The organism is Moorena sp. SIO4A1, assembly GCF_010672065.1.
Classification (GTDB): Bacteria; Cyanobacteriota; Cyanobacteriia; order Cyanobacteriales; family Coleofasciculaceae; genus Moorena.
Genome location: NZ_JAAHHX010000009.1, coordinates 115,344 through 230,686 on the forward strand (window position 1 = coordinate 115,344; position 115,343 = coordinate 230,686).

Below are 115,343 nucleotides of genomic sequence, written 5' to 3' on the forward strand. Positions count from 1 at the left end.
CTTGCTGGTAACTTAGTCCCCTTGCTTTGCCGATGCTTTAGCCCCTGGGGCAAAAGAGAAGCTTAGCTTAGTCTGGTCAGCCTTGGAACTGTGTCCAAATTCCCCAGTTATATCTACTAGTCTACCTATTGGGCAACCGATTGGTCACGCTTACGCCCTAAATTCAGATTTGCTGAATCGTCATACTGACTTGCGTAGGCTAAAAGGCAACGGACTACATCAGGAGATAACAGCTCTTGTGGAACATAGTAGGTGTGGGCAACGAGGGGAACTTGGAGGTACCCGCCCTCTGATTTCCTGTTCCTAGAGCGCCTGGGAAAAAGAAACTTTGGTTTTGCTTGGCTGTGCTGCTCAACTGGATCAGGAACACCACTGAAATTCCTTTCTCCTACGTCTGTTGAAGACTTGAACTACAGAAGGATTTAGCGCCAGCTTACCAAAGATAGTTCTATTATATTATGTTTTATTGTACATCAACGGGAGTACGGAATCGGGAAGAAATGTTCCGGTGATCCGCAGATCAGCTGTTCCCTTTGCTACAGTTCTCGGGTCAAGCTATGCTATGATGTAATGCTTAGATTTGGGCAGGAAATGGTTTTATGTTTACTCAGTTCCGAGATCGTTATCCTCAAGGCAGCTTGATCAGCGATCTTTTAGCGATTGACCATGGTCAGTACATCGTACGTTGCTCCGTTAAAGTTGAGGATACCATTTTGGTCACTGGTCTAGCTGCTGCCCAAACCGTTGAATTAGCAGAAGATCAAGCCAGACTTAGAGCCTTAGCTGCTTTAGGCATGGATAGCACCAAAGGGATTGATCAAAACAAGGATAATCCCAGAGCAAAGCGTGAGGTAAATCTGCCGCTGCAACCATGGCCTCGCTATGATGTTGGCTCGACCTCAGCAAGTCAGGAACAGACTCAACCCAATCATCATTTTACTCAAGCTACTCGAACCGGTGACACCAGTAGTTACTCTTTCTCAGAGTCAAGAGCTAGAGAGGTTAGGGAAACCGCTGCCAATATCCCATCAGTAGAACCAGCAAGGAACTTTAGCAATGATTCCTTCTCAAGGGAAGTAGAAACCTCTGTGCCAGCTGACATCCCTAAGAAGAGGGAGCCAATTAGCTACCAGACCTCACAACCTGATCCTCCAGTCCAGTCATATTCTCAACATACCATGGAGACTAACACCAGTGACATGGGATCATCGAGTCTTCCGATTATTGACCATTCTGAAATCATTACTAAAACCAATGTAGAAATGAAGCGTCTCGGTTGGACAACTCAACAGGGGAAAGACTATCTTCTACAAACTTACGGTAAGCGATCGCGTCAGCTGCTCAGTGACGATGAGTTAATGTCTTTTCTGAGGTATCTAGAATCCCAACCAATACCTTCAGATTCGTAAGCTATTAGCTATAGGAAAGGGAACAGGGAATCGGGAATCGGGAATCGGGACCCACCCCTAACCCCTCCCAGGAGGGGTTAGGGAATCGGGAATCGGGAAAAAATCCTGTGTACCTGATAGTTCTGAAAAACGCTGTAAGTAACATTAGATTAACAACAAAAGCGATGCTCAGCAAAGAGTATCGCTTTTGTTTATTAACCTGATATCGTCAGCTATCAGCATTCATCGTTCAGTTGAAATTTTTATAATTCAATTATCTGCAAATTGCTATAAATCTGGCATCTAAAATTATAACCATAAATTTCATTACTTAACTAATCAAATACTATAGCAATTATATTTCCCATGAGGTACAAACTGAGCCCCCGTTGGTCCCCCTTAAAAAGGGGGAATTTGAGCTTGATAAGCGTACATAAATTCAATAAACGCTATCTTCATTTTATCTGTTCCCGATTCCCGATTCCCGATTCCCGATTCCCGATTCCCGATTCCCGATTCCCGATTCCCGATTCCCGATTCCCGATTCCCGATTCCCGATTCCCGATTCCCGATTCCCTATTTAATCCCTCTAATTATAACGTTCAAATCCATTGCAACTTCTCCATAAAACTCCCAAAAAAACTTTTGTAAAACCCTTGACAACATAAACTATAATCATTATGATTATAGTTATAACGTCGAGTTCAATATTTGAAACATGTCACCAGAATTTAACCCAAACCTCAAAAAATACCCTGTTGAGCACACTCTCAAAGGCTCTCGTAAAGCAGTAATCTATAGCATGCACACCCTCTATGTTTTTGGCTATGCAGAGATTTGCGAGTGGAGCCCTATGGAGCCGACGGAGGTTCCAGGAGAAGTGAAGACTACAATGATGAAGTATTGGCTGTTGCCATAACACTTTAAATTTCTGGGGGGGTTTCCCCCCTAGCAAAGGCTCCTGGTCTTGTAAAATAAGATCACATCAGGTTTGGTTTGGGATCTGACTGACATGACAATTTCAATCCACTTACTGTGGCATTGAAAAAGCCGTAGACATAATGTCTACGGCTATTTTTTTTTCTTTTTAGACTTATTGCCTATTGCTAGCATGCCTATTGCCTATTGCCTAGTCTTGCCTATTGCCTAGGGCGTGTTTTCAAAGTTTTCCGCAAGATTTAGATCCCCCCCAGCCCCCAGGGCTGTTTCATTCCCAAAATTATTGCAAAAGTGCCAAAAGTGTGGGGATGTTGTTGCTAATTAATCTTTGAGCAATAGTCATAGATGAAAAACCGTTACTACGTAGGATATTAATGACAATGCTACGAATAATGGACATATTGGCAGGAGCGTGGGCTCCTGTGATCGATGAACGGTCTTCTTGAAAAACCACATCCTTTGACCAATGCAAGCGATTTTCAATTCCCCAATGTCCACGAATGCCTTGTGCGAAAATCTCAGCATCAGCGACCAAACTACTGATGTAGTAAGCAACCATTACATATGGTTGTCTACCTCGCTGTCCTGTTCTTTCAACCTTAATCAGGGTTTTTAAGCCAGTCCATTGGTTAGTGATACCAGTCAAATCATCAAACACACTGACACGTCTTTTGGTGAGGCGACCATGTTTTTTCTCGATGGTGGTATGAGTTGTCAGGGGCGCTGCCGATTGTGTATTGACTTGAATCTGTTGATAGAGCTTGGGCTGATTATTTTTTACGGCAATGGCATAATGATTCCCACTGTTGATAATTAACTCGCAGGTTTTTTTTGGCAGTGTAGAGAATCCAAGCTCAACACTGCTTGTTCTAAGTGAAGTGTTTTAATCAAAGCTTGAACTGTACTGATTTCACTGCCATGTTTGTTCTCGAACTGATTTTGAGTTAATACTAAACCCTGATCATGAGTGAACACCGAGACCACGCAAATAAAATTCTGATATTTCGTGTTGCTATTTCTCACTGTGCCTCTAATACTTTTGCCATCAATGCTTAACCATTGTTTAGGACTGATTTGGATATACTCTGATGCCCAACTTTGAAAGACCTTGGCAAAGTTATCAAAATCTATACCCATCATGACACGACGTATGGTGGAGTAAGATGGCACACGCCCTTTTGGTATTTTTAAGGCTTCGATTAAATCTTCTCGGTGACGTTGTGCGAAATCTCCCAGGGCACGGTAACCCAAGTATCCACTCATGGTTCCCATGATCACTATTAGTAGTACCACCCACAATGGATGTCGTCTTCCGTCAGTTGTACGAAAATCCCTGACTTCACCGAGTCTTTCAATCAAAGAAGAGCTCATTTTTTTAATTATCTTACCACATTCTCTTAGTATATGGGCTTTCTGAGGGAATGAAACAGCCCTGCCCCAGCCCCCCTTAAAAAAGGGGGGAGCCATACTCAAAGTCCCCCTTTTTTAAGGGGGACCAACGGGGGATCTCCGAGGCAAGAAGACACGCCCTAGTATTGCCTTTTTCTCAAAATATCTTACTAATCAAGTCTGGTAATTCCTTACATATAGTAACCATATTAGCAGTAGGAGACAAAGCACCAGCAATTCTGATTAGCATTTTCATAGCCTTGTTGGCTATTTTCTTCACAGCACTATCTTCGGAATTAGTTAAAGAAGAAGCGATGTCTTCAATTTGTTCTAGGGCTTCTTCTTTGTCTTCGTCATCCAAATCTTCTGCTAAGACTGCGCTTTGCAGTTGACTGAGTAATTCCTTCAGTTGTTTTTTATCAGACTCAGACTCAGTATCAAAGCTAGGTAACTGGTTGATAGTATTGGTAACCTTACCACTAATCTCACCTAAGTTAAACGCTACAGCAAAACTATCTTTTACTGTAGCGTTATCCGATATATTTATATTTTGACTTTTATCGTTGATATTAGCCATTAGTTCAGAAAAATCTCCAGAAATATTACCTTGTTTTGATAATAGCAATACTAATTTTTGAATATCGCCTTTAAACTGAATTGATTGATTACTATCTTGTTGCTCGTTAGATACTAACTTGTTCAAACCTATTATATCATCAAGTAAACTCAAAACATTCACCATCTGATAGCTTTCTTGACATTGAATGGTGTATTGCTTATCTGCTATAAATTTTAGCAATGTTTGAAAGGGATAAGAGTGTGGCGACTGACTGTCTTTACACTTATGACAATTACAAGGTATTAACTTACTGTACTTCAAGCGCTTATAAGAATCATGTATTCTATCTAGTTCGTAAGCAACTATGGTTAATAATCCCCGCTTATCTCTACCAGCAACCCTAATCTTAATCTCCCGTTTAGCGTAATATTCAATCACTTCCGCTTTGGTTTTGTCCTTAGTTAAGATGACGCCACTTTTCCAAACGTATTTGTGTCGGTCAATATACTGGTGCATCACCACAATAAGCCGAGTGAGAATACCCTTGGGCATAAAATCATGATAATCGTAGCGTAAAATCAGATTGTGAGATTCATGCCAGTTATAGTCTGGTTGGTTATCGCTGAGGAGTTGAGGGGCGATAAAGGTATCTTTGCAATCAGGAATTTCATAGCAAAGTTGGAATTTCTTCATTAGTTCTAGTAATTCTCCTCTGCTAGAGGCATACTTGTCGTCTTTCCAAATACGTTTTAAATCCTTGCGGGTAAACTTTCCTTTGTTATTAATAACGTCATGATTATCTAGCACTTTGTAAACTGCATCGGTCGCCCATTCTGGTTTAAGAATGACTATTTTATATAACAACGAATCTTCTTGCTGCTGGAAATGAAGACATATGCCTAAATCATGGAGATATCCGCTTAACTGTAATGCATCTTCCCGTTGAGTAAATCCATTGGTTTCACAGATATCTAGATATTCCTGAAGAGATATATAATCCCGGGAATCGTTTTCTAAGGCTTGACGAACATTTACCCAAGTTTTCGGTAATGGTTGTCCCACGTGAGGTAAATTTTGAATGTGATATTGAATAGCAGTGATAATCTCTGCTAAGCCTCGGTTAGTTTCGAGGTTAGTAGCCAGAGTTTTTTCGAGATTGGTAAATTGTCCTCGCAAAGCGCTTTCGTTAATTTCCCTTTGGCGGTCTTGTTTCTCGTTTTTAATAATCAACAGGGGGCTATTGTCACTAAATTGTTCTACACTATTGAGCCAATAATAAAAATCCGTATCTTCTTTCCGACTATCCGCCACTAAAGTATAGAGAGAACGTTTACTTAAAAAAAACTGATGGGTAGCATGATAAATTTCTTGGCCGCCAAAATCCCAAATATTGATTTTAAAGTCTCGTTCCTGATCTAGAGGGAAACTCCATTTAATAACATCAATTCCTTCCGTAGACAATTCAGTTTCTTGGAGTTGGTATTGGGGGTCTTGAATTTTTTGAGCTAAACTGGTTTTACCTGCTCCTGGCTCACCGACAATCAACAACTTAGCTTCATAGATATAAGCTTCTCCTTCTTCCCTTAATTGCCGCAAATATTGTTTAATGGCATCTACCCCTTTACTGACAACTTCTGGTGGTGGCACAACCAGGGGATTACCCGATAAATATAGCGTGGTTAAATTGGAGAGATTTCCAAGAGAGTCTGGCAGTTTGGTTAGTTGATTGCCCGATAAATATAGCGTGGTTAAATTGGAGAGATTTCCAAGAGAGTCTGGCAGTTTGGTTAGTTGATTATATGCTAAATCTAGCTCGGTTAAATTGGATAGATTCCCAAGAGATTCCGGCAGTTTGGTTAGTTGATTATTCCTTAAATATAGTTCGGTTAAATTGGATAGATTCCCAAGAGATTCCGGCAGGTTGGTTAGTTGATTACTCGATAAATATAACCTGGTTAACTTTTGAAAATTACCAAGAAATTCCGGCAGCTTGGTTAGTTGATTAAACCATAAATTGAACCTGGTTAAATTGGAGAGATTACCAAGAGACTCCGGGAGGTTGGTTAGTTGATTATTCCCTAAAGTTAGACTGGTTAAATTGGATAGATTACCAAGAGATTCCGGGAGGTTGGTTAGTTGATTATTCCCTAAATTTAGCTCCGTTAAATTGGATAGATTACCAAGAGATTCCGGGAGGTTGGTTAGTTGATTATCCGCTAAATCTAGCCTGTTTAAATTGGATAGATTCCCAAGAGATTCTGGAATATTATTTATTTCGTTATAGCTTAAATTTAAGACTTTAATTGGTTTTATTTCAAAAACTTCCTCTGGAATATTGGTCAGTTTGAGTAAGCAATAAAAATTACTCAAATTTAGTATTTCAAGGTTTTTTTCCCTGGCTTGTTGGATTTTTTTTCGGAAGCGCTTTGGAATACTATCTTCGCTCATATAGCAATTGTTATTTGGGTGAGTTACAAAGCTGATGGTTTGAAGGCAATAGGCTTTTAAGGTAATCAGCGTAAAAAAAGACTGTACCTCATAAGTCCGATGAACGCGCTATATTATCCCTGACCCAACAAATCTATTTTAATATTTCCTCTAGAAAAGTGATGTGGCATCACTGGTTAACTGCAACAACAAGTATTTATACTTAAAAACTTTGCTGAAAGAATTTCCTTCTTTGATTCAGCAATGGCAAAATTGGGCATTGCCTAAATGCGGGATGATTTGAATAGTTTTGTGAAATGGGCATCTTGGTGAAATGAGCATCTTAGTGGAATGGGCATCTTAGTGGAATAGGCATCTTGCCTGTTCCACCCAAATCAACCTACTCCCCCGACTCCCGACTCCCGACTCCCGACTCCCGACTCCCGACCCCCCCACACGTCCCTTGCTCGGATCCTCTAGGATGACAGATGAAGCAGGAAAGTCCTATCGTGATGAGTAAAGCTAGAGCTATACCCTTCCGGGATTACTCTCAGTAGTTGCCTAACCTGTAGATTCACATTAAGCTAATTGTTCTTTGAGGCTGTACCGTGCCTAAATCTATTCCATTACTATCTATTCTTGTTCTGATGGGTTTGATGAGTTGGTCAGCACCAGTTGCTGGACAAGCACTCATTCCCTATACCCTAAAATTGGATTCAGAGGAACTCGAACAGCAGGGCTTAACTCTGGCTCAGGAGGCCATTCAGTTAGTCCGCTTTCAACAATACGACCTGGCCCTGCCTAAGGCCAAGTTAGCCACTCAACTTGCCCCCAACATCTATCAAACCTGGTTTATCTTGGGAACGTTGTACGTACAGTCCCAGGAGTTGGATCAAGGCATTGAAGCCTTGCAAAAGTCTTTCTCTCTGGCACCAGAAGAGGCTGGAGTGCTGTTCACCTTGGGGTCAGCCTATTTTCAAAAAACTGAATATAGAAAAGCGATCGCTCAGTTGAAAGCGGGTTTAAAACTCAAGCCCGATGTGCCAGAAGCCCTGTTTGACTTGGGTAACTCTTACTATATGCTGAATCAGTATACTGAAGCCATCGATGCTTACAACAAAGCTGTTGCCCAAGACAAAAACTTTTGGCCAGCCATCAACAACATTGGGTTGGTGAACTATGAACAAGGGGATGTGGAGAGTGCCATTAAACAATGGGAAGCAGCGATAGGGATTGATAAAGAGGCCGCAGAACCTCAACTTGCGATCGCTGTGGCTCTGTATGCCCAAGGGGATATCGAAAAGGCACTATTAATGGGAGAAGCGGCAATCCGCCTAGATAGCCGCTATGCTAACTTAGAGTTTCTTAAGGAAAACCTGTGGGGTAAGCGCCTGCTTTCTGAAACCGAAAAGTTTCTGGAAAATCCCAGAATCCAAGCCACCATTATCCAGAGTCAAGGTCTACCCTAAGCAGCCCAACTCCACCTGTCATGGGTGACTCCTAAAAACAGTGCTTGATCTCCATCAATTGCCAATAGGGGAGGGATCGCAACCAAATATGGGCAATCATCTCAAGGGGGGTGGTTTAAGATTGGCAATTTTCAAGAAAGGAATTTAATTGTCCTGGGGCAATAGAGCGATGATCTGATTAACAAACTGTTGATGGTCAACAACAGGTTTGGAGATGTAGTCATCGGCACCACTTTGCTTAAGGAAGTTTTCTCGATCCCCTTCCATCGCATGAGCAGTGACCAGAATAATCGGCAGTTGGGACGTTTCAGCATCAGCCTTAAGCATTTGGGTAATCTTAATGCCGTCTACTGATTTACCCTGATAAACACTATGAGCTAGGGAAACATCCATCAAGATAATGTCTGCCTCCCCAGCTTGGGCTATCTGCATTACTTCTTCTACATCTTCAGTATGCTTTACATTCAAACCGCCCCGCTTACTGAGAATCTTGGAAAAAACACGAGCATTAATCGGATCATCTTCGACAATCAGAACGGTTTTCATGGGTCTTGGATCAAGAGTGTCATTTTTGGCAAAAGTGTCATTTGATCATAAGTTTGACAGGGAATCGGTCATGTTGCTATTTCAAATGCAAGATGTCATCTTCTCAAGTCTACTTTCCCCAAATGCTTAGCTAACTAGTAATGTTCATGGGACTGATACAGGTGATAGGCGGCTTTTTACCAGGCAAGCTGACGCTCCAGGAAAAAGCCTTCCCTAACTGCATCCAAACCTAGATTATAGTGTCTTGGGGACAGTGGGCACAACGACTTGTTAGAAGCGAAGCTTCTGGCTGGGTTTTCCTTGAGCCTATTTCTTTGAGTCGTGCCCATAGTTATGCTTGGCAAAACCCACCACTATCTTAAGGCGGGAAATCGGCTTTGGAACCAGATGCTCAGATTTTATGTAAGCATTCAGCCGTCAGCCGTCAGCTTATTTTATTCAATAGCTGAGAGCTGAGAGCTGATAGCTGATAGCTGAGAGCTGATAGCTGAGAGCTGAGAGCTGAGAGCTGAGAGCTGATAGCTGATAGCTGATAGCTGATAGCTCAAGAAGAAATTCTCTTGTGCTGATCTTTGCGATCTTTTCGAGTACCGTAGCCTTAACGAGCGTGCAATTTCCCTATACCCTAAACCCCAACACCCTGTGGTCAATTCCTTGGAGGATTTTTGATGGCAAAACAGCTGAACCTAATGGGAAACAGTAATGTCATTCCCACAGCCCTACATTTGGAGATGCAACGGTCATATCTTGAATATGCCATGAGTGTGATTGTGGGGCGTGCTTTACCTGATGTCCGTGATGGGCTTAAGCCCGTACATCGACGTATCCTATATGCGATGCACGAATTAGGGTTAACCCCAGATCGACCATACCGGAAATGTGCTCGTGTGGTTGGGGATGTGTTGGGTAAATATCACCCCCACGGTGACCAAGCGGTGTATGAAGCGATGGTGCGGTTAGTCCAGGACTTTTCCACCCGCTATCCCCTCCTGGACGGTCATGGCAATTTTGGTTCGGTGGATAATGATCCACCAGCAGCCATGCGTTACACTGAAACCCGACTTTCTCCCGTGGGCGCTCAAGCCCTATTGTCAGAAATTGGGGAAGCAACGGTTGATTTTATCGACAACTTTGATAGCTCCCAGCAAGAGCCAGTGGTACTCCCGGCACAATTACCAATCTTGTTGCTCAATGGTTGCTCTGGCATTGCTGTGGGCATGGCAACCAATATTCCTCCTCACAATTTGGTAGAGATAGTAGATGGCTTGATTGCTCTGATTGACCGTCCCGATTTAGCAGATGAAAAACTCTGGAAATTAATTCCCGGACCCGATTTTCCCACTGGGGGGGAAATTGTGGCAGCTGAGGGGATTCGGGATGCCTATACTACCGGTCGTGGCAGTATACCCATTCGAGGCATCACCAAGCTTGAAACCATTCAAGTCGGTCGAGGGAAACGGGGGCAACGCAGGGCAATTGTAGTGAGTGAGTTGCCCTATCAGGTCCATAAAGCCGCCTGGATTGAAAAAGTGGCAGCTTTGGTCAATCAAGGGCGTATAGAAGGGATTAGCGATATCCGAGATGAAAGCGATCGCGAAGGGATGCGGGTGGTGGTGGAACTCAAACGAGATGCTCAGCCATCAGTGGTTCTCCAGCAGTTGTATAAGCAAACTCCCCTGCAAACAAACTTTGGTGCTATCCTGCTGACCTTGGTAGATGGACAACCCCGACAACTTACCCTGCGGCAGTTGTTAGAATCATTTATTAGCTTCCGAGAACAGACTCTAACCCGCCAATATACCTATGAGCAGTCCCAGAAAGAAAGACGTCTTCACCTGGTAGACGGGTTACTGGCTAGCCTCAATCAGCTGGATGCCATGATTGACATTCTCAGAAATGCTCCTGATGGTACCACCGCTAAGCTTTCCCTGCAAAACCAGTTAAACTTAAGTGAAATCCAGGCTGACGCAATTCTGGCCATGCCCATGCGACGGCTAACTGGCTTAGAACGAGAAAAGTTAGAGACCGAGCGTGAGGAACTTTCCCAGCGCCTGGAACAGCTGCAACAATTACTCAATGATCGGCGGGAATTGCTCAAAGCCCTGAAGAAAGATTTGCGATCGCTTAAACGGAAGTACGGTGATCCTCGCCGTACCCTAATCAACTCTATTGCTTCCACTGAAGAACAGCAAGAACAACCGATAGCTCCTCAACACAAGAGTAAGAAATCTGCTCAACCCCAAAAAACTCCTGATACCCTACCTAATGCTCCAACTGAGCCAGAACAAACACTTCTAGAATTTACCTACCAAGGGTATATACAGCGGCAAAGTGCCACAACACAGCCAAAATTACCGAAGTCAATTAAACAAGGGGAGGACTTTGTAGTTGAGGCTCAGCTGTCGCTCACTACACAAGAATTAATGGTAATCACTGCTTCTGGCAAAGCCTACCCAGTCAAAATTAGAGATATTCCACCAGCAGCTGGACGCAAGCAGGGCATTCCCTTGGTAAAGTTGCTGCCAACTTCGGTTCAATCAGAAACAGTTGTGGCTCACTTTAGGGTGCCAGATGACTTAGAAAACTTCACCCTAGTTTTGCTGACTCACCAAGGTAAAATTAAGCGTGTATCAGTGTCTGAGTTGACCAAACTAACGAACCGTGGTATGTTGCTTACCAAGTTCAGAAATGAGGATCAGCTACAGTATGCTAACCTATCTACTACTACAGCTACACAAGTGGTGGTAGCAACCAGCAATGGACGGCTGTTGCGCTTTGAGATTAATGACAAACAGTTACCGATTATGGGACGCAGTGCTCAAGGAAATCAAGCCTTGCGGCTAAAGGGTAAAGAAAAGCTGGTTGGCTGTGTTGTTTTAGGGGAAGAGGAAAACCTCTTACTGGTGTCTGAGCAGGGGTATGGAAAGCGCCTCCCCGCGCAGGCGATCAGGTTGGCTAATCGGGGAGACCTGGGAACTCAAGCGCTACAGTTTAAGACCGCTAAAGATGCTTTGGTCAGCATGGTCACCGATTCCATCGCCAATGAGGTCATGGTAGTCACTTCCGTTGGCGGTAAGCGTTTAGCAATGGAATCGGTTCCGATTTGGGGAAAAGATGGCACAGGCGATCCCATTGCCCAACTCAAGCCAGAGGAAAAAATCATTACTGTTACTCCTCTGGTTCAGGAGTTAACTGTTTAACTGGTTCAGGAGTTAACTGTTTAAGGCGATATCCCACACTGTGAACGGTTTCAATCAAATCTCTGGGTGCGCCAGCTAATCTCAGTTTGCGCCTCAAACTTTTGATGTAAGCGTTGACCGTCTCCTCTTCGGGAGGGTTTTCAAAAGACCAGACGTGCTCGATAATTACACTACGAGTCAGTACCCGCCGACCGTTGCGCAGGAAAAATTCGAGTAAACTATACTCCTTACGGGTAAAGTGGATAAGTTGGTGCTCATAGCTTACTTCATAGGTACTCGGGTCAAGACGCAAATCGCCCCACTGAAGTACTGGTGGTGCGATAGATTGACCTCGGCGCAGCAGAGCCCGAATCCGAGCGAATAATTCTGGTAAGTCAACTGGCTTAACTAGATAATCATCAGCCCCTGCATCTAGACCCTTGACTTTATCATTAGTGTTATCGCGACCCGTCAACATTAGAATCGGGATTTGATTGCCTTGGGCTCGCAATTTTCGACAAACACCAAAGCCATCAAGCTTGGGCAGAGTCAGATCTAGCACCATCAAGTCATAATCAAGCATTTGGGATTGCTGGCAAGCAACTTCCCCATTGGTAACCAGATCAACCACGTAACGTTGGTTGGTGAGGGCTTCGGATAAATTTTCAGCAAGGAGAATATCATCTTCCACTAACAAAATTTTCATTGTAGAAGTAGTTTTTTGTTAAAAATGACTGATAAGAGTACATAGGTAAAGTCTAAAAGAGATTGGAGTGGCGATTCTACGTCAAGACTAACTTATGTTACTATCGTTCCTCTCGTTCCTCCAGTTTCTGCGTAGATCAGCAACAGTAAAGTTGACAGCAGTCACAACCACTGTTCATAATTATCAGGTGGATAAACTTTAGCATTCAAAATAAACCCTTGGCTAACGTTGTTGTAATTGGTGCCCAGTGGGGCGATGAAGGAAAAGGCAAAATAACAGATCTGCTGAGTCGTTCAGCAGATGTAGTCGTCCGTTACCAGGGGGGCGTCAATGCTGGGCATACGGTTGTTGTTCAAGGTCAAACGTTCAAACTGCATCTGATTCCTTCTGGAATTTTGTATCCGGATACAGAGTGTATTATTGGTTCCGGTACAGTTATTGACCCAGAAGTTTTAATTGCCGAACTTGACCAACTTGAAGCACTGGGCATTTCCACTAAAAATCTGCTGATTTCAGACATAGCCCATGTCACGATGCCTTATCATCGATTGATTGACCAAGCATCGGAAGAGCGCCGGGGTAGGCAGAAAATTGGTACCACTGGTCGTGGCATTGGTCCGACCTATGCGGATAAATCAGAGCGTGCTGGTATTCGGATCATTGACCTGATGGATCCGGAAGTATTGGTAGAAAAGTTAACCTGGACGATTAATTATAAGAACGCTATTTTAGAGAAGCTCTATAATCTACCGCCGTTAGACCCAGCAGTTGTGATCAAGCAATACCAGGAGTATGCTGAACGGCTAGGCTCCTATGTGGTCGATAGTTCCTTGAAGATTTATGAGGCGATTGAGCAAAAACGCAATATTCTGTTTGAAGGCGCTCAAGGGACACTGCTAGATTTAGATCATGGGACGTACCCCTATGTAACCTCTTCCAATCCGGTTGCTGGTGGAGCTTGTGTGGGTGCTGGTGTAGGACCGACAATGATTGATCGGGTGATTGGTGTGGCAAAAGCTTACACAACCAGAGTCGGAGAAGGACCGTTTCCCACAGAGATTCACACTCGAGAAGGAGAGTTACTTTGTGAGCTAGGATCAGAATTTGGGACAACCACCGGTCGCCGCCGCCGTTGTGGCTGGTTTGATGCCGTCATTGGTCGCTATGCTGTTCGGATTAATGGTCTTGACTGTCTAGCAATCACCAAACTGGATGTACTCGATACCTTTGAAGAAATTAAGGTGTGCGTCGCCTATGAAATTGACGGTGAAATCAGTCGGGAATTTCCTAGCAGTACTAGCGTGTTTTCCCGATGCCAGCCCGTTTACAAAACCCTATCCGGTTGGCAAACATCTACTGCTGAATGTCGGTCTTTAGAGGATTTACCCACCGAAGCCTTGGATTATCTTAAATTCCTGGCAGAACTGATGAAAGTTCCTATTGCTGTGGTTTCCTTAGGAGCCAGCCGTGACCAGACAATTATTGTGGAAGACCCAATCCACGGTCCAAAGCGAGCACTATTGGATGCTAGCGGTACACCGATAACTTCGGGAGTTTGAGGGGGTCAGGGTGTCAGGGCGTCAAGGCGTCAGTCGGAGAGTTTGAATTTCAGTAGTTTCCGATTCGATTAAAAACCCTGACTCACCATTGAGGTCAGCACCCCCCTCGGTGGCGGAATCGACCGGTAGCTGACCAGTAATCGCCATTAAATTGGCTATATTATCTCGAAGAGTTAAATTCCTAGCGATGAATGTTACTGTAGAATGTCAAAAGCGACCAGAAGGTAGTAAGCCGAGAGCCTTACGCCGTTCTGGCTTGATTCCCACCGTACTTTACGGTCACAATGGTGCAGAATCTGTATCCTTAACTATGACGGCTAAAGCAGCAGAAGACTTGCTTAAAACAGCCTCGGTTAATAATACCCTGATCGAGCTCTCTATTCCTGACCTTTCCTGGAATGGTCCAGTGCTCCTGCGGGAAATACAATCTCATCCTTGGAAAAATTCCCTTTACCACCTCAGTTTTTTTTCGGTGGCTTCTCAAAATAAAGTAGAGGTTGTTGTACCTCTGAAGCTAGTGGGAGAATCCGTGGGAGTTAAGCAAGGTGGAATTTTGCAGCAAAGGCTTACAACAGTGAAAGTGCAATGTCCCCCAGATAAAATTCCCGAAACCATTGATATTGATATATCAAATTTGGAACAGGGTAAGATGTTCTACATTAACGAGTTAGTCTTGCCAGAAGGGATCCAGGTTATGGATGATCCTAAATTAAGTGTTCTTGCTATCACCTCTAAATAAAGCGTTGCACAATACAGGTAAGCATTAAGCTATCAGCCGTTGGCTGATAGCTTACCTTAAAGGGTGCATGTCAGTTTTGTTAATCCCTGATTCAGATCCCCCGTTTCCCTTAATAAGGGGGAATTTTAAATCTAATTCCCCCCTTTTTTAAGGTAGGGCTGTTTCAAAGAAAAATAAGTTAACGAGAAAAGGAGATAGGGGGATAGGGGGAACCCACCCCTAACCCCGACCAGGAGGGGATAGGGAAATAGCTCAAAATTTTCCGAAAAATCCCCAAATTTAGTCATTAAAATCTGACTAATTAGCCGGCTTCAATCAACTCAAATGACTAACAATTCGTGATTCGGCTTTTGAGTATGGTTAGATAAATTTGGCCAAAATCACGACTATTCGCGCTCCTTATTCCCCTCCTGGTCGGGGTTAGGGGTGGGTCCCCATCTCCCCATCTCCCCATCTCCCCATCTCCCCATCTCCCCATCTATTTTTGGCGAGAATGAAACAGCTTTTTTAAGGGGGGTTAGGGGGGATCTATGTACCTAATTACAAAGTTGACATGCTCCCTACCTTAAATCATATTTTGTTAATTGCCGATTGACCACTGATAATTTTCACTAAGAATTTTCAATGTTCAATTTTAAATTGACGAATAATGTTCCATGATAAGTATTGAACCGAAAACAATATCATTACTTTAGAAAGCAATGATAGGTTGGTTATATTTGTCTGATTAAGCCAGGGGAGAGTTAAAATTTCCCTGGATTTTTTGTGAATGATTAGTTGGATTGGAAGAAAATGACAGAAAACTCTCAACAGTCAAGACCTATTGATGTCTTTGGTGTCGGAAATGCTTTAGTCGATATTCTGGCACTGGTGGATGATGATTTTATCCGGGAACATGACCTGAATCGAGGGGCAATGACGTTGATGGATGCCCAAAAGCAGGCTATGATTCTACAGAATCTTGAGCATCAGCATGTGTCTGTGGAACTGAGCTCAGGAGGCTCGGCTGCTAATACTATGATTGCGATCGCTCAAAGTGGTGGTAAAGGCTTCTATTCCGGTAAGGTCTCTAGAGATACCAATGGGGAATTTTACCGACAAGACCTATTGGAGGCAGGGATTCACTTTGATGTGCATCCAGCTGAGCTATCTAGTGGTCCAACTGGTACCTGTGTGGTTCTAACTACGCCTGATGCTGAGCGTACTATGTGTACTCATCTGGGAGTGTCTACTACTTTGGCTCCTACTGATATTGATGTGGAACGACTCAGCCAATGCAAATATAGCTACGTTGAGGGCTATCTCTGGACGGGAGATGACACTCGCAAAGCTTGTATTGAGGCGATGGAACAGTCCAAGCTTAAAGGAGTAAAGAGTGCTTTTACCTTTTCCGACTTCTTTCTAGTAGAGAATTTTGCTGATGATTTCCGTAACTTGATTACAGATTATTGTGATGTGGTCTTCTGTAACGCGGCAGAAGCACGCCACTTCTGTGGAGTGGAATCCTTGTCTGATTGTGCTGGTAAAATAGGCGAGTTAGTGGATACAGCTTTTATCACTGATGGCCCTAATGGTTGTTTAGTGGTGGAAAATAAAACAATTTTCCAGGTGCCTGGATTCCCAGCTAAGGCCGTGGATACGGTAGGAGCTGGTGATGCGTTTGCCGGTGGTGTGTTGTTTGGACTCACCAATGGTTTGACCACTAAGCAAGCGGCACGTTGGGGAAACTATTTTGCTTCAAAAGTAGTACAAGTTCATGGTCCGCGTCTGGAGGGATCTCAGGCTGAGTCGGTCAAGGAAGTTGTTGGTAGCGATTAAGCTATTGTGCAAACGCAGTTTTCAATTGGGTTAGGTACTTTCTTCTTGGGTTTTAGGGAGCAGGGAGTAGGGAGTAGGGAGTAGGGAGTAGGAGTAAGAGTATGGGGAGTGCTAGATCCGGGCGTGGGGAGGGGCGGAGTCGAAAAAAATTCTGTGTACCTCACTCGTGATCAAAATTGCTATATTTAATTCGCAGCTTTTGATCATTTAACTTGCAACTGTTAATTAATTGCTATTTGTTAACAGTTGCAAGTTTACTGTTTATTTAATTAAAGGGTTTCTCATAGTAATAAGGTACACAGGATTTTTTCCTTATGCTCCCCCTATTACCTATTACCCATTACCCATTACCCATCACCATTCCCCATTCCCCATTCCCCATTCCCCAGATAAGCGTACTAATGTTGCTGCATAATTGACATGCTCCCAAGGAAACAGTCTGTCAAGTCGGGCGATCGGGGGAGAAATCCTAGACAAGTGGCGCGGGACAGAAAGTATTAATTGTGAAATTAAGAAGCCCGCGCTGTAACCAAGTTCAGCGCCGGGAGTATGTCACATGCTAAGTATGACCCACTGGCTTTCCGATAATTAGCGATCGCAAAAGCCAACCGCTACCAGTTACCGATACAAAATATTTACGCTCTGCGCACCAGAAGCTGTGTTATGCGTTCGCGTAGCGTGGCCTACGGCCAATCGCTTATTCTCTCGTCGTGGGGATGTGTCTGATGCTACGGTTGATTTGCTTAAAGGTCAACAGGCTGGATTTGAAGGGTTTACAGAAGAGGAACAATCGTTGGTGATTAGGTTGGATACTAGTCAGGATTGGGAATCCCAGTTGTTAAAGTAAGAAGAATGAACAAGGCATCAAGTATCAAGTATCAATTATGAAAGGTTAAGTATCAATTATGAAGGGTTAAGTATCAATTATGAAGTATGAAGGGTAAGAGCATCTCAATTAGGCTTGACACAAGGAGTTAGAAGAATCTAATCTATGGTCAATGAAACTTGAACTGAGAACTTGAATCATGTAATCATGATCCATACTGATAATAAAAATAACAGTCACAAATGGGAGCGATCTGATGTTATCGCTGCCTTGGCTTTAATAGTATCAATTTTGACTTTTGTATTTAGCTCTTCAGGACAGAGAGCACTATGTTCCATTGGACTTGAAAATGAAACCTGTCCTGAAATACCACCTTGTGTTGTGGGTACAGGTGATACTTGTAATTGCGCGGATTTTCAAAGTCAAAGACAAGCTCAATTATTACTGGAAACCTATCCCGGGGATATTCACAACCTTGATGGTGATCAAGACGGTATAGCTTGTGAGAAGCTCTTAAAAATCCAAAACTAAAGATGTACTTGGATGACTTACTTAGGCGTTTGATTGACTTCAGGTTATAGCCAAGGTTCAGAAACACCTGTTACCCAAGAGCTGGCGACCAATGCCAGTCGTTCATCTAGTAGTTTATCGATTACGTGGCCATTCAGGTTCGCTCGCTGTACGTGATTCTTATTCTCACAGGGCTTATCTAAGGATATAGGGGATATAGGGGATGTATTTACAAATTGTTAAGCTGTAGGTGTTGATGCCCTAATGTGTTATAGTTAAGTTGTAAAGAAAAATACAAATATGCGCTTATTATAAAGAAAAAAAGTTATTTATAATAAGGAATCAAGGTCTTCTTTGTGGTATCAAAGGCGAAAAACATCTATCATGCCAAATTTTAGCTAAAATCAGCAATCAGCTATCACGTTCTTGAGGGTTGGGTTGTTCAGGATAACTGATGTACTCCCGTCCCTGAGTTAAATACCTAAGTTTTCCTTGATTAAACAATTGACTATATAGCCCCATTCAGATTAGGACATTCCTAAACTCCGAAACGTAAGTAATCGCTTACTTTTGACTTCTGACTTCGTTCCTTCTGACTTGCGCGTAGCGCTATAAGTACCCTTTCGGGTACTGTCAAGCCTACTGCAACCTTGCGATTATGTACATGGAAAGAACATTCAATTGAGTTCTTGTTAGTAATTAATTGTAAGGATAATGGTTATGTCAGAAACTGAAATAGTTTCCAATCAAAGCAACCAAGCAAAGGAAATAGAACGGGAGGATCAGCAGCTCCATGAAATCACTTCCAGCGAAACTCAATCCCAGTCAATAGATATCGAAGACCAATTTGAGGGAATGATGGGTCGCGGTGAAATCGAACCAGTACCCAAATTCAATAAATCCCGAGCCCTTAATGAGGGTTTTGATTTCCAGGAAAGAATGTTGGTCACAGAGGATATGGAAAATCTTCCAGATGCTGGTGCTGGAGAATTCCAAAGGCCGGAGTCAGTATGTGGTAGTGACGACCGCATCCGCATTTCTTCACTTACTAGTATGCCCTGGCGATGGATTTGCCAGTTAATCATTACCAAAGCTAATGGGAGGCGGTCTCTGTGTACTGGCTGGTTTATTGGACCACGGACAGTAATGACTTCTGGACACTGCGTCTATAGCCATAGTGCTGGTGGTTGGGCCAGGAAAATTGAGGTCTTTCCTGGTATTGATGAAAACGAAGCTCCCTTGGGCTCCCAAGTTAGCACATCCTTCCGCAGTGTAAAAGGCTGGACACAAGAACAAGATGATGATTTCGACTACGGAGCAATTATTCTACCGGATGACACCCTAGGGAACCGAGTCGGCTGGTTCGGATTTGCCAATCTATCCGACGACTTACTCACAAATCTACTGATAAATAACTCTGGCTACGCTGGTGACAAACCATTTGGCACACAATGGTTCAATGCTGGTCGAATTACCAGAATCAGTGGTCGCAAGCTCTCCTATATGCTCGATACCTATGGCGGTCAAAGCGGTAGCCCAGTCTGGCGCTTGCAAGATGGTCAACACCATGTAGTGGGAATTCACGGCTATGGTGGCTGTCCTAACAGTGCTGTCCGCATCACTAAGTCTGTGTTTGATAATATGTCGGCTTGGAAAAATGTCTAATATGTCCGGGACTAATCATCATATCCCTGAGCGGGTAATGGGTAATGGGTAATGGGTAATTGGTAATTGGTAATTGGTAATTGGTCGTTGACGATTCACTATGATTTTATTACCTATTACCAATCCCAAAGGTAAACTAACAAAGGACAAAACTGTCAGATGACTACTAAACTACAAATTCGTTTTAAGTATTTTGGTTTGAGCAGTCTGATTGGATTAAGCCTGCTCTTTTCCGCTTGTAGCGCTCCGCAACCAGACGTTCCATCGGAAAACAATCAGGGTAATAATCCAGATAATAATCCAATAGAAAGGTCAACTGATGAACAAATGATTATCGAAGGTAAAATTGTCGCAGTTATGGAAAGCTTCCCTCTACAGTTAAAGGTAGAGACGAAGTCTGGTTCCTATAGTGTACAACTTCTTTCCGATACCAAAATCACTCGTCAAGGAGAAACTGTTGACCCAGGAAAATTAAGTCCTGATCAGAAGGTTCGGATTAAAGGTCAGAGTTCTGGTTCCAGTAAGTCTGCTATGACTGCTCAAACTATTGAAATCCTTTAGTAAGCTATCAGCGGTCAGCGGTCAGCGGTCAGCTTTGTGGAACAGGCTTCCAGCCTGTGAAGCATCGGTCAGCTATCAGCTGATAACTGTTCGCGTAGCGTGGGCGTAGCGCATAAACTGATAGCTGATAGCTGATAGCTGACAGCTGAATGCTCAGAAATTACCTTTGTTTGTCTAACAATGGAGCTGCCTCTAGCAAAGTTCTAGTGTAAGGATGCTCAGGATTAGTAAACAGGTCATGAGTTGGTTTCTTTTCAACAATCTGACCTTTGTTCATCACAGCGATTCCATCACAGAAAAATCGTGCTACCCAGAGGTCATGAGTAATAAACAAATAGGTAAGATTAAACGCTTCTTTCAACTCCAACATTAATTCTAATACTTGAGTTTGGACACTAGCATCCAGCATACTCACGGGTTCATCACAAATCACCAAACTAGGATGAGTAATCAATGCCCGAGCAATAGCAACCCGTTGTTGTTGTCCTCCAGAAAGGTCAGCGGGATATCGATTGTAGTAATCCTCTACAGGCGTTAATCCTACTCGTTCTAGCATTTCCTTGACCTGGTTTTTTGCTGCTGTTGGATTAGCCGCTAATTTATGAATAAATAACGGATCGGCAATACTTTCTCCCACAGTCATTAAAGGATTAAGACAAGCATGGGGGTCCTGAAATACCATTTGGATTTGACGACGAATCTCTTGTAGGGAATGTCGATTGAGTTTAGCTAAATTTGTGCCTTTAAACTCAACTGTTCCAGCCGTAGGACGAACTAATTGCAAGATAGTGCGAGATAAAGTACTTTTGCCACAACCAGATTCTCCTACTAGTCCTAAAATTTCACCAGGATATAAATCAAAACTGACGTTATCCACAGCTTTGATAACGTTTTTTTCTTGAGATACCAGTTGCTGAATAAAATTGCTTTCTAAGGTATAATATTGCTTGAGATTGGTAACCCGTAGCAAAGGGGTAGGAATGGCAGAGCTGGAATTTCCCTCAGGGTCATGACTGTTATTGTGGTCTTTAACTGCCTGAAGATGTAGTGCCGCTTCTAAGAGCGATCGCGTATAGTCATGGTTAGGTTGCCACAGAATCTGTGCCACTGGCCCAGTTTCCACCATTTTGCCACCATACATGACCGCAATGCGATCGCAATATTCCCCAATCATGGCCAAATCGTGAGAAATCAGTAACAGTGCCATGTCCCGTTCTCGACAAGCCATTGTTAATTCTTCTAATATCTGTGCCTCTACCGTAACATCCAAGCTGGTGGTGGGTTCATCTGCTACAATTAGCTTGGGATTGAGCAACAACGCTAATGCGATCGCAACCCGTTGCCGCATCCCCCCACTAAATTCATGGGGATATTGAGAGAAGCGATTAGCGGGGATTTTCACCGCATCTAGAGCTTCTAATACTTTTGCTCTACTCTCACGTCGTGATAGTTGGGGTTGGTGAGCTTTGAGGGTTTCTAGGCAGTGTTCCCCTATAGTCATTAAAGGGTCAAGGCGAGTCATCGGGTCTTGAAATACTAGCGCTACTGCTTCTCCACGAAACTGGCGCAGCTGTGTAGGGGTTAAGTCAAAAACCGACTTTCCGGCAAACCTTACCTTTCCTTTTACTTGGGACCGTTGCGGTAACAACTGCATGATTGCTCGTCCCAAAGTAGACTTACCGCAGCCTGACTCACCGACTAATCCCAGTCGCTCCCCTGAATCTAGCATGAAGGAAACATCATCTACTGCCCAAGTGGGTTTTTCAAGGGATTGGCTCCTAGGATAGGCCACCTGCAAGTTTTCGACACAAAGTAGCGGTTCACTCATCGATTAAATTTTCCTCTCCTAAGAATATAAAAACTTTGATGGCATAACCATTAAATTTTTATTAAAATTTGTAAATCTAGAGTAATTCCTATCTAAGTCAACTGCTCTGATCGAGTTCATGAGGCCGTCAGTAGGATTGAGCAAAGTTATCCTATAAACATCTTTTTGACATCTTTTTGTCAGGGCATCACCATGGAACCTATAAATCCTCAAGTGTCTAATCACTATCAGCCAGAGTCAAATTCCCAAAACCAGGAAGAAACCAAAGGCAAATCCTCTGCATGGCTACTCACAGTCCTCTTTTTAGTAGGAGGTCTAGCGTTGTTGCAAATCTCGACAATACCAGAACCCCCTGTAGCCCCGACGAAAACTAAACAGATACCACCGCGACCTGTAGAAACTATTCCCCTAACCTTAGGTAAAGGAGTGAAACAGATCCAGTTACTGGGTGAAGTAGAGGCAAGTGAAAAAATCACGATTAAATCTCAGGTGGATGGTGTGATACAACAACTCAAAGTCCGAGAAGGCGATCGCGTTACCCCGGGAATGACCATTGCTATTCTTGATGGTGCTGACCAACAGTTAGCCCTAGCCCAAGCTAAGGCAAGGCTTGCTCAGGAAAAAAGTAATCTGGCTCGATTACAAGTAGGAACCCGTCCAGAAATTCTTGCCCAACGGCAAGCAGAACTGGATGCCGCTAAAGCTCGGGAACAAGAAGCAAAGGACAACCTTGATGGTATGATAGCCGTCCAACCCAATTTAATTGCCCAACGGCAAGCAGAACTGGATGCCGCTAAAGCTCGGGAACAAGAAGCAAAGGACAACCTCAAACGCATTGAAGCCTTAACTCTCGAAGGAGCTCTCTCTCAACGAGCAAAAGTAGAAGCCGAAAAATCGGCTGATGCAGCTACCAGTGAGCGCTTACGGGCTCAAGCTGCCCTAAGTGCAGAACAAACTAAAACCCAGCAAGAGATTGCTGAAGCCAAAAGTACCCTTGATGCCACCATCAGTGAGCGGTTGCGCATAGCAGCTCTGTTAGCGGAAGCCCAAGTCGGACCAACCCAGGAAGAAATTGATGCCCAGAAAGGGGTAGTAGCAGCAGCTCAGGCAGCGGTTGAGCAAGCTCAACTAGCATCAGAACGAGCCACGATTAAAGCGCCTACAGCCGGAGTTGTGCAATCCCGCCAGGTTGACAGGGGGAACTATGTGGAAGGTGGCGATGCCATCATTACCTTGGTCAATAATGCTCAATTCGATATCTTTCTAGAAGTGCCAGAACAGTTTACTAATCAGGTCAAACCAGGGATGTATGTGGAATTAACTGCACCGCGAAGTTTACCTAACTGGCAGCAACGAGCACAGATTACCAGCGTTGTGCCTACAGCCAATGCCAACTCACGGCGACAAATAGTAAGGGTAAATCTCAACAATCCCCCAAAAGACTTATTAGTTGGAATGGGAATTCAAGCCACCTTAGACTTACCCATTGATGTAGATCCCAGTTTTATTATCCCCCGTGATGCCATCATTAAACGAAAAAACCAATCCCTAATATATACCATTTCCCAAGACAAAGCACAACAGTTTACCGTAGAAATACTAGCGGACATGGGGGAAAAAGTCCTGATCACTAATCAACAATTACAAGCCAATCAACCCCTAGTTGTGTCAGGGGGTGAAGGGTTAAAAGATGGTTCACCAGTTAACATTACTAATCCTTAATTCCTAATTATCGGACCTCTTGCAAACCTCAAAAAACTTGTAGCACAGTGCGGAATTCAAAATTCAAAATTCAAAATTCAAAATTATTACATGTTTACTTATTCAAGGTTTAGTATATAAGAGTTTTGCTCTTTTTGAAAAGTATATTGATTTCCGCCGTGCTGTATTAGTCTCTAGAATCCTTCCCGATTCCCGATTCCCGATTCCCAATTCCCGATTCCCGATTCCCGATTCCCGATTCCCGATTCCCGATTCCCGATTCCCGATTCCCAATTCCCGATTCCCGATTCCCGATTCCCTAGTTCCTAAGTTGCCAACTTCGGCCAAATTTGATGAAACTTATCGAAACAGCGGTCCGGTGGCGACATGGCACATTTGTTCTGTTCTGCCTCCTAGCCCTATGTGGCATCTTAGCCCTATTCCAGCTTCCCCTAGAACTTCGACCAGGAGGTGATACTCCAGAAATTACCATTAGCACCTCCTACGCTGGAGCAGGACCGACGGAAGTAGAAGACCTGATTACTAGACCGATCGAAGAAGCCGTCGAAGAAGTCACAGGAGTTAAAGAAATTACCAGTAGCTCTCGCCCTGGACGCAGTCGGATTTCTCTCGAATTCAATTGGGGAACAGATATTGATGCTCGCTTAGTAGATGTCTTGAGCAAATTACAGCGAGTGTCCTCTCTACCCCCAGAAGCGGGAGACCCCTCTGCTGAAGTGGTCAGTGGTGTTAGCCGTCCCATGATGTGGATTGTCCTAATGCCCAAAGAAGGTCATGATTCTGACCCAGACCATTACCGTGACTTGGTTCAAGATGCCATCGTACCCAAGTTACGGCAAGTGGAAGGAGTGGGTCAGATTATTACTCCTGGGGGACGGGAACGGGAAGTGGAGGTGATTGTAGACCCGAAAGCCTTAGCTGACCGCAATCTAACCCTTTCTAATGTCGTGAATACTTTGCGCAATAATAACCGCAATATTCGCGGTGGACCGATGGTAGTGGGAAGACGGGAATACCGAGTCCGCACCGTCAGTCGCTCTGAGGATGTGAAGGAGTTGGAAGGGTTTGTGTTGCGCCGAGACCAATCAGGAACTGTCTATTTGGGGGATGTAGCTGATGTCCGCATTGGTCGCAAGCTAGAAAGTACGGTTCTTGTAGCAAATGACCAACCAACCGCTGGCATTGGTATCGAAAGACGAATTGGTAGCAATGTCCCAGAAATATCTAAGGGGGTCAGAGCAGTACTCAAGGAAATGGAAGCCCAACTGGAACAGCAAGGAGAAGGTGTCGAGTTTTTAATTAACTACGACGAGAATGGCTATATTAACCAATCTATTGCCTTAGTGCAGCAAAATTTGATCATGGGTGCGATACTAGCATCCCTAGTGTTGCTGCTGTTTCTCGGGTCATTGCGCACCGTAGCAGTAATTGCCCTAACTATTCCGACTACTATTATTACCGTCTTTATTGTCTTAGCCTTGCTAGGTCGCTCTCTGAATGTGATCAGTCTGGCAGGATTAGCCTTTGCTGTCGGAATGGTGGTGGATAATGCCATTGTGGTGCTAGAAAATATCTTCACCCACATGCAACGGGGAAAAAATCCGATCCGAGCTGCTATTGACGGCACTCAAGAAGTGTGGTCAGCCATGCTAGCCTCTACTCTGACTACCGTAGCAGTATTTGCTCCCATTGTTTTAGTCACAGGGGAGGCAGGACAGCTCTTCTTTGATATTGGTATTGCTCTATCGACATCGGTATTGTTTTCGCTGTTTGCAGCTCTGACCCTAGTGCCTATGCTATCGGGACTGTTTCTTAATCAAGCGGAGGCGCAACAGATTTTGCAGGGGATGGGGGATTTAGGCAGCCAAGGTTTAGACCCAAAACCATTGCGCCCAAAGCAGCGAAATAGAGGAGCAAAAATCCAAAATGTCCTGGTGCTAGCTGTAGCTAAAACTTCAGCAGTATTTAGAGTATGGCAAGGCAAGCTAGAGAGATTGTTATTAAAAACCGTGCGTTGGTCTGTTGGTGGCAAACGGATCGGAAGGCGTTTGGCTGTGTTGTTGATTCCTGTAGTATTGCTCTTTGTCAGTATTCGGTTACTCCCCCCCATGGATTACCTACCAGAAGGGAACCGTAATTTAATTATGTGGTTAACGGAACCCTTTCCAGGCACCAGTATTCCAGAATTCCTACGGCTATCCCAACCGGCCAGAAAGTTCTTGGCACAGCAGCCGGAAATTGACCGAACCTTGGTATTAGCACGCTCCGGACGCAACGCGATTTTAGTCCGTCTCAAGCCAGAGTTAGCTACCGCTAGGAATCTCGATGACATGGTGAATCGGATGGGAAAGGTAAAGTCTAATTTCCCTGGTTATCGCTTTGTGGTTGCCAGGCGCATTCCCATTTTTCGTAATCCAGGCAAGTCCTATACGGTGCGTGTGGTAGGACAAGACCTGGATCAATTAAACCAGTGGGGTCAGGATATTACTAAGCAATTGCGCCAACTGGACGGTGTGCGCAATGCTCGTTCGAGTTTTGTTACTGGTGCCCCAGAATTACAAGTCATTCCCAATCGGGTGCGACTGGCAGAAGTGGGCTTGTCAGAAGCTGAGTTAGGGAGAATGGTTGAAGCTGCTCTCGGTGGGATTAAAGCCTCAGAATTTGTGGATGGTAAACGGGAACTGGATGTGACCGTTGAATTACAACATACTGTTGTCAAAACCCCAGAGCAGTTGCGTCAGTTAGTGATCTATACTCCCAATGGTCAGCAAGTACAATTGGCTGATGTGGCTGAAGTACTAGATACCACTGGACCCGATACCATTAACCGAGTAGATTTACAGCGTTCTATTACCCTAACCGTTAGTGTCGAGCGCTCAGCTCCCTTAGGAAAACTAGTTCAACAGACAGAGCAGCAAATTCTCAAACCCTTCCGGAAAACCCTACCTGCTGGCTATCGTGTCGAGTTAGCTGGTTCAGCAGATTTGCTATCAGAAACATTAGTTCAGTTGGGGTCAATCTTTCTTCTGTCTTTACTGATTACCTATCTGCTGCTAGTAGCACTCTACCGTTCTTTTCTCTATCCGATAGTAATTATGGCAACCGTACCGATAGGATTAACCGGAGCCTTGTTGAGTTTGGTGATAGTGAACAGAATTCCTGGTGTAGTGGTACCGCTGGATATGATTACCGGGTTGGGATTTGTGATTCTGACTGGAGTTGTGGTGAATAATGCCATCCTTTTGGTAGACCGAGCTTTGCAATTACAGCGAGAAGGGATAGATTACGATACATCCTTGTATAGAGCTGTATGCGATCGCTTACGACCAATATTCATGTCTGCTGGAACTACAGTACTGGGAATGTTACCGTTAGCAGCAATACCAGGAAAAGGAGCTGAATTATATCAAGGATTAGGGATTACCTTGACTGGAGGATTAGCTTTGTCTACATTACTGACACCTACAGTAGTTCCAGCATTGATGGGATTATTAGCAGACTTTAGGGGTCAAAAGCTGAAACCTTCTGATATTAATAAGAAAGAAAAATCCCGTGAAATGGTTAGAGTGGATTAATCCGGTTAGTCGGGAATATCAAGGTTGAAGGTTGAAGGTTGAAGGTTGAAGGTTGAAGGTTGAAGGTTTAAAGTTGAAGGCTGAAGGTTGTTTGGTTGGGGTGCATCTGACTGTCTTGATGGAAAGCGCGGTCTTGGGGAGGCAGTTGCTTAATAATGGAATAATTTTAAGAGTTTTGTGGAATAGGCATCTTGCCTGTGGCTGATCTGGTGGAATGGGCATCTTGCCTGTGGTTGATCTGGTGGAATAGGCATCTTGCCTGTGGTTGATCTAGTGGAATAGGCATCTTGCCTGTGGTTGATCTGGTGGAATAGGCATCTTGCCTGTGGTTGATCTTTTTGGGCGGGCAGGATGCCCGCTCTACGAATATTCAAAAGAAGATTCAGCAACGCTCATCTACCCATATCCCTATCTCTCCATCTATACTTTTAGAAAGTTAAAGCCCTACCAAATTTGATTTGGAGGCAAAATAAACTTAACTGCATCAGTTCTGTTGGAACCAGAGTATTAAGTTGTATTGTTGATAGGTAGAGAGCTATAGATGAATGCTGGAAATACCCCTGGTTATCTCCTCAAGCAGATAGAGTCAGCACTGTGTAGTGCTTTCCCTAGTAAAACTAAATTAGAAATGATGCTACGACATCAATTCAGTCAAAATCTGGAAGAAATTGCTGGTGGGGAAAATTTGACTGAAATTGTTTACAAAGTAGTAGACTATTTCAATAGTAGCAATAGTTTAGAAAAATTACTTAAGAAAGCACTTAACGAAAATCCCAATAATGCTAGCTTAAAGGCAATCAAGGAAAAATTTGAAATTACGACTAGTTTAGTCAACCTATTGCTTCCTTTAGAAAAACAAATAATCAAGCCAATGCAACAGGCTTATAGCGCTTGTTGTTACGATAAATTAGGGGATAATCGGAAATATGAAATCCCTGATAATTTAAATGATATTCTAGATAATTTAGATAATATACCAATCCTATATGAGATTAGAGAAAGCTTCATAAGTACTTAAATCAGGCATAGTGAATAAATGATACTCAATAAATAATTCAAAGAGTTTCTTTGTAATGGTAAAAGAGCGACACCGTGAATGGATATGGCGTAAAATTTGTTTGATTTGCCCCCAAATATTTTCAATGGGATTTTCTTCTGGTGCATAGGGAGCAAATCTTAGACAGTGCACTTCTTTTTGAACACCATGATTAACGATGGAAAGAAAATCCCGAAACTCTTGAGAACGGTGATAACTAGCTCCATCCCAGACTATAACAATTTTTTTCCCTGGGCTTTGAGCTTGCAAATAGTTGATAAAATCGATAGTATTGGAACTGTTAGCTTTGGAATATTTTCTAAGTAATAACTCTCCACTTATACAATCTAAGGCTCCATAATAAGTTTGATAATCTTGATAGTTGTCCACATTAATTTCTCTTCTAAGCTTGCGGTTACCCCATCCATAACCACAAATCTCTCCAGCTTTCACATGAGATTCATCTAGAGCGAACACCCTGATTTATCCATTTTTAATGTCTTTTTCATGGGTGATAAACCAATCGGCGATCATCTGGTTGTGTTCCTCCACCACAGAGCTATTGTATCTGGGACTTTTTTTTTACCTTTATGCCAACTCATCCCAGCTTTTTTGAGTAATTCGTAATAGCTTTGTAATGAGCAATACACTACACCATAACTCTGTTCGATGTAGTCCATTACCTCCCATACACTCGTTTGGGTTTTAGATTTAATCCACTGGATTACTTCTGTTAACTGTGAGTGCTTTAAATATCCTGAACTCCCTTTATAGGCTAGTTCTAAACCTTTTACTCCTTGCTCACGATAGCGACGTTCCCAACGACTTATATAGCTTGAATGAACTCCCAATACTGGTTTAATTTCCCGATGCTTGAGACCTTGAAGGCGCATCTTTACCGCTATTGCTCGTTTGAGTTCTCTGGGATCCCGATTACTGGCAATTAATTCTTCCAGGGTCATAATATTAATATATTTTCATTACACCAATACAGTTTAAATTATAACCTATTACAGCACGGTTTTCTCCAAAATCATTTAAGAGTAGTATATACCTCAACAAAATGATAATGAAAAACCTCTTATAGAATTTGTTGCTCGTTTATTAATAACTGGACATATTCCCAAACCAATTGCTGAAAAACTCAAGCAATGGTTAGAATAAAACGATTCTGCTGCTCAATGGGAACGTCTAATCAAAACCCTGGAATTTCAACGCTAATGAGTATGTTAAGTAATGCTGGTATTGCTTGCATTCAACATTTCATCTTGCGTATAATTCTATTCTGTAGTGGACACATTCCGTGGAACTACGCTCGTTTCTTAGACTACGCAACTGATCGTGTTTTTTTGCAAAAGGTTGGCGGTGGCTACATGTTTGTCCATCGGGTGCTACTAGAGCATTTTGCTACCTTGGAACCATGGGAACTAGAATAACGGGGAGTCGATTGCTACCATATCAAATAGAAACCTGATAAAGTCTATGACTCTAGCAATTGCCCTTGAACCCGCACCTATAGAGACAGATGCCTATGGTGTTGTACGAGTTGCCAAAACTCGCGTCACCCTAGATACTCTTGTGACTGCTTTTCTTGAGGGATGCACGCCAGAGGAAATCGCAGAGCAATATCCATCGCTACAACTACCAGATATATACTTGGTTATCGGTTACTACCTCAGACATCGAGATGAGGTTGATACCTATCTGGTAGAACGTAAACGTCAGAGAGATGCAATTCAGCAGGAGGCTGAACAACGCTTTCATCCCATTGGAATACGCGATCGCTTACTAGCTAGACAAGTAAGATTTCTACCTCTACGGTAAATAGGAGTAGTTGCTGCTACCATTACCGTTAAATTACTCAAGTTTCCGAACGGAACGGAGGTGCTAAAATCTCCAATTGTGCGGAGTGACGTGCAGCTTAGCTGGGTTTTTATAGCGTTTTTCATAGCTATGAGGTACACATTATTTTTTACCACTTCCCTGCTCCCTGCTCCCTGCTCCCTGCTCCCTAAAACCCAGAGATTTGTACCTCATGGGTTAAGACTTGCTATAGCCTAAAGACTGGGTATTTTTCTTAACTAGAATAGAAGAAACTCTTTTGTGCGGGAAGTAGAGATCGCCATGAAAGTAGCCACCACAGCTGTTGAAACCAATCCTATTGTGTTGAGGATGCCCCCGGCATGGGCTATGGATGATGACCAATTTTTTGAGTTTTGTCAGATTAATCGAGATTTACGAATTGAGCGCACATTAGACGGAGAAATAATTGTTATGCCCCCCACAGGAGGTGAAACATCTCAAAAAAATTCCAACATTAATTTTCAGCTACAGTTGTGGAATCGCCAAACAAAGCTAGGCAAGGTATTTGATTCTTCTGGTGGATTTAAGCTGCCCAATGGTGCAGAACGTTCCCCTGATGCTTCTTGGGTCAAAAAAGACAGGTGGGAAGCCCTAACGCCTCAACAAAGGAAAAAGTTTATTCCTCTGTGCCCAGATTTTGTGATTGAGTTGCGCTCTCCCAGTGATAGGGTGAAGAGTCTTAAGGAAAAGATGGAAGAGTACAGGTCAAATGGCGCTCTGTTGGGGTGGTTGATTGAGCCAAATAGTCGTCAAGTATATATTTACCGTCCTGGGGTAGAAGTGGAGCAGTTGGACAATCCAGCTACAGTGAAGGGGGATGAATCAGTACTGCCTGGTTTTGTCATGGTCATGGAAGAAGTTTGGGAAGGCTGAACAACGCTTTAATCCAATTGGAATACGCGATCGCTGAAAGCGGGACGCGCGTCCATCGCCTAATAGCTAGGCGCAATCAATCCGGCGTTGCTGAATTAAGGAATGAATGCGGGATCATCTGGTTTTGGTCAAGCCCCCGTGGGTCCCCCAAATTTGGGGGACTTTGAAAGTCTTGTTCCCCCCAAAATTGGGGGGCTAGGGGGGCTTGACCATACCCATAATCAGCAACGCAATCAATCCAGGTAATCCCAAATGGCTCGATTCCTGGCAGATGAAAATTTTAATACCAAAAGATTAGTTGCTTAATCGATAATGGGTAATGGGTAACTGACCTAACTGTACCTGAGATGATTCCTTAGAGGATATCTGAAAAGTTTTTTTATACTGAATTTTGCCCCCCTAGCCCCCCAACTTTGGGGGGAACAAGAGTCAATTGGCTTCAGTCCCCCAAAATTGGGGGACCCACGGGGGCTTGGATGTAGCAAATGAGACTTCTCAGACAACCTCTTAGAAAAATTGTGTAGGTTAAACATGTATTCAGTAGAGTCATCATGTTCTACCAACTCCTCACCTGGATCATAGCCCTAGCCCTAACCCTCTCCACTGCCTTACTACCCATTGCTCCCGCCTCGGCTAACCCAGTCCAAACCGAGAATGTCGAGGTGCAATTAATCAGCGAAGTCATCAACATTCAACCTGGAACCCCCTTCTGGGTAGGACTACACTTCAACATCAATCCTGGCTGGCACACCTATTGGCGAAACCCTGGTGACTCGGGTCTTGGAGCTACCCTTAACTGGACCCTACCCCCCGGCTTTGAAGTGGGAGACATCGTTTGGCCCTATCCCCAGCGGCTACCCCTTGAGCCATTAATGAACTTTGGCTATGAAGAAGACGTTACCCTACTCAGCCAAATCACACCCCCAGCCAACCTAGCTACTCCCGATTCTCTCCAACTCCGAGTAAAAGCTGATTGGCTGGTCTGTAAAGTAAACTGTATTCCCGAAGAAGGCACCCTTAACCTCACCTTACCAATTACCTCTAGACCTCCCTTAGTCAACCAACAGTGGACACAGGTATTTGAGCAAGCCCGTCAAGCTCTACCCAAACCCTCCCCATGGAAAGTCACGGTCACTATCGAACCACAAGACTTAACCCTGCAAGTAGAAGCCCCCGAAATGGAAGAGGCTCAAATCCAAGAGGTGACCTTTTTCCCACATCAAGACGGTATCATTAGCAACCCAGCGCCCCAAAACGCAGAACTTAATCAAGATGGAATCAGCTTGCGATTGCAGCGAGGCTATCTTAGGAAACTCGACCCCATCACTGGAGTGCTAGTAATTCGAGAATCCCTAGACAACCAATCCGTAGTCCAAGCCTTCACCATTGAAGCCGCAGTAAGCAATGAAATAGGCAAAACCGCCCCAACCCCAACCCAACCCCGATGGGAAGTGCTGCTGCTAGCACTACTCGGAGGCATAATCCTCAACCTGATGCCCTGTGTCTTCCCAGTGCTATCCCTCAAAGCACTCAACATAGTCCAAAAATCCCAGAAAAGTCCCAAGCAAGTGAGACGGCATGCGATCGCATTCACCGCAGGCATTCTCGTCAGTTTTACCGTAGTCGCCAGTGTGCTATTAATTTTGCGATCGCTAGGGCAACAAATCGGCTGGGGATTCCAGCTACAATCCCCCGTTTTCGTTACCTTAATGGCATATCTAATGTTTGCCGTTGGCTTAAGTCTATCGGGAGTCTTTATCTTCGGTGCTTCCATCATGGGAATTGGGCAACGATTAACCACTCGCTCAGGATACATCGGGGAATTTTTCACAGGAGTCTTTGCCACCGTAGTCGCCACTCCCTGCACCGCACCATTCATGGCAACCGCCCTGGGAGTAGCCCTGACCCAATCCGTACCGATAGCGATCGCAATCTTTGAAATGCTCGGTCTTGGGCTAGCCCTGCCCTACCTAGCCATTAGCTTCACCCCAGGATTGCAGCGTATTTTACCCAAACCAGGACCATGGATGGAAACCTTTCAACAGCTTCTGGCATTCCCCATGTACGCCGCCACTGCCTGGTTAATCTGGGTATTAGCCCAGCAAACTGGAACCAACGGTTTAGCAGCCGCTCTAGCAGGGCTAATCCTAATTGCCTTTGCCACTTGGCTGCACCAAAAAACCCGCCTACTCCCCCCTCTAGGAAAGCATCTTGGCTCAATCTGCGCCTTAGTCGCCCTAGGATTTTCCCTGAGCTTAGCCCAAGTTTCCAGCACCACTCCTACTCCACTGACCCATAATCAAAATCAGGGCATCAAATGGCAAGCCTATACAGCTAAACGACTAGTTAAACTAAGGCAATCAGGAAGCCCAGTATTCCTGAATTTCTCAGCCTCCTGGTGCATTACCTGTCTAGTTAATGAGCGTGTCGCCCTCAACCAGCCAGAAACCATAGCCGCCTTTGAGTCTAAAAAAATTGCCCTACTCAAAGCCGACTGGACTAATCGTGACCCAGCCATCACCAAAGCTCTAGAATCCTTCGGACGCAGTGGCGTACCCCTTTATGTATTGTATCCAGGAGACTCAGAATTCACCAAGCCCATTATACTACCTCAGATTCTATCCCCAGATCAAGTTCAACGTGCCATCAAAAATCTCTAAAATTTAGGTATAATGTAGGTGAATGGAAAAGAGAAAGTAACAAATAACAATCAACAAATAATAATCAACAAATAATAATCAACAATAAAAAATGATGAAAAACTTTCTCAAAATAAACGGTAACAAACTTACCACCAGTGGATTGTTAACCCTAGCCCTAATTATCACCTCATGCCAGAATACTCCCGTCACTAAAGATTCCAACACTACAAGTCCAGCATCCACCGCAATTGCAGCATCATCACCATTACAGATTGATCAAAAAGCACCAGAATTCACTGGAGTTGACAGCAACAATACCACCCACAAGCTCAGTGATTTTAAAGGCAAAGTCGTAGTATTGGAATGGACTAATCACCAATGTCCCTTTGTCCGCAAACATTACAACAGTGGTAACATGCAGAAACTTCAGAAAGAAGCCACCAGCAAGGGAGTAGTGTGGTTATCAATTATCTCCTCAGCTCCAGGACAGCAAGGTCATGTCACCCCTCAAAAAGCCAATGAATTGATTCAAAGCAGTAGCGCTAATCCCACAGCAGTAATTATAGACTCCGAAGGCACCATTGGTCGTCTATATCAAGCTCGCACCACACCCCATATGTATGTTATTGATACTGATGGAGTCTTGAAATACATGGGAGCAATTGATAATAAACCCTCAGCTAATCCAGCGGATGTAGAAACTGCTACCAATTATGTCCAAGCTGCTTTGAATAGTGTTATCAATAATAAACCTGTGGAAAAAACAGTCACTCAGCCTTACGGTTGCTCGGTGAAATATAATAGTTAAAGGTGTAAGCAATTAGCAATCAGCAATCAGCAATCAGCATATCCTTAGATGGTCAAATCCCCAGACTTTCTATTATCATTAATCTCGAACTCTTAAATTCTACCAAACGAAGTTTATTTTAAGCTGACAACTGACAGCTGATAGCTTATAGCTTACATATTAGCTGTATCTCTAACAACTTGTAAAAATTGCTCAAGAGTAGGACAAGGATTAGTAATACGCCATGGGATGGCTAAAACAATTCAAGATCGTCATATTTGGGTACAAGTAGCACGAGGTCAGGTTAAGTTAGATAATTACTTGCTACAAGCTGGTGATGGTGCTGCTATTTCTCAAGCAGAATCTGTGATGTTAGTGGGTCAAGAGCAAGCAGAGGTGTTGCTGTTTGATTTGGCCTTGAGCATCTGTAAATCTGAAGTTACCCGTTTCCCAGTCCCAGTTTATTGTAAGCATTCAGTTATCAACTCCTCTATCAAATACTCATAAGTATAGCGCTACGCGCAAGGCATGCATGCAAAAGGCATGCATGCAAAAGTTTACTATAATAGCTTTTCATATTGTATCAATGTCAAACACCTTAATGCGTAGTGCTATAACCTTTTGAATCAAGCAATTGAATCAAGGAAAACTTAGGCATTTTCATGAAGGTCAAGAGTAGATGAATAGTGCTGGAAACCCCTCACGAAACTAATAGCTAAAAAATTTTGTAATTAATTATTTTCAATTAACCCTCAGCAAACCCCACTGGTTTAAGACACTGGTGGGGTGAATTTGTTATTGGTGATTGGTGATTTACGAAATATCATTTGATGTTTCGTTTCAGCTGCGTAAGTCCTAGGCAGGAGTATTATGGTTGTTCTTGAGATTGTTGCAGCCACCCTTGGCAGTACTGAATCAGGGTCTGAATGCGATCGCATACTCCCTTCTGCCTTAATTTGGCTGTCTCAGCACTCCGGGATGCCTGCAGAAGCATCAGGTCATTTTCCAATAATCGGATCTGTTTGTGAATTTCGGTTTTTAGGGACTGCCATCGAGAGACATAATCGAGAGGTATGTCTTCGACACTAATACTAGCGATCTGAGTGATGAACAGCCCCTTTAGTGCTTGAAACTGCTGCTGATTTGCTGATCGGGCCACATCATCAGCGCCAAATTTGTAGTACATTTGTTCTAGGGCTTGTTGGAATTCTCGTAATGGTTGATTATGTGATTGAGATAACATTGTGAGCCCTATTAGCGTAAAATTATAAATGTAAAGAATTTTTTCTTTTTAAACAGGACTTACGCAAATGCTCCCTAAATCTCCCAATTCTGGGGGACTTTGACATCATTACCCCCCAAAATTGGGGGGCAGGGGGGCAAAACCAACTAAACTTCGTAAGTCCTATTAAAGACAAGGTAGTTACCAAAACAACAATTTGGCTCTGCCACTTAAATATTGAAGCAAGCTTCCATCTCTTTAAACTTGAGGATCCGGACAGCATTCTGGCTTGACGAAAAAGGAGGGTGAGAGGAAGCTTTACTTACAGTGATTGCTTACTCAGAAGGGTTTGGCTGCATGGATAGGCTTGCCGCCCTTCTGAGTCAGTACTCATTTTGCTAGATTTCGGTTTTCCTCGACTCCAGTATCTATTTTTTTCTCTGAGGGGCAAATAATTATGGACGCGATCGCCACCTACTCTATTCTGAATTTTAACGTTGAGATTCCTGACTGGCTGCAATATTGCTTAAAAGCCGCTTCATCAGCGGCAGAGGAACCAGTCGGTGATCATACTTTGTTAATCGCTGAGGCATTTAAATTTGCTTACCAACTCCATGAAGGTCAGTACCGCAAATCTGGAGAGCCTTACATTGCCCATCCGATTGCAGTGGCTGATCTATTAAGGGATTTGGGCGGCAACTCTACTATGATAGCGGCTGGATTCCTGCATGATGTAGTTGAAGATACGGAAATTACTCCAGAAGAAATAGAATCCCGGTTCGGAGTGGAGGTACGAAATTTAGTAGAAGGGGTAACCAAACTATCTAAATTCAACTTCTCCAGTAAAACTGAGCGTCAAGCGGAGAACTTCCGCCGGATGTTCCTCGCCATGGCAGCAGATATCAGGGTAATCGTTGTCAAACTGGCAGATCGATTACATAATATGCGGACCTTGGAATACTTGAAGCCAGAAAAACAGGTTCAGATTGCCCAAGAAACCCGAGATATCTTTGCCCCCCTAGCCAATCGGTTAGGAATTGGTCGCTTTAAATGGGAACTAGAAGATTTAGCCTTTAAGTATCTCGAAACAAGTGCTTATCGGGAAATTCAGTCATTGGTATCAGAAAGACGCTCAGACCGGGAACAGCGCCTGAAGGAAGTCTCAGAACTTTTGCGAGAGCGGATTCATAAAACCGGTGTTCATTGCGTTGATATTAGTAGTCGCCCCAAGCACCTGTATGGGATATATCAGAAAATGCAGCGCCAGAACAAGGGGTTTCATGAAATCTATGATATTGCTGCCATGCGGGTGATTGTGGAAAGCAAAGAGGAATGCTACCGAGCCTTAGCCGTTGTTCATGATCTGTTCAGACCAATTCCAGGTCGGTTTAAAGATTATATTGGTTTACCCAAACCCAATCGCTATCAATCCCTCCATACCGGAGTGATTGGGTTTAATGGTCGCCCGATCGAAGTCCAAATTCGCACCCTGGAAATGCACCATGTGGCGGAATGGGGTATTGCTGCTCACTGGAAGTATAAGGAAACCGGTGGCTCTAATACTACCAAATTCACGGCTGATGATGAAAAGCTGACTTGGCTGCGGCAGTTATTGGAATGGCAGAAAGACCTGAAAGATGCTCAGGAATACATGGAAAACATCAAAGATAACTTATTTGATGAAGATGTCTATGTATTTACACCAGATGGTGACGTAGTCGCTTTGAGTCGGGGAGCAACCGCCGTAGACTTCGCCTATCGGATTCATACCGAGGTGGGAAACCATTGTGCTGGTGTACGAGTTAATGGTGAGTGGCGGGTACTCGATTGTCCTCTAAAGAATGGGGATATTGTAGAAATTATCACCACCAAAAACGCTCACCCTAGTCTAGATTGGCTCAACTTTGTGGTAACAGCCAGTGCCAGAAATCGTATTCGGCAATGGTTTAAGCGATCGCATCGGGAAGAAAATGTGGCTCGGGGTCGGGAACTCTTAGAGAAGGAACTTGGGAAAAAAGGATTTGAAGCCTTGCTCAAATCAGCACCAATGCAAATTGTGGCGGAGCGCTGTAACTACCACAAAGTAGAGGATTTACTGGCTGGTCTGGGTCACGGTGCAGTGACACTCAACTTTGTAGTGAAACGACTACGGGAAGAACTACACGCTGGTTTAGACAATGAGCCAGGAGAAAGTGAAGTGGTTCAAGAGTATTCTAGCTCTACCCCCATTCATCCCCAATCCCAACTTCCTGCTAAGACACATCCTATTGCTGGTGTAGAAGGACTACTGTATCGCCTTGCTGCATGTTGTAACCCCTTACCGGGAGAATCCATTATTGGGGTAGTCACTCGCACTAAGGGGATTTCCATTCATCGGCAAGGATGTGTGAATGTGGAAAATGTTTTAGGAGAAAGACTAGTACCGGTCAGCTGGAATCCCACTGATATCGATAACGGACGTCCCCAAACCTACCCGGTGAATGTGCAAATTGAAGTGATTGACCGGGTTGGTGTCTTCAAAGACATTCTGTCTCGCTTAAGTGACCAAAACATTAATGTCCGTAAAGCTCAAGTCAAAACTCAGTATGGCAGACCAGCTCTAATTGACCTGTGTATTGATATTCTCGATCACCAACAACTAAACTGCAGCTTTGCCAAAATTCAACAAATGAGCGATGTGTTAAATATCCGACGTGTTTCCCAGGTGGAGGAATGTAATTGAAGGTAAGAAGGTTAGGAGGTTGAACGCGAACGCGTTGCCTTTTGGCCAAGGTTAGGAGGTTGAAAGTTAGAAGGTTGAAAGTTAGAAGGTTAAGACTTAACAGTCAAGATTCAACCAACAGTCAAGATTCAACCAACAGTCAAGATTCAACCAACAGTCAAAATTCAACAGATAACACTCAAACAGTCAAGATTCAACAAACAACTTGTTTTTCTTCTGAACGTCGTCTAGGCACCTCATAGGTGAAGAAATCATAGGCTAAGATGGTATTTGGGAAAATTGCCCGTGCTTCTTGAAGCAAATCATCTAACCTAAGGGGGTTTCCTGGAGCATAACGAGGACTGAAATGGGTCATAATTAGCTGTTTGACCCCTGCACCAAGGGCAACTTGGGCTGCCATGGTAGAGGTAGAATGTAAGCGCTCAATAGCCATCTGAGCGTCTTGATGGGCAAAAGTAGCTTCGTGAATCAAAACATCCCCATCCTTTGCCAGTTCAATGGCCTGCTCACAGAAGATAGTATCGGTACAATACACTACTTTACGACCAGTTTCGGGTGCTCCACACAAGTCAATGCCCTTAATCTCACGCCCATTAGGTAGGGTAATCGTTTCTCCCCGTTTGAGTTTACCGTAAAGAGGACCAGACGGAATTCCTAATGCGATCGCTTTTTCTACATTAAACCTGCCCGGTCGGTCTTTTTCACATATTCGATAGCCAAAGGCTGGCACACGATGCTCCAGGGGTAGACAGCTAACGGTAAATTCCTGGTCTTCGTAGAGTAAACCAGGTTTTACGGTGTGAACCTTAAAGGGGAATGCCAAATGGGTGCGAGAGTATTTTAGGCAAGCTTGGAGATAACTATCTAAACCCGGTGGTCCATAAATATCAACCCTGTCGATGTTTCCCGCTAAGCCACAGCTTGCCAACAGACCTGGGATACCAAAAATATGGTCGCCATGGAGGTGGGTAATGAACATTCGTCTGATCTGGCTGGTTTTCAGGTCACTCCGCAAAAGTTGATGCTGAGTACCTTCGCCACAGTCAAACAGCCAGACTTCTGCACGCTGAGGTAAGCGCAGCGCTACACTGGACACATTGCGCGATCGCGTTGGGACTCCGGAGCTAGTTCCTAAAAATGTAATTTCCACGCAGCCTGTTTTTGAATCTTCTTGTATATATAGTACACAGCCTGAGTCTGATCATGCTCAATGTGCAAAGCCTGTGAACGTATTTAGGGAATAGGGAATAGGGAATAGGGAATAGGGAATAGGGAATAGGGAATAGGGAATAGGGAATAGGGAATAGGGAATAGGGAATAGGGAATAGGGAATAGGGAATAAGCAACAGGCAACAGGGAAGTGGGAAAAAATCCTGTGTACCTTATAGTTATTAAAAACGCTGTATTTAGGCTATATTAGCAAATCAACCAACAAATCAAAAAATAAATTTAGTTTTAACCATTGGCACTACGATACTATTGTTGTTACTGTTGTGTTCTGGAGATATAATTACAAATAGACCGGGAGTGATGGATATATTGTCATTTATTTGGTAGCGATAAAAGGTCTCTAAGTGATAAGATACATCCGAATCTTGACGACTGTTAATATCATTTTCAGCTAGTCTAGGGGGCATTCCAAACACGAAACCTAATTCATTGCCTTCTTTGCCTAAATCGGGAAATGCCATAGTTATCGCCCAAGTCCAGATATCAGCTTTAGCCCCCTTTGAGCCATCAAAACCACTTTGGCGGGGAGAGGATTCGGCGTTGGCATTGATATAACTAAGCCAACCCCCAAGGGCAAAACCAGGACTAAATCGATATCTCGCTTGTAAACCAAACCCATTAGCCGAGGTAGCGGTTTGATCACCAAAGGGTGCTTGGGAAAATTGACTGCCAGTACTGCCAGTTACATCAATCCCTGAGTTTGGTTCAGGAGAATAGTAATGGACATAATTTAATCCAATACCTAAACGCTGATTTGGTGTTAAGGTTAGCTGAGTGAAAGCACCAAATTGACCATTAAATAGCCCATTACCTTCGGTGGGATTAGAGATACTAGCGGCACTACCTAAATAAGCTACACTGATTCTAATTGAGTCATTAAATTGATAACGAATAGCAGCGCCACCACCTTCAGTTAGGCGATAAAGGGGGTTATGTACTCCAAAACGGGAGAGGGCTGAGACGGGATTGAGGGGGTCTGTAATCTCATCGGCTGAGAGACCGGCTGCTGCAATATGAGCTTGAATGCGATCGCTAATCGGGAATCGATAATATAGTTCGGTTAAGACAAAGTCTTGATCAGTATTTGTGTCAAAGTCATAGAGAGTCATGTCTGTGCCATCGAGGGGGTTATTCAATTCGGGCACGTTGGTAGCGTCGATTCTAGTGCGTAACAGGTCTTTACCGGTAAAACTGGTATCAAAGGATAATAGGGCTTGACCTGTGAATGTAGTGGTGAGACTATCGTCTTGAGTTGGGCTACTGCAACAAGGGGCAGCTTTATTATCAGTGAAGTAGTCAATTAGGATAAAGTCTACTTCGCCATTGAGCTTAGTCGTGGTGGAAAACTCAGTAATTTCGACTTCAGCAGTACGAGCGGTGACAGCATCGAGGTTACCACGCAGTCGAGCTAGTTCGAGGGTAAACTCTCCTTGCAAACCCTTGATTGCTTCTAGATCTTCTTTAAAGTAGGAAGATGACAAATCGGGAGCAGCAATCACCTTACTGAGCTGATCGAAACAGGTATTGAGAGCAGCAGCAAATTCATAACGGTTGAGGGGACGATTGCCACGATAGCTACCATCAGGATATCCTGCCATACAACCGTAGCGCTCTACGATAGATTGTAAGGCTTGGAATGCCCAATCTGTGGGCTGGACATCCGATAACTGGGATACTGATGTGACTTGAGCCATCGGATCATCTGTCTGTTCGATATTGGGTTCGATATGGGGAGTTAGTTCATGGTCAAACCCTTGTGTACTTGTTGGTAATTCCGTTATTGGTGATCCTGGTAACAACTGGTCAACAGGTGTCACCTGCTCCATGACTTCCACAGAGATGGGGGGAAGTAACTCTACTGCTATGGATAATTCCTGGGCGGTTGTTGACTTTGGTTGAGATTCATTGGCTAGACCATTGGGAGTTAGTAGAAAGGCTGCAGCGATCGCAGCTGGAGTTACATGGGGTAAGCTCCAAGTAAGTTTGAGCATTGGGAACGATAGTTGACTACTCACACCGAAAACATTGATATAATGGCGCAAATTTCAGCAATTTGCCCAGTAGGATGATGGTAACAAGGGTGTTTTCTTAGATTAGGCTCAAAGGGGAAGTGTCGGAAGTGTGGGGGGAGAGGAGAAGTAGTTTTCGAGGCTTAAAAATATCTTTAAATATAGTTTTGATGATTATTATCCTACTTCCTGTTCTGTTGACAATAACGATAGACAGACATCAGCCATTTTGGTAAAATTATATTGCTAAATTAAACACTTCTGGCGGTAAAGCTAGCAGGGTAAGCTCATCTAATTTTCTATAAATTGTAACTGAAAAAAATCTGATTAAACCAATTTTTATTGAAATTGGAAAAAATCGAGGTCAAAATAAGTACCTTTGTTCTACTCAATCGCTGAACTTTCAAGGTACTTTGAGCAAAAAAGAATAAACCGTTGCGATTCGGTAAAGCCGACGCTTGACTTCGCCACACTCCGTGAACGCGAACGCCATTAGGATTTTTCAGATTTATCAAATCACATTCTCAATAATCTCAAAATTATTGAGAATGGAGGCAGCTTATTGACATGGCCGCAGCAGATTTTAGGTTTGTGATACTATAAAATAACTTTCATCTGTAGTTTGTGATACGAATTTAGATGAGCTGACTCTGGTAAAGCTAGTTATCCCCACCACACCCATGTTCATAATTGACGACATCATTAGTGCCATTGTCTCTTTAGGTGTTACTCAGGTAACAGACAAGCTGAATCGCCAAGAAACCGTTGTCAAACTCTTAACAAAATTCAAGCTCAAACCTGATGCACCACCCAAGAATTTTGAAGGTGTTTATGTCTACACCCTAATTGAATACGGTGTAGGGAAACCAGAACCATTCCTTAAGCTGTTGCGACAGGCAAACGTAAAAAAAGCATTCAGGACTGCTTTTGAACAGGATAACCCAAGTCTATGGTTAGATGTAGCTCAAGACTATCTCCAGAATGAGGATTTGGCGGATAAAATTATAGCACTAGGTCTTGATTATCGCCGCGAGTTGGCTGAATTTAGTGCCCTGTTTATCGACATTGCCAAACGTTCCCGTACACCACTAGAAGTAATAGGTGACCATCAGCGAAAAAATTTCCAGCAAAGTTTACAAAGAATACTAGAAAAACCTAATAGCTTAGTAGAAATAAGTGATCAAGGTCTTTTATCCCGAACTCAACCGAGAGAATCAGTTTTAGCCGAACAGATGAGAGGTTGGTTTAAAGCACTTAGCTATGAGATGGAAAATTACCAAGTCTGGGGAGATGATTATTTTGAGTGGATTATTAACATTCCTGCACGGCGGGGCTATGACCGCATTTTAGTACGAGGGATACAGGGAGAAGCAGAAGTTAGTGACTTAGAAGCACTGCGTCAATCAGTAGAAGCACAAAGCACTGATGAAGGGTGGCTGGTAACCAGTCGCCGCATTAGCAAAGCAGCAAGGGAGCAGGTACAGCAACGAGAAAACCGCTATCTATTTTGCTATACCTTTGATGAACTTCTCGATGAAACAGCAGATTTTAGTGGTTACATTGATTGGTTAGAAGCAGAGGTAAAAAGCCGAGGCATTGACCAGATGTATGTGCCTCTGGCTTGTACTAAAGAAGAATTTCATCCAGCCACTAAACACCTAGTCGCTGTCAGTCACTATGAATCAGAGGATGGTTGGATTGATGGCTATATTGACCGTTGGCTTGATGACCCAGCAAAGGAACATATTTCAGTGCTGGGGGAATTTGGTATGGGAAAAACTTGGTTTGCTTTTCACTATGCCTGGAGTGCTGTGCAACGTTATAAAACTGCAAAAGCTAGGGGAAGAGAACGTCCTCGTCTGCCTTTAGTAATTACGCTGCGGGATTATGCTAGAGCTTTGGATGTAAAAAATGTGCTAGCGGGTTTCTTCTTTAGTCAACACAACCTCCGGATCAACAGCAATGTGTTTGAACAACTCAACCGCATGGGGAAACTGTTAATTATCTTTGATGGTTTTGATGAGATGGCAGCCAAAGTTGATCGTCAGCGGATGATAAACAATTTTTGGGAATTGGCACGGGTGGTCGTTCCCAATTCTAAGGTTATTCTTACCTGTCGCACTGAGCATTTTCCTGAAGCTAAAGAAGGTCGTGCTTTACTGAATGCCGAATTGCAAGCATCCACAGCTAAACTGACTGGAGAAAAACCCCAATTTGAAGTACTAAAATTAGAGAAGTTTAATGATGACCAAATCCGAAAAGTGCTGTCATTCCAAGCTAAACCGGAAACGGTTCAGAAAGTGATGGGAAATACTCAACTGTTAGATTTAGCTCGTCGTCCGGTGATGATTGAGTTAATTTTGGAAGCCTTACCGGAAATTGAGGCTGGTAAACCTGTGGATATTTCCCGCATTTATCTCTATGCAACACGCCGGAAGATGGAGCGGGATATTAAAAGCGATCGCACTTTTACCTCAATGGCAGATAAGCTCTATTTCCTGTGCGAGTTGTCTTGGGAAATGTTGTCTACTGACAAAATGAAGCTTAATTATCGATTGTTCCCCGACAGAATTCGGCGGTTGTTTGGGAGGGTGGTACAGGAGCAAAAGGATTTAGACCACTGGCATTATGACATGATGGGGCAAACCATGCTAATTCGTGATGAATTAGGTGATTATACTCCAGCCCATCGTTCTTTGTTGGAGTTTTTTGTCGCGTTTAAGTTAGCTGCGGAGTTGGGAGTCTTGGCAGCTGATTTGGCAGAAATTGCTGATGTGTCCAGGTTTGAGGCTCAGGTGGATTTGCCCAGTACCTTTGGTAAAGCACCTTTGGCTAAGGCGGTGTTGGATTTGCTGGTTCCCATGCTTGAGGCTGGGGAGGGTACCAAGGAAAGTTTGTTAGAGGTTGTGAGGGGAACGAGGGGTAAGACTGAGGAGGAAGTTGGTTATGTGGGAGGGAATGCGGCAACCTTGTTGTTGAAGGCACAGCCATCGGCGTTGGAAGGTTGTGATTTGAGTGGTTGTATGGTTTTGGGTGGGGATTTTGTTGGTGCTAGTTTAACAGAGGTGAATTTTGCTGGGGCAAATCTGGCTCATTCCCTGTTTAATAAAGTCTTTAGTACAGTTTTTTCTGTTGCCTTTCACCCCAATGGTGAGATTTTTGCCACAAGCGATCGCCTTGGAGACATTCGCTTATGGCGAGTAGCTGATTGTAAGCCAATCGCGCTTTTTCAAGAACACACGGATTGGATTCAGTCAATTGCTTTTAGTGCAGATGGTAAGATTATCGCTAGTGGTAGCGGTGACAGAACCGTTAAAATCTGGGATGTGCAAACTCAACAGTGTCTACACACTCTTAGAGGACATACTAATGGAATTTGGTCAATTGCTTTAAATTCAGAGCGTCAGATTATAGCTAGTGGTAGCGATGACAAAACTATCAAGCTTTGGAACATCAAAACTGGTCAATGTCTGAGAACTTTGGCAGGACATACTGAGCGAGTCAGAGCGGTGGATATTAGTCCTGATGGTAAAAGGATTGCTAGTGGATCTTATGACTGCAATATCAAACTTTGGGATGCTGAGAGTGGAGAATGCCTAAAAACCTGGCATGGTCATACGGATCGACTTCATTCCGTAGCTTTCAGCCCAGATGGCAAAACTATATGTAGTACTGCTGGTAAACAAGATCCTACTATTAAGTTGTGGGACATCGATACAGGTCAATGTCTTAAAACTTGGCAAGGTCATCGTGGTCGAATATTATCAGTAGTTTTTAGCCGTGATGGTGATAGTATAGTAAGTGGTGGTGCAGATCACACTTTGAAAGTATGGGCTTTTGACCAGGAAGAATGTATCCAAACTTTCACAGGACACAACCTGGAGGTTTTTTCAGTTGATATTAGCCTCGATGGAAAAACTTTATTGAGTAGCAGTGCCGATCAAAAAGTAAAGTTATGGAGTATTAAGCAGCAAGAATGTTTGCATACCTTACAGGGGTATAGTGACTCGGTAAAATCAGTAGCTATTAGTCCTAACGGTAAGATACTCGCTAGTAGTGGTTATGACCATAGAATTAAGGTTTGGGATCTAAGCACGGGAGAATGCATTAATACTCTTCAAGGACATACTTTAGGGGTTTATTCCTTAGTTTTCAGCCCCGATGGTATAACTCTAGCCAGCAGCAGCGATGATACAACTATAAAGTTATGGAATATTAGTACTGGAGAAGTACTAAAAACCTTTCAGGAGAGTACCGCTGGTTTCTACAACATAGCACCCGCAATCGCCATCAGTCCTGATGGTATGACCCTAGCTAGTGGTAGTAGGGATAAAACCCTAAAGCTATGGAATCTAAGCACTGGAAAAGTGCTCAAAACCCTGGAGGGGCACGCTGCTCCCCTAAGATCAGTAGCATTTAGTCCTGATGGTACAACTATTGCCAGTAGCAGTGAGGACAAAGCAGTAAGACTATGGAATATTAATACTGGAGACTGTTTTCAAACCTTGTTGGGTCACACGAAGCGAGTATTTTCAGTAGCATTTAGCCCTGACGGCACAATTATTGCCAGTAGCAGTCAAGATAAAACTATTAAGTTGTGGGATATCCAAACTGGAGAATGTCTGCGAACGTTTCAAGGTGATAGTGGTTGGTTCTGGTCTGTGGTCTTCAGTCCTGATGGCAAAACTATTGCCAGTAGCGGTCATGAAGCAACTGTAAAACTTTGGGATGTACGAACTGGACAATCTTTGAAAACTCTAAACGGTCATACTAGCATAATTTTTGGATTAGCTATCAGTTGTGATGGCACTATTATTGCCAGTGGCAGCTTAGATGAAACTATTAAAATCTGGGACATTCAAACAGGCGAATGCATCAAAACCCTCAGCAACAAACCCTACACCAACATGAAAATCACTGGAATCCAAGGTTTAACGGACTTAGAAAAAGCAACCCTGAAAGCATTAGGGGCAGTAGAAAGGAATTATAGACATTGAAGTATAGTTATGGAAAGGGTAATAGTTAATAAGCAACAGCATATCTGGTCACAAAAATATGTTTTAAATTTTACTTCGACTGCTATAAAATTAAACTTTAAACCTTAAACCTTAAACCTTAAACCTTAAACCTTAAACCTCCAACCTTGGCCTTTGGCCACGCTACGCGAACAACCTTGGCCTTTTGGCCTTTAGGCCACGCTACGCGAACGGCCACGCTACGCGAACAACCTCCAACCTCCAACCTCAACCCTCAACCGAATAAACCCTTCCTTTCCAAGCACCACCCCTTCCTTGCCAATGTCGCCATGCTGAATCTATAGTCATTAGGGTATAGAGCAACCCGATCCCAGGTAAGCAAAATCCCAGCAGAGGAGAACATTGATAGAGACGCAGTGTCGGTAAGTAAGCTAAAGCCATCAGCAACCATGTCACAAAAGATGCGATCGCATTCAGCCAATGTCCAGTCAAAACACTAACGATTAAACCAATCGGGGGTACTAGATAAATTAACGTCATTCCCATCACTGTACCGACTAATAGCCATGGGGAATACTCTAGTTGGGTAAAGGCGGTGCGAGCAATCATATTCCAGATACTGGCTAAAGAAGGATATGGTCGTAAGCTGCGAGTTGATTGACTTAGCCCTAACCAAATGCCACCAAAGCCAGGGCGTTGCTGATTGGTTTTGCTAAAGCCCCCTAAATCCCCCGAGCGAGCAATCCCTCGCTCGGGGGGACTTTGAGAGTTTTGTACCCCCCAGCGAGGGATTGCTCGCTGGGGGGCTAGGGGGGCGAAACTTGCTGTATTACTAGATTTAACTGCTTGAGCTAGGGCGCAATCATCGATTAATGCTTGACGCACCACCTCAATCCCACCGATGCGCTTTAAGGCTTGATGGGGAATTAAAATACATCCTCCAGCCGCAGCCGCAGTAGATTTTGTGGGGTTATTGACCCAAGCAAAGGGATACAGTTTTTGAAAGAAGAAGACAAAAGCAGGAATAAGTAGTCGTTCCCAAAAGTCTTGGCATCTGAGCAACACCATTAGGGAAACTAGATCCAAGTGTTCCATCTCAGCTTTAGTAACCAGTTGACGGAGATTGCCTGGATCATGCTCAATATCAGCATCGGTAAATAAAAAATAATCTGGGGCTGGGGTTTGCTGCTGCCCATGACGAATCCCCTGTTCTAAGGCCCAAAGTTTACCTGTCCAGCCAGGGGGTAGCTCTTGACCGGATAATACTTCTAGTTGGAATCGTTCGGAGGATTGGTTGCTTTCCTGGGCAAGGGCTTGAGCAATGGTAGCAGTTTGATCAGTGCTTTGGTCATCGACTACAATCACCTTCAAGCAGCCAGGGTAGTCTTGAGCCAGAAGCGATCGCAATGTCGTGGGGAGCAACTCAGCTTCATTACGAGCTGGAATTACAGCACAAACCCTGGGTAAGGATTCCCCTTGACCTACAGACCTGGTAGGGAAAGTCTCTATAACCAGCCGTTGGTCTGCTCGCCAAAACTGACCCCGAAATCCTAGTAATCCGATCCAAATCCCTAAGGATAGAACAGTTATTCCTAATCCGATTGTATCCATTTGTATTGATAGCTATTGCCAATTATCCACTACAAATAGCAAAATAACGTAACCAAAGGTGCGACCCAAGGCCGCGAGGGATTGCTCGCGGCCTTGGAGGCGCGCACCGATGAATCTGGTGTGTGAAGTGGAACGGTAAAACATGCAAACCCAAGACAGGATTGTAAACTCAGGGGTTACAGAAGCGATCGCAAATAGCCAAAGCTATCTACTCGCTCAGCAATATCCCGATGGTTACTGGTGGGCAGAACTAGAATCTAATGTCACCATAACGGCGGAAATTATCCTACTCCATAAAATTTGGGGAACTGACAAAGAACGACCTTTACATAAAGCGGAAGCCTATCTGCGTTCTCAACAGCGGAAACATGGTGGCTGGGAACTTTTCTATGGCGATGGTGGGCATTTGAGTTGTTCGGTGGAAGCTTATATGGCACTTCGCCTTTTGGGGGTACCCGCCAGCGACTCAGCTTTGGTCCGAGCCAGGGATTTTATTCTCAGACGAGGTGGCATCAGCAAAACCCGGATTTTCACCAAATTTCATTTAGCCTTGATTGGCTGCTATAGCTGGCGCGGGATTCCCTCGATTCCCCCCTGGATAATGTTGTTTCCGCAATGGTTTCCCTTTACGATCTATGAAATGTCTAGCTGGGCAAGGGGAAGTACAGTTCCTTTATTAATTGTCTTTGACCAGAAGCCAGTATTTGATATTCAGCCAAGCATCACTCTAGACGAGTTATATACCGAAGGAGCTGATCACGCCAAGTTTGAGCTACCTCGCAATTCCGATTGGACAGATTTATTTGTATTGCTTGATGATGGATTTAAGTTAGCAGAAGACTTGAATTTAGTTCCATTCCGGAAGCAGGGACTGGCAGCAGCAGAAAAATGGGTCTTGGAAAGGCAAGAAGCCACAGGAGACTGGGGGGGAATTATTCCAGCCATGTTGAATTCCCTGTTAGCGTTGCGTTGTCTCAACTATGATCTTGCGGATCCGGTCGTGCAACGGGGACTTGAAGCCATTGATCGCTTTGCCATTGAAACCCCTGACAGCTACCGAGTCCAAGCCTGTGTTTCCCCAGTTTGGGATACAGCTTGGGTATTGCGAGCGATGGTGGAATCTGGTTTAGAACCGGATCATCCAGCCTTAGTTCGGGGTGGCGAATGGTTGTTGCAGCAGCAAATACTAGACTATGGGGATTGGGTGGTCAAGAATCCCCAAGGGAAACCAGGAGGATGGGCCTTTGAGTTTCAAAACCGTTTCTATCCCGATTTAGATGATTCCCCAGTGGTGATTATGGCCTTGAATAGCTTGAAACTGCCTAATCAGAAACTAAAGCAGGCAGCCATAGCTCGTGGCTTGGCTTGGATAGCATCAATGCAGTGTAACCAAGGGGGTTGGGCGGCGTTTGATATTAATAATAATCAACACTGGCTCAATTCTCTGCCCTATGCTGACCTGAAAGCGATGATTGACCCTAACACAGCGGATGTGACCGCACGGGTCCTGGAAATGCTGGGTTCGTGTAATTTATCCATAGAATCCCAGCAGTTAGAGAAAGCGATCGCATTTTTGATTCAGGAACAGGAAGCCGATGGCAGCTGGTTTGGTCGTTGGGGGGTTAACTATATCTATGGCACCAGTAGTGCTCTTTCCGCCTTATCTAAAATAGCGCCTCACACCCACCAACGTAGTATCGAACGGGGTGCGGCTTGGCTAGTGAAATGTCAAAACCTCAATGGTGGCTGGGGTGAGACCTGTCTTAGTTACGATGATCCCAGTCTTAAGGGACTAGGAATCAGTACCGCATCTCAAACCGCTTGGGCTTTAATTGGTTTAATGGCAGCAGGAGAAGCTACTGGCAACTGGGCAAGGGATGCCATTGAGATGGGAGTCAACTACTTAGTGTCAACTCAACAGCCCGATGGCAGTTGGGATGAAACCGAGTTTACAGGCACAGGTTTTCCCAGTCATTTTTATTTGAAGTACCACTTCTATCAACAATATTTCCCGTTGTTGGCCTTGGGACGGTATCAAATGTCTGTTTCAAGTTGAAGGTTGTTGGTCAGAATGTAGAATTAAGAATGTAGAATTAAGAATGTAGAATTAAGAATGTAGAATTAAGAATGTAGAATTAAGAATTAAGAATTAAGAAGGCAGAATGGTGAAGGCAGAATGGTGAAGGCAGAAGACAGAAGGCAGAAGGCAGAATTCCCAATTCTCAATTCTTAATTCCCAATTCCCAATTCTTAATTCCCAATTCCCAATTCCCAATTCTTAATTCCCAATTCCCAATTCTTAATTCTCAATTCTCAATTCTTAATTCTTAATTCTCAATTCTTAATTCCCAATTCTTAATTCTTAATTCTTAATTTCCACGCATCCTGTTTATTGCTGATGGGATGCCAACCAGACTGTCAAATCTGTGACTGTCTCAAAATCCAACAGCGCCTCGCTCAACTCCTCCAATTGAGCCACAGAAAGCTTTTGGATCCCCTCAAGTAGCTGGTTTTCAACACTCCCAAACCGACGGGTGATCAGACGTCTAACGATTGAGTACCCTTCCTCTTGCCTTCCTTCAAGTTTTCCTTCAAGTAAACCAAGTTTATGTCCTTTTTGAATGATCTTCTGATAAATTACAGACTCTTGCATCACTTCCTCCGGAAATAATTCTGTGATCAACCTTTGGTCAAACCGCAAACCAGCTAGTAACTGGGTACAAGCGGATATGTTAGTAAAAGCTAGTGGTTCTTCAATCCTATCTACTGCTGCTGCCACTTGCTCTAATAATCTGGTTGGAGACTCACGCTTATGCCAGAGTCGCAAAGGGCAATAAGGCGGGATTGGTCAAAAATAGCTCAGGGTCTTGCTCCCACATCCTGATTACTCGATAGCAATGACTGGTGTTAGTATCGACCAACTGATTAGTATAAGCTTTTTCTGAGTTAGTGGATTTCAGAAATATCACCACCTGCTCTATGGGACAGTTATACTTTTCTTTGAGTCTGACCCAATACTTTAGCATCCGCAATGGTAGGGATGGCTTGGAAACCGGTAGGGTTTGAAATTCCCACTGCAGGATTTGGTTAGGGGTTTGCAGCAGGGTCAAGGAATCGGCGTGAATCGGTTCGGTATTTAACTCAGTTTTCAGGACTGATATTTCAGTAACTTCAATATCATGAAGCCACCTGATCAAATCAGCTGGGTAGTTTTCGGCGAGATATTTACAGATATTATCGTAAGCCAAGGTAGTTATCTATGGTTAACAGTACCTGGGCCAGTTTACCGGATTTGGTCAAAAAAAGCGATCGCTTTTAGCGGAAGCGAAGCTTCATCGCGTAGCGTGACCATTCGCGTAGCGTGGCCTTTTGGCCAAGGTCAATCGCTTTTAGCCTGGCCATAGGCCAATCGCTTTCGCGTAGGGGCTCTTTGAGAGCATCGCTTTTTTTATTGCTGATGGGATGCCAACCACACAGCTATATCTGTCACTGTCTCAAAATCCAACAGCGCCTCGCTCAACTCCTCCAATTGAGCAACAGAAAGCTTTTGGATCCCCTCAAGTAGCTGGTCTGAAACACTACCAAACCGACGGGTGATCAGGCGTCTAACGATTGAGTACCCTTCCTCTTGCCTTCCTTCAAGTTTTCCTTCGAGTAAACCAAGTTTATGTCCTTTTTGAATGATCTTCTGATAAATTACAGACTCTTGCATCACTTCCTCCGGAAATAATTCTGTGATCAACCTTTGGTGGAACCGCAAACCCGCTAGTAACTGGGTACAAGCGGAGATGTTAGTAAAAGCTAGTGGTTCTTCAATCCTATCTACTGCTGCCGCCACTTGCTCTAATAATCTTGTCGGGGACTCACTGAATGCCAGAGTTGCAAAGGGCAATAAGGCGGGATTGGCCAAAAATTGCTCAGGGTCTTGCTCCCACAGTCTGATTACTCGATAGCGATGACTGGTGTTAGTATCGACCAACTGGTTAGTATAAACTTTTTCTGAGCGAGTGGATTTCAGAAATATAACCACCTGCTCAATCGGACAATCATACTTTTCTTTGAGTCTGACCCAATACTTGAGCATGCGCAATGGTAGGGATGGCTTGGAAGCCGGTAGGGTTTGAAATTCCCACTGCAAGATTTGATTAGGGGTTTGCAGCAGGGTCAAGGAATCGGCGTGAATCGGTTCGGTATTTAACTCAGTTTTCAGGACTGATATTTCAGTAACTTCAATATCATGAAGCCACCTGATCAAATCAGCTGGGTACTTTTCGGCGAGATATTTACAAATGTTATCGTAACCCAAAGTAGTTATCTGTGGTTAAGACTACCTGGCCAAGTTTACAGGATTTGGTCAAAAAAAGCGATCGCGTAGCGATGCTCTCAAAGAGCCGCTACGCGATGAAGCGTTCGCAAAGCGTGGCCTACGGCCTCAGCTTCCGCGCTTGTGCGATCGCAACTAGGCTAGGTAGAAATATAGTCATCGAAAATTGGTTTTCTTGTAGCCCACCAATATTGGATAGTATTACCAGGCCACAAAGCGAATACTCTCCCATCTTTATTTTGATACCAACTCATACAGTTTTCTTTTGTCCACACCCTCTTTTCCATAGTTTTCCATAAATCCTGATAATAACGTCTCATGGCTTCCTCCTTCACTTCCAGAGATTTCCAGTCTTCTCTGAGCATTTTATTCAAGCAGCCGATAATATAATTAACTTGGCACTCTACCATTAAGATGACCGAGCTATGACCCAAACCAGTATTCGGTCCTAAAAGACTAAAAAAGTTAGGGAAATGGGGAACAGAAATACCAAGATACGCTTCTGGTTCGTTGCCCCATATCTCCGCTAGACTCTCTCCGTTGCTACCACGTATATCGATTTTTTGATAGGACAAAGAGTTAAATCCTGTAGCATAGATAATAGCATCAACTTTATAGTCTTTTCCTTGTTCGGTTACCAGACTATCAGTAGTTATGCTTTCTATCTTATCTGTAATCAATTCTACATTATTTCGGTTCAGGGTTTGATAAAAGTCGTTATTAATTAAAATTCGTTTACAACCGGGTTGATAGCTGGGCATCACCGCATCCCGTACTCGGGAGTCATCAATTTCCTGGTGTATGCGTTTTTCCAATTGTTTTCGCAGGTACTTACCGATAAAACTTCCAGTAGTGAATAGAGAAAAATTGATTAAGTCATTACGCAAGTATAGTAATCCACGGTGCAGTTGCATCAGAATAGGGAAATTCTTAAAATACCATTGCATCTGGGCTGAATAAGTCCCATCGTCTCGGTTAGTAATCCAGTTAGGAGTTCTTTGAAAAATGAATAGTTTTTTTACTTTTTTGGCAACTTCTGGTAGAAATTGAACTGCACTCGCTGCAGTTCCTACAACTGCCACAGTTTTATCAGTTAAATCAAAGGTGTGATTCCATCTAGCTGAGTGAAACGAGACTCCTTTGAAGGTTTCCAAGCTATTTAAATTCGGTAATTTGGGTAAATTTAAACCTCCCCAGGCACTGATCAGTATGTTAGCTGTTATCGTTTCATTCTCAGCTGTGTTAACATACCAGAGGCAATTTTGGGCATTGAAATGGGCACTAATAACCTCTTGATTAAAACGGATATGGGGATAAATATTGTATTTACGTGTGCATTGTTCTAAGTATTTCAATATCTCTGCCTGAGAGGGATAAACTTGACCCCAATCATGTTTCATTTCAAAAGAGTAGCAATATAAATGAGCGGGAATGTCACAGGCACATCCTGGGTATTTATTATCCCGCCAAGTCCCTCCAAGTCGAGATGATTTTTCTAAAATAATGAAAGGTATTTTTGCTTTTTTAAGTTTAATACCCATGCAGATACCAGACATTCCTGCACCAATAATAACTACTTGCATTTTGATTATTTTTATGGTATAATTGTAGGGGATTATTCGTTTTATTGTTTAGTTCGAGAGTTACGTTTACCGATCATCGACGTTTAGATAAAAATCTCAACCATAAAATGTCAAAAAAATGTTAACATGAATTAATATCAATATCAAAAAAAGCAATTATGGAAAGCCTTAAAGGCAAAGTCACCTTGGTCACGGGTGCCAGCCGTGGTATTGGTAAAGGAATTGCGATTGGCCTTGGCGAGGCAGGTGCTACGGTATATATTACTGGTCGTAGTCTCGACAGTTCCAATGTCACAGAGGGAGTTTCCGGTAGTCTTAGGGAAACCCAATTAGCTGTGCAAGATGCTGGTGGGATTTGTATTCCGGTAATGGTAGATCATAGCGACGACCAACAAGTGCGCTTACTTTTTGAACGGATTCAAGACGAGCAGAAGGGACAACTGGATCTGCTGGTCAATAATGCGTTTTCAGGAGTGCAGGCATTGAAGGATGGATACGAAAAACCATTTTGGGAATGCCCTGAGAATCTTTGGGATGCTGTCAATCATGTCGGTCTCCGCAGCCATTATATTGCCAGTGTTTTTGCAGCTCGACTGATGATTCAGCGTCAGCAGGGGTTGATTTGCACCATCTCATCTTGGGGCGGCATGTCTTACATCTTTGGTGCCGCCTATGGAGCGGGTAAAGCCGCTTGCGATCGACTGGCTGCAGATATGGCTGTTGAACTCAAGCAATATAATGTGGCATCCCTTTCGATTTGGCCAGGCATAGTTGGTACCGAGCATATGTCCAGTTTGGCTTTGCAAATGGCAGAAGATAAACCAGGTAATCAGCAAAGCCGAGTGATCTCTCAAGGCTTTAATTGGGAAACTCCTTTACTAACAGGGCGCGTTATTGCTGCCCTTGCTGCAGACCCAACTGTAATGCACTTTACAGGCCGCGTTCGAGTTGTTGCAGAACTGGCTGATCACTATGGAATTATCGATAAAGACGGGTTACGTCCGGTATCACTACGCTCTCTACGTTTTATAGCTCCAATGTTTTGGCCACCATTAATAAAATATGCGTCGCTGATACCTAACATTAATTTACCCTGGTTTTTATTACTATGGGGAATACTCCAATCTCCTAAAATTTAACCCAGAGCAAAAATTGAGAACAATTAGATGAGCAATCTCCATGGAGCTGTTGTACTGATAACCGGTGCTGCCGGTGGATTCGGTCAGGAATTGACTCGACAATTATTAGAATCTGGTAGCCGTTTGATCCTCACAGATCTTGATGAAACTCTTCTTAAAGAGCGTGCCGAAGCTATTCAACGGGAGGTTAAAACTGGGGATATACTTGCTCTTTTGGAAATTAATATTTCTGAACGTGACGGATGCGAAACCCTTTATCAGCAGGTTAAAAACCTGGGAATAGAAATCGATATTTTGATCAACAATGCTGGAATTGGGCTTTTTGGTCGCATGGACGAAGTGCCTGCGGAAAAATGGGAAAGGCTGATGCAGGTAAATCTGCTCGCACCAATGCGATTAAGTTCTTTATTTGCCGCTGATATGATTAAACGTCGCCAAGGTCACATCGTTAACATTTCCTCTGCTGCTGGCTGGATTGCACCCGCTGGCATCGCTCATTATGCTGCTAGTAAATTCGGGTTGCGAGGATTCAGCGAAGGGCTTTTAAATGAAGTTAAAATTTATAACGTCAAGGTTACAGCTGTTTATCCCTTTTACAGCCGTACTCCCATTCTCCAGTCGGAACAGTATGGAACCCTTGCCAAAGAAAATCAGGGGTTGCCGGAATTTTTAGTAACTGATCCGGCTAAGGTCATGGGCGAAACGATTCAAGGAATCATTGATAATAAACCTCAGGTTTTTCCTGATGGAATGGCAAAAATTATCTCAGTTATTAAACGTTTTTTTCCCCAATTATTAAACTGGATTTTTAATGGGTTCAATCGGAATTCAAAAGCCGATTTATAGGATTGATATAGCAAAGGGAACAGGGCACAGCTGATCAAGAAACAGGGAGTAGGGAATAGGGACAAGCAAGGGCTGGTTTTGGCGAGAAGCCCACACTTACAAGAGGTGCGACCCGTGGCGAATTTAATTCTTAATGGTAAGAGCGCACCTAGGTAGGAAGTGTGGGAGCATGCCAGTGAGCTTGGATGTGTAGGCATCCGATTTATTGCTGATGGGATGCCAACCATACCGTCAAATCTGTGACTGTCTCAAAATCCAACAGCGCCTCGCTCAACTCCTCCAATTGAGCAACAGAAAGCTTTTGAATCCCCTGTTGTAGCTGGTCGTCAACACTCCCAAACCGACGGGTCAGTTGACGTATAACGATTGAGTATCCTTCCTCTTGTTTTCCTTCACGTTTTCCTTCGAGTAAACCTTCACGTTTTCCTTCGAGTAAACCCAGTTGATGTCCTTTTTGAATTATCTTCTGATAAATTACAGACTCTTGCATCACTTCCTCCGGAAATAATTCTGTGATCAACCGTTGGTCAAACCGCAAACCAGCTAGTAACTGGGTACAAGCGGATATGTTACTAAAAGCTAGTGGTTCTTCAATCCTATCTACTGCTGCCGCCACTTGCTCTAATAATCGTTTAGGAGACTCACTGAATGCTAAAGTGGCAAAAGGCAATAAGGCGGGATTGGCCAAAAATTGCTCAGGGTCTTGCTCCCACATCCTGATTACTCGATAGCCATGGCTGGTGTTACCCTCCAGCAACTGATTAGTATAAGCTTTGTTTGAGGTGGTGAACTTGAGAAATATCACGACCTGTTCAACGGGACAGTTATACTTTTCTTTGAGTCTGACCCAATACTTGAGCATCCGCAATGGTAGGGATGGTTTGGAAGCCGGTAGGGTTTGAAATTCCCACTGTAGGATTTGATTAGGGGTTTGCAGCAGCGTCAAGGAATCGGCGTGAATCGGTTCGGTATTTAACTCAGTTTTGAGCACCGAGATTTCAGTAACTTCAATACCATGAAGCCACCTAACCAAATCAGCTGGGTAGTTTTCTGCGAGATATTTACAGATATTATCGTAAGCCAAGGTAGTTATTTGTTATCTATGGTTAACAGTACCTGGGCCAGTTTACAGGATTTGGTTAAAAAAAGCGTAGGCATTTTTTATTGCTGATGGGATGCCAACCATACCGTCAAATCTGTGACGGTCTCAAAATCCAACAGCGCCTCGCTCAACTCCTCCAATTGAGCCACAGAAAGCTTTTGAATCCCCTGTTGTAGCTGGTCGTCAACACTCCCAAACCGACGGGTCAGTTGACGTATAACGATTGAGTATCCTTCCTCTTGTTTTCCTTCGAGTAAACCTTCCCGTTTTCCTTCGAGTAAACCTTCCCGTTTTCCTTCGAGTAAACCCAGTTGATGTCCTTTTTGAATTATCTTCTGATAAATTACAGACTCTTGCATCACTTCCTCCGGAAATAATTCTGTGATCAACCGTTGGTCAAACCGCAAACCAGCTAGTAACTGGGTACAAGCGGATATGTTAGTAAAAGCTAGTGGTTCTTCAATCCTATCTACTGCTGCCGCCACTTGCTCTAATAATCTTGTAGGAGACTCACGCTTATGCCAGAGGAGCAAAGGGCAATAAGGCAGGATTGGCCAAAAATAGCTCAGGGTCTTGCTCCCACATCCTAATTACTCGATAGCGATGGCTAGTGTTACTCTCCAGCAACTGGTTAGTATAAACTTTAGATGAGGTGGTGAACTTCAGAAATATCACGACCTGTTCAACAGGACAGTTATACTTTTCTCTGAGTCTGACCCAATACTTGAGCATCCGCAATGGTAGGGATGGCTTGGAAGCTGGTAGGGTTTGAAATTCCCATTGCAAGATTTGGTTAGCCGTTTGCAACAGTGTCAAGGAATCGGCGTGAATCGGTTCGGTATTTAACTCAGTTTTGAGCACCGAGATTTCAGTAACTTCAATACCATGAAGCCACCTAACCAAATCAGCTGGGTAGTTTTCTGCGAGATATTTACAGATATTATCGTAAGCCAAGGTAGTGATCTATGGTTAACAGTACCTGGGCCAGTTTACCGGATTTGGTTAAAAAAAGCGATGCTCTCTAACAGACGCGATCGCGAACGCGATCGCATCCATGGTGATTGGCCTTTTGGCTTCTTTCTATGATCAAAATCTGCTCCAATTACCAATCACCTTTTTCACCATCACCAACACTATCGACGGCGCTGTTGCAATTTGCGATAAACATCCTGTACATCAACCTGATGGTAAGCCATAGCAACTAGGCTGTGGTAGAGCAAGTCCGCTACTTCAGATGCGATCGCATCCGGGTCATCATCCTTACAAGCCATTACCACTTCTGCCGCTTCTTCCCCAATTTTTTTAAGAATCTTATTATCCCCACCCTTAAACAACTTACAGGTATAGGACCCTTCTACGGGATGGTCACGGCGATCGCAAATTATCTCAAACAACTGAGACAAGGTATCTGCTGGAGGGTCTACTTTCTTAGCCCCCACTCGATGGAAACAGCTACGCTCACCGGTATGGCAGGCAATATCACCAATTTGTTCCGCCGTCACCAGTAAAGCATCACTGTCACAGTCGTAGCGGATAGATTTTATCTTTTGTAAATGCCCAGATGTAGCACCCTTGTGCCACAATTCCTGACGAGAGCGACTCCAAAACCAGGTTTCTCCTGTATCGAGGGTTTTTTGCAATGACTCCCGATTCATCCAAGCCATCATTAGTACCGTACCATCTAGGTAATCTTGGACAATGGCTGGCACTAGTCCTTGATCGTTGTAGCGAATTTGGTCAACTGGTATAGCTTGGCTAATGGAAGTCGGTTCAGATGCTGACATAGTTTTAGGGCAACAGATTGAAACACCCAGCCGGTCAAACAGCTTTAATGAGATACACCCTACAAGATACCACACCTGACATCCAATTGATCACTAAATATTGATCAGTAAATCTGGATTCTTTCTTTACAAATTCAAAACGGATCAGCCTCCATAGGATAATAGTCTCTTGTCCAGTATTGCCCCTAAGCCGAAGTTACCTGATCCGAAGTTCCCTGTTGTCCTGTTTAAGGGGGGTAATGGGGTGATCGCCTTTTCCCTTATTTTCAACTCACTCGTACACTATTAATATTAGGAGACTATTTTGGTTAGCACTACGTCGTTTAAAACCACTAAATCACAAGAAATTTTCAGCGCCGCCAAGAACCTAATGCCAGGAGGGGTAAGCTCCCCAGTCAGAGCCTTTAAATCAGTAGGGGGAGAACCGATTGTATTTGACCGAGTTGAAGGAGCATACATCTGGGATGTAGATGGCAACCAGTACATTGACTATGTAGGTACCTGGGGACCAGCCATTTGCGGTCATGCTCATCCGGACGTTATTGGGGCATTGCACCAGGCTCTAGACAAGGGTACCAGTTTTGGCGCTCCCTCTGCCCTAGAGAACGTGCTAGCAGAAATGGTGATTGAGGCCGTTCCTAGTATTAAAATGGTGCGGTTTGTTAATTCTGGGACCGAAGCCTGTATGGCAGTTCTGCGCCTGATGCGTGCCTTCACAGGACGGGACAAAATTATCAAATTTTCTGGCTGCTACCATGGTCACGCTGATATGCTGCTGGTACAAGCTGGTTCTGGAGTGGCTACTCTAGGTTTACCGGATTCCCCTGGTGTTCCTAAGTCGGCCACTGCTAATACGTTAACCGCTACCTATAATGACCTGGACGCCGTTAAAGCTTTATTTGAGCAATATCCCAATGATATTGCTGGGGTCATCCTAGAACCGGTGGTGGGGAATTCTGGTTTCATCACTCCTGTGCCTGGTTTTCTTGAAGGCTTGCGGGAACTGACTCAAAACCATGGCGCTCTACTGGTGTTTGATGAAGTGATGACTGGCTTCCGGATTGCCTACGGTGGTGCTCAGGAGAAATTTGGCATCACTCCTGACTTGACTACCCTAGGTAAAATTATCGGTGGTGGTTTGCCCGTGGGAGCCTATGGCGGACGAAAGGATATCATGTCGATGGTGGCACCAGCAGGGCCAATGTATCAAGCCGGAACCCTTTCTGGGAATCCTCTAGCCATGACAGCAGGCATTAAAACCCTGGAGTTACTCAAGAAACCGGGTACCTATGAACAGCTAGATAGTATTACTAAAAAGCTCTCCGAGGGATTACTGCAAATTGCTAAAGATGCTGGTCATGCCACTACTGGTGGTTACATCAGCGCTATGTTTGGTATGTTCTTTACTGGTGTTCCTGTTCACAACTTCGATGATGCCAAAACCTCTGATTTAGCCAAATTCACTCCTTTCCATCGGGGCATGTTAGAGCGTGGGATCTACCTAGCCCCTTCACAATTTGAAGCAGGATTTACCTCCCTAGCTCACACCGAGGACGATATTGACCGCACATTAGCAGCAGCTAAGGAAGTCATCTCTGGGATCAAGCCATAGTAGTCTAGAGTGTAAGCATTTAGCTATCAGCTATCAGTTATCAGCTATCAGTTATCAGCTATCAGCTATCAGCTATCAGCTATCAGCTATCAGCTATCAGCTATCAGCTATCAGCTATCAGCTATCAGCTATCAGCTATCAGCTATCAGCTATCAGCTATCAGCTATCAGCTTATGGGTCACAGGCTAGAAGCCTGTGCCACCTTGATGTGCTTTTGAATAAAATAAGCTGACGGCACCTCAAGTAGCGTGAGCTTTTAGCTCACGGCTGACGGCTGACGACTGACGGCTGATAGCTGAAGGCTGAATGCTTACTTAGCGATAGTTAGTAAATTGCAAAGCAATCGGCAAATCTTCTTGCTTCAACCGCTGGATGATATCTTGTAAGTCATCCTTAGATTTGCTAGATACTCTAACTGAATCACCTTGAATCGAGGCTTGTACTTTTTTAAATTCATCTCGAATCAATTTGGTGATTTTTTTACTATATTCTTGGCTGATGCCTTTTTTTAGCGTGATTTCTTGGCGGACACGATTACCACTAGCTGATTCTACTTTACCATAGTCGAAGATTTTTTGCGAAAGTTCCCGTTTCGCGGCTTTGGTACGAATAACAGTATGCACAGCATCTAGGGTGAATTCACTATCAGTATTGATGGTGATAGATTCTTCTCCTAATTCGACAGTGGTTTTAGTATCTTTGAGGTCGTAACGACTTTTGATTTCACGAATAGTTTGATCCACAGCATTGACCAACTCTTGTCGATCAAAGTCACTAACAATATCAAAAGAATAGGTACTAGCCATAATTAATAACGGTCAGCGGTAGGCCGTGAGCAATAGTGACTCACTATCTAACAGCTTAAAACCAAAATGGAAATTTGTTGCACCCTATACAAAATTTTTAAACCTATTGATATCAAGCCCGGTAGCATCAGTCTTGAATAAGCCCATAAGTCTTGGGGAGGTGGCTCAACCTGGTGGCTCTCAAGACAAATGACCAACAACCAAAACTATCAAGGCCCGAAGCAAGTGGACTTGATCTGGTCTAGCCACTGACGCTGCTTATATCAAGTCAGGTTGAATACCCATAATTAGAGGGAGGGTGGGGAGATGGGGAGATGGGGAGATGGGGAGATGGGGAGATGGGGAGATGGGGAGATGGGGAGATGGGGAGATGGGGAGATTTTTATTAAGGGTAATTATCCCGACATGATATTAGACTCAGAACAAACAGAGTACCAGTGGAAAGAGAGCCGATGCCAAACATCAGCGATCGCCCCAAGGGAATATCGAGAATGTAAAACACCGAGTAGAAGACTCGGGCAATTACAAATGCGATCGCACACCCGATGGCGAGGGTTGAATTCTGACCCGTTATATAGGCCATCAACGCTGCTGCGCTAAATACAATAAACGTTTCAAAGGAGTTCTGATGTGCCCAAGTCGCTCGTTGGGCATAGGGCGGTAGCTGATCAAACATGGCGCGAGGGGCACTTTGGTCATAGCCTAGTTTGAAACGGCTGTAGGCAACTACCAGATACGGTAGATATATTAAAACCGTTGCCCCCACAATACAGTAAAGTAAAATTCCCGAACCGGATAGATGCATAGTCTAGCTCACACTAATCAAAATTAATTACAATTAATCACAACTAATCAAAATAGAACAGAGTAACAACCTTACTTTGCTGTTCTGCCTCCTTACAGGTGTTCAGGAGGGTACGGCTATCATGGAATGCGAAACAAATTAACTGCTGACACCGGGCAATAATTTCGGCATTACACAAGGCACTAGCTTCAGCGAGAGACAAGGTATCATTTTGGGGGTTTTCCACCAAATGCATTACCTTCTCCAAGTAATTTCGGGATTCCAGTGGCTGTCGCTGAAGACTTTGGGGCAAAATTACCGTTAGCAAGGACGGATCGGCTCGCATAGCACCTCGAATGGCAGCTAAGTTGGTTCCAGTGGCACCAGAGGTAATCAGACGATTACCGGCTTGCACTAAGGCATAGCTCATCATCTCAATTAGATTCTGATGGGTGATAGGAACGTGACGTGACCCCAACAAGGCAATTCGCTTAGAACCAGTTTGCTGTATGGCTGCGAGTTCCTGGGCTAATGTATCGATACTGGCGGTCTCTATTGGTTGACTCAAAGATAAAGATGCTGGTAAAGGCTGAACGACCAGGATATTTTAGCAGAACTAATCTGTCATGTCCTCCTTCAAAAGAATTTGAAGGAAAGGGAATAGGGAATAGGGAATAGGGAATAGGCATGCTAGCAAGAGGCAAGAGGCAATAGGCATGCTAGCAATAGGCATGCTAGCAATAGGCATGCTAGCAATAGGCATGCTAGCAATAGGCATGCTAGCAATAGCAATTTCCCTCAAAGGTTGCTGAGAATTGCTATAGCAGTCGAAGCAAAGCTTAGGAAATCTTTTGCTCCCTGCTCCCTGCTCCCTGCTCCCTGCTCCCTGCTCCCTGCTCCCTGCTCCCTGCTCCCTGCTCCCTGCTCCCTGCTCCCTGCTCCCTGCTCCCTGCTCCCTTTGCTATAGGGTTTAAAATTGCTATATTCTAAATATGTGCTATCATAATGAATGGTTTGGACGCATAGCTCAGTTGGTTAGAGCACCACGTTGACATCGTGGGGGTCACTGGTTCGAGTCCAGTTGTGTCCATATTTCTTTAACTCCCCACACTTCCCTATCTTTGCCTACTCCCTATCTCCCCATCTCCCCATCTCCCTATCTCCCCATCTCCCCACACTCCTTACTCTACCGATGCTCCCAGGCTCGCATTTTACCAGGATTCATCAATCCATAGGGATCAACAATTTCCTTAAACCGCAACTGTTCCATATCAACGGTTTTCATACCCCCATCTTCCAAGATGTAGGTGTGGGGATTAGCAATCATAGCGCCATACTCTTCGTGATAGCGAATAATCTCATTTAAACGCTCCTCAGAACTATACCGAACGATTTGTAGTCCCACTGGTATGAGTTGTCCTGCTACTCGCATGAATTCTAAATGCATGATCACTTCATCCCCAAAGTGCTGATAAAAATGCTCCACCTGTTCCAGATTCACAAATGAGGTTTGTAAATAGGTGAGGCTGGGATCAACACTACGGGCGTGTAAGGTGGTATGATTCCAGGTGAACTCTGCTAGGCTGACTCCCTTACTCGCTTCTAGGGCAGTCTTCTGGTAAGTGACCTCTCCACCATACTCCCGAACTAAATCCTGGAATGGCTCTAGGGAAGATTCCGCTATCATCAGCAAGGCACAGTGCTTAGCTTCCGGAAGGTAGTTGCTGAGAGCGGCAAAGTAGGATGGAATTGGCCAAGCGTGAATGCTAATCAGTTTCTTAATCAAGCCATCCGCATCACCTAAGGCTTGACCAAATCTAGCAGCAGTCATAAAGTCATCAAAGACTACTATCACTTCAGCCCAAGGATAGACTGGTCCTAAGGGTATTTCTAATTCGGTGATAATGCCATTGGTCCCATAGGCGTGATTCACCTTCTGCAACTGATCTGACCGTAATTCGATCACACGGGGCTGGTCTTCGAGGGTGACGACTTGGAGAGCATGAATATTTCCGCGATCGCGTAATACTCCATAAGTAATGGAACCAATGCCGCCACTCCCGCCACCAATAAACCCACCAATAGTAGCGGTGCGATAGGTAGAGGGAGCCATGCGCAATTCCCAGCCAATTTTATGAGCTTCTTTGTCAAAGGCGGCTAGCTTGACCCCAGGCTGAACAGAGGCTAAACCCGGTTTTATCCAGTTAATCTGATTGAGGCGAGTAGTATCGAGAATCAGACCACCGTTGAGGGGGATACACTGACCATAATTACCAGTGCCTGAGCCTCTTACGGTTAGGGGAGCTTTGTACTTAACGCAAACCCTAGCTATTTCCAGGACTTCCGCCACCGTAGTGGGACGAACTACGATGTTCCCCCGTTTATCTTTAAGCTGGGATTCCAGTACCGGACTGAAGTGGTAGTAGTCTAGGGATAATTTAGCGACTTGGGTTGGGTCATCAATAATTTCTATTCCGGTAAGTTCCGAGGCTAGGGAATTCCAGTCAATAGCTTGGGGGGTTGTCATCTGAGGTTCAGGAGGTCTGGGAAGTAGGTGCAGGGATTGAAACCCATTGACAAATAATATCTTCTACTGGGATACCTGCGGCAATCAGTGCAGAGGTTAACCCTTCCTCGAAGTTATCTTCTTCAATCATGACTTGGCTATCGACTAAGCGAGCATGAAACAGAATGGAGTTGATCCAGCGTTGCTTATCCCAGCCTGTAGCCAGAATCAGAAAATGACCGGAATCGCGATCGCAAACAGGATAAAGCTTAATTGCTTGTAAGCGAGGTTGGGCGCGAGTTGCCTCTTGCAGGGTTTTTTTCAGAATATCTGCATAGCTTAGTGAGCGCTCCATTTAACAATAGCCTCCCGCTCTGGTTCGTAAACTAATAAGTTAATTTTATTCCTCTCGACAGCTAGCTGAAAAATTGGTTTTTGGAAATGTCGAATATAAATAGCTTGACTGATAGCTAAGAACAACTGCCGTTCTGGTTCTTGCTTCTCCAAAGCCCATTGGTAAAGCTGAAGCTGTCCCATGGTTTTTTCCAATTCATTAATGACTGAAGGGGAGTCGAAGCCTTTAATTTCTACAGCAATTTTCCGTCCTTTTTTTTCGGCTGCAAAAAACTTTTCTGCTCCTAAATCAGCTTTCAATAGCGTTTTTTCTAGCACTAAAATTAACGGATCATCTGTAATCGTCCACCCATCTTTTTCGAGAGTGCGGCGCAGGGAGAAATGTAAATCATCACGTCTAGACATTAGTTATCAAGCTTGGATGTATCCGATCATGTTCATGGCGCTGGACGTTTTCCCTAGACTGGTGGGCGTGATCTCAAACCATGCTCTCCCTTTTGCTGAGGCAGTTTGTGTTAGGGGTGCGTCGATAGGTTGCCTGCCAAAGCTGCCAAACTTATACCCTAAGCGACCTTAACGGATTATAGCATAGCTGAGACAGTCCACCACGCACTTTTGTATGGATACCTTTTGCCTTGCTATATACCGGTTTTCAATTGGGTGAGGTACAAATTTTTGGGTTCATGGGAGCAGCAATCCCCCAAAGCCGAGTAAATTTTCAGCATAGTACGCCATCCTCTTGAAGTGTTATAATTACCTAACTCTCTCGATTATAGATTTTTATGCAGAGGTGGTAATTTTTATAGTTTAAACTAATTTGTAATCTTTAACAATCACTATAGTGTCATGGAAAAAGTAGTTAATAAACTAAAAATTAAACAACAAAAAAGCGATTTTAGCTATTGGCGAAAACAGTCCTATAAAAAACGCTTATAAGCCCTAGAAATCATCCGTAAGCAATACCACCACTATCAATACAACAATGCTCAACCAAGACTTCAAAGAGTTTATACAATTATTAAACGATAATCAAGTCAAATATTTAGTAATTGGGGGTTATGCAGTAGCCGTACATGGTCATCCTCGCTATACCAAATAGCAAAGGGAACAGCGGATCTGGGAACAGCGGATCTGGGAACAGAAGGGTGAATCTCACTTTTACCCAGACTTTCAACTAACTAAAACCTCTCTATATTAAATTCTCCAGTTTGCACGATGCGCACGCTACACCAACGAGGTTTATTTTAAGCTGACCGCTGACCGCTGACCGCTGACAGCTGAGGATTTTGAAACCTGTTATCAGGCTAAAATTGAGGTAATCATTGACGATATATCGGTTAATTTTATTGATTTAGACAATCTTATAAAAAATAAACAAGCATCAGGAAGGTTACAAGATTTAGCTGATGTGGAAAATTTACAAGATTGAACATCCATCCTGTTAAAATTCAGACCCGGTGGTGCGTTACGGGGCGGACTATCTCAACCTTGGCTACGAAGCGAACAATAAGGGGAAGTCCGCCCCTAATACTAAGTTGCGGTCAAAGGTACAACTTTCTCTTCCGCCAATCTCCCCATCTCCCCATCTCCCCATCTCCCCATCTCCCCATCTCCCCATCTCCCCATCTCCCTATCCAACTAATCTACTCTCTTTGAATGCAACTCGGTATAACTCACCCTACCTATGCCCTTCTCCATATAAGTTAATTGAATTTCCGCTATAGCAACGATAAAACAGCAAACCAGTACTGGCATGTGAGAAAATAGTACTCGTTTAGAACAAACAGGTTCCTGTTTTTGATACATTAGTACTAGTATGTTAGCAACAAGTACTAGTTACTGAGAAACGAGTACTGTTAAGTGATAAACTAGTACAGTTTAACGAAAAACTAGTACTAGTTTGTTATACACCAGTACTAGTTAACGAAAACGAGTACTAATATATAACAAACTAGTACCCATTTGTTATACACCAGTACCCATTTGTTATACACCAGTACTAGTTAACGAGAAACGAGTACTGGTATGTGATAAACTAGTACTAGTTAGCGAAAAACTAGTACTAGTTAGCGGTAAATGGGTACTCGTGTGTTAGACGTCATTACCTGGTCTGGTTTGTTGTTAACTGTTGACCGTTGACCGTTAACCAGAGACTTCAATGACTGAAGGGGAGTCGAACCCTTTAATTCCCACAGCAATTTTTCGTCCACTCCCTACTCCCTACTCCCTACTCCCTACTCCCTACTCCCTACTCCCTCACCCAATTTAAAATTTCCTTAGTAAAATTTGCATAAAAGTAGCACCACCTAAGGATATATAGTAAGAAACTACCAAGTGGCTGATTTGTCGATGGGTACTTACTCTACTATTCCTGTATTCTGTCTCAAGCTAGCTAGTGCTAGCTTACTCTGCCTGCTCTCACCGATCCTAGCCCCGGAAACTCTGGGAGTTGCTCCAGCAGTGGCACAAACGACTCTAGACCAAGCCACTCAAGCGGAGCAGTTATTGGATCGGGCAAGGTTAGAGTTTGTTAAAGGTCAGTTGCCTCAAGCCAAGGAGAGTTATCAACAAGTATTGACGATTTATCGGGAATTGGAAAACTCTTCCGGTAAAGCTAAAGCTCTCAATGGCCTTGGACAGGTTTACAATCTATTATCTCAACACACCAAAGCCCTGGAAGCATTGCACCAAGCTCTGAAAATCCGTCAAAGTCTAGGGGAGCGAAAGGAAGAAGGGGAAACCCTGACCCATATCGGAACAGTTTATTCCAGTCAGGAAGACTATGCTAAAGCTCTGGAGTTGTTGGAGCAAGCCCTAACTATTAACCAAGAAGTAGGTAATCAGCTTGGGATTGGTTATGCACTGGTTAGTCTTGGCTCAGTTTACTCCTCCCAAGGAGAGTATGACAAAGCCTTAGATAGGTTAGAGCAAGGTTTGAGTATTCTCAAAGAAGTAGGTGAGACTCAGAAAAGCGTACGCATTCTAGCACGCTACTATCAAGCCTACGCTCTGAATGGGATCGGCTTAGCTTACATCAGGTCAGGGAAATTGAGCCAAGCTTGGGAGTTTGTGGAGCAAGCTCATGCCCTGAGTCGAGAAGAGGGTTATCAATTAAGGGAAGGTGTAGCCCTGACCTTGAAGGGAATACTGTATAACAATCAAGGGGAATTGGATAAAGGGCTAGAAACCCTGGAGTTGGCATTAGCCATTACTAAACCAACTGGTTTTCGGGGATTAGAACAGAATATTCTATTTTGGATTGGAGGGATTTACAACCAGAAAGGGGAGTATGTCAAAGCCCTAGAGGTTTACCAGGAATGCTTAGCGATTCGGCGAGAATTGGGTAAGCGTAAGCTGGAAGGAGTTGTGCTCAATAATATTGGCTTAGTTTACTATAACCAGAAACAGTATGACCAAGCCCTAAACTATTATCAGCAAGCGTTAGCTATTCACCGGGAAGTTAAGAATCAGGCTGATGAAAGCACTACTCTTGGTAATATTGCTTACCTTTACCGCAAGCAAGAACAGTATGACCAAGCCCTTGACTATTATCAGCAAGCTTTAGCTATTCACCGCGAATTGGGTAAGCGTAAGCTGGAAGGAATTGCGCTCAATAATATTGGCTTAGTTTACGATAAACAGCAACAGTATGACCAAGCCCTAGATTACTACCAGCAAGCTTTAGCTATTCACCGGGAAGTTAAGAATCAGGTTGCGGAAAGCACTACCCTTGGTAATATTGCTTACCTTTACCGTAAACAAGAACAGTATGACCAAGCCCTCAACTATTATCAGCAAGCTTTAGCTATTCACCGGGAAGTCAAGAATCAAGTTCAGGAATGGAGTACCCTTGCTAATATTGGACAGGTTTACTATGAAAAGGGAAACTATCAGCAAAGCATAAACTATTCCCAACAAACTTTAGCCCTTTCCAAAAAACTTGAAAATCTCACGGGAGAAGGTGTAAGTCTTTGGAGGATTGGGCTAGCTTATTATGCATTGGGCAACCATGACCAAGCCATAGACTACTACCAACAAGCGTTAGAGATTTTCCGCAAACTTAACAATACCTCCATTGAAGCAAGTATCCTGGTAGGTCTTGGACTAGCTCAAATCAGCCAAGGAAACTATGATCAAGCCCTAGACTCTTATCAGCAACTCCTAGCCATTGCCCGAGAAACCAAAGACTCCTCTCAAGAAATAATCGCTCTCAATTTTATTGGTAAAGTTTACGAATCTCAGGGTAAATATGACCAAGCCCTAGATTCCTACCAGCAAGGTTTGGTTATTTCTCAAGACATTGATGACCAGAAAAATACTGGAACCCTCCTCAATAATATTGGGGGAGTTTACAGCAATTGGGGAAAGTATGACCAAGCCCTAGATTACTTCCAGCAAGCCTTAACCATTAGCAAAAGGTTAAACGACTCCATCGGAATTGCGACTAAACTCAACAACATTGGATCGATATATAAAAACCAAGGGAAGTATAGCCAAGCTCTAGACTATTATCAGCAAGCTTTAGCGATTAACCAAGAGTTTGGCGATCACGGTCGTCATAACGTTGCTACTAACCTCAATAATATTGGCTCAGTTTACAATGTTTGGGGTGAATATGACAAAGCTCTAGATTACTACCAGCAAGCTTTAGCTATTTTTAAAGAAATTGGTGAGCGCTCCCAGGAAGCCAATACCCTTAATAATATTGGGTCAGTTTACAGCAGTCAGGGTGAGTATGACCAAGCCTTAGAATACCACCAGCAATCTCTAGCTATTTCTCAAGACATTGGCGAGCCCTCCCAGGAAGCTGGTAGCTTCAATAATATTGGGTTCATTTACTCTGCTCGGGGGGAGTATGACCAAGCCAAAGAATACTACCAACAAGCTTTAGCTATTTTTAAAGACATTGGCGAGCCCTCATGGGAAGGTACTATCCTCAATAATATTGCACAAGTTCACTATAATCAGGGTGAGTATGCTCAAGCTTTAGAAAACTACCAAAAAGCGTTAGAGATTGCACAAGACCTAGGGGAGCGCTCCGAGGAAGCTACTATCCTGAGCAATATTGGATTAGTTTACAGTAGCCGGGGAGACAATGCCAAAGCCTTAAACTATCATCAGCAATCCCTAGAAATTAGGCAAGACATTAGTGAGAAGGAGGGACTTGCTATAAGTCTCAACAATATCGGAGTAGTTTATAGTGACCAAGGAGAGTTTAGCCAAGCTCTAGACTATTATCAGCAAGCTTTAACCATTCAACAAGAAATAGGTGTACGCTCTCCAGAAGCTACTACCCTGGGCAACATCGGAACAGTTTACGGTTACTGGGGAAAGTATCCCAAAGCCCTAGAGTATGATCAAAAAGCCCTAGCCATTCGTCAAGAGATTGCTGACCAGGCCGGTATTGGCACCACCTATAACTCTATGGGGGTGAATTATCTGGATTTGGGAGATTATCCCCAAGCATTGGACTACTTCAACCAAGCTAATGCCATTTTTAAGAAAATTGGGCATAAGGAAGGAATTGCGGGAACCCTGAGTAACATCGGATTAGTTTACCAAAAACAAAAACAATATCCCAAGTCTCTCCAATTCTATCAGCAATCCTTGGCTATTTCCCAACAGATTGGTAATCGCCTACAGAAAGCTAACACCCTGACTACTATCGGCAGAGTTTATGAAAAACTCGGAGAGTATACTAAAGCTCTAGACTATCATCAACAAGCCTTAGAGATTAATCAAACAATTGGGTTCAAAGCTGGGATTAGCTCTACCTTGTACCATATGGGAATAGTTTACACTAACCTAGAAAAGTATCCCCAGGCTTTAGCAGCTTATCAACAAGCCTTAGCCCTTTCCAGAACCCTTGGCACTCGCTTAAGGGAAGGGCAAATTCTGGCTGGTATGGGTAAGTTGTATGATACCCAAAACCAATCGGAATTAGCGATTACCTTCTTTAAACAATCCGTTAATGTCCGAGAAGGAATCCGCAAAGACTTAAAAGTTCTGCCCATTGAACAACAACAATCCTTTACCAACACTGTTGCTGAAGACTATCGCCGCTTGGCTGATTTATTGACCCAACAAAATCGCAACTTAGAAGCCCTACGGGTGCTCGATTTACTGAAAGTGCAGGAGTTGCAGGATTACCTGAGTAATGTGCGAGGGGATGATAACACCGTTGATGGCATTACAGAACTGACTGAAGAACAGGAAATCATCAAAGGTACCCAACCGATTATCGACCAAGCCATTGCCCTGGGTCAAGAACTCAGTGAACTAGAAACTATTGTTAGGGATAAGCGCACCCAAACCCAGCAACAGCGAATCATTCAACTTAGGAAAAATCAAGCCCAGCTAACCAAAGATTTTCAAGACTTCCTGAAGAGTCCAGAGGTAGAAGCTCGCTTGGCAAAATTGAGGGAAACTACAGAAGCAGAGAACTTAGACTTAAAGAAGTATGCTAAACGATTGCAAGAGCAACTCCAGCAATTGGAACAGGATGCGGTTATTCTCTATCCCCTAGTATTAGATGACCGTTTGGAATTAGTCCTAGTCACTCCTTATGCTCCCCCGATTCGGCGCACGGTTAAGGTAAAACAAAAAGACCTGGAAAGAGCGATTCAAAACTTCCGCAGACTCCTGGCAAATCCGGCTCGTAATGCCAGAACTCCCGCCGAGCAACTGTACGAGTGGCTAATTAAACCGATTGAAGCGGACTTAGCCAAGGCCAATGCCAAAACTATTATTTATGCGCCTGATGGCAAATTGCGCTATATTCCCCTAGGGGCACTGTATGATGGGGAGCAATGGCTAATTGAGCGGTTGAGAGTTAATCAGATTACTGCTCTGAGCCTAACATCCCTAGACAATAAACCGACACCACAGTTAGACGTGTTTGCAGCAGCGGTCACCAAAGCCCATACTATTCCGGTAGGGGATAAACGGCATAACTTGGCTGCTTTAACCTTTACCCAACCAGAAGTAGAGCGTCTGGCAGAAACCTTTCCCAACACTAAGACATTGATCGATAAAGAGTTTCACGGGGATACCATTTATCAGATGAATGACTATTCCGTAGTGCATCTAGCCACCCACGCTCTGTTCGACAAAACTAAACAAGATTCCTTTATTCTGTTTGGTGATGGCAGTCACGTTACTCTCAGCCAGGTAGAAGAAAAATGGGATTTATCTAATGTAGATTTAGTGGTGCTCAGTGCCTGTCAAACCGGCTTAGGGGGAGAATTGGGGGATGGCAAAGAAATCCTCGGTTTTGGTTATCTGATGCAAAATGCTGGTGCCGATGCTGCGATCGCATCCCTATGGTCAGTTAATGACGAAGGTACCCAAGCCTTGATGAATAAATTTTATCAGGTCTTGAAACAGGGGAACGTTACTAAAGCGGAAGCCCTCCGGCAAGCTCAAATTGCTTTAATTACCAAAGTAGAGTATGGTTTGGAGCATCCCTTTTATTGGGCACCATTTATTTTAATTGGAAATGGATTATAGGGAATAGTAACAACAAGGCTTTTAAGACCCGGTGGGTGGAACGGGCATCTTGCCCGTTACAATCGGACAGATTGTCCCACCCTACGCCATATTTACTAAGCAGATTTTTTAACAGACAACAATAAACCGTGTCCTGAAGCTTCTCCTACATACCACAGTAATTTAAGGGTGCTCAAATCGAAGTATTTAGCTAAGTGAGACGTCACTTCCAGATACAAAGGAAACTGGTCATTGAAAACGCGATAGAAGAAAACAAATTCTCCTGATGGTGCTAATACTTTGCCCACGTCACTAATAGCTCTGAATACGATATCGTCATTCCTTAAAATTCCCATTTCGTAAGATTCAGGATCGATAGGGCGCTCGATTGAACGACTGGGAAAAGGCATAAATATAGTATCGTAAGTTTCCTCGGCTTCTCCTGCACATAAATCCTGCACCTTAACCTGATCTTGACTTGGCATCAGTGGATGATTTTTAATTTCCCCGATGTTGGGATGAAGATCAGAAAATAAGACCTTTTGACTCTGTTTCAAAATACAGCAAAAGCCAATCACTCCCGCACCGCATCCAAGATCTAGCACCCGCTTTCCTTGGACATCAAGAATACCACTCAAAACACCACTCATAAACGCTTGAGCAGCAATTCCACCGTAGGGATTAAACACCCCTTTCGGAACGACAACATCAAAAACGGGTTCATTTTGGTACAGGATCCTAATTTCTCGGTCTTTTGAGGAAAGTTCCTGATGGAAATTCAGATAATCTTTGCGATTGTATTGTAAACTTTCCCCGTCTTTGAGAATAATAACAACGTCTTATTGCTTAATCATTTTGAAAATCTTTAGCTCAATGGAATGGAATAAATGATAACTTTTGGTTAGGTTGTGGGTGCGATCGCTTAAAGCCCCTAGCTGACTTGTGTTAATCGCCTCACAACATCTTGCGGGTCAAAATTTCTTCTAGCTCGCTTTCATAGAAAAATTTCGATTCACCAAAAGCAGGCTTCAAATCTCCTAACCAGGTTGCTTCAGCATCAAAACTGGCAAAGAAAGGTCGATTGCACCACTGAGGGTTACGAGCTTGTAAAAAAGACAAAACAAACACTTTCTCCCCTTGAATTTCGCTAATACCTTCAATTTTGACTTTTCCGGGTAAGGCAGACATTACCGGACCACGAGCAGTTCGCCCTAATCCCGATACTTGTTGTATTGCTTGACGATAAATTTCCCACACCTTAACTAAAGGAATTTCAAAATAGTCTTTAGCTCCTGTTTGTCGTTCGACAAACATATAGTAGGGAATACAGCCTAAGCGTACCTGCATTTGCCACATTTTTACCCAAGCATGGGCTCTATCATTGATGTGGCGAACAACAGGAGCTTGGGTCCGAATTTCCCCTCCCGTTGTTCGAATGCGTTGGATTGCTTTTTGAGCGATTTGTGTATCTAGTTCTCGCCAGTGTTCGTAGTGAGCCATGATAGCTAGATGCTTACCCCGTTGCACTACTTTTTCAAATAAGCGCAACAAATCATCAGCATCTTCATCGGTGACATATCGATGGGGCCAATAAGAAAGTGATTTGGTTCCAATGCGAATAGTTTGAATGTGGTCAAATTCCCCTTCTAATAAAGGTTCGATATATAAAGCCAGCTGTCGTGCTTTCATGGTCATCGGATCACCACCAGTAAGCAATACATCAGTGACTTCTTTGTGTTCTCGTAGATAATCTTGAAAATGACCCGATTCGCGAGTCGCAAATTTAAGATCATCTAGTCCGACAAATTGTGGCCAACGGAAACAGAATGTACAGTAGGCATGGCAGTGTTGACCTGCTGTGGGAAAAATCAAAACTGTTTGTTGATATTTGTGTTGTACTCCCTGTAAAGGTTCACCTTCAAACGACGGGACGTTGTATTGCTTTTGTCCTGCGGGATGGGGATTAAGTCGAAGACGAATTTCATTGGCAGTTTGTCGCATAATTTTTTCTGGAACATTGTCTTTTAGGAGTTGAACCATGGTATTCAAATCCCTTGAGGATAACATGTCTGGCTGGGGAAACGTTAAGCGAAAAATTGGATCATCTGGTATATTTTTCCAATCAATAAGTTCTTCAACAATGTAGTTATTTGCTCGAAAAGGTAGCACTTTAGCAACAGCTTGCATTGCTAAGCGGGTTTCAGATGATATACAGGCTAACTGGGACAGTGATTTCAGATCGTTTACTGAGTATAATTTGATTTTTTGAGATTTAGTTTTCATCGCTTTCATCACCGAATAGGAATGGAGATTATTTTTTTATTCACCTCAGACCGGTCAGTATAAAGAGGTTAAACTCCATACATGTCCCAATCATTTTTACTTTTGTAGTGCGGTAATTATTTACCATTATACCTTACCTGATACGTAAGCAGTCCCTGAGGGGGTATTGAAAAAAACTAGGTTTTCAGTAGCCCATGACTTTTATTGGCAAAGAGCCACCTCAACATGAGGTACACATATTTTTTACCTCTTCCATCTTCTGAATTCAGTGCTCCGAAGCTCTGTTGGCGTTTGCGCAGCGTGGGCTTGGCCCAAAGCGTGGCCTATGGCTTTAGTCCCTGCTCCCTAAAACCCAAAAACTTGGATCTTACTAGCTTAAAAAGCGAACAACCTGCTAACCTGCTAACTTGCTATCCTGCTAACCTGCTATCCTAGAAGACAGAGCTGATCGGAGGTTAAGGGATGCCGTCAATCTTTCCCGGTATGGATCCGTATTTAGAGCATCCGGATTTATGGCCAGAAGTACATCATTGGTTGATTAGTTTAATTGCTGAGTGTTTAATTCCTCAGGTACGTCCGAAGTATAAAGTAGCTATTGAAAAGCGCATTTATCAAGTTAATAAAACTAACCAAGATGATGTCTTATTAGTTGGAATTACTGATGTTACTGTTAAACGTCAACCCAATACTGAAGATTATCCGACCTCTAAGGTTGCTGTTGCGCCACCAACCACAAAACCAGTAACAGTAATTGTTCCTATGCCTGAACAAATCAAACAAGGGTATTTGGAAGTAAGAGATATGACTACCGGTGCTGTGGTAACCGCTATCGAAGTTTTATCTCCAGTTAATAAGCGCTCTGGTGACGGTAGAGAAACTTATCTGAAAAAACGCCAACGGGTGTTAGGAAGTTTAACTAATTTAGTAGAGATCGATTTGCTACGAGGCTGGAAACCAATGCCACTCTTAGATAATACTATTGAAAGCGATTATCGGGTTTTGGTTAGTCGAGAGGAGCGTCGCCCACGAGCCGAATTATATACTTGTAATCTGCCAGAGCAACTACCAACTTTTTCCCTACCGTTACGTCCAGAAGATTCTGAACCGATAGTAGATTTACAAGCTATAATTAATAGTGTTTATGAACGAGGGGGTTATGATTACCAACTCGATTATGACCAAGAGCCAGTACCAGCTTTTTCAGATAAAAATCGGATATGGGCTCAGGAATTGTTGAGAACTGGTATCTAGCAATTCTCATAGTCATCAGCATTCTACTTGGTGGTGCGTTACGGGGCGGGCTATTCTAATACTGGCGCTCGAAGTGGAAAATTAGGGCTCGCCCGCCCCTAACGCACCCTACATTCTCTTGCCCCGACTCCCTAAATTCTTAATTCTAAATTCTTAATTCTGCATTCTAAATTCTTAATTCTTAATTCTAAATTCTTAATTCTTAATTATTAATTCTCTAACTCAGCATAATCCGGTAACGTAGTATCAATTGGCTGGCCCTGGTGCAAGATAATTCGGTCATGTTGGGGACGGGACAAAAGTTCACTGAAATGGCGTCCTTTAAACAAAATCAAATCTGCCGGGAGTCCCACCCCAATCCTACCCATCTCGGGTAAACCCATTAAATCAGCCGCTGTCTTGGTTACGGCACAGGGCCAATCACCGATGGGCATATCTAAATGGGCAATCCGTACCGCTTGGGTAAAGACTTCTAATACATCATGGTCCCCAAATCCATAAAAGGGGTCTCGACAATTATCACTAGCTAATGTTACCGGAATACCCTGTTGTTTAATTTCATGGACCCTGGTGACTCCCCGCCAGGACGGTGTACAGTTAGCCTGTCGATCCTGTAGATAAAGATTGCACATGGGTAAGCTAACAATAGCAATTCCTGCTGCTTTGACCAACTTGAGAGTTTCCGCAACCTCCTCTAAGGGTTGCACTGCCAAACTACAACAGTGACCACAAAGAATTTTTCCGGTAAACTGATGACGAATAGCAGCTTTGGCAATCTGTCGTAAGCAATGGGAATCGGGATTACCATTTTCATCAGCATGGAAATCTAGGTTAAGGTTTCTCTCCTTAGCTAGGGAAAAGACAGTATCGAGTTGAGCATCCAGTTCTTGCTGCTTATAGACTACTGCCCCAAGTATGCCTCCGATTTCAGCAATTTTATCGGCTAAGGTAATACCAGCGGCAGTTTGATAGTAATCTAGAGTAACTAGAGACACCGCTTGTAGGGTAATTCTGTCTTGCCATTCCTTCTGGAGGGTTTGGAAAACGCCTAGGCTAATCGCACTTTGTTCTCCAACCCAGTCAATGTGGGTGCGGATAGCTTTGGTACCATGAGCATAGCTACATTTGAGTCCAAATTCCATGCGCCGATATAAATCTTCCCCTTGCCAATAGGTTTCGGCATCAGCATCTCCGGTCAGACAGGCACTATTAAAGGTACCATCAGGATTGGGAGACCGTTCCCAAATATGACCTTTATCCAGATGGGTGTGTATATCTAGAAAACAGGGCCATACTTGTCCTTGCCTGAGATCTATACTGGGGATGTGACTAGGTATATTACTGGTATCTGTGCTAGCTTCAACACTGTTTGCAATGCTGTTGTCGGTACTGTTTGCGTTCCCGTAGCGGCTCTTTTCGACCATCGTGTTTTGCTCCCCCTTGGGAACAATCGCCTTTGGCACTATTGCAGCAATGGCTCCCTGATTAATTTCAATATCAACTAAGCACAAACCCTGGTCATTCCGATGGTAAATGTTGCTGTTTTCCAGTAGGCAACATGGTACGTAGGCATTTTTGAGCCAGTATCGTTCGGCTTTGGGAATCATTAGGGAGTCGGGAGTCGGGAGTCGGGAGTCGGGAGTCGGGAGTCGGGAGTGGCCTATGGAAAAATTGAATGTACCTCATAAGTATCATAAACAGTATCATAAACGCGCAGTCGATCATCAAACCCAATCCTGATTTCTCATCACACCAAGAAATCCTCTGTTGTTCCTAATCTTCCTTTATCCGAAGTTCCCGATTCCCGATTCCCGATTCCCGATTCCCGATTCCCATCTCCCCATCTTCCCACACTCCCTTCTCCTCCCACACTTAGACCCTCTAACCAGGCTTCAGTAGCTTCGGCATTTAAAGGTTTAGAAAACCAATACCCCTGTCCATATTGACAACGCCAATCACAAAGCTGTCCCCATTGCTTTTCAGTTTCTACTCCCTCTGCTACTACATGTATACCAAGGTCGTTTGCCAACTTTACCATCCACCGCAATATTTCCCCATGTTTGTGATCATCACTCATGCCTTTGACAAAAGAGCGGTCAATTTTCAATATATCAATGGGTAAATTTGGCAAGTAACTCAAGGCAGAATAGCCAGTCCCAAAATCATCAATGCACAACTGAATCTCTCGCTGTTTGAGTTTCTCCAACACAACCACTGCAGTGGTTTCCAGCAGTACACTTTCTGTGATCTCCAGTTTCAAACTCTTGGCATCGAGACCAGAATCCCACAAAATTGTGTCGATTTTACTGATTAGATCTGGTTGGGATAATTGTAAGCTAGAGACGTTAACGCTGATGGTTAAATCTCGATATTGGGCAAACTGTTGTTGCCACTGCCACATTTGTTGGCAAGCCTCCCGTAGTACCCACCAACCCAGTGGCACAATCAGCTTTGTTTCTTCTGCCACCGGAATAAATTCTGCTGGCAACAGCAGTCCCCGTTCGGGATGCTCCCAGCGCACCAGTGCCTCAAAGCCAGCCAGCTTATGGGTTTCAAGAGACACAATCGGCTGGTAATAAAGCCGCAATTCTTGGCGCTTAATACCCAAGCGTAAACTATCTTCTAACTGCAACCGCTCTGCACTCCGGGTGCGCATGGCAGGGGTAAATAGCTGATAGCCAGTGTTACTTTCCATTTTGGCTCGATAAAGAGCTAGACTGGCGTTGTCAAGAAGAGCAGAGGGTTGGTAATCATCCCTGTCATTGCTAGCAATTCCAATATTGGCACTCATAAAGATCTCATGGTCATCAATCGAAAAAGGCGATCGCAGGCTAGCGCAAATCTGTTCTGCTACCAAGGTAGCTTCACTGACATCGTTAATGTCTTGGAGCAAGACCGCTAATTCATCTTCTGACCACCGCGCCACTGTATAGTTAACGGTATAGTTAACGGTATAGTTAACGGTAGAATTCAGGGTATAAGTCAAGCGAGAATCAAAAGCCTTTAGCAATTTTGATCCCACTTGCCGTCCCATACTAAACTGAATGACTTTGAAACGTTCCAAAGCCACCAATAAGACGGCGAATCGATAACCCTTATACCACTTTGACCTCTGGATTACTTGCCTCAACCGTCTCCTAAAACTATCTGGGTTAAGCCAGGGAATCAGGAGGTCATTAAAGGCAGAATCCTGAAACCTTTCTACAGGTTGCTGATCTGGCTGATCATTGTTAATTCTAGCGAACACCTACTTTCTCTATCACCCTGAATTAGCCCAATTGAGTTACTCATTGATAATTGAGCCAAAAAGGAAACCCGAAAGGCAAAAGCTGTGGTATAGTAAACGTTTTGCCATATTCTTTAAGCTCAATTGTGTTAATGGTTGTTAACGATGAACATCCTTCCTGATGGTTTGACTCAGCAAATCAATAACGCTGTTTGGCATCATCCTAAGTTGCGGTTATACCGTTTAAATCAGAGGTGGGACTGTTGAATGTGGACTGAATGTGGACGATAAACAAGCAACGGTCAACTCTCGAAAACCAAACTTCAATACAACGCTAGCCACTGTGGAACAGTACCGTGGATCAGTTATGGAACATCTTAGTTAACCATTAGTTAACCAGGTATAACAAAATAGAGCATGGAGTAGGGGTAAATCCCATGCCCTATTGTTGGATGCCCACAATTACGAGGTAGTTTTAACTGTTACCGATACTTTTTAGCTACCAAAGTCTACCAAGATAGACCAAGGCCCGCCAATGCAAGATGCTTTCACATCCAGGGGGTATCTCCGCGCTTCTCTGACGGAATATCCCGCGAGCGCCATAGAAATGTCAAAAAAGTGGTTCCACCGTAGGTCGAGAGCGCAACTATTAAACCCTTGGTTTTCGGCTTTAATTTAAGTTACATAATAATCCCTGTCGGTGTTACCCTAATTTAAGTCTAACAAATAATCAGAGTTTTTGGTAGACTCTGTGACATTTTTTCTAGCTGTTTACTAACCCTTTAACCCGTATAGGTAGTTTTTAGATGGCTTAATTGCGTAAGCCTGGTTGACTAGGGAAGCTGATCCCCCTTGAAGTAGGTAGCCAGCGATCGCTTATTGATCGCTGACTTGGCGTTAACCCTAAAGGACGATTTGCGATCCCTATCCTTAAGGTAAATCGGCAATTTGGCTTTGTCTGTGAGAAAAAGTAATAAATAATTATAATTGATTACATAATAAAAAGTAATGAGTGTTGAAGAAGCATTGGCGATAGTGGATACGGTCATCAAACCCGAACGCTTAAACGCAGTTCAAGAACTGGTGCTCCGCCAATGTTGGTCAGGACAAACTTATCAAGAGATTGCTGACGGTTCCGGTTACGATGCCGATTACATTCGGGTGGTTGGCTCCCGGTTGTGGCATATCCTCTCAGAGGTTTTTGGAGAGAAGATCACAAAAAATAACATTCGTTCTGTGATCAGGGAGCGATTACGAGAGGTGGAGCTTGAGGAGTTGCCAGAGGTCGAGCTGGAATTACCTACAGAGATGGAATTACCTAGAGGTGTGGTGCCTCTGAATTCTTCTTTTTATATCGAGCGTCCCCCCAATGACTCTTTATGTTACGAAACAGTGTTGCAGCCAGGGGCATTAATCCGAATTAAAGCCCCTAGACAGATGGGTAAAACCTCGCTGATGGTGAGGATTCTTGATCACGCTAGAGCATCTGGCTTCCGCACAGTTGCTCTGAGCTTGCAGCAAGCCGATGCCAATGTGTTCACCGATTTAGAGCGATTTTTACAATGGTTCTGTGCCACAGTCACTCGTAGCCTAGAATTACCGAATCGACTGACTGATTATTGGGATGATATCTTTGGCAGCAGTGGAAATACCACAGATTACTTCGAGAAGTATCTATTAAAAGAAATAGATACACCGGTGGTATTGGCCTTAGATGAGGTCAACCTGTTGTTTAATTACCCTGCCATTGCCACGGATTTTTTGGGTTTGTTGCGAGCTTGGTATGAGAAAGCCAAATACGGTGTAACCGGTAGCACAATTTGGCAAAAATTGCGCTTAGTTATTATACATTCTACTGATATTTATATTACGTTACATATCCACCAATCCCCTTTTAATGTGGGATTATCTATTGAATTGCCAGAGTTTACTAAGGCCCAAGTGCAAGAATTAGCCCGTCGCCACGGAATTGATTGGGGTAGTGATGATTCCAGCTTCGATCACATATCATTAATTATGGCTAAAGTAGGAGGAAATCCTTGTCTTTTAAGAGTAGCATTATATCATCTTAGGCGCGGTGACGTTACCTTTGAGGAGTTATTGAATTCAGCAGCAACTGAATCGGGAATTTATCATGATGACCTTCGACGACAATGGTGGAATCTACAACAATATCCACAACTGGTAGTAGCCTATCGAAAAGTGGTTATGTCATCCCAGCCAGTGGAATTAGAGCAAAAGCTAGCCTTTAAGTTGCAAAGTTTAGGATTAGTACAGCTCCACAAACAGGGGGCTGTGCCTAGTTGTGATTTGTATCGTCAGTACTTTAGTACTCACTTGGGGTAAAACCCATTGATGCCTGTAAATCATGAAAAAGCACAACTATCAAGTTGGCGGAAGTTTACCCCCTGATACCCTCTGCTATGTGCGCCGTAGAGCAGATCAGGATTTGTATAAGGCTCTGATAGCGGGGGAGTTTTGTTATGTCCTTACCTCCAGGCAAATGGGTAAGTCTTCTTTGAGGGTGCAAACTACTCACCGATTACAAAGAATAGGCATCCACTGTGGAATCGTTGATTTGACGGAAATTGGTACCCAAGATTTGACAGCAGACCAGTGGTATGCTAGTGTAGTACGCTGTCTGGTGAGCAGCTTCAACCTCCAGGTCAATTTACGAGCTTGGTGGCGTTCACACTCTTATCTATCCCCAGTGAAGCGTCTTAGTGATTTTATTGAGGAGGTGCTACTGGCAGAGGTTGAGGGAAATTTGGTAATCTTTATTGATGAAATCGATAGCATTCTGGGTTTATCGTTCCCGATTGAAGATTTTTTTGCCCTAATCCGAGCTTGCTACAACAAGCGCACAGAAAACCAAGCCTACCAACGCCTCAGTTTTGTTTTGTTAGGGGTAGCCACTCCCTCGGATTTGATTGTAGATAAGCAACGGACTCCGTTTAATATCGGAAGGGGGATTGAGTTATGTGGATTTACTCTGGAAGAATCCGAAACTCTAGGGCTAGGATTGAGCGGAAGGGTTAGCAATCCCAAAGCCTTACTTAGGGAAATCTTAGCGTTTACGGGAGGACAACCTTTACTGACCCAAAAGCTATGTCAGCTGATTCTAGAGGATACAGAGAATGGTACTGTCAATCCCACATCTCTTGAGTCCCTTGTGGATAGGCGGATTATTAACAACTGGGAAGTCCAAGATAAACCAGAGCATCTCAGGACCATACGCGATCGCATTCTCAGCAATGAGCAACGGGCTGGGCGGTTATTAGGACTTTATCAGCAAATTCTGCAACAGGGGGCAGTAGCAGCAGATGACAGTTGGGAACAAATGGAATTGCTACTGTCGGGATTAGTGGTCAAGAGTCAGGGCAAGGTTAAGGTTCGCAACCCCATTTATGCGGCTGTTTTCAACTGTGATTGGGTCAGCAAGCAACTATCAAATCTTCGTCCCTATGGCACAAGTCTAAGAGATTGGTTCAATAGTGATTGTCAAGATGAATCGAGACTATTGCGAGGTCAAGCCTTACTCGATGCTTTAGCTTGGGCAGATTCCCGTAGCCTGAGTGACCAAGATTATCAGTTCTTATCGGCTAGCCAAGCTTTGGATAAACGGGAGGCTCAACGGGCTGAAGCCGCACGAACTAAAGCGGTGGCAATACAATTGACCAAAGAAAAGGAAATTTCCCGACTGCAAAAGCTGCTGCTGGCTACAGTGAGCACAGGATTTCTAGTGTCGGCTAGTTTAAGACTGATGGCTTTCCTGGAGTACGAAAAAGCTGTCATTAACGAAATTAATGCGATCGCTAAATCCTCTGAAGTCTTCTATGCCTCCAATCACAAGTTGGATGCCTTGATCTACGCCATCAAGGCTTGGAACAAACTGCAACAGTTAGCTGGAGCAAAGGCAGATACCCAGACTCAAGTTGAGAAAATGCTCTGGCGAATCATGTATGAGATTAAGGAGTACAATCGCTTGTCAGGACATCGGGGTGCGGTTTACGACCTGGTTTTTAGCCCAGATGGTGAGATGATTGCCTCGGCTAGCGGTGACAACACTGTCAAAATTTGGCAGCGGGACGGCAAGCTGGTAAACACCCTAGAAGGTCATGGCTCCCAAGTTAAGGGAGTGGCATTTAGCCCAGATGGTGAGATGATTGCCTCGGCTAGTGCCGACAACACTGTCAAAATTTGGACAACAGAGGGCATCTTGCTAAACACCTTCACTAACTATAGTGCTGGGTTTGAAGCAGTAGCCTTCAGCCCGGATGGTAAGCTAATCGCCTCCGCTAGTGAAGACAACACTGTCAAACTTTTGACCATAGAGGGCAAGTTACACAAACTCCTGACAGGGCATAGTGCAGGAGTTAAAGGAATAGCGTTTAGCCCCGATGGTGAGATTATTGCTTCTGCTTCTGAAGACAATACTGTCAAACTCTGGACAAAAGAGGGTAGCTTGCTTAGAACCTTTACAGGTCATAGTGCAGGAGTTAAAGGAGTAGCGTTTAGCCCCGATGGTGAGATTATTGCTTCTGCCTCTGAAGACAATACTGTCAAACTCTGGACAAAAGAGGGTAGCTTCCTTAAAACCTTAACAGGACATAGGGACGAAGTTTATGCAGTTGCTTTTAGTCCCGATGGTAAGCTAATTGCCTCGGCTAGTGAGGATAATAGCATTAAACTCTGGACAAAAGAGGGCAGGTTGCTCACTATATTAGAAGGTCATCGGGATGAGGTACAGGGAGTAGCATTCAGCCCTGATGGTGAGATAATTGCTTCGGCTAGTGAGGACAGTACGATTAAGCTTTGGAAACAGAACAGTACCTTGTACACAACCCTTACTGGTCATTGCAGTGGGGTTAGGGCAGTGGCATTCAGCCCCGATGGTAAGCTGATTGCTTGCGCAAGTAGCGACAACACTGTCAAACTCTGGCAACCAGACGGCACCTTGCAATCGACTCTGATTAATAATAGCGCTATAGTTAGGGGAGTAGCATTTAGTCCCGATGGTGACATTATTGCTTCCGCAAGTAGTGACAAGAGAGTGAAACTCTCGGATCAAGATGGCACCTTGCTAGGTACTTTGAACAACCATTCCGCTGGGGTTGAGGGAGTAGCGTTCAGTCCCGATGGTCAGATAATTGCTTCAGCCTCTGAAGATAAAACCATTAAACTGTGGCAGCGGAATGGGACTTTACTAACCACCCTAGAAGGTCATAGCAATGAGGTGGATGGAGTAGCGTTCAGTCCCAATGGTAAGATAATAGCTTCGGCGTCTGAAGATAAAACTATTAAACTCTGGAAGTGGGATAGTACCTGTACAGGGCAAGCAAAACCAAGCGCTGCGACCCCGCGCTTTTTCAAAGCGCTAGGGAACGCGCACCGTGACAACAGCAATTTACTACCGGAATGCTGGAGCCATAGTCTCTATACTCTCACAGGCCATGAGGATGAGGTAAAAACTGTGGCATTTAGCCCCGATGGTGAGCTTATTGCTTCTGGTAGTGAGGATAAGACAGTTAAAGTCTGGAAAGGAGACAGTGAAGACTGGTATCTGACAAAACCAAAACTGCTACATACCCTGACAGGACACAGTGACCGGATTACGGGAGTGACCTTCAGCCCCGATGGCACAATGATCGCTTCTGCCAGTGCTGAGAAGACGGTGAAACTTTGGCAGCGGGATGGTACCTTGCTGACTACCCTCACAGCACATCAAGATGAGGTGGAGGGAATTGCCTTCAGCCAAGATGGGGAAATTCTAGCCTCTGCTAGTGCTGATAGTAAGATAATTTTGTGGAATGTGGATCAAGTCCTCGATCTTGATCAAGTCCTAACCTATAGTTGTGATTGGGTCCAGGATTATTTGATAACAAATGCTGAGCTAGAAAAAAGCGATCGCACTCTTTGTGATCGGATTAAGGAATTGAAAAGGGAGTAGGGAGTAGGGAGTAGGGAGTAGGGAGTCGGGAGCAGGGAGCAGGGAGCAGGTAAGAGGCAAAAGGCATGCATGCAAGAGGCAAGAGGCAAGAGGTGAAAAATATTGTGTACCTCATAGCTATGATAAACGCTATAATTATAACTTATCTAAATAATTAAACTTATATCATTTCAGGATAATTATCCTTAATAAAAATCTCCCCATCTCCCCATCTCCCCATCTCCCCATTCCCCTCCTGGGAGGGGTTAGGGGTGGGTTCCCATCTCCCCACTCCCTATTTTAATGATGAACAAAATTCCCATCCTCCAACCTGGTAAATCTTATACCTTTAGAAGTTATTTGGAAATGGTGGTTGAGCCAGAAGACCTTCTGGCTGAATTTGGCTATACCTTGAAGCGAAGCTCTTTGAATTTAGAACAGTCTAGGACAAAAATAGACCGACTTTATAGTCTCAAATCCAGAATTGAAGAAAGCTTACCCTATGTTAGTTTAACCAGTGAAGCAGCTCGACGGGAATTACTAATCGCTCCTATTTTACTTGATTTAATCCACTATACTCAAGCCCAGCTAAGAATCGAATATCCCCTCACTGTTACAGAATACTTAAAAGGTTATCTAGACTATTATCTTTATACCGATAGTAAACTGCTGGTCATAGAAGCCAAAAATGCTAATCTCCAAAGAGGCTTTACCCAACTTGCTGTAGAATTAATTGCCCTCGATCTATGGAGTGACGGTGACCAATTGATTTTACAGGGTGCTGTTTCTACAGGGGATATCTGGCAATTTGGGCTTTTGCACCGAGAGCATAAACAAGTTACTCAAGACCTGAATCTTTACCGTGTTCCAGCTGATTTAGAAGAATTGTTACGAATTTTGGTAGCTGTTCTTGGTGATAGAGATGCGGGCAGGGAATAGGGCATAGGGAGTAGGGAGTAGGGAGTAGGGAGTAGGGAGTAGGGAGTAGGGAGTAGGGAGTAGGGAGTAGGGAGTAGGGAGTAGGGAGTAGGGAGTAGGGAGTAGGGGGAGAAAGATTTTGTCTGGATATTGTAAGTATAGAAAATTATCCGGATTTGATATAAAGTAAGATATTTTTAACTATCAATAATCAATTATTTTAAATAGTTTTTTTTTTTTTATACAATTATATAGATATTTTATATGTTATGGTGCAACAATAATAATATACAAGGGATATATAGCCTTGATAAATATATCATAAAAGCCAATGCTTATTTAGCATAAAATAAAAAAAATCTGGCAGATTTTGACTACTGTTTTCTGTTCCCTGTTCCCTGTTCCCTGTTCCCTTGTTATATTAATGCTAGGTTTACATCTCAAATCAAAATGCTATACAATATTGCTGGTATGGAATTTTACTGATGACAAACGTGGCTATTTTAACAGAATCTGAACCATTTACCCTAATACAGCACCCAATAAAAAAAGAAATACAATTAGCATCTCCTGTGCTAAAATGGGCAGGTGGCAGTGCGACTCGTTGAGCTGAAACCCACGCCAGTGGGGGGATAGCTCGAATAGCAATAGCTATTTAACTGTGTGTTACATGTAGGTTCAAATCCTACAACCTAGATGTCAGGTTACTCCATATTCCTAGGCTCCGAGACTGAATATCAACGGGTCGAGTGCAAGGAATAAAAGCGGTGTCAATTCTAAGTCATCCATGAGCCAAACCGCAAGGGAGACCGAAAGGATAAGACAACGAACTGGTGATTGACGCATCGTCAGCCCAAGATTCAGGACAAGATGACTCATGTCCCATATCGAATTAGAGACCATGGGTGAACAAGTCTTTCCGCGCTGGTTCAGACATCCCCCGTCTAACAGACAGTCTCTCGGTGTATAGCCAGTATCCAACCCGGTCAGACAATGGACACACGGAACGAGGTAATCAAGATAATTGCTCCTGTAAAAAAGGTAGGTATTCAACCGCAAGGGTTATCTTGACGAGACGATATCAGAAGCCAATGCCCTGGGGAAAGCCCAGGGATATGCTGACAGATATCCCTGAGACAACAAGAGTAGAACACGAGTAGCAGTTATGTCCAATACACACGAACCCGTGATGGTGGAATCGAATAACTGGAACTCTCTCAACTGGAAAACCATTGAGAGAGCAGTGTTCAAGCTGCAAAAGCGTATCTACAAAGCCTCCCAAAATGGGGACAAAGCCAAAGTTAGAAAGCTACAAAAACTACTTGCCAAATCAAAATCAGCGAAACTGCTAGCCATAAGGAAAGTAACTCAAGATAACAGAGGTAAAAGAACCGCCGGAATTGATGGGAAGAAGAGTCTTGACCCATCTGAAAGGTTAGCGCTTGCCAGATACCTAGAGTTGGACGGTAAGGCCAATCCTGTAAGAAGGATAATGATTCCTAAACCCGGAAAGAAGGAAAAAAGACCTCTAGGAATCCCAAATATGGAAGACAGAGCGAAACAGGCATTAGCCAAAATAGCTCTAGAACCAGAGTGGGAAGCCAAATTTGAGACAAATTCTTACGGATTCAGACCTGGGAGAAGCACAAAGGACGCAATAGCGGCCATATACTCAGATATCAACAAACAGGATTATTACGTCCTAGATGCTGATCTAGAAAAGTGCTTTGACCGTATAGACCATCAAAAACTGTTGGACAAAGTGGATACATATCCACAAATGCGAAGACAGTTAAAGGCTTGGTTGAAAGCAGGAGCCGTTGGAAAAGATGGGTTCATCAACACACCAGCAGGTACACCTCAAGGAGGAGTAATCTCGCCATTATTGGCAAATATCGCATTGCACGGTATCACCCAATTAATGAAAGAGGAATTTCCCCTAAGGTATATCACTAAAGCGTTAGGAAAAAAGTACAACCTACCCAGTGGGAGAACTCTAAGAACTCCCATAGTCCACAGATATGCAGATGATTTCATTATCCTGCACCAAAGTAAAGAGGTTGTACTGGAAGCCAAAGAGGCAATTCAAGAATGGCTAAAAGAAATTGGACTGAACTTAAAGGAATCTAAAACCTCAATAGCACACACCCTAGGAAAGGAAGGGACTTTGACAGGTTTTGACTACCTTGGGTTCAACATCCGACAATATGAGGTCAATGAGGTTAATAGCCGGAAGGATAGGACGGGTAAGAAATTAGGGTATAAAACACTAATCAAACCCAGTAAGGAATCCATAAATAGGCATATGGATGACCTGAAAATAACTATCAGAAAGCACAGAAACTCTGACCAAGCCACATTAATAGGAGACCTAAACGCTAAAATAACTGGATGGGCAAACCAATACAACTCAGTGGTTAGCTCCAGAATATTTGGACAAACTGACTATAAGCTATTCCACAAACTAGAAAGATGGGCTAAATATAGGTCTCCAAACATTGGAGCCAAAGAAGCCATGTCCAACTATTGGTGGATAGACAAAGGGGAAGGATGGACATTCAAAACCCCTGATGGAACAGCTACCTTGGTGAAACATAAAGACACCAAAATAAAAAGGGTAGTTAGACTAATAGGTCACAAATCCATATATGACGGAGACTGGCTATATTGGGCTGAAAGGCTTGCCAAATACCATGGGGTAAAACCCACAGTAAACAAACTGCTGAAAAAGCAGAAGGGAAGATGCGGTCTGTGCAATCAAAGGTTTAAGGCCGATGATATTTTTGAAGTAGACCACATCATCCCCCAAAGAGCAGGCGGTAGTAATAAGCTAGACAACAAACAGCTAGTCCATGCTCACTGTCACCATACCAAAACTCGGGAACAGAGAACAATATATCCCCACAAAGGAGAGCAATAACAATGTTGCCAGGAGGAGCCGGATGATTGGGAACAGTCATGTCCGGTTCTGGAGGAGAGTTCTAGGGGGGAACCCCTAGTTCGACTCTAATAAACTCAGCTTCTGCCACAACTTCGAGAGAGATACTCACCAAAGCTACGAAAAGGAACTCTGACAACTTATATCGAGCCCTTCGTGGGAGGAGGTGCAGTTTTTTTCGATATTGTCAACAGTTTCGATATCCATAAAGCTTATCTATTCGATACCAATCCTGAGCTGATTATCCTTTATAAAGTTATCCAACAGGATGTTGAATCCCTGATTACAGAACTGTTAAAGCTTAGTAATACATACCTGCCCAAAGATGATCAACGTCGGAAAGCATTATACTACGAATATCGTAACAAATATAACACTTTTAATAAACAAATAGATGCTAACTCTTACGCTCGCAATTGGATCAAGCGGGCTGCCATAACCGTTTTTCTGAATAAAACTTGCTTTAACGGTCTGTATCGGGTCAATAGCAAAGGAGAATTTAATGTGCCAGTGGGACGATACAAAAATCCTAAAATTATGAATGCCAATAATCTGCGAGCTGTCTCCAAGCTATTCCAAATTGCTGAAATAGAACAAAGGGACTTTAGTCAAGTCCTGGAATATGCTGATCATAGTAGCTTTATTTACTATGATCCTCCCTATCGTCCTATCAGCAAAACCTCCAATTTCAATTCCTATCATTCCCTGGAATTTGATGATAATGAGCAGCGTCGTTTACGGGATGTGTTTGTGAAAGCTGATCAAGCAGGAGCCAATCAAATGCTCAGCAATTCCGATCCAACTAACTATGTTAATGATTTGTTTTTTGATGAGTTATATCAAGGGTTTACTATTGAGCGAGTATCGGCATCCCGTAGAATAAACTCAAAAGGAAATAGCAGAGGAGAAATTAGGGAACTTCTGGTTACTAACTATTAAAGTGACATTAAAACCAATCTGAAAAGGGAGCATTGCAATCATATAACTATAGGAGTAACTATAAGAAGATAGAGGGGGGAGAGGGGGAATAATTTTACCATTGGTTCTTTTTAGTAAAAAAGGACATAGGACATAGGACACAGGACAAATCCGATGAAATTTCATTCTGTATTTAGGGAAAATCTTGGCTGTAATGACCCTGACAGCGTATTCGAGTATGTGATGGGAACCCTGAAACCCTCTATTATGAAATGGGATTATTTCGTAAATTGGAATAAGGTTAGCGAAAAGGTTAGAGATATTGAGATTAATCTCAATCTTTTGAACTATCTTGTGGGCAAAGATAATCTTGAAGAAGAAGCAAGAGTGTTATTCAGAGAACATCCAAAGCTAATCTCTATCATTCCAGCCTTACTAGCTTGTCGTCCTCAAAAGTTTCATATTTTAACCGACTATCAATCAGGAGAATTTAACTATGATGATTTCAGTTTCAATAAGGAAGAAAATATAACAGACGAAGATATTGATCAAGCTATTCTTTTCCTAAAGGAGTTAGGTTTCCTAGAGCAAATCACCTCAAGACGTATCAAGTCCCTCACAGATTACTTTGTCGGTGTCGAGGTCGGTCTAGATACAAATGCTCGCAAAAACCGAGCCGGTAAAGCCATGGAAGACATAGTCGAGTACTTTGTCAATTCTATCTGTACTCGTCATGGCTTTCAGTACATCCCGCAGGCTAAGTCAGATGGCATCAGATCAGAATTTGGCAAACATCTTACCATCAAAAAAGCGTCCAAAACGATTGATTTTGCAATTAATACTCCTAATAAACTCATTTTAATCGAAACCAACTTTTATAGCGGTGGTGGCTCTAAACTAAAATCGACAGCTGGTGAGTACAGCGAGATATTCTTACAGTGGAAACAAGATGGTCACGAATTTATCTGGATTACCGATGGTTTTGGTTGGCGAACAGCTAAAAGACCTCTTCGCGATACCTTTGATAAAATTGATTACATTCTCAACCTGGATATGGTTGAAAAAGGTGTCCTAGAGGCTTTGATATTAGACCACTGATTTTATTGGGATTTTAAGAGATGATATAGCGTTTTTATCTAGGTTGTAAACACACTTATTGGTTTTCCCTAATGGAGTATATTCACAACTGAAATCAAAATGCTATAAGTCTCAAATTAATCAGCACTAACTTGAAAAAGTTTAAGTCTTAATAAACCCACATTATCAACCCATATATAGTCAAAAAAAAGCCGTAGACATAATGTCCACGGCTTTTTCAATTCCACAGTAAGTGGATTGAAATTTTGATCTCAGTCAGATCCCAAACCTAACCTGATGTGATGTTATTTGATTGGCCAAAGGTCACGCTATCCGACCAGACCGGAGCCTTTATCCTGGGGGGAAAACCCCCCAGAAATTTAAAGTGTTATGGCAACAGCCAATACTTCATCATTGTAGTAGTCACTTCGTCTGGAACACCAGTTGGCTCCAGAGGGCTCCACTCGCAAATCTCTGCATAGCCCAGTGCATAAAGCATTTGCATACTATAGATTACTGCTTGACGAGAGCCTTTTAGAGTGTGCTCAACAGGTTGTTTCTTTAGGTTTGGGTTTTTTGACATGAATCAAAGATTGAATTCGTAGTTAAATTTATAATAATAATGATTATGAATGGGTTTGTCAAGGGTTTTGAAAATTTTTTTTTGGAAGTTTTAGGGGGAATCAAAAAAAGCGAACGCTTTTTTTGTTGATATAATTTTACTTATCTAGCCTTTATAATACCGATGAGATACACAAATTTTTTCCCTACTCCCTACTCCCTACTCCCTACTCCCTACTCCCTACTCCCTACTCCCTACTCCCTACTCCCTACTCCCTACTCCCTACTCCCTACTCCCTACTCCCTACTCCCTACTCCCTACTCCCTACTCCCTATTCCCTATTCCCTATTTTTAAATAGAATCCCCTCCTGCCTTTTTTGCCTCTTCTATCCAGCTATCAAACAACTCTTGATTATTCTCAACCCATTCTTTAGCATGGCGGCGTATATCTTCTGGAGTGTTCTCACCCTCTTTGATCTTTAGGCTTTCAACGTTAATGTCCTCAGCCGGAATTTGAACTAGTTCAAACCAACGCTTGGCAACTGGGTTAGCTGCCAAAAATTTCTTGTTAGCAAAAATGCGCTGACGATCCACAGCAAATCCGAGATTTTTTCCGTCTACTGAGGTTTCTTTTTCGGTTATATTTTTTTGCAATTCAGGAAGAGATGTAAAGGGAACTTCTAACCAAACTACATCTTGCGTCGGTTTTAATACGGTAGATATCCAGTGAGGATTATAAGCATAATATAAAACACTTTCCCCTTGCTTGTAGCGAGTCATAACATCTGCAAGTAGCACAATGTATTGTCCTCTAGTGTGTTCAACCGTATCTTCTAATCCGTAAGCTTTAAGGTGATGATCGATTACTATTTCGCAAAACCAACCAGGATCACAACCGATTAAATTGGCTTTACCATTGCCATCTGTATCAAATAGTTTCGCAATTTTTGGGTCTTTAAATTGTTCCAGGTTATTAATATTATATTTATCAGCAGTTTTTTTATCGATCTGATAGCCTTGTATCCCATCAGGAGTAAGAACTCCAACTCGCTCTAACTTTTTGGTACCCCCAGCATTTTCAAAGAATTCTTGGTGTCCTCTTTCATAGTTAATAGTACTATAATCTAGGTCGCCATTAGCCACAGACACATAAATAACCGGATAGCTAATTTCTTTCGGTTTTTCTATTTCATAACCAAGTTTTTCCAGACCAATATTGACTATCTCGGTTTGAAACTGTTCCTCGATCCAGTTACTATGGGCAGAACGAACTTTAGTTTTTTTAACAGAGGACGTTGACTCACAGGCAATTGAACCCATTAAGCAAGCGATCAGAGTCATTCCTAACGTAATTTGTCTTACTTGTCGTTTCATGAAATCCTCTCCCAGGGTTTTTATCATGAAGTCTTACCTTCAGTCATAACTATAGCAGTTTTCAATGGGGTGAGGTACCTTCGTCTTGGGTTTTAGGGAGGAGGGAGTAGGGAGTAGGGAGTGTGGGGAGGGTTGGAAGTGTGGGAAGTGTGGGGAGGGGGCGCGGGGAGATGGGGGAGATTTGGATTAAGGGTAATTATCCTGACATCATATAAACCCAAATAATATATCCTAAACTATACTTATATTGCTATAATTTTAAAGTTAATAAAAAAAAACGATGCATCGCTAAAGTTATGCTTACGCTTTTTTTAGGTGTAATTTTTATGATAGCGTTTATCATACCTATGAGGCATACAAAATTTTTGCCCACTTTCCTGTTCCCTGTTCCCTGTTCCCTACTCTCTGCTCCCTGCTCCCTGCTCCCTGCTCCCTGCTCCCTGCTCCCTGCTCCCTGCTACCTAATAAATTAGCCTTCACCAACATCAAACTGGAGATGAAACTCCACTGACTGAATTAGATTTGTAAAAACATGATATCCTATAGGAAAGGTCAGAAAAACACTTATATCACACCCATTATATCTTCTGGCACTGCACCTCAAACAACAAGCAATTCTAATCCCTCATTTCATGGTTGACCAACAAAGAGGAGAGCTAATGAAAGGTACAGTTATCAAAAATCTCAAACTGATCAAAGTTGTTGACGGTGACACCATCAAGATACTCTTGGATAATGAGCAAGAATCAATTCGGTTTGTTTGTCTTGACACAGAGGAAAGTCAGCGCGCTGGCAGTAAACCTATAACCAACGCTGGCATCCTGGCCTCACAATGGGCGAAGGAGTATTTCGGGGCAAACGAGCAAGGGATACCCAATCAGGATGTATGGGTGGATCTTGAATTCGACACCAACGATCCGGTGGAGGTTTGCCTGGATAAACATCGGGGCAATTATGGGCGATTGCTCTGCTATATCTACAAAGCCGGAGAGCAGGATAATTTTAGGCGTTGCTTAATAATAGAATGATTTTAAGAGTTTTGTGGAATGGGCATCTTGCGTGGAACTGGCATCTTGCCAGTTTCAATATATTTTCGGGCGGGCAGGATGCCCACTCTACTTCTATTCAGCGCGAAGATTCAGCAACGCCTACAAATCGGTATTGTGCCGTTAACTATACCGATAGAATAATTAAAATTTTTCTATGGTTGCTTTAATAACAAAAACCTGTTATGATTGATATCATTGCCGATTATTAGCATTACACTAAATTATAGTATATCCGTCGATAATATCTCCAATTATAGCGTTTTTACTAGTAATAATATAGAGTAAATTTTCCCTACTCCCTACTCCCTAATCCCTACTCCCTACTCCCCACTCCCTATGAAAGATACAGAAACAACCCTGACTAAAGCCTTTACCATAATTCTCAACTATTTAGACGCTAATTTGGAACCCGATCCCAAAGTTGTTAATTATCAAACCGCTAATGATCTTAAGGAAAAACTCGATTTAACCTTACCCGATGAGGGAGTAGCGTTAGAAGCCTTAATTCCTATAGTAGAATCTTACCTGAACTATAGCGTTAGAACCGGTAGCACTCAATTTTTTAATCTACTTTTTAGTGGGTCTAGTATTCCGGGAATAATAGCCGACATGGTGACCAGTGCCACCAATACTACCATGCACACCTATGATGTCGCCCCAGTAGCCACCCTGATGGAAATAGAATTGATTAAACAATTGAACAGTTTAGTGGGGTTTAATCCAGGTGAAGGGTTGATGGTAACTGGAGGAAGTAATGCTAATCTGATCGGAATGCTTTGTGGACGACATCAAGTTTTACCGGAAGCTAAATTGCAGGGATTGGGTAATCATCAGTTAGTCGCCTTTGTTTCCGATCAAGCTCATTATTCCTATTTAAAAGCTGCCAATTTGTTAGGGATTGGTATCAAAAATTTAGTCAAGGTTAAGTCTGATGTTGATGGCAAAATGATTCCCGAAGCACTAGAAGCTGCGATTCAACAGAGCTTATCAGAAGAAAAAACACCGTTCTTTGTGGGTGCAACTGCCGGTACAACTGTTTTAGGAGCCTTCGATCCGTTACCAACCCTTGCCGAAATTACTAGGAAATATGGCTTGTGGCTGCATGTGGATGCGGCTTGGGGTGGGCCGGTTTTATTTAGTGAAAAACACCAGCATTTGTTAGCAGGAAGTGAGTTATTTGATTCCTTTACTTGGGATGCTCATAAGTTAATGGGAGTTCCTTTAATTTGTTCGGCTATTTTAGTCAAAGAAAAAGGAATATTGTCAGAGGCTTGTTCTGGGGGAGGTACCGATTATCTATTCCATGATGATGAAAATAATTTCTATAATTTAGGGACTAAGTCGTTACAATGTGGTCGGAGAGTAGATGCCCTAAAATTATGGCTGTGTTGGAAATACTATGGTAAAAAAGGTTATGAGCAGCTGGTCAATCATTTATTTGACCTAGCTAATTACGCCACCGAGTATATCCGCCGTTGCGATAATTTAGAATTAATCGCTGAACCACAATTTTTGAATATTTGTTTCCGTTATATCCCCAAAGATGAACCGCTTGACGCTACTGGGTTAGACCAGCTGAATCTAGACATACGCAACCAATTATTTCATACTGGAACAGCTTTTGTCAACTATGCTCATTATCAAGGTCTGGTTATGATTCGGTTAATCCTGGCTAACCCTGAATTGCAAAAAGCCGATCTAGAAACGTTTTTCCATAATTTACTTGATTATGGTAAACTATGTGAAGCTGTTAAAGGATAGAAGAAATAATGAAAGATAGCAAAGACTTTTACGAAGGGATCGGATTGACTTTGCTCGATCCTCAAAATGAGACGGAAGGAGTCAGGGAGTATCAGAAGTTAGAAGAAGAATTTATCAAGAGAACCTTTGAAGGGGTGGATAGTGTTCTGGAGGTAGGATGTGGTGAGGGACGTTATCTTCGTCATCTTGCTCCCCTTGTCGGTAAGATCACAGGAATTGATTTTGCTGAACAATTGGTAAACCTAGCTAAAGAATCAACTGCCACTTTTGATAATGTAAACGTCATTCTCGGAAGAGCAGAACATTTACCCACTCTGGTTCAAGAAACTTTTACTTATGCTTTATTGGGATGGAATACGATTGGCAATATTCCTCAAGAAGTTCATGAAATTATTTTCGATAATCTCGAAAAACTAGTAGAGGAAAAGATATTTATTTCGACTTTAAAATGTGGTCCAGAAGTCATGGATGAGCGCTTACGCTTTTATGCTAAAACGGGTTTAAAAGTAGAAAGTATCAATGGCAATCAAGTGATTTTAGAAGGGGGTTCCCATTGTCCTAATGCTTATCCTTTCAGCTATTTCCAGGAGTTGCTTGAATCTATAGGATTTTCTATGGAAACTCATGATTTGGGCTGGGTTGGTGTGATGATCGAAGGAAGTAAAAAATAACTTGACTGAATGAGATTTTACCGGGAGCATGTCAGTTTTGTTAATTCCTGATTCAGATCCCCCTAAATCCCCCTTAATAAGGGGGACTTTTCAATCTAATTCCTGAATCTAATTCCCCCCTTCGTTAAGGGGGGTTAGGGGGGATATATGTACATAATTACAAAGGTGACATACTCCCGATTTTCTCCACCTTGAGGAAAATATCAACAATCACAACAGGGCTTTAAAGGTCAGATTTAAGATCATAGACATATACCGTAGCCTCCCCATGGGAAGCACGCCCTGCAAGCGCCCCATTGATTAGCTCCTTTGCAGAGCCATCCCCTAGCACCCCCTCGACCTTAGCCACAAACTGACTCATTTCATCAGGTGTCAGCAATGCAAATGCCACATCTGTTGACCGCCAACCAGGGTCAAGGCTTAGCCTCACCATCTTTTCATCCTGGGCTTCAATCCAGTGGGATTCCGCTGGGCTTACATTACCAGTCATGGTGAACCCCATTTTTTCCATCAGCGATGTGAACCAAACACCCTCGGTCAGGGACCAGACCGAATCCAGACGCTCCCAGGCTGATTCTGGAAATAGGTTAAAATGCCAGTAAGCTTTACAACGCTGCTCTCGGCTAGTAGTGACAAGTACAAGTCGTCCACCAGGTTTCAGCACTCGTTTGGCTTCCGCGATCGCCCGCTCACATTGCTCCCTTAAAGACGTTGAAGTTTCGCCTGAATGCACATCTTCCCCTCCAAGGTGGTGTAGCACTTGGGCCAACAGCACTAGGTCAAAGCAACCGTCCTCAAAAGGAAGCTTGGTGACAGAACCCACTTCAAAGCTGGCATTGTCCAAGTCTTGACAATTTTCTTGGGCGATCGCAATCCTCGCGGAATCTGTGTCAATTCCCACAACTTTACTGGCCACCTCAGCAAGGTATCGTGCGTGCTGCCCTGTGCCGCAGCCAGCGTCTAACACCACATCTCCTGGGCGGACAAATCCCAAGATCTCTTTTACCCCAAAGGGGCTGCGTGCTTGGTTGTATTGGGCCGCTGACTAGTCGGAATTATCATCGCTAAGTGCTCCCAGGACAAAGATCTGGTGCTGTACTTCCTGGTTGCTTTCAATCCCCACAAATGAGTGCTTATGTACCACCTCAGCCACCCCTGTGGTCACTAGTCGGCTAACCTCGGCAGTGTATTCACTCTCGGCTTCCCGCATTGACAAGACTACGAGTCCGCCATCCTTTGTGACCCGGATGAACTCTTCCAAGGCTGGTTGTGCTCGAATCTGGCTTCCTGAAAGCCCTCCCACACACAGCACAGCATCGTACTGACGGTCGGGTATGGGCAAGGGTTGATTAGCATCTTCTACATGATACTTATGGTAGAGTTCCCGGCGACGCGCCTCGAACAACATCTCGGTGGAAACGTCCATTGCCTCTAGGTTGGTGAGGCCATGATTACGCATCAACAGCAAGGCATTCTTCCCTGTACCAGCCGCCACATCCAAGATTAGTGGTTTATCGGTTTGCACCAGTTGACCGAGATATTGCGCCAAAATATCCGTGGCAATGGCTGGGATTTTGTAGCCAGCTCGATTTACATCCTGTTCATAGCGGAATGCCCATTCCTGATAACCAGCCTGATTGTCATCTTGCTTGAGGTAGTGCTCGATATTACTGATGGCTTCTTTGACATCCCCTGTTTCCCCTACATAACGCTCTGTCCGCAGATAAGGGTCGTGAGCCACCACCCGATGCATTCGGTGTAGCCCTTGGTTGTCTGCCCTAGCCAGGTGCTGCACTCCCAAGTTGTCCGAGATCACCACATCCCCCTTAGTCCAGGAATGGCAAAGAACCTGGTCTGGACGGTTGGCTTCGTCAAAGACGCGGTTCAAAAGTTCCGTACTCTCCTGTTCCGACATTCCTACCAAGGACACCGTGAAATTTGAGTTCAGATAGAGCAGTGGAACACCTGTGTCGGGATGCTTAATCACTGCCGGATGAATAGCCTGCACGTCATTAGTCACATCATCCGGTGGGTTGACCCGGGCATAACCCTTCTGGAGAGAGTGGAGAGCGCTGATACCATGCAACTGCTCCCTTAGTTCTGGTGACAGATTGCGGTACATTTGGTTAGCACTTTGGAAGCAGGTATTACCACCGCTAGGAGCCAGGATTTCCCCACAGAGTACGCTCGCCCGGGATGGGTTAACTCGCCAGCTCATATTTGAGTCGAACAAGAATGAATCCGCTGGAGTCCCCGTGTCACCGATGGTTTCGAGAATTTGCACCTTGCCAGCGGTGTCCTTGGCTTCGTTTACTGGGTGGTAGTTTTCTACTTGGCCAAAAAGTCCCGCTAACTTTAACAGGCTGGCATCAGCTTGGATTGGTTGAGCGCCGACACTGGCTCCGTCAGCAGGAATAATCACTACCCCATTTTCGTAGAGCAGCTCTCGAATGCGATCGCATTGTTCTGGGGAATTAACATCAACCTTCGTCAGCTTGACCCCAAAGGGTTTGAGTTGATGGACTGCAAGAGTGGATAAAGTTTTCATGGATATTAGACTGTTTAACTGGTAAAGTGTTATGATACACTGGTGATGCTCTTTTCCAAAAAATCAGGCTCAATCTCTTCAGGTTTAAAAACTAAGTCAGGTTTGAGGTAATGTAAAGGATAATCTTGGCGCATCCGTTTGTACCCTCCACTGGTAATATTGAGCACAATGGTTTCCTTTTTACCTATTTTTCCCGCCTCAACCGCTTGAATTAAAGCACCAGTTGCCACACCGGCAGCAGGACTAACATCTATTCCTTCCAATTTCTCAAATAAAGCCCTTGCTTTGTCTGATTCGTCATTAGTCACACCATACATTTCTCCTTCAGTATCCGCTAATGCTTCATAAACCCCTCCCGCCAGAGAGTAAGCGGGGTTTCGGTTGGTAAGTACCTTAGCAGAAACCTGACTAATGCATTTTTTTGCTTCTATTTCGCTCAAAGCAGTAATTTCTCGCTTACCCGCGTTCCAAGCATCGGTCATGGGTGTAAAAGGAATGTTTTGACAGAGGTGAAGCTTCATTTTTTTGTTGCCAAATCTGCCATCTGCTAAAAATCTGAGATTGGCTTCGTAAGCTGAAATCCCACCAGTACCGGAACCCACGGCTTGGAAATAGTGATCAGGAATTTCCCCAATGGTGACTGTAGCATCCACAACCGTTAGCCCCATACCATCCCGTCTGGCTACATTTTTAGCTCCTCCTTCCGGAAAGAAACCCTCTAATTGACTGATGATTTGTCCGATACGAATCGCATCGGAGTAGTCACCATTCCCACCAACAGCGATCATACGAACACAAGAATCAAACGGCTCCTTTGACCAGATGGCAGATAAATTTTGCTCTGGAATCACCAAGCAAAAGGGGATTTTCAGCTTAGAGCAAACCGTAGCAAAGGCTCGACCCGTATTTCCAGCTGAAGCAACCACAAGGGTTTTGGGGTTATCCTCTGGTATTCTAGCTAGGATGGGGAAAGCTTCTAATTCTTTAAACGAACAAGTCGAAAGATCAGCATCTCGCTCTGGCCAGTAGCCATTGAAACAAATGAAAAGATGATCTAATCCGAGATGGTGAGCCAGATTCTGGCTTTGATACGTAATCGGTTTACCATCTGCCTCTAAGTATCGATCAACCGGTAGCCAATCGATATATCGGAATAAACCTGGGAGATTCTCTTTGACTTCTAGCTTTTCGTTAGCATAGACAGCACGCAGAAGGGATGGCTCATGTTTCTCGTCACAGCAAAGGCGGAAAGGGTCTGGTTCATAGTCTTTTCCACACAAAGTGCAACGGAGGATATATTTGAGTTTAGACTTCATTGTGATTAGTCCTTGGCTACCGGAATATTCTAACAGCTAGTGGAAAATAGTCCCAGTGATGATGGCAGGCAAATTTACCTGTAATCCTTATATATTATGGGGTTTGACAATTTTTTATCAGAACTAATCAAGCCAAGTTTTCGATCAATTGGAGCGAATTATCAAGAAGTGTTGAACATTCTAAACATTCAACACTTCTTGAAACTTAATAATAGGTTCCCGACTTACGATGATGCAGGGCAGTTACTCCATCAGATAGCACCTTCCCATTTTTAACTACCCCATAAACTAGCCAGTGGTCACCACATTCCATCCGATTTTCTACAGTACATTCCAAATAAGCTAGGGCATCACTTATAATTGGACAACCATTTTCTGCTTCTTCGATCTTTATCCCACCAAATCGTTCTTCACCAGGGCCAAAGGGTTTGAGAAACTGCTTCATCAAGGGTAAATGTTTCCCATCTTCTAACACATTCAATACAAAGTTATCCCCACTGTGCATCAAAGACTCAATGGCTCGTTCTTTAGCTACCGCTACGGTTAATCCTGGAGGGGTAAAGGTAGCTTGAGATACCCAGGAAGCTAGCATCGCTCCGGTCAGGTCTTGTTGTTTAGTAGTCACAACACACAACGAACCAATCAACCGTCCCACCGCTTGCTCAGTGCGGGCAGCAGAAGACTCACCAGCAGGTTGCTTAGGTTTCCGGGCTTTTTTGGCTTTTTTCAGGGCTTGAGCAAAATCTGTACCAGCTTCTTCACAGTATTTGAGGTCTTTGTCTGTAGGCTTAAATTTCACCCGAATCGTCTCAAAGCCAAACTTGTAACCCGCATCCCGGAACTTATTTTCTAATAGGTCAATGGCTTCCCCACTCCAGCCATAGGAACCAAAAACACCCGCTAGCTTAGTTTTCGTAGCGCTAGATAAAACCATACCCAAAGCGGTTTGAACCTGGGTTGGTGCGTGACCTCCTAGGGTAGGAGAACCCATGATAAATCCGTCTGCTTTCTCGACAGCAGCTCCAATCTCTTCCGGTTCAGCTGCTTCACAGTTCAGGGATTCTACCGATACACCAGCTTTAGTGATACCTCGTGCGATCGCTTGGGCAATCGCTCCAGTATTGCCGTAAGCTGAGGCATAAATTAGGGCAACATTGGCCTCTTGAGCTTGTTGTTGCTTACTCCATTTCCCATAGGACTCAGTCAGTTCTTGAAAGCCATAGCGCACCAAGGGTCCGTGACCGGTAGCATAAAGCTTAGCATCAAAGTCTGCTAATTTAGCTAAAGCTGTTTCCACCTGTCGGGCGTGGGGTGCCATCAGGCAATCAAAATAATAGCGTCGGTCTTCGTTATAAACCTTCCAACCTTCATCCATTACCTGGTCTCCACAGACATGAGCACCAAATAATTTATCTGTAAATAGGATTTGAGTTTTAGGATCGTAGGTACAAAGCTGATCAGGGAAACGGGGATTAGGGGTAGGGATAAAATCTAGGATGTGACCTTCACCTAAATCGAGAGTATCATCCCCTTTCATCACCAGGATTTTGAGCTCCTGTTCTGGAATAGCTTTATCCTCTAGTTTCTCAAACAGAGTACGCAAAGATTTAGCACCAGGATTGGAGCAAACAAAGGTAATCTCAGGAGCAAGTTTGAGCAGAGCATTCAGAGTAACCAGGCGATTGGGATTGAGGTGACCGAGGATGACGTAATCGATCAGCTTCGGGTCAAGGCGTTCTTGTAATGCTTTTAGAAACACCTCTGTAAAGGATTCTCCTGGTGGATCAAATAGGGCGATTTGATCAGCTCGAATTAGAAAAGAATTAGCAGTGGTGCCTCGTTGCAAGGCATATTCGATTTCAAATTTGAGCCGGTCCCAAGTACGCGATCGCAATATGATCGTATCGGTCGCAATATGCAGGGGTTGGACGTCACGGGGTTTTGTATTGTTCATGGGTTCAGGTTATCAGGCAGGTTATCAGGTTGAAAGTTATCAGGTTGAAAGTTATCAGGTTGAAAGTTATCAGGTTTAATGTTATTTGGTTTAAGGTTGTTCGCGTAGCGTGGCCGAAAGGCCAAGGTTTAATGTTATTTGGTTTAAGGTTGTTCGCGTAGCGTGGCCGAAAGGCCAAGGTTTAATGTTATCAGGTTAAAGGTTGTTCGCGTAGCGTGGCCGAAAGGCCAAGGTTATTTTGTTAAAGGTTGTTCGCGTAGCGTGGCCGAAAGGCCAAGGTTATTTTGTTTAAGGTTATTTGCTTGAAGGTTATTTGCTTGAAGGTTATTTGCTTGAAGGTTGTTCGCGTAGCGTAGCCGAAAGGCCAAGGTTATTTGATTGAAGGTGACAGGTTATTTGATTGAAGGTTATTTGGTTTAAGGTGACAGGTTATTTGGTTTAATGTTTAAGGTTAATCGGTTTAGGGTTAATCGGTTTCAAGTTAATCGGTTTCAAGTTAATCGGTTATCTTCTGATCAAAACAACCTTCAACCTTCAACCAATCAACCTTCAACAATTCAACCTTCAACCTTGGCCAAAAGGCCACGCTACGCGAACAACCTTCAACAAACCAACCTTCAACCTTCAACAAACCAACCTTCAACCTTCAACAAACCAACCTTCAACAAACCAACCTTCAACCTTCAACAAACCAACCTTCAACCTTCAACAAACCAACCTTCAACCTTCAACAAACCAACCTTCAACCTTCAACAAACCAACCTTCAACCTTCAACCAATCAACCTTCAACCTTCAACCTTCAACCAATCAACCTTCAACCTTCAACAATTCAACCTTCAACCTTCAACCTTCAACAATTCAACAATTCAACCTAATGTTTAGTAATGATTTCCCACTTTCCGATGGTGGATAGCAGTCAGAGACTCTGGCTTAGAAACCCTTCCGGTCTCAACGGTAGAGTAAACAATCCAATGATCACTACACTCCATACGGGTAGTAACTTTACACTCTAGATAGGCTAGGGCATCGCTCAGAATCGGGGAACCGTTTTCTGCGGTTTGTGTATTCACCCCTGCAAAGCGGTCAGCACCAGGTTTGAAGCGCTTGAGGAAGTGTTTCATTAAATCTTGGTAGTTGCCTTCTTCGAGTACATTGAGTACAAAGCGGTCTCCCACTTGCATCAAGGATTCAATCGCCCGGTCTTTGGCTACAGCAATGGTGAAACCCAAAGGCTCGAAGCTAGCTTGGCTCACCCAAGAGGCTAACATGGCACTCTTGATATCCCCTTTCTTGGCCGTGATGATATATAATCCACCACTCAGGCGACCTAGGGCTTTGTCTAGGTCTGTATCTAGGGATTTCATGTTCTTGATCAAGCGATCGCGACTCAGCCATTGCCCCATGTCAGTACCAGCTTCTTCACAAAGCTTGTAAATGGTTTCACTAGGAGTGTCTTTGATCCGAATCGCAGGAAAGGCTTCTTTGAGTCCTAGGCTTCTAAATTGACTGCGTAGGGGGTCAATCGGTTCGTCATCTTCGCCATAGGATTCAAACAGACCAACGGATTGCTTGGATTTGACCGCAGCAAGTACCGTGCTAACTGCTGCTGTAGTGGTGCTGTTTGTGGTTGGAGGCATGCCAATCACTATGCCAGCAGCACGGTTAACTGCTTCCTGAACCTCTTGGGGGTCAGCGGATTTGAGGTCCATCATCTCCACAGCAATCTCAGTTTTGGTAATGCCTAGGGCTATGGCTTGAGAAATGCGATCGCTATAGCCATAATCTGAGACATAAAACACAACAACCGATTTTTCTGCCTTGGCCTTAGCTTGACTCCAGTCGCGGTAATTTCCTACCAGTTGTTCTACATTGTGGCGCAGTAGAGGACCATGACCATTAGCAACAGTAGTCACCTCTCCCAACTTGTCCATCCGCTTGAGAGCAGATAGCACTGAACGGGCGTTGGGAGCCATCAGGCATTCGTAGTAAAATCGATAATCTGCTTCGATAGCGCTGAGGTTGTCATCATAGGTGCTAGCAGAGCAATAGTGCATGCCAAATACATCACAAGTATACAGCACCTTAGTCCCGGCATCGTAAGTGAGCATGGTGTCGGGCCAATGGAGATTAGGGGCATTAACAAAATCCAGGATATGCCCATTGCCCAAATCCAGCTGATTACCACTTTTGACAATTTGCCGCTGAAACGGTTGGTGTACAAAGTCTTCCAGAAACTGAATCGCCACTTTTGAACCAACCACAGTAATATCTGGAGCCAGTGCAAGGATATCTTTAACTAACCCACTGTGGTCTGGTTCGGTATGGCTGATAATTAAGTAATCAATATCGGTAGGGTTAATTAGTCCGGTTAGAGTATCTAAATATAGCTGGCGGAATTTTTCATGGGACGTATCGACCAAGGCAATTTTCTCGCCCCGAATCAGATACGAGTTGTACGTGGTGCCGTTTTGTAGTCCAAATTCGATGTCGAAGCGATCGCGATCCCAATCCAAAGAACGAATAGTTGTGGTATCTGGAGCAATCTCGCTAGTCTCTATGGTTAGCCGCTTTTGAACCCGGTCAGTGAGTACTACCATCCCTTTACTCCTTTATCCGCTATTTTTAAGTTATGTAACTTTTCTTTATTTTTACACAAATATTTGCGAAAGCTGGATTAGGATATGCTATTGCTCTGATTTAGGATTTATTATGGTTCAGTCACTACCAATAGCTGATAGCTAACGCCCTAGGCTCATGCTACCCTTGCCAGCTATCAGCTATTCATGGTCAATGCTTTAGGGATGCTCAGCAGTAGTGAAGACTTGGATGAATTTCTGGAACAGTCGATTAAAACGATTTTGTGCTGCACCAGCTGATAGTTCTGGCACAGGAGACTGTTTGCCAATGATTCGTTCTAGTTCAGGGATAACGTCAATGATGACTTGACCGTTTTCTCTTCCGGAACAGGGATTTTTTCCCACTGTGACTAGTCTTCCCAAAAAAAGAAATCTAGAATCGATTAGGCAAAGAAAAAGGCAAATTTATTTCCCCGACTCCCGACTCTCGACTCTTGCGCAACCCAAAACGAAAGTACCTCACCGAATTGATAACTGCTATATGACAACTAAGGCAAACAGCTTTTTAGGATTAGTGATTGGCAATTCCCGGCTACATTGGGCTTGGTTTGTGGATAACACCCTGAAAAAAGCCTGGGATACCAACCATCTAACCCCAGCAGCTGTAGCGCAGTTAATCAAGGACTGGAGGTCTAATGTAATGTCAGCGGAAATTTTACCACCCCAGTTAAAAGCTCAGGGTAAAGACCCATCCAAGCCATTACCGCTTTATATTGCTTCAGTAGTACCTGCCCAAACAGCACTCTGGCAAAACTATTCCGATACTACAATATTGACCCTGGAAGATTTACCCCTTTCCGGACTATATCCCACCCTAGGCATTGACCGGGCCTTGGCCGTATTTGGTGCTGGTCACAGGTATAGTTATCCAGTTTTAGTTATTGATGCTGGTACTGCTCTAACCTTTACTGGGGCTAACCAAAACCTACAGCTAATCGGAGGGGCGATCTTGCCAGGATTGGGATTACAGTTACAGTCTCTAGCACAAAACACTGGAGCATTACCTGCGATTGAACTACCAGCTCAGTTACCAAAGCGTTGGTCACTGGAGACATCAGAGGCAATGGCAAGTGGTGTTGTCTATACAGTATTGGCTAGTATCCGGGATTTTATTGAGGATTGGCAAAGCAAGTTTCCCAACAGTCAGATTGCTCTGACTGGCGGCGACTCTGAGCAGTTAGTTACTTATCTCCAATCCCAATTTCCTGAAATAGCGGCTCAGATTATTGTTGATCCTTACTTAATCTTTTGGGGCATGTTGTCAGTGGTTGGTGGTTAGTTGCTCCAGCGACTTTTAATCAGATCAACTTGCGTTGTGTTCCAAAGCACCCTGTCATCTGGTTTCTCAGTGACTAACCAGATTGATCTACACCGGCAAGTTAATCATCTGTGTAGGCTGCACGAATACACTAGGCAACGGTGATATTACCCTCAAAATAGTCCTGTAACTGGCGGTCATGGTCATGGCTGAGGTTTCCCTTAGGGATAGCTTCGGGATCAAACGCCTTGACTTCACTAATTTCCAATACGTCCTGTACCTCCATAGTTCCGTTGACATCGGCTTCTACCAGAATACAGATAGAATGGACTCTGGGGTCTCTTCCTGGTGCTGAGTAAACCCCAACTAACTGGCGAATCTTGAGCAACTCAAGTCCAGTTTCCTCGAATAATTCCCGTTCGATAGTCGTTGGAATATCTTGACCCCAGTTAACCATCCCTCCTGGTAGAGCCCACTTACCATTGTCACGACGTCGAACTAGCACAATTCGCCCATCCGGCAAGAGTGGAATGATGCTCGTACCGGTAATAGGATGTCGAAATATAATCCCGATAACGGTTTGGACAAATTGCCATAATCTTCTCATGTGATGATAGGGCTGTTGAGTGTGTGTGTTGCTTTTACTGACTGCTATGATAGACATTATGGATGCAAGTTCGGTAACGTCAGTGATTGAAAAGTCCATTGTGATGCAATTCAACGTTGAACGTCTGAGTAGTTAACAGCTAGGAGCCTAAGGAATACCTGACCGGTTCACAGGCAAAGCACTTGTGTTTAAATATCTGTCTTGATGCAAAGCGCGAGGGTCGGAAACCCCCTGATGAAGGTGCTGCATCGCTGTAATAACCAGGGTAGATATGCACCAGTGCTTCGCCCTCTCACCGACCTTCATCTGAACATGTTCGATCAGATGGACAACTCTAAATGACTATATACATTGGCAACCTAGATTATCAGGTTACCTCTCAAAACCTACAGGAAGTATTTGAGGATTATGGTACAGTATCAAAAGTAGCAGTTCCTAAAGATAGGGAAACCGGTCAAGGGCGTGGATTCGCTTTTGTTGATATGGGGACACCGGATGAGGAAGATTCGGCTATTGCTGAGCTAGATGGTGCACAATGGATGGGACGTTATATGCGCGTCCGTAAAGCTAGACCAAAGACTAACGACAACGACAACAATCGAGGAAATCGTAGTCGCAGTCAGTTCTAGAAACAGTAGGCTTCGAGGACAATCAAGAAGTCTGGTGTGGTCAAATAACTATTTGACTTTCCCTTGGGTCACATGGGTAACTTAAATAAACCAAGCTGAATTTATTGTAAGACTTGGGTTTGATAGTGTTTTTGTTTTTTTATCAATGAGGTAGACATGGCAAAGCGCCGCAATCTAAAAAAGGAAAAGGCGCAGCGGAATCAAGCTTACGCCCGTAAGTTTCGGAAATCCAAGCGTAATACGGGCCGTTTTTCCAAAAATAGACGGTACGGTAGCAAACCTCCTAAGTCGGAGGAAACAACAACAGAAACTAACCAGGATAATTACCAAGGTGGTACTGGTGCGATGTAAGGAGTCAGCTGATAACTGACTCCTTACATCCGATGAGGTAGCTACCCGAGTTGATTAACGACTGTCGATGTAGAAAGTCGATTTAGAAAATTTAGGAGTATCGAGTCAGGAGCTTCGAATCAGAATAAGTCAAGGTTAGTAAACAGCACAAGAAAATGTCGCAGAGTCTACCAAAAACTCTTATTATTTGTTAGACTTAAATTAGGGTAACACCGACAGGGATTATTATGTAACTTAAATTAAAGCCGAAAACCAAGGGTTTAATAGTTGCGCTGTAATCCCGGTGGAACCAAATTTGTTGACATTTTTATGGCGCTCGCGGGATATTCCGTCAGAGCGGAGATACCCCCTGGATGTGAAAGCATCTTGCCTTGGCGGGCTAAAGTTTATCTTGGTAGACTTTGGTAGCTAAAAAGTATCGGTTATGTTATTGGAATAAACAAAAGTCAAAGTATGTTTTAAGCCAAAAACTAACTAAAAAATCTTACTTCTGATCCGAAGTTTCCCGCTCCTAACTTCCCTATTATTAAGTAGTTTTGTACTGGTGCAAGATTGACCTACGGTCACGCTACGCGATTAGCCCGAAGGGCGTTGGCTAGCGAACGACAAGATCTAAGATTAGAGATAAATTAGCGATCAATCATTATTATAAATTAGGCGATCGCATGCATCCTGAATCCCTCGCCTAACCTGGTCAAAACCAGTGCCACCATAACTATTCCGACGAGCTACTACTTGAGTAGGGGCAATGGCTTGATAAATATCCTCTGCAAAGGCTGGATGCAACGCTTGCCACTGTTCGAGGCTCAAATCCTTCAGTAACTTCCCGGATCCCAAACAACCTCTGACCACCTTACCCACCAGATTGTAGGCTTCCCGAAACGGAACCCCTTTTGAGGCTAAATAGTCAGCGACATCGGTAGCGTTAGAGAAATCTTCAGTAACTGCTGATGCTAAACGTTCGGTACGAAATTCTAACCCTTCCTGCCAGAGAATGGTCATGGCTTCCATACAGGCTTTGATAGTGTTAACGCTATCAAACAGTGCTTCTTTGTCTTCTTGCAAGTCTTTGTTGTAAGCCAAAGGTAGCCCTTTCATCAAAACTAACAACCCTTGTAGATGACCAAAGACACGACCAGTCTTACCTCGTACCAGTTCGGGAACATCAGGATTTTTCTTTTGGGGCATGATGCTAGAACCAGTAGCACAACTATCCAGGAGAGTAACAAAGCCAAATTCCTGAGATGACCAGAGAATGATTTCCTCTGACAATCGGCTCAGATGTACCATGATCAAACTGGCAGCACAGAGGAATTCAATGGCAAAGTCGCGATCGCTTACTCCATCGAGGCTATTACCATAAATTCCTTCAAAATGCAAGGTTTCTGCGGTATGATGTCGGTCAATGGGGAAGGTAGTCCCTGCTAAGGCTCCACAACCGAGGGGTGAGATATTCACCCGCCGTCGGATTTCCCCTAAACGCTGCCAGTCCCGCTCTAGCATTTCTACGTAAGCTAACAGGTGATGGGCTAAACTGACTGGCTGAGCCCGTTGCAGGTGAGTATAGCCAGGAATCAGGGTTTCAACATGAGCTTTGGCAAGATTGAGCAAGACCTCTTGGAAGTGACGTAACTGGCTACGAATCTGATCAATCTGCTCCCGGAGGTAGAGTCGGGTATCCGTACCAACTTGGTCATTACGCGATCGCGCTGTATGTAGCTTCTTGCCAACATCACCCACAATATCAGTAAGGCGGCGTTCTACAGCTAAGTGTACATCCTCCGCATCAACACCAGGGTTAAATTTTCCTTGGTGGTATTCTGAGCGGATTTGTTCTAAGCCAGCTACTAGCTGCTGAGCTTCCGACTCAGAAATAATGCCAGTATGGGCAAGCATCTTGGCATGAGCCACAGAACCAGTAATGTCATACTCAATCAGTTCTATATCAAAGCCGATACTGGCATTGAAGCAAGCAATTGCTGGATGTAACGCTGATTCAAATCGCTGACTCCAGGTTTTTTGCTCAGTCACAGTTTTGGAAACAAGATAAAGGACAAAAGACGAGTTAAACGAAGTTAGATTTAGCTTGTAGGGTGGGCAAAAACATTTTGGTTCAAATGAGTCTTCTAGATAAGATAACTTTGCCCACCCTACTTTAATTGGTATTTTTTTTACACGCAACTCCCTTAGCTTGTAGGGTGGGCAAGAACATTTTGGTTCAAATGAGTCTTCTAGATAAGATAACTTTGCCCACCCTACTTTAATTGGTATTTTTTTTACACGCAACTCCCTTAGCTTGTAGGGTGGGCAAAAACATTTTGGTTCAAATGAGTCTTCTAGATAAGATAACTTTGCCCACCCTACTTTAATTGGTATTTTTTTTACACGCAACTCCCTTAGTTAAACGAAGTTAGATTTCTGAATAAGTAACCAACAACTAAGCCAATCACCAGCGCTGCAGCCTGACCAGAATCAATAAAGTTTTGCCAGGCCGTCTTGATTTGACCAAGTACATCTGGATCTTCAATAGTTTGAGCCAAAACTAGCCCATCGATGGGTAACTGAGAGTTCAGCCATCCCAAGACATCAGTCCAATCGCTAATGCATAAGAACGGAACTATTACTGTTTGTATGCCTACAATCACCATTGCTATGATTTCCTATACCTTAAATCTTTTAGTGAAACCTTGATTTTACCTGCATTACGACCAGTGTCATATCATCTCCGTTAGTTGTTGTACCAGTAAACTGCTGAACTTGCTCAAATAGGTAATCTAAAATTTCCTGAGCACTATGACTATGTTCACAGGCCCACTGGAAGCTTTGGGTGAGATTTTCCTCATCAAAGCGATTGCCATTGAGATTGGCTGCCTCGGTCACCCCATCAGTGTAGTAAATAATGGTGTCCCCTGAATCGAGCTGCACTTGAGAGTCTTCGTATTGAGAATCAACTTCTAAACCAATCAGCATCCCTGCGGTATCCAAGGGTTTGATAGAACGGGTTGATGCCTGCCACAACAACGGGGGATTGTGAGCGGCATTACTATAGGACAAAATCTTGGTTTTGGGGTCGTACTCAGAATAAAACAGGGTAACGAACCGATGGGAATTTTCCAAGTCAACATACATAACCCGATTCAAGTGTTCGAGAATGCGTGCAGGGGAGTGACCGTTTAGTACTTCTGCCCGCAGCATTCCCCTGGTCATGGTCATAATCAACCCAGCCGGAACCCCTTTGCCCATCACATCACCAATCACAATGCTCCAAGGTAAATAAGCGCTGTGCTCATCAGTGACGTTACCATCCCCGGAGTTTTTGGGTCCGAGCTGGTCGTAGTTGGTGGGAATGAAATCGTAGTAGTCACCTCCGACACGGTTAGCGGTTTTACAGAAAGCCGCTAATTCCACACCTTCAATTTCAGGGCATTGGCGCGGTAGTAGGCGGATTTGGATATCGGCACCAATTTCTAACTCTCGATCTAAGCGTTCTTTATGGCGTAGCTCAACTTTAAGTTCATCATTAGCGATCGCTACTGCAGTTTGGTCAGCCACTAACCTTACCAACTTCTGTCGTGTCGGTGTCCAGTTATATTGTGGGTCATGGCTAAAGATATACAAATGTCCTTGTTCAGCATTTTTAACCAGAATGGGAAGACTAAAAAGTTTGATATTGGGTTCAAGATAATCCCTCAAGAGTTTATCAAAGGATGCCTGAACCAGTTTCAAAGAGGTTGGTGTGTGCTGAGAATTCTCCCCTTGGCCATTAGGACTCGTAACTTGGCGGGTGGTCTTTTCTATCGCTTTACGAATAGTCTGACCCACCTGAGGGTTCTGGTAGTGTAGGTCAGAGCGTTGTACCTGACCATCTCGATTAAACAAGATTAAAGCTCCCCCATCGGCATCACTGACCCGTGCTGCCATTAGAGGAATTAACTCTAAAAACTGATTGAGATTGTTGAAGCTGCGTAAGGCAAACCCCAATGAGCTTAACAAATCTTGAACCTTGTGCTGTTCTCGATAAAGACGTGCCACCAGTTCTTTGAGGGTGGACACAGGGTTTTTCTTAGCAGCAGCATAGGAGCTGGTGCTATTGGTTGAACTTGAGGGTTGGTGGGGAATAGGCAGTGCTGTCATTGCATCAGGTGTTAGGAGCGTTACCAGTTATGCTGCACAAACCATCAGGTTAATCAGGAGTTAGAACAGATGTCTACTCAGGTTTTGTCAAGCAGCTGTTGCTGAAACTGTTGACCTGTGAAGCCTACGATGGCTGACCCTGAATCTTCACGGTAGTTTTGCTTGGGTATTGATTCAACCATGTAGGATAACTAGCGCAACAGTATGGCATCCTACAGTAGCACTGATTGCCATTTTTAGCTATTAGGGAAGTCCCAACCAATCATTCCAACTGACCTGATTTGTCTAATGATAGCCCTAATTACACGGAATTTTATTCAGGGAATGTCCTGAGAGGGCTGATGCATTAATTAATATCAACCGATGATTCCACGTTTCAAAAATTTCTTTATCATACTAGTTTTATAGGAATAGTTTAGTAAGTTAACTGATAAATAAGTTTATTATTACTCCTGAAGCGGCATCTCTGTTAGGAATCTCGTCTAGACGATTGCGACAACTCCTGAGCTCTGGCCGGGTCAGAAGTGCTTATAAAACCGGTAAATTCTGGATTATTCCCCTGTTTAACCATCTGCCTCAAATTACCAAAAAATTTGGGTAATCGCGCCCCGTCCTTCCAAGACGGCTTTGTGCTAAGATAAAGACATGACAAAAAAATAGTATTCTAGATGAACATGATCACAGAATAAGTAGACAGTGTAAAAAACCTGTTTTGAGATAATCAGGTTGCACAATCAAGTCTAACGATTTGGAAGTCTATGAAAGTCTAAGATCACTAAAAAAATGTTTATCTTAATTTGTTAATTAGTAATGGTACGGTGGGGCACACCGAAACCTAGGTTATAAACCAAATACGCTTGTGGAGAGGCGACCTCTATTTTCCCTGGCTCCGGCCTGGTTAAACAAGTCACCCCATTGTTCGCGTAGCGTGGCCAAAGGCCAAGCAAGAATCCCCGTCCTTCTAGGGGGGGGAGTGTCAACAGAGGCAGACGTGGCCCAAAGGGTAAGTGGCGTAAAAATCGTCCTCCGGCTCTAGCTAAGATCAATGTCAACCGCAATCACATTGGCTCGAATATGCACAAAAGTCCCAAAGACCGGAAGCCAGTGATTTCAGTAAAACGAAGCGGCAACAATCTATACGGAAACGAGGTAGAAATCCTCGGTCCATGTCGGATTGTCTATCAGCCTGATAACCCACTCGATTGTGGCGCTCGTCTGTGGATCGAAACCTTCAGTGATATCCACTTCATCGGTGGCAGTTTTCCCGCTAGTAGCTAATTACCAATTACCGATTTTTCTCTAATAGACATTCTGCAGCTTCTAGCATATCTGCAGCAATATCTCTGAGGTCTTGCCGATTCTCTAGATATGTCGATAACGCATCCATCGGATCAATACTGTTACCTATACCCAGTTCCGGCAACCGGGGACGGGCTAGCTGGCTGACTAATTCTGGGCGAATGGTATAGTGGTGAGCTGCCCTCAAGGATTCATGTATCGCAGTATTGTCAATTAGGTCGAGCTGCTCAGAACGTAGCTTGTAAATCAGCCGGACTATAGCGTCTTTAATAGTTTCGTTACCAATAGCGTTTAGTAAAGTACTTTGGGGATCATCTGCTTCAGCAAGGTTGACCTCAATGGTACGGAAGGGACGCACTGACAAGGGACAAAATTCCCACTGAACGCGACCTTTGGACAGCTCAATCATGACATAACCTTTGTCTTCCTTCTCTTCACTGAAATCGACCCGCTCAATACTGCCAGGGTAAATGACTGGAGGGTCATTGGAGTGGTTGAGATTCTGGTGATGGTGGATGTGTCCTAAAGCTACATAATCAAAGCAGGGTCGAGTCAGTAGCGAGAGCGGAATAGTAAAACCTTTACCAACTGCTAGGAAGCGCTCTGCACCAAATCTAGCTTGGTCTGCCATTAAATGACCTAATAAGACCGTTGGCAGGTTTGGGTCAAGTTTACGAATTTCTGCTTCTAAGATTGGCTCAAGCCGTGAGATCAGGAGTTGGTTAACCTCGGCTAGGGTTAGACCTTCGGTGTCTGGGCGACTGAGAAGGGTGGAGTTGGTTAGCCACGGTAGAGTAATTACCTGTACCAAACCATTGTCGGTTTGAATCTTATGAGTTTCGATGCTATCCCCTACTACAAATCCAGGCACGCCTAAGGTGCGATAAATACATAAGCTAGCACCTCCTTGTCCTTGGGAGTGTTGGTCGTGATTTCCTACTAGTAAAACTGTAGGAATGTTTGCATCTACTAAGCGGCGAAATTGATTGGCAAAGGCTTGTTGAACATAGGGTGGTGGTGTGGCATCGGGAAAGGCATCACCGCCAAAAAGAACTAAATCCACAGGTTCGGCAATGGCTCGGTCAATACATTTAGCTAGGGTATTGACAAAATCTTCTAAACGTGTGTTGATTCCAGTAGCAGGGTTGATTCGTCCATGGGAGAAGCCACTACCCATGTGGATGTCAGATAGGTGAAGAATTTTTATCATTGGCGATGATACTATTACAAAGTAGACATGATGAGATTAGGAAATAGCAATTAACAATTTTTAAATTGCTATTTTCCTATTAATATCTATAGTCACTTTTTGATTTTTGAAAACATCCCTTTGGTTATTCGTCAAGAATTTCAGATAGAGCTTGATGGATGACCTGTTTTTGCTCAGAATCGTATCTCCAGCGCTGCAGAAATTCTTGGTAGTTGCCAACTCCAGTAAGGGCGCTTTGCCTTAACTGTTGGGCAATGTCAAACAGGCTTGGCATATTTAGTTGTTTAATGAGATTAGCACTACGCGTTCGCGGAGCGGCTCCTACGGAGCATCGCACTCGGTCTGATCCTTGAGCCATGTCTTCTTTACCATTGCGGCGATGGTTCAATCCCATTGCCGCTGACATAGCTAAATTTTTGACTAACAGTTCCGCTACGATTTCGGGGGATGACTCTAGAGCTGTGATCACCTCTGGTGAGGGATTGTCGGCTAAGGTGCTGTCACTGGTAAGGTAGGTGACAAAGAAACCTCTAGCACCATTTTTAGTTTTGACTAAGGATGCGTTCGCGAAGCGGCTCCAAAGGAGCATCGCATCGGTAATTTCTGGCGATGTTAGTTCCCCTGTTGCCATTTTGGTCATTATCGATTCCGTGAATGCGATGGCATTATCAAAGGTTACGGTTTCTAGAATCTCCATGGCATTTATCAGGCTAGCTCAATCGTAGGTCAGTTTCAATTT

At 43.7% G+C, this 115,343-nt stretch carries 101 protein-coding genes, 1 tRNA gene and 6 pseudogenes (1 of these 108 only partly in view); 55 read left to right on the forward strand and 53 right to left on the reverse strand.

Features of this window, described 5'->3' with window-relative positions; translation table 11 throughout:
- Positions 1–82: 82 nt before the first annotated feature.
- Together F6K53_RS09855 and F6K53_RS09860 are read left to right on the forward strand one after the other, a co-directional pair.
- Positions 83–307 carry a hypothetical protein gene (locus F6K53_RS09855; protein WP_293027050.1) on the forward strand — a complete coding sequence of 75 codons (225 nt, stop codon included), beginning with the start codon at positions 83–85 and terminating at the stop codon, positions 305–307.
- A 292-nt stretch (positions 308–599) separates the two neighbouring features.
- The gene (locus F6K53_RS09860) at positions 600–1,409 is read left to right on the forward strand and encodes a hypothetical protein (protein ID WP_293070623.1); all 810 of its coding nucleotides are present in this window, start codon (positions 600–602) and stop codon (positions 1,407–1,409) included.
- A 4-nt stretch (positions 1,410–1,413) separates the two neighbouring features.
- Here F6K53_RS09860 and F6K53_RS09865 read toward each other — a convergent pair whose 3' ends face one another.
- Complete coding sequence (locus F6K53_RS09865) at positions 1,414–1,584, reverse strand: hypothetical protein (RefSeq protein ID WP_293070621.1); 171 nt, start codon at positions 1,582–1,584, stop codon at positions 1,414–1,416.
- 170 nt (positions 1,585–1,754) lie between these two features.
- On the opposite strand from F6K53_RS09865, the gene F6K53_RS09870 reads away from it, so the two are divergent.
- Both F6K53_RS09870 and F6K53_RS09875 read left to right on the forward strand, forming a co-directional pair.
- Positions 1,755–2,039 (forward strand): hypothetical protein, encoded by a 285-nt coding sequence (locus F6K53_RS09870; protein ID WP_293070619.1) that lies wholly within the window; start codon positions 1,755–1,757, stop codon positions 2,037–2,039.
- Positions 2,040–2,106: 67 nt separating this feature from the next.
- A complete protein-coding gene (locus F6K53_RS09875; protein WP_293019763.1) occupies positions 2,107–2,307 on the forward strand; it encodes a hypothetical protein in 201 nt (66 codons plus the stop codon).
- A 300-nt stretch (positions 2,308–2,607) separates the two neighbouring features.
- Here the strand turns inward: F6K53_RS09875 and F6K53_RS45770 are convergent.
- Positions 2,608–3,794 (reverse strand): annotated as a pseudogene (locus F6K53_RS45770) (ISAs1 family transposase).
- A 79-nt stretch (positions 3,795–3,873) separates the two neighbouring features.
- Positions 3,874–6,723 (reverse strand): COR domain-containing protein, encoded by a 2,850-nt coding sequence (locus F6K53_RS09890; protein ID WP_293070617.1) that lies wholly within the window; start codon positions 6,721–6,723, stop codon positions 3,874–3,876.
- A 626-nt stretch (positions 6,724–7,349) separates the two neighbouring features.
- On the opposite strand from F6K53_RS09890, the gene F6K53_RS09895 reads away from it, so the two are divergent.
- Positions 7,350–8,171: a tetratricopeptide repeat protein gene (locus F6K53_RS09895; RefSeq protein ID WP_364303745.1), complete on the forward strand. Its 822-nt coding sequence runs from the start codon at positions 7,350–7,352 to the stop codon at positions 8,169–8,171.
- A 144-nt stretch (positions 8,172–8,315) separates the two neighbouring features.
- Here the strand turns inward: F6K53_RS09895 and F6K53_RS09900 are convergent, their stop codons facing one another.
- On the reverse strand, positions 8,316–8,717 hold the full coding sequence (locus F6K53_RS09900; protein ID WP_293026847.1) for a response regulator: 402 nt from the start codon (positions 8,715–8,717) through the stop codon (positions 8,316–8,318).
- Positions 8,718–9,385: 668 nt separating this feature from the next.
- Between F6K53_RS09900 and F6K53_RS09905 the strand changes: the two genes are divergently transcribed.
- On the forward strand, positions 9,386–11,917 hold the full coding sequence (locus F6K53_RS09905) for a DNA topoisomerase (ATP-hydrolyzing) (RefSeq protein ID WP_293070615.1): 2,532 nt from the start codon (positions 9,386–9,388) through the stop codon (positions 11,915–11,917).
- On the opposite strand, the gene F6K53_RS09910 is transcribed toward F6K53_RS09905, so the two are convergent.
- Positions 11,886–12,602 (reverse strand): response regulator transcription factor, encoded by a 717-nt coding sequence (locus F6K53_RS09910; RefSeq protein ID WP_293026853.1) that lies wholly within the window; start codon positions 12,600–12,602, stop codon positions 11,886–11,888. The genes F6K53_RS09905 and F6K53_RS09910 overlap by 32 nt on opposite strands.
- Before the next feature lie 218 nt (positions 12,603–12,820).
- On the opposite strand from F6K53_RS09910, the gene F6K53_RS09915 reads away from it, so the two are divergent.
- Both F6K53_RS09915 and F6K53_RS09920 read left to right on the forward strand, forming a co-directional pair.
- A complete protein-coding gene (locus F6K53_RS09915) occupies positions 12,821–14,161 on the forward strand; it encodes an adenylosuccinate synthase (RefSeq protein ID WP_293080474.1) in 1,341 nt (446 codons plus the stop codon).
- A gap of 187 nt (positions 14,162–14,348) precedes the next feature.
- A complete protein-coding gene (locus F6K53_RS09920; RefSeq protein WP_293026886.1) occupies positions 14,349–14,900 on the forward strand; it encodes a 50S ribosomal protein L25/general stress protein Ctc in 552 nt (183 codons plus the stop codon).
- A 328-nt stretch (positions 14,901–15,228) separates the two neighbouring features.
- Here the strand turns inward: F6K53_RS09920 and F6K53_RS09925 are convergent, their stop codons facing one another.
- On the reverse strand, positions 15,229–15,378 hold the full coding sequence (locus F6K53_RS09925) for a hypothetical protein (RefSeq protein ID WP_293026859.1): 150 nt from the start codon (positions 15,376–15,378) through the stop codon (positions 15,229–15,231).
- Positions 15,379–15,692: 314 nt separating this feature from the next.
- Between F6K53_RS09925 and F6K53_RS09930 the strand changes: the two genes are divergently transcribed.
- Positions 15,693–16,718 (forward strand): adenosine kinase, encoded by a 1,026-nt coding sequence (locus tag F6K53_RS09930; protein WP_293026862.1) that lies wholly within the window; start codon positions 15,693–15,695, stop codon positions 16,716–16,718.
- Here the strand turns inward: F6K53_RS09930 and F6K53_RS09935 are convergent.
- A complete protein-coding gene (locus tag F6K53_RS09935) occupies positions 16,715–16,882 on the reverse strand; it encodes a hypothetical protein (RefSeq protein WP_293026865.1) in 168 nt (55 codons plus the stop codon). The two genes, F6K53_RS09930 and F6K53_RS09935, sit on opposite strands and share 4 nt — an antisense overlap.
- A gap of 494 nt (positions 16,883–17,376) precedes the next feature.
- Here F6K53_RS09935 and F6K53_RS09940 point away from each other — a divergent pair, with 494 nt between their 5' ends.
- The 4 genes from F6K53_RS09940 (at position 17,377) to F6K53_RS09955 (ending at position 20,280) form a co-directional block, all read left to right on the forward strand.
- A complete protein-coding gene (locus F6K53_RS09940) occupies positions 17,377–17,565 on the forward strand; it encodes a hypothetical protein (RefSeq protein ID WP_293026868.1) in 189 nt (62 codons plus the stop codon).
- A gap of 186 nt (positions 17,566–17,751) precedes the next feature.
- Positions 17,752–18,075 (forward strand): excalibur calcium-binding domain-containing protein, encoded by a 324-nt coding sequence (locus F6K53_RS09945; RefSeq protein WP_293026871.1) that lies wholly within the window; start codon positions 17,752–17,754, stop codon positions 18,073–18,075.
- A 699-nt stretch (positions 18,076–18,774) separates the two neighbouring features.
- A complete protein-coding gene (locus F6K53_RS09950; RefSeq protein ID WP_293026874.1) occupies positions 18,775–19,719 on the forward strand; it encodes a serine protease in 945 nt (314 codons plus the stop codon).
- A gap of 159 nt (positions 19,720–19,878) precedes the next feature.
- Entirely contained in the window at positions 19,879–20,280 is a 402-nt protein-coding gene (locus F6K53_RS09955; RefSeq protein WP_293026877.1) for a hypothetical protein, read from the forward strand.
- Between the two features lie 160 nt (positions 20,281–20,440).
- Here F6K53_RS09955 and F6K53_RS09960 read toward each other — a convergent pair whose 3' ends face one another.
- Entirely contained in the window at positions 20,441–22,108 is a 1,668-nt protein-coding gene (locus tag F6K53_RS09960) for an ABC transporter ATP-binding protein (protein ID WP_293080477.1), read from the reverse strand.
- Between the two features lie 192 nt (positions 22,109–22,300).
- Here F6K53_RS09960 and F6K53_RS09965 point away from each other — a divergent pair, with 192 nt between their 5' ends.
- A complete protein-coding gene (locus tag F6K53_RS09965) occupies positions 22,301–23,830 on the forward strand; it encodes an efflux RND transporter periplasmic adaptor subunit (protein ID WP_293072647.1) in 1,530 nt (509 codons plus the stop codon).
- 102 nt (positions 23,831–23,932) lie between these two features.
- Here the strand turns inward: F6K53_RS09965 and F6K53_RS09970 are convergent, their stop codons facing one another.
- Positions 23,933–24,157, reverse strand: a complete 225-nt coding sequence (locus F6K53_RS09970; protein WP_293080479.1) for a hypothetical protein — start codon at positions 24,155–24,157, stop codon at positions 23,933–23,935.
- A gap of 5 nt (positions 24,158–24,162) precedes the next feature.
- Between F6K53_RS09970 and F6K53_RS09975 the strand changes: the two genes are divergently transcribed.
- Positions 24,163–27,405, forward strand: a complete 3,243-nt coding sequence (locus F6K53_RS09975; RefSeq protein ID WP_293080482.1) for an efflux RND transporter permease subunit — start codon at positions 24,163–24,165, stop codon at positions 27,403–27,405.
- An 18-nt stretch (positions 27,406–27,423) separates the two neighbouring features.
- On the opposite strand, the gene F6K53_RS09980 is transcribed toward F6K53_RS09975, so the two are convergent.
- On the reverse strand, positions 27,424–27,627 hold the full coding sequence (locus tag F6K53_RS09980; RefSeq protein WP_293080485.1) for a hypothetical protein: 204 nt from the start codon (positions 27,625–27,627) through the stop codon (positions 27,424–27,426).
- A gap of 319 nt (positions 27,628–27,946) precedes the next feature.
- Here F6K53_RS09980 and F6K53_RS09985 point away from each other — a divergent pair, with 319 nt between their 5' ends.
- Entirely contained in the window at positions 27,947–28,423 is a 477-nt protein-coding gene (locus F6K53_RS09985; RefSeq protein ID WP_293080488.1) for an effector-associated domain EAD1-containing protein, read from the forward strand.
- On the opposite strand, the gene F6K53_RS09990 is transcribed toward F6K53_RS09985, so the two are convergent.
- The gene (locus F6K53_RS09990; protein WP_293080490.1) at positions 28,388–28,918 is read right to left on the reverse strand and encodes a transposase; all 531 of its coding nucleotides are present in this window, start codon (positions 28,916–28,918) and stop codon (positions 28,388–28,390) included. The two genes, F6K53_RS09985 and F6K53_RS09990, sit on opposite strands and share 36 nt — an antisense overlap.
- Before the next feature lie 53 nt (positions 28,919–28,971).
- Positions 28,972–29,403, reverse strand: coding sequence for a helix-turn-helix domain-containing protein (locus F6K53_RS09995; protein ID WP_293080492.1), 432 nt, complete (start codon positions 29,401–29,403; stop codon positions 28,972–28,974).
- 88 nt (positions 29,404–29,491) lie between these two features.
- Here F6K53_RS09995 and F6K53_RS45775 point away from each other — a divergent pair, with 88 nt between their 5' ends.
- The 7 genes from F6K53_RS45775 to F6K53_RS10025 all read left to right on the forward strand — a co-directional run bounded on the left by F6K53_RS45775 (position 29,492) and on the right by F6K53_RS10025 (position 35,113).
- Positions 29,492–29,605, forward strand: coding sequence for a hypothetical protein (locus F6K53_RS45775; RefSeq protein WP_366511343.1), 114 nt, complete (start codon positions 29,492–29,494; stop codon positions 29,603–29,605).
- A gap of 56 nt (positions 29,606–29,661) precedes the next feature.
- Complete coding sequence (locus F6K53_RS10000) at positions 29,662–29,877, forward strand: hypothetical protein (protein WP_293080494.1); 216 nt, start codon at positions 29,662–29,664, stop codon at positions 29,875–29,877.
- Between the two features lie 46 nt (positions 29,878–29,923).
- The gene (locus F6K53_RS10005) at positions 29,924–30,265 is read left to right on the forward strand and encodes a DUF433 domain-containing protein (protein ID WP_293080497.1); all 342 of its coding nucleotides are present in this window, start codon (positions 29,924–29,926) and stop codon (positions 30,263–30,265) included.
- A gap of 300 nt (positions 30,266–30,565) precedes the next feature.
- A complete protein-coding gene (locus F6K53_RS10010; RefSeq protein ID WP_293060753.1) occupies positions 30,566–31,177 on the forward strand; it encodes a Uma2 family endonuclease in 612 nt (203 codons plus the stop codon).
- A 551-nt stretch (positions 31,178–31,728) separates the two neighbouring features.
- Positions 31,729–33,837: a protein-disulfide reductase DsbD domain-containing protein gene (locus F6K53_RS10015; protein ID WP_293080500.1), complete on the forward strand. Its 2,109-nt coding sequence runs from the start codon at positions 31,729–31,731 to the stop codon at positions 33,835–33,837.
- A 91-nt stretch (positions 33,838–33,928) separates the two neighbouring features.
- Entirely contained in the window at positions 33,929–34,627 is a 699-nt protein-coding gene (locus F6K53_RS10020; RefSeq protein ID WP_293080502.1) for a redoxin domain-containing protein, read from the forward strand.
- A 228-nt stretch (positions 34,628–34,855) separates the two neighbouring features.
- Complete coding sequence (locus F6K53_RS10025; RefSeq protein WP_293071820.1) at positions 34,856–35,113, forward strand: hypothetical protein; 258 nt, start codon at positions 34,856–34,858, stop codon at positions 35,111–35,113.
- A gap of 361 nt (positions 35,114–35,474) precedes the next feature.
- On the opposite strand, the gene patD is transcribed toward F6K53_RS10025, so the two are convergent.
- Positions 35,475–35,849, reverse strand: a complete 375-nt coding sequence (patD, locus tag F6K53_RS10030; protein WP_293080505.1) for a heterocyst frequency control protein PatD — start codon at positions 35,847–35,849, stop codon at positions 35,475–35,477.
- A 436-nt stretch (positions 35,850–36,285) separates the two neighbouring features.
- On the opposite strand from patD, the gene F6K53_RS10035 reads away from it, so the two are divergent.
- Positions 36,286–38,550, forward strand: a complete 2,265-nt coding sequence (locus F6K53_RS10035) for a bifunctional (p)ppGpp synthetase/guanosine-3',5'-bis(diphosphate) 3'-pyrophosphohydrolase (protein WP_293080508.1) — start codon at positions 36,286–36,288, stop codon at positions 38,548–38,550.
- Positions 38,551–38,743: 193 nt separating this feature from the next.
- Here F6K53_RS10035 and F6K53_RS10040 read toward each other — a convergent pair whose 3' ends face one another.
- Both F6K53_RS10040 and F6K53_RS10045 read right to left on the reverse strand, forming a co-directional pair.
- Positions 38,744–39,700 (reverse strand): ribonuclease Z, encoded by a 957-nt coding sequence (locus F6K53_RS10040; RefSeq protein ID WP_293045182.1) that lies wholly within the window; start codon positions 39,698–39,700, stop codon positions 38,744–38,746.
- Between the two features lie 286 nt (positions 39,701–39,986).
- Positions 39,987–41,771, reverse strand: coding sequence for an iron uptake porin (locus F6K53_RS10045; protein WP_293080510.1), 1,785 nt, complete (start codon positions 41,769–41,771; stop codon positions 39,987–39,989).
- A gap of 698 nt (positions 41,772–42,469) precedes the next feature.
- Between F6K53_RS10045 and F6K53_RS10050 the strand changes: the two genes are divergently transcribed.
- Positions 42,470–46,786: an NACHT domain-containing protein gene (locus F6K53_RS10050; protein WP_293072635.1), complete on the forward strand. Its 4,317-nt coding sequence runs from the start codon at positions 42,470–42,472 to the stop codon at positions 46,784–46,786.
- A 146-nt stretch (positions 46,787–46,932) separates the two neighbouring features.
- Positions 46,933–47,109: a hypothetical protein gene (locus F6K53_RS10055; protein ID WP_293072633.1), complete on the forward strand. Its 177-nt coding sequence runs from the start codon at positions 46,933–46,935 to the stop codon at positions 47,107–47,109.
- Here F6K53_RS10055 and F6K53_RS10060 read toward each other — a convergent pair.
- Positions 47,033–48,376, reverse strand: coding sequence for a glycosyltransferase (locus tag F6K53_RS10060; protein WP_293040658.1), 1,344 nt, complete (start codon positions 48,374–48,376; stop codon positions 47,033–47,035). The genes F6K53_RS10055 and F6K53_RS10060 overlap by 77 nt on opposite strands.
- A 142-nt stretch (positions 48,377–48,518) precedes the next feature.
- Here F6K53_RS10060 and shc point away from each other — a divergent pair, with 142 nt between their 5' ends.
- Positions 48,519–50,432 carry a squalene--hopene cyclase gene (gene shc, locus F6K53_RS10065; RefSeq protein WP_293073060.1) on the forward strand — a complete coding sequence of 638 codons (1,914 nt, stop codon included), beginning with the start codon at positions 48,519–48,521 and terminating at the stop codon, positions 50,430–50,432.
- Positions 50,433–50,765: 333 nt separating this feature from the next.
- Here shc and F6K53_RS10070 read toward each other — a convergent pair.
- Positions 50,766–51,624: pseudogene (locus F6K53_RS10070) on the reverse strand (DUF4351 domain-containing protein).
- Between F6K53_RS10070 and F6K53_RS10075 the strand changes: the two are divergent.
- The gene (locus F6K53_RS10075; RefSeq protein ID WP_293080639.1) at positions 51,556–51,780 is read left to right on the forward strand and encodes a hypothetical protein; all 225 of its coding nucleotides are present in this window, start codon (positions 51,556–51,558) and stop codon (positions 51,778–51,780) included. The pseudogene F6K53_RS10070 and the gene F6K53_RS10075 sit on opposite strands and share 69 nt — an antisense overlap.
- Positions 51,781–51,824: 44 nt before the next feature.
- Here F6K53_RS10075 and F6K53_RS10080 read toward each other — a convergent pair whose 3' ends face one another.
- Entirely contained in the window at positions 51,825–52,682 is an 858-nt protein-coding gene (locus tag F6K53_RS10080; RefSeq protein WP_293080513.1) for a DUF4351 domain-containing protein, read from the reverse strand.
- Between the two features lie 158 nt (positions 52,683–52,840).
- Positions 52,841–54,283: an NAD(P)/FAD-dependent oxidoreductase gene (locus F6K53_RS10085; RefSeq protein ID WP_293080515.1), complete on the reverse strand. Its 1,443-nt coding sequence runs from the start codon at positions 54,281–54,283 to the stop codon at positions 52,841–52,843.
- A gap of 158 nt (positions 54,284–54,441) precedes the next feature.
- Between F6K53_RS10085 and F6K53_RS10090 the strand changes: the two genes are divergently transcribed.
- Positions 54,442–55,422 carry an SDR family NAD(P)-dependent oxidoreductase gene (locus tag F6K53_RS10090; RefSeq protein ID WP_293080518.1) on the forward strand — a complete coding sequence of 327 codons (981 nt, stop codon included), beginning with the start codon at positions 54,442–54,444 and terminating at the stop codon, positions 55,420–55,422.
- A gap of 27 nt (positions 55,423–55,449) precedes the next feature.
- On the forward strand, positions 55,450–56,268 hold the full coding sequence (locus tag F6K53_RS10095) for an SDR family NAD(P)-dependent oxidoreductase (protein ID WP_293080520.1): 819 nt from the start codon (positions 55,450–55,452) through the stop codon (positions 56,266–56,268).
- 202 nt (positions 56,269–56,470) lie between these two features.
- Here F6K53_RS10095 and F6K53_RS10100 read toward each other — a convergent pair whose 3' ends face one another.
- Together F6K53_RS10100 and F6K53_RS10105 are read right to left on the reverse strand one after the other, a co-directional pair.
- A complete protein-coding gene (locus tag F6K53_RS10100; RefSeq protein ID WP_293080523.1) occupies positions 56,471–57,352 on the reverse strand; it encodes a DUF4351 domain-containing protein in 882 nt (293 codons plus the stop codon).
- A gap of 77 nt (positions 57,353–57,429) precedes the next feature.
- Positions 57,430–58,324, reverse strand: a pseudogene (locus tag F6K53_RS10105) (DUF4351 domain-containing protein).
- On the opposite strand from F6K53_RS10105, the gene F6K53_RS10110 reads away from it, so the two are divergent.
- On the forward strand, positions 58,256–58,456 hold the full coding sequence (locus tag F6K53_RS10110) for a hypothetical protein (RefSeq protein WP_293080641.1): 201 nt from the start codon (positions 58,256–58,258) through the stop codon (positions 58,454–58,456). The pseudogene F6K53_RS10105 and the gene F6K53_RS10110 overlap by 69 nt on opposite strands.
- Positions 58,457–58,503: 47 nt before the next feature.
- Here F6K53_RS10110 and hisIE read toward each other — a convergent pair whose 3' ends face one another.
- Positions 58,504–59,154, reverse strand: coding sequence for a bifunctional phosphoribosyl-AMP cyclohydrolase/phosphoribosyl-ATP diphosphatase HisIE (gene hisIE, locus F6K53_RS10115; protein ID WP_293019470.1), 651 nt, complete (start codon positions 59,152–59,154; stop codon positions 58,504–58,506).
- 304 nt (positions 59,155–59,458) lie between these two features.
- On the opposite strand from hisIE, the gene hemL reads away from it, so the two are divergent.
- Positions 59,459–60,766 (forward strand): glutamate-1-semialdehyde 2,1-aminomutase, encoded by a 1,308-nt coding sequence (gene hemL, locus F6K53_RS10120; RefSeq protein WP_293080526.1) that lies wholly within the window; start codon positions 59,459–59,461, stop codon positions 60,764–60,766.
- Between the two features lie 314 nt (positions 60,767–61,080).
- Here hemL and F6K53_RS10125 read toward each other — a convergent pair whose 3' ends face one another.
- From F6K53_RS10125 to F6K53_RS10140, 4 genes are all read right to left on the reverse strand, one after another.
- A complete protein-coding gene (locus F6K53_RS10125) occupies positions 61,081–61,572 on the reverse strand; it encodes a YajQ family cyclic di-GMP-binding protein (protein ID WP_293019468.1) in 492 nt (163 codons plus the stop codon).
- Between the two features lie 385 nt (positions 61,573–61,957).
- Positions 61,958–62,377, reverse strand: coding sequence for an MAPEG family protein (locus tag F6K53_RS10130; RefSeq protein WP_293019467.1), 420 nt, complete (start codon positions 62,375–62,377; stop codon positions 61,958–61,960).
- A 43-nt stretch (positions 62,378–62,420) separates the two neighbouring features.
- Positions 62,421–62,924 carry a DNA recombination-mediator protein A gene (locus F6K53_RS10135; RefSeq protein WP_293019466.1) on the reverse strand — a complete coding sequence of 168 codons (504 nt, stop codon included), beginning with the start codon at positions 62,922–62,924 and terminating at the stop codon, positions 62,421–62,423.
- A gap of 48 nt (positions 62,925–62,972) precedes the next feature.
- Complete coding sequence (locus F6K53_RS10140; protein ID WP_293066982.1) at positions 62,973–63,158, reverse strand: hypothetical protein; 186 nt, start codon at positions 63,156–63,158, stop codon at positions 62,973–62,975.
- Between the two features lie 3 nt (positions 63,159–63,161).
- On the opposite strand from F6K53_RS10140, the gene F6K53_RS10145 reads away from it, so the two are divergent.
- Both F6K53_RS10145 and F6K53_RS10150 read left to right on the forward strand, forming a co-directional pair.
- Positions 63,162–63,323: a hypothetical protein gene (locus F6K53_RS10145; RefSeq protein ID WP_293066985.1), complete on the forward strand. Its 162-nt coding sequence runs from the start codon at positions 63,162–63,164 to the stop codon at positions 63,321–63,323.
- A gap of 49 nt (positions 63,324–63,372) precedes the next feature.
- Positions 63,373–63,446 (forward strand) — tRNA-Val (locus F6K53_RS10150).
- Between the two features lie 96 nt (positions 63,447–63,542).
- Here the strand turns inward: F6K53_RS10150 and F6K53_RS10155 are convergent.
- From F6K53_RS10155 to F6K53_RS10170, 4 genes are all read right to left on the reverse strand, one after another.
- Positions 63,543–64,883 (reverse strand): FAD-binding oxidoreductase, encoded by a 1,341-nt coding sequence (locus F6K53_RS10155; protein ID WP_293080528.1) that lies wholly within the window; start codon positions 64,881–64,883, stop codon positions 63,543–63,545.
- Between the two features lie 7 nt (positions 64,884–64,890).
- On the reverse strand, positions 64,891–65,217 hold the full coding sequence (locus F6K53_RS10160) for an element excision factor XisI family protein (RefSeq protein WP_293073611.1): 327 nt from the start codon (positions 65,215–65,217) through the stop codon (positions 64,891–64,893).
- Positions 65,202–65,621 (reverse strand): XisH family protein, encoded by a 420-nt coding sequence (locus tag F6K53_RS10165; RefSeq protein ID WP_293080531.1) that lies wholly within the window; start codon positions 65,619–65,621, stop codon positions 65,202–65,204. The genes F6K53_RS10160 and F6K53_RS10165 overlap by 16 nt, the downstream gene beginning before the upstream one ends.
- A gap of 1,087 nt (positions 65,622–66,708) precedes the next feature.
- Positions 66,709–66,834 carry a hypothetical protein gene (locus F6K53_RS10170; RefSeq protein WP_293080533.1) on the reverse strand — a complete coding sequence of 42 codons (126 nt, stop codon included), beginning with the start codon at positions 66,832–66,834 and terminating at the stop codon, positions 66,709–66,711.
- A gap of 716 nt (positions 66,835–67,550) precedes the next feature.
- Between F6K53_RS10170 and F6K53_RS10175 the strand changes: the two genes are divergently transcribed.
- The gene (locus F6K53_RS10175) at positions 67,551–72,725 is read left to right on the forward strand and encodes a tetratricopeptide repeat protein (RefSeq protein WP_293080536.1); all 5,175 of its coding nucleotides are present in this window, start codon (positions 67,551–67,553) and stop codon (positions 72,723–72,725) included.
- Positions 72,726–72,820: 95 nt separating this feature from the next.
- On the opposite strand, the gene F6K53_RS10180 is transcribed toward F6K53_RS10175, so the two are convergent.
- Both F6K53_RS10180 and F6K53_RS10185 read right to left on the reverse strand, forming a co-directional pair.
- Positions 72,821–73,393 (reverse strand): methyltransferase, encoded by a 573-nt coding sequence (locus tag F6K53_RS10180; protein ID WP_293080539.1) that lies wholly within the window; start codon positions 73,391–73,393, stop codon positions 72,821–72,823.
- Between the two features lie 265 nt (positions 73,394–73,658).
- Entirely contained in the window at positions 73,659–74,987 is a 1,329-nt protein-coding gene (locus F6K53_RS10185) for a lysine 2,3-aminomutase (RefSeq protein WP_293080542.1), read from the reverse strand.
- A gap of 225 nt (positions 74,988–75,212) precedes the next feature.
- Here F6K53_RS10185 and F6K53_RS10190 point away from each other — a divergent pair, with 225 nt between their 5' ends.
- Positions 75,213–75,422: a hypothetical protein gene (locus F6K53_RS10190; protein ID WP_293080545.1), complete on the forward strand. Its 210-nt coding sequence runs from the start codon at positions 75,213–75,215 to the stop codon at positions 75,420–75,422.
- A 27-nt stretch (positions 75,423–75,449) separates the two neighbouring features.
- A complete protein-coding gene (locus F6K53_RS10195; protein WP_293080548.1) occupies positions 75,450–76,238 on the forward strand; it encodes a DUF4058 family protein in 789 nt (262 codons plus the stop codon).
- A gap of 209 nt (positions 76,239–76,447) precedes the next feature.
- Here F6K53_RS10195 and F6K53_RS10200 read toward each other — a convergent pair whose 3' ends face one another.
- The 3 genes from F6K53_RS10200 to F6K53_RS10210 all read right to left on the reverse strand — a co-directional run bounded on the left by F6K53_RS10200 (position 76,448) and on the right by F6K53_RS10210 (position 79,485).
- On the reverse strand, positions 76,448–77,788 hold the full coding sequence (locus tag F6K53_RS10200; RefSeq protein ID WP_293080621.1) for a cytosine deaminase: 1,341 nt from the start codon (positions 77,786–77,788) through the stop codon (positions 76,448–76,450).
- Entirely contained in the window at positions 77,757–77,924 is a 168-nt protein-coding gene (locus tag F6K53_RS10205) for a hypothetical protein (RefSeq protein ID WP_293080551.1), read from the reverse strand. The genes F6K53_RS10200 and F6K53_RS10205 overlap by 32 nt, the downstream gene beginning before the upstream one ends.
- Positions 77,925–77,985: 61 nt before the next feature.
- Positions 77,986–79,485 (reverse strand): bifunctional diguanylate cyclase/phosphodiesterase, encoded by a 1,500-nt coding sequence (locus F6K53_RS10210; protein ID WP_293080554.1) that lies wholly within the window; start codon positions 79,483–79,485, stop codon positions 77,986–77,988.
- A gap of 987 nt (positions 79,486–80,472) precedes the next feature.
- On the opposite strand from F6K53_RS10210, the gene F6K53_RS10215 reads away from it, so the two are divergent.
- Positions 80,473–81,810, forward strand: coding sequence for an AAA-like domain-containing protein (locus F6K53_RS10215; RefSeq protein ID WP_293080557.1), 1,338 nt, complete (start codon positions 80,473–80,475; stop codon positions 81,808–81,810).
- A gap of 22 nt (positions 81,811–81,832) precedes the next feature.
- Complete coding sequence (locus F6K53_RS10220; RefSeq protein WP_293080560.1) at positions 81,833–85,414, forward strand: AAA-like domain-containing protein; 3,582 nt, start codon at positions 81,833–81,835, stop codon at positions 85,412–85,414.
- Here F6K53_RS10220 and F6K53_RS10225 read toward each other — a convergent pair.
- Positions 85,392–85,529: a hypothetical protein gene (locus F6K53_RS10225; protein WP_293044850.1), complete on the reverse strand. Its 138-nt coding sequence runs from the start codon at positions 85,527–85,529 to the stop codon at positions 85,392–85,394. The two genes, F6K53_RS10220 and F6K53_RS10225, sit on opposite strands and share 23 nt — an antisense overlap.
- Positions 85,530–85,696: 167 nt before the next feature.
- Between F6K53_RS10225 and F6K53_RS10230 the strand changes: the two genes are divergently transcribed.
- From F6K53_RS10230 to F6K53_RS10245, 4 genes are all read left to right on the forward strand, one after another.
- Positions 85,697–86,332 carry a hypothetical protein gene (locus F6K53_RS10230; protein WP_366511340.1) on the forward strand — a complete coding sequence of 212 codons (636 nt, stop codon included), beginning with the start codon at positions 85,697–85,699 and terminating at the stop codon, positions 86,330–86,332.
- 1,144 nt (positions 86,333–87,476) lie between these two features.
- Positions 87,477–89,231 (forward strand): group II intron reverse transcriptase/maturase, encoded by a 1,755-nt coding sequence (ltrA, locus tag F6K53_RS10235; RefSeq protein ID WP_293080563.1) that lies wholly within the window; start codon positions 87,477–87,479, stop codon positions 89,229–89,231.
- Between the two features lie 102 nt (positions 89,232–89,333).
- Positions 89,334–90,188, forward strand: coding sequence for a Dam family site-specific DNA-(adenine-N6)-methyltransferase (locus F6K53_RS10240; protein ID WP_293080627.1), 855 nt, complete (start codon positions 89,334–89,336; stop codon positions 90,186–90,188).
- 153 nt (positions 90,189–90,341) lie between these two features.
- Positions 90,342–91,265 (forward strand): type II restriction endonuclease, encoded by a 924-nt coding sequence (locus F6K53_RS10245; RefSeq protein ID WP_293080566.1) that lies wholly within the window; start codon positions 90,342–90,344, stop codon positions 91,263–91,265.
- A gap of 367 nt (positions 91,266–91,632) precedes the next feature.
- Here F6K53_RS10245 and F6K53_RS10250 read toward each other — a convergent pair whose 3' ends face one another.
- Positions 91,633–91,827: a hypothetical protein gene (locus F6K53_RS10250; protein ID WP_293048333.1), complete on the reverse strand. Its 195-nt coding sequence runs from the start codon at positions 91,825–91,827 to the stop codon at positions 91,633–91,635.
- 330 nt (positions 91,828–92,157) lie between these two features.
- The gene (proX, locus tag F6K53_RS10255; RefSeq protein WP_293030571.1) at positions 92,158–93,180 is read right to left on the reverse strand and encodes a glycine betaine/L-proline ABC transporter substrate-binding protein ProX; all 1,023 of its coding nucleotides are present in this window, start codon (positions 93,178–93,180) and stop codon (positions 92,158–92,160) included.
- Between the two features lie 347 nt (positions 93,181–93,527).
- Between proX and F6K53_RS10260 the strand changes: the two genes are divergently transcribed.
- From F6K53_RS10260 to F6K53_RS10280, 5 genes are all read left to right on the forward strand, one after another.
- Positions 93,528–93,653, forward strand: a complete 126-nt coding sequence (locus F6K53_RS10260) for a hypothetical protein (RefSeq protein WP_293045587.1) — start codon at positions 93,528–93,530, stop codon at positions 93,651–93,653.
- Positions 93,654–93,839: 186 nt separating this feature from the next.
- Positions 93,840–94,208: a hypothetical protein gene (locus F6K53_RS10265; RefSeq protein ID WP_293080570.1), complete on the forward strand. Its 369-nt coding sequence runs from the start codon at positions 93,840–93,842 to the stop codon at positions 94,206–94,208.
- Positions 94,209–94,226: 18 nt separating this feature from the next.
- On the forward strand, positions 94,227–94,370 hold the full coding sequence (locus F6K53_RS10270) for a hypothetical protein (protein WP_293073540.1): 144 nt from the start codon (positions 94,227–94,229) through the stop codon (positions 94,368–94,370).
- A gap of 195 nt (positions 94,371–94,565) precedes the next feature.
- Positions 94,566–95,990 (forward strand): pyridoxal-dependent decarboxylase, encoded by a 1,425-nt coding sequence (locus F6K53_RS10275; protein WP_293080572.1) that lies wholly within the window; start codon positions 94,566–94,568, stop codon positions 95,988–95,990.
- An 8-nt stretch (positions 95,991–95,998) separates the two neighbouring features.
- A complete protein-coding gene (locus F6K53_RS10280; RefSeq protein WP_293080575.1) occupies positions 95,999–96,661 on the forward strand; it encodes a class I SAM-dependent methyltransferase in 663 nt (220 codons plus the stop codon).
- Between the two features lie 223 nt (positions 96,662–96,884).
- Here the strand turns inward: F6K53_RS10280 and F6K53_RS10285 are convergent.
- The 6 genes and pseudogenes from F6K53_RS10285 to F6K53_RS10310 form a co-directional block, all read right to left on the reverse strand.
- Positions 96,885–97,685 (reverse strand): annotated as a pseudogene (locus F6K53_RS10285) (class I SAM-dependent methyltransferase); the annotation flags it as partial.
- A 21-nt stretch (positions 97,686–97,706) separates the two neighbouring features.
- The gene (locus F6K53_RS10290) at positions 97,707–99,209 is read right to left on the reverse strand and encodes a TauD/TfdA family dioxygenase (protein WP_293080578.1); all 1,503 of its coding nucleotides are present in this window, start codon (positions 99,207–99,209) and stop codon (positions 97,707–97,709) included.
- A 29-nt stretch (positions 99,210–99,238) separates the two neighbouring features.
- Entirely contained in the window at positions 99,239–100,525 is a 1,287-nt protein-coding gene (locus tag F6K53_RS10295; RefSeq protein WP_293080581.1) for a cysteate synthase, read from the reverse strand.
- Between the two features lie 205 nt (positions 100,526–100,730).
- On the reverse strand, positions 100,731–102,479 hold the full coding sequence (locus F6K53_RS10300; RefSeq protein ID WP_293080584.1) for a diflavin flavoprotein: 1,749 nt from the start codon (positions 102,477–102,479) through the stop codon (positions 100,731–100,733).
- Complete coding sequence (locus F6K53_RS10305; protein WP_293080587.1) at positions 102,476–102,604, reverse strand: hypothetical protein; 129 nt, start codon at positions 102,602–102,604, stop codon at positions 102,476–102,478. Before F6K53_RS10305 ends, F6K53_RS10300 begins: the two co-directional genes overlap by 4 nt.
- 108 nt (positions 102,605–102,712) lie before the next feature.
- Positions 102,713–102,847, reverse strand: coding sequence for a hypothetical protein (locus tag F6K53_RS10310; protein WP_293080590.1), 135 nt, complete (start codon positions 102,845–102,847; stop codon positions 102,713–102,715).
- A 73-nt stretch (positions 102,848–102,920) separates the two neighbouring features.
- Here F6K53_RS10310 and F6K53_RS10315 point away from each other — a divergent pair, with 73 nt between their 5' ends.
- Positions 102,921–103,355 (forward strand): hypothetical protein, encoded by a 435-nt coding sequence (locus F6K53_RS10315; RefSeq protein WP_293080593.1) that lies wholly within the window; start codon positions 102,921–102,923, stop codon positions 103,353–103,355.
- 3 nt (positions 103,356–103,358) lie between these two features.
- Here the strand turns inward: F6K53_RS10315 and F6K53_RS10320 are convergent, their stop codons facing one another.
- Positions 103,359–105,077 carry a diflavin flavoprotein gene (locus F6K53_RS10320; RefSeq protein ID WP_293080596.1) on the reverse strand — a complete coding sequence of 573 codons (1,719 nt, stop codon included), beginning with the start codon at positions 105,075–105,077 and terminating at the stop codon, positions 103,359–103,361.
- Between the two features lie 198 nt (positions 105,078–105,275).
- Positions 105,276–105,461 (reverse strand): hypothetical protein, encoded by a 186-nt coding sequence (locus tag F6K53_RS10325; RefSeq protein ID WP_293022092.1) that lies wholly within the window; start codon positions 105,459–105,461, stop codon positions 105,276–105,278.
- A 1-nt stretch (position 105,462) separates the two neighbouring features.
- On the opposite strand from F6K53_RS10325, the gene F6K53_RS10330 reads away from it, so the two are divergent.
- Positions 105,463–106,395 carry a pantothenate kinase gene (locus F6K53_RS10330; protein ID WP_366511341.1) on the forward strand — a complete coding sequence of 311 codons (933 nt, stop codon included), beginning with the start codon at positions 105,463–105,465 and terminating at the stop codon, positions 106,393–106,395.
- Between the two features lie 130 nt (positions 106,396–106,525).
- Here the strand turns inward: F6K53_RS10330 and F6K53_RS10335 are convergent, their stop codons facing one another.
- On the reverse strand, positions 106,526–106,981 hold the full coding sequence (locus F6K53_RS10335) for an NUDIX hydrolase (protein ID WP_293042828.1): 456 nt from the start codon (positions 106,979–106,981) through the stop codon (positions 106,526–106,528).
- 338 nt (positions 106,982–107,319) lie between these two features.
- On the opposite strand from F6K53_RS10335, the gene F6K53_RS10340 reads away from it, so the two are divergent.
- On the forward strand, positions 107,320–107,610 hold the full coding sequence (locus F6K53_RS10340; RefSeq protein ID WP_293022087.1) for an RNA-binding protein: 291 nt from the start codon (positions 107,320–107,322) through the stop codon (positions 107,608–107,610).
- A gap of 156 nt (positions 107,611–107,766) precedes the next feature.
- On the forward strand, positions 107,767–107,961 hold the full coding sequence (locus F6K53_RS10345; RefSeq protein ID WP_293042819.1) for a hypothetical protein: 195 nt from the start codon (positions 107,767–107,769) through the stop codon (positions 107,959–107,961).
- A gap of 636 nt (positions 107,962–108,597) precedes the next feature.
- On the opposite strand, the gene argH is transcribed toward F6K53_RS10345, so the two are convergent.
- The 3 genes from argH to F6K53_RS10360 form a co-directional block, all read right to left on the reverse strand.
- Complete coding sequence (argH, locus tag F6K53_RS10350) at positions 108,598–109,992, reverse strand: argininosuccinate lyase (RefSeq protein WP_293080633.1); 1,395 nt, start codon at positions 109,990–109,992, stop codon at positions 108,598–108,600.
- A gap of 365 nt (positions 109,993–110,357) precedes the next feature.
- Positions 110,358–110,609, reverse strand: a complete 252-nt coding sequence (locus tag F6K53_RS10355; protein WP_293022083.1) for a hypothetical protein — start codon at positions 110,607–110,609, stop codon at positions 110,358–110,360.
- A 28-nt stretch (positions 110,610–110,637) separates the two neighbouring features.
- Positions 110,638–112,095: a PP2C family protein-serine/threonine phosphatase gene (locus F6K53_RS10360; RefSeq protein ID WP_293022082.1), complete on the reverse strand. Its 1,458-nt coding sequence runs from the start codon at positions 112,093–112,095 to the stop codon at positions 110,638–110,640.
- Between the two features lie 430 nt (positions 112,096–112,525).
- Here F6K53_RS10360 and F6K53_RS45780 point away from each other — a divergent pair.
- Positions 112,526–112,684 (forward strand): annotated as a pseudogene (locus tag F6K53_RS45780) (DNA-binding protein); the annotation flags it as partial.
- A gap of 211 nt (positions 112,685–112,895) precedes the next feature.
- On the opposite strand, the gene F6K53_RS10365 reads toward F6K53_RS45780, so the two are convergent.
- Positions 112,896–113,147 (reverse strand): hypothetical protein, encoded by a 252-nt coding sequence (locus tag F6K53_RS10365; RefSeq protein WP_293080601.1) that lies wholly within the window; start codon positions 113,145–113,147, stop codon positions 112,896–112,898.
- Here F6K53_RS10365 and F6K53_RS10370 point away from each other — a divergent pair.
- Positions 113,077–113,373 (forward strand): annotated as a pseudogene (locus tag F6K53_RS10370) (DNA-binding protein); the annotation flags it as partial. The gene F6K53_RS10365 and the pseudogene F6K53_RS10370 overlap by 71 nt on opposite strands.
- A gap of 7 nt (positions 113,374–113,380) precedes the next feature.
- Here the strand turns inward: F6K53_RS10370 and sbcD are convergent.
- Together sbcD and F6K53_RS10380 are read right to left on the reverse strand one after the other, a co-directional pair.
- Positions 113,381–114,604, reverse strand: a complete 1,224-nt coding sequence (gene sbcD, locus F6K53_RS10375; protein ID WP_293080603.1) for an exonuclease subunit SbcD — start codon at positions 114,602–114,604, stop codon at positions 113,381–113,383.
- 124 nt (positions 114,605–114,728) lie between these two features.
- Positions 114,729–115,301 (reverse strand): hypothetical protein, encoded by a 573-nt coding sequence (locus tag F6K53_RS10380; RefSeq protein WP_293072369.1) that lies wholly within the window; start codon positions 115,299–115,301, stop codon positions 114,729–114,731.
- A 40-nt stretch (positions 115,302–115,341) separates the two neighbouring features.
- Here F6K53_RS10380 and F6K53_RS10385 point away from each other — a divergent pair, with 40 nt between their 5' ends.
- Positions 115,342–115,343: a 2-nt sliver of a hypothetical protein gene (locus F6K53_RS10385; RefSeq protein WP_293022075.1), read on the forward strand. Its footprint extends 184 nt past the window's final position; just 2 of its 186 coding nucleotides fall inside the window; its start codon straddles the right edge of the window (only 2 of its three bases are visible, at positions 115,342–115,343); its stop codon lies beyond the right edge, outside the window.

Excerpts from the sequence above, each read along its gene's own strand:
- F6K53_RS09860 (WP_293070623.1), top strand. The coding sequence starts at position 600 with ATGTTTACTCAGTTCCGAGATCGTTATCCTCAAGGCAGCTTGATCAGC.
- F6K53_RS09870 (WP_293070619.1), top strand. The coding sequence starts at position 1,755 with ATGAGGTACAAACTGAGCCCCCGTTGGTCCCCCTTAAAAAGGGGGAAT.
- F6K53_RS09875 (WP_293019763.1), top strand. The coding sequence starts at position 2,107 with ATGTCACCAGAATTTAACCCAAACCTCAAAAAATACCCTGTTGAGCAC.
- F6K53_RS09890 (WP_293070617.1), bottom strand. The coding sequence starts at position 6,723 with ATGAGCGAAGATAGTATTCCAAAGCGCTTCCGAAAAAAAATCCAACAA.
- F6K53_RS09895 (WP_364303745.1), top strand. The coding sequence starts at position 7,350 with ATGGGTTTGATGAGTTGGTCAGCACCAGTTGCTGGACAAGCACTCATT.
- F6K53_RS09900 (WP_293026847.1), bottom strand. The coding sequence starts at position 8,717 with ATGAAAACCGTTCTGATTGTCGAAGATGATCCGATTAATGCTCGTGTT.
- F6K53_RS09905 (WP_293070615.1), top strand. The coding sequence starts at position 9,386 with ATGGCAAAACAGCTGAACCTAATGGGAAACAGTAATGTCATTCCCACA.
- F6K53_RS09910 (WP_293026853.1), bottom strand. The coding sequence starts at position 12,602 with ATGAAAATTTTGTTAGTGGAAGATGATATTCTCCTTGCTGAAAATTTA.
- F6K53_RS09920 (WP_293026886.1), top strand. The coding sequence starts at position 14,349 with ATGAATGTTACTGTAGAATGTCAAAAGCGACCAGAAGGTAGTAAGCCG.
- F6K53_RS09925 (WP_293026859.1), bottom strand. The coding sequence starts at position 15,378 with ATGGGGAGATGGGGAGATGGGGAGATGGGGAGATGGGGAGATGGGGAC.
- F6K53_RS09930 (WP_293026862.1), top strand. The coding sequence starts at position 15,693 with ATGACAGAAAACTCTCAACAGTCAAGACCTATTGATGTCTTTGGTGTC.
- F6K53_RS09945 (WP_293026871.1), top strand. The coding sequence starts at position 17,752 with ATGATCCATACTGATAATAAAAATAACAGTCACAAATGGGAGCGATCT.
- F6K53_RS09950 (WP_293026874.1), top strand. The coding sequence starts at position 18,775 with ATGTCAGAAACTGAAATAGTTTCCAATCAAAGCAACCAAGCAAAGGAA.
- F6K53_RS09955 (WP_293026877.1), top strand. The coding sequence starts at position 19,879 with ATGACTACTAAACTACAAATTCGTTTTAAGTATTTTGGTTTGAGCAGT.
- F6K53_RS09960 (WP_293080477.1), bottom strand. The coding sequence starts at position 22,108 with ATGAGTGAACCGCTACTTTGTGTCGAAAACTTGCAGGTGGCCTATCCT.
- F6K53_RS09965 (WP_293072647.1), top strand. The coding sequence starts at position 22,301 with ATGGAACCTATAAATCCTCAAGTGTCTAATCACTATCAGCCAGAGTCA.
- F6K53_RS09975 (WP_293080482.1), top strand. The coding sequence starts at position 24,163 with ATGAAACTTATCGAAACAGCGGTCCGGTGGCGACATGGCACATTTGTT.
- F6K53_RS09980 (WP_293080485.1), bottom strand. The coding sequence starts at position 27,627 with ATGCCCATTCCACCAGATCAGCCACAGGCAAGATGCCTATTCCACAAA.
- F6K53_RS09985 (WP_293080488.1), top strand. The coding sequence starts at position 27,947 with ATGAATGCTGGAAATACCCCTGGTTATCTCCTCAAGCAGATAGAGTCA.
- F6K53_RS09995 (WP_293080492.1), bottom strand. The coding sequence starts at position 29,403 with ATGACCCTGGAAGAATTAATTGCCAGTAATCGGGATCCCAGAGAACTC.
- F6K53_RS10000 (WP_293080494.1), top strand. The coding sequence starts at position 29,662 with ATGAGTATGTTAAGTAATGCTGGTATTGCTTGCATTCAACATTTCATC.
- F6K53_RS10005 (WP_293080497.1), top strand. The coding sequence starts at position 29,924 with ATGACTCTAGCAATTGCCCTTGAACCCGCACCTATAGAGACAGATGCC.
- F6K53_RS10010 (WP_293060753.1), top strand. The coding sequence starts at position 30,566 with ATGAAAGTAGCCACCACAGCTGTTGAAACCAATCCTATTGTGTTGAGG.
- F6K53_RS10015 (WP_293080500.1), top strand. The coding sequence starts at position 31,729 with ATGTTCTACCAACTCCTCACCTGGATCATAGCCCTAGCCCTAACCCTC.
- F6K53_RS10020 (WP_293080502.1), top strand. The coding sequence starts at position 33,929 with ATGATGAAAAACTTTCTCAAAATAAACGGTAACAAACTTACCACCAGT.
- F6K53_RS10025 (WP_293071820.1), top strand. The coding sequence starts at position 34,856 with ATGGCTAAAACAATTCAAGATCGTCATATTTGGGTACAAGTAGCACGA.
- patD (WP_293080505.1), bottom strand. The coding sequence starts at position 35,849 with ATGTTATCTCAATCACATAATCAACCATTACGAGAATTCCAACAAGCC.
- F6K53_RS10035 (WP_293080508.1), top strand. The coding sequence starts at position 36,286 with ATGGACGCGATCGCCACCTACTCTATTCTGAATTTTAACGTTGAGATT.
- F6K53_RS10045 (WP_293080510.1), bottom strand. The coding sequence starts at position 41,771 with ATGCTCAAACTTACTTGGAGCTTACCCCATGTAACTCCAGCTGCGATC.
- F6K53_RS10050 (WP_293072635.1), top strand. The coding sequence starts at position 42,470 with ATGTTCATAATTGACGACATCATTAGTGCCATTGTCTCTTTAGGTGTT.
- F6K53_RS10060 (WP_293040658.1), bottom strand. The coding sequence starts at position 48,376 with ATGGATACAATCGGATTAGGAATAACTGTTCTATCCTTAGGGATTTGG.
- shc (WP_293073060.1), top strand. The coding sequence starts at position 48,519 with ATGCAAACCCAAGACAGGATTGTAAACTCAGGGGTTACAGAAGCGATC.
- F6K53_RS10075 (WP_293080639.1), top strand. The coding sequence starts at position 51,556 with ATGAAGCCACCTGATCAAATCAGCTGGGTAGTTTTCGGCGAGATATTT.
- F6K53_RS10085 (WP_293080515.1), bottom strand. The coding sequence starts at position 54,283 with ATGCAAGTAGTTATTATTGGTGCAGGAATGTCTGGTATCTGCATGGGT.
- F6K53_RS10090 (WP_293080518.1), top strand. The coding sequence starts at position 54,442 with ATGGAAAGCCTTAAAGGCAAAGTCACCTTGGTCACGGGTGCCAGCCGT.
- F6K53_RS10095 (WP_293080520.1), top strand. The coding sequence starts at position 55,450 with ATGAGCAATCTCCATGGAGCTGTTGTACTGATAACCGGTGCTGCCGGT.
- F6K53_RS10110 (WP_293080641.1), top strand. The coding sequence starts at position 58,256 with ATGAAGCCACCTAACCAAATCAGCTGGGTAGTTTTCTGCGAGATATTT.
- hisIE (WP_293019470.1), bottom strand. The coding sequence starts at position 59,154 with ATGTCAGCATCTGAACCGACTTCCATTAGCCAAGCTATACCAGTTGAC.
- F6K53_RS10125 (WP_293019468.1), bottom strand. The coding sequence starts at position 61,572 with ATGGCTAGTACCTATTCTTTTGATATTGTTAGTGACTTTGATCGACAA.
- F6K53_RS10130 (WP_293019467.1), bottom strand. The coding sequence starts at position 62,377 with ATGCATCTATCCGGTTCGGGAATTTTACTTTACTGTATTGTGGGGGCA.
- F6K53_RS10155 (WP_293080528.1), bottom strand. The coding sequence starts at position 64,883 with ATGACAACCCCCCAAGCTATTGACTGGAATTCCCTAGCCTCGGAACTT.
- F6K53_RS10160 (WP_293073611.1), bottom strand. The coding sequence starts at position 65,217 with ATGGAGCGCTCACTAAGCTATGCAGATATTCTGAAAAAAACCCTGCAA.
- F6K53_RS10165 (WP_293080531.1), bottom strand. The coding sequence starts at position 65,621 with ATGTCTAGACGTGATGATTTACATTTCTCCCTGCGCCGCACTCTCGAA.
- F6K53_RS10170 (WP_293080533.1), bottom strand. The coding sequence starts at position 66,834 with ATGGGGAGATGGGGAGATGGGGAGATGGGGAGATGGGGAGATGGGGAG.
- F6K53_RS10185 (WP_293080542.1), bottom strand. The coding sequence starts at position 74,987 with ATGAAAACTAAATCTCAAAAAATCAAATTATACTCAGTAAACGATCTG.
- F6K53_RS10190 (WP_293080545.1), top strand. The coding sequence starts at position 75,213 with ATGAGGTACACATATTTTTTACCTCTTCCATCTTCTGAATTCAGTGCT.
- F6K53_RS10195 (WP_293080548.1), top strand. The coding sequence starts at position 75,450 with ATGCCGTCAATCTTTCCCGGTATGGATCCGTATTTAGAGCATCCGGAT.
- F6K53_RS10205 (WP_293080551.1), bottom strand. The coding sequence starts at position 77,924 with ATGAGGTACATTCAATTTTTCCATAGGCCACTCCCGACTCCCGACTCC.
- F6K53_RS10215 (WP_293080557.1), top strand. The coding sequence starts at position 80,473 with ATGAGTGTTGAAGAAGCATTGGCGATAGTGGATACGGTCATCAAACCC.
- F6K53_RS10220 (WP_293080560.1), top strand. The coding sequence starts at position 81,833 with ATGAAAAAGCACAACTATCAAGTTGGCGGAAGTTTACCCCCTGATACC.
- F6K53_RS10225 (WP_293044850.1), bottom strand. The coding sequence starts at position 85,529 with ATGAGGTACACAATATTTTTCACCTCTTGCCTCTTGCCTCTTGCATGC.
- F6K53_RS10230 (WP_366511340.1), top strand. The coding sequence starts at position 85,697 with ATGATGAACAAAATTCCCATCCTCCAACCTGGTAAATCTTATACCTTT.
- ltrA (WP_293080563.1), top strand. The coding sequence starts at position 87,477 with ATGTCCAATACACACGAACCCGTGATGGTGGAATCGAATAACTGGAAC.
- F6K53_RS10245 (WP_293080566.1), top strand. The coding sequence starts at position 90,342 with ATGAAATTTCATTCTGTATTTAGGGAAAATCTTGGCTGTAATGACCCT.
- F6K53_RS10250 (WP_293048333.1), bottom strand. The coding sequence starts at position 91,827 with ATGTCAAAAAACCCAAACCTAAAGAAACAACCTGTTGAGCACACTCTA.
- proX (WP_293030571.1), bottom strand. The coding sequence starts at position 93,180 with ATGAAACGACAAGTAAGACAAATTACGTTAGGAATGACTCTGATCGCT.
- F6K53_RS10260 (WP_293045587.1), top strand. The coding sequence starts at position 93,528 with ATGAGGCATACAAAATTTTTGCCCACTTTCCTGTTCCCTGTTCCCTGT.
- F6K53_RS10265 (WP_293080570.1), top strand. The coding sequence starts at position 93,840 with ATGAAAGGTACAGTTATCAAAAATCTCAAACTGATCAAAGTTGTTGAC.
- F6K53_RS10270 (WP_293073540.1), top strand. The coding sequence starts at position 94,227 with ATGGGCATCTTGCGTGGAACTGGCATCTTGCCAGTTTCAATATATTTT.
- F6K53_RS10275 (WP_293080572.1), top strand. The coding sequence starts at position 94,566 with ATGAAAGATACAGAAACAACCCTGACTAAAGCCTTTACCATAATTCTC.
- F6K53_RS10280 (WP_293080575.1), top strand. The coding sequence starts at position 95,999 with ATGAAAGATAGCAAAGACTTTTACGAAGGGATCGGATTGACTTTGCTC.
- F6K53_RS10290 (WP_293080578.1), bottom strand. The coding sequence starts at position 99,209 with ATGAAAACTTTATCCACTCTTGCAGTCCATCAACTCAAACCCTTTGGG.
- F6K53_RS10295 (WP_293080581.1), bottom strand. The coding sequence starts at position 100,525 with ATGAAGTCTAAACTCAAATATATCCTCCGTTGCACTTTGTGTGGAAAA.
- F6K53_RS10300 (WP_293080584.1), bottom strand. The coding sequence starts at position 102,479 with ATGAACAATACAAAACCCCGTGACGTCCAACCCCTGCATATTGCGACC.
- F6K53_RS10315 (WP_293080593.1), top strand. The coding sequence starts at position 102,921 with ATGTTTAAGGTTAATCGGTTTAGGGTTAATCGGTTTCAAGTTAATCGG.
- F6K53_RS10320 (WP_293080596.1), bottom strand. The coding sequence starts at position 105,077 with ATGGTAGTACTCACTGACCGGGTTCAAAAGCGGCTAACCATAGAGACT.
- F6K53_RS10335 (WP_293042828.1), bottom strand. The coding sequence starts at position 106,981 with ATGAGAAGATTATGGCAATTTGTCCAAACCGTTATCGGGATTATATTT.
- F6K53_RS10340 (WP_293022087.1), top strand. The coding sequence starts at position 107,320 with ATGACTATATACATTGGCAACCTAGATTATCAGGTTACCTCTCAAAAC.
- F6K53_RS10345 (WP_293042819.1), top strand. The coding sequence starts at position 107,767 with ATGGCAAAGCGCCGCAATCTAAAAAAGGAAAAGGCGCAGCGGAATCAA.
- F6K53_RS10355 (WP_293022083.1), bottom strand. The coding sequence starts at position 110,609 with ATGGTGATTGTAGGCATACAAACAGTAATAGTTCCGTTCTTATGCATT.
- F6K53_RS10360 (WP_293022082.1), bottom strand. The coding sequence starts at position 112,095 with ATGACAGCACTGCCTATTCCCCACCAACCCTCAAGTTCAACCAATAGC.
- sbcD (WP_293080603.1), bottom strand. The coding sequence starts at position 114,604 with ATGATAAAAATTCTTCACCTATCTGACATCCACATGGGTAGTGGCTTC.
- F6K53_RS10380 (WP_293072369.1), bottom strand. The coding sequence starts at position 115,301 with ATGGAGATTCTAGAAACCGTAACCTTTGATAATGCCATCGCATTCACG.